Annotated in this window: 109 protein-coding genes, 1 tRNA gene and 5 pseudogenes (1 of these 115 only partly in view); 85 read left to right on the forward strand and 30 right to left on the reverse strand. The window is 71.0% G+C overall.

Features of this window, described 5'->3' with window-relative positions; all coding sequences use genetic code 11:
- The first annotated feature begins 105 nt into the window (after positions 1-105).
- Positions 106-1,113 carry a LacI family DNA-binding transcriptional regulator gene (locus AB0J02_RS09785; protein ID WP_363193072.1) on the forward strand — a complete coding sequence of 336 codons (1,008 nt, stop codon included), beginning with the start codon at positions 106-108 and terminating at the stop codon, positions 1,111-1,113.
- A complete protein-coding gene (locus tag AB0J02_RS09790) occupies positions 1,110-2,441 on the forward strand; it encodes a Gfo/Idh/MocA family oxidoreductase (RefSeq protein ID WP_363193073.1) in 1,332 nt (443 codons plus the stop codon). Before AB0J02_RS09785 ends, AB0J02_RS09790 begins: the two co-directional genes overlap by 4 nt.
- A gap of 67 nt (positions 2,442-2,508) precedes the next feature.
- Here AB0J02_RS09790 and AB0J02_RS09795 read toward each other — a convergent pair whose 3' ends face one another.
- From AB0J02_RS09795 to iolC, 5 genes and pseudogenes are all read right to left on the reverse strand, one after another.
- Positions 2,509-3,921 carry an APC family permease gene (locus AB0J02_RS09795; RefSeq protein ID WP_363193074.1) on the reverse strand — a complete coding sequence of 471 codons (1,413 nt, stop codon included), beginning with the start codon at positions 3,919-3,921 and terminating at the stop codon, positions 2,509-2,511.
- Positions 3,922-4,387: 466 nt separating this feature from the next.
- On the reverse strand, positions 4,388-5,896 hold the full coding sequence (mmsA, locus tag AB0J02_RS09800) for a CoA-acylating methylmalonate-semialdehyde dehydrogenase (RefSeq protein WP_363193075.1): 1,509 nt from the start codon (positions 5,894-5,896) through the stop codon (positions 4,388-4,390).
- Between the two features lie 68 nt (positions 5,897-5,964).
- Positions 5,965-7,869: a 3D-(3,5/4)-trihydroxycyclohexane-1,2-dione acylhydrolase (decyclizing) gene (gene iolD / locus AB0J02_RS09805; RefSeq protein ID WP_363193076.1), complete on the reverse strand. Its 1,905-nt coding sequence runs from the start codon at positions 7,867-7,869 to the stop codon at positions 5,965-5,967.
- A gap of 20 nt (positions 7,870-7,889) precedes the next feature.
- Positions 7,890-8,720 carry a 5-deoxy-glucuronate isomerase gene (iolB, locus tag AB0J02_RS09810; protein ID WP_363193077.1) on the reverse strand — a complete coding sequence of 277 codons (831 nt, stop codon included), beginning with the start codon at positions 8,718-8,720 and terminating at the stop codon, positions 7,890-7,892.
- A gap of 1,385 nt (positions 8,721-10,105) precedes the next feature.
- Positions 10,106-11,065, reverse strand: a pseudogene (gene iolC / locus AB0J02_RS09815) (5-dehydro-2-deoxygluconokinase); the annotation flags it as partial.
- Positions 11,066-11,216: 151 nt separating this feature from the next.
- Between iolC and AB0J02_RS09820 the strand changes: the two are divergent.
- The gene (locus AB0J02_RS09820) at positions 11,217-12,128 is read left to right on the forward strand and encodes a sugar phosphate isomerase/epimerase (protein ID WP_363193078.1); all 912 of its coding nucleotides are present in this window, start codon (positions 11,217-11,219) and stop codon (positions 12,126-12,128) included.
- A 315-nt stretch (positions 12,129-12,443) separates the two neighbouring features.
- Positions 12,444-12,644 carry a MerR family transcriptional regulator gene (locus tag AB0J02_RS09825; RefSeq protein WP_363193079.1) on the forward strand — a complete coding sequence of 67 codons (201 nt, stop codon included), beginning with the start codon at positions 12,444-12,446 and terminating at the stop codon, positions 12,642-12,644.
- An 86-nt stretch (positions 12,645-12,730) separates the two neighbouring features.
- Here the strand turns inward: AB0J02_RS09825 and AB0J02_RS09830 are convergent.
- Both AB0J02_RS09830 and AB0J02_RS09835 read right to left on the reverse strand, forming a co-directional pair.
- Positions 12,731-13,039: pseudogene (locus AB0J02_RS09830) on the reverse strand (alcohol dehydrogenase catalytic domain-containing protein); the annotation flags it as partial.
- Positions 13,040-13,065: 26 nt separating this feature from the next.
- On the reverse strand, positions 13,066-14,280 hold the full coding sequence (locus tag AB0J02_RS09835) for a cation:proton antiporter (protein ID WP_363193080.1): 1,215 nt from the start codon (positions 14,278-14,280) through the stop codon (positions 13,066-13,068).
- A gap of 76 nt (positions 14,281-14,356) precedes the next feature.
- On the opposite strand from AB0J02_RS09835, the gene AB0J02_RS09840 reads away from it, so the two are divergent.
- The 3 genes from AB0J02_RS09840 (at position 14,357) to AB0J02_RS09850 (ending at position 18,122) form a co-directional block, all read left to right on the forward strand.
- Positions 14,357-15,301, forward strand: coding sequence for a PrsW family intramembrane metalloprotease (locus AB0J02_RS09840; protein WP_363193081.1), 945 nt, complete (start codon positions 14,357-14,359; stop codon positions 15,299-15,301).
- A 76-nt stretch (positions 15,302-15,377) separates the two neighbouring features.
- The gene (locus tag AB0J02_RS09845) at positions 15,378-15,722 is read left to right on the forward strand and encodes a heavy-metal-associated domain-containing protein (protein ID WP_363193082.1); all 345 of its coding nucleotides are present in this window, start codon (positions 15,378-15,380) and stop codon (positions 15,720-15,722) included.
- 75 nt (positions 15,723-15,797) lie between these two features.
- On the forward strand, positions 15,798-18,122 hold the full coding sequence (locus AB0J02_RS09850) for a heavy metal translocating P-type ATPase (RefSeq protein ID WP_363193083.1): 2,325 nt from the start codon (positions 15,798-15,800) through the stop codon (positions 18,120-18,122).
- Between the two features lie 437 nt (positions 18,123-18,559).
- Here the strand turns inward: AB0J02_RS09850 and AB0J02_RS09855 are convergent, their stop codons facing one another.
- Both AB0J02_RS09855 and AB0J02_RS09860 read right to left on the reverse strand, forming a co-directional pair.
- Positions 18,560-19,849 (reverse strand): citrate synthase, encoded by a 1,290-nt coding sequence (locus AB0J02_RS09855; RefSeq protein WP_338696674.1) that lies wholly within the window; start codon positions 19,847-19,849, stop codon positions 18,560-18,562.
- Positions 19,850-20,046: 197 nt separating this feature from the next.
- Positions 20,047-22,305, reverse strand: a complete 2,259-nt coding sequence (locus AB0J02_RS09860) for an ATP-dependent RecD-like DNA helicase (protein WP_363193084.1) — start codon at positions 22,303-22,305, stop codon at positions 20,047-20,049.
- 229 nt (positions 22,306-22,534) lie between these two features.
- On the opposite strand from AB0J02_RS09860, the gene AB0J02_RS09865 reads away from it, so the two are divergent.
- Both AB0J02_RS09865 and AB0J02_RS09870 read left to right on the forward strand, forming a co-directional pair.
- Positions 22,535-22,663 (forward strand): hypothetical protein, encoded by a 129-nt coding sequence (locus tag AB0J02_RS09865; protein WP_363193085.1) that lies wholly within the window; start codon positions 22,535-22,537, stop codon positions 22,661-22,663.
- An 89-nt stretch (positions 22,664-22,752) separates the two neighbouring features.
- A complete protein-coding gene (locus AB0J02_RS09870) occupies positions 22,753-22,989 on the forward strand; it encodes a DUF4287 domain-containing protein (RefSeq protein ID WP_363193086.1) in 237 nt (78 codons plus the stop codon).
- A 19-nt stretch (positions 22,990-23,008) separates the two neighbouring features.
- Here the strand turns inward: AB0J02_RS09870 and AB0J02_RS09875 are convergent, their stop codons facing one another.
- Positions 23,009-23,581, reverse strand: a complete 573-nt coding sequence (locus tag AB0J02_RS09875) for a hypothetical protein (protein WP_363193087.1) — start codon at positions 23,579-23,581, stop codon at positions 23,009-23,011.
- 305 nt (positions 23,582-23,886) lie between these two features.
- Here AB0J02_RS09875 and AB0J02_RS09880 point away from each other — a divergent pair, with 305 nt between their 5' ends.
- Genes AB0J02_RS09880 through rbsD form a run of 5 tightly spaced genes read left to right on the forward strand, consistent with a single transcriptional unit; the run spans position 23,887 to position 29,778 of the window.
- Complete coding sequence (locus AB0J02_RS09880) at positions 23,887-24,951, forward strand: LacI family DNA-binding transcriptional regulator (protein WP_363193088.1); 1,065 nt, start codon at positions 23,887-23,889, stop codon at positions 24,949-24,951.
- The gene (locus AB0J02_RS09885; protein ID WP_363193089.1) at positions 24,948-26,486 is read left to right on the forward strand and encodes a sugar ABC transporter ATP-binding protein; all 1,539 of its coding nucleotides are present in this window, start codon (positions 24,948-24,950) and stop codon (positions 26,484-26,486) included. The genes AB0J02_RS09880 and AB0J02_RS09885 overlap by 4 nt, the downstream gene beginning before the upstream one ends.
- A 49-nt stretch (positions 26,487-26,535) precedes the next feature.
- On the forward strand, positions 26,536-28,434 hold the full coding sequence (locus tag AB0J02_RS09890) for a substrate-binding domain-containing protein (protein ID WP_363193424.1): 1,899 nt from the start codon (positions 26,536-26,538) through the stop codon (positions 28,432-28,434).
- 49 nt (positions 28,435-28,483) lie between these two features.
- On the forward strand, positions 28,484-29,392 hold the full coding sequence (locus AB0J02_RS09895; RefSeq protein ID WP_363193090.1) for a ribokinase: 909 nt from the start codon (positions 28,484-28,486) through the stop codon (positions 29,390-29,392).
- Positions 29,389-29,778, forward strand: coding sequence for a D-ribose pyranase (rbsD, locus tag AB0J02_RS09900; RefSeq protein ID WP_363193091.1), 390 nt, complete (start codon positions 29,389-29,391; stop codon positions 29,776-29,778). Before AB0J02_RS09895 ends, rbsD begins: the two co-directional genes overlap by 4 nt.
- Before the next feature lie 175 nt (positions 29,779-29,953).
- On the opposite strand, the gene AB0J02_RS09905 is transcribed toward rbsD, so the two are convergent.
- Genes AB0J02_RS09905 through AB0J02_RS09915 form a run of 3 tightly spaced genes read right to left on the reverse strand, consistent with a single transcriptional unit; the run spans position 29,954 to position 33,095 of the window.
- The gene (locus AB0J02_RS09905) at positions 29,954-30,751 is read right to left on the reverse strand and encodes a sugar phosphate isomerase/epimerase family protein (protein WP_363193425.1); all 798 of its coding nucleotides are present in this window, start codon (positions 30,749-30,751) and stop codon (positions 29,954-29,956) included.
- Positions 30,752-30,783: 32 nt separating this feature from the next.
- Positions 30,784-31,941 (reverse strand): dihydrodipicolinate synthase family protein, encoded by a 1,158-nt coding sequence (locus tag AB0J02_RS09910; protein ID WP_363193092.1) that lies wholly within the window; start codon positions 31,939-31,941, stop codon positions 30,784-30,786.
- Positions 31,938-33,095, reverse strand: coding sequence for a Gfo/Idh/MocA family oxidoreductase (locus AB0J02_RS09915; protein ID WP_363193093.1), 1,158 nt, complete (start codon positions 33,093-33,095; stop codon positions 31,938-31,940). The genes AB0J02_RS09910 and AB0J02_RS09915 overlap by 4 nt, the downstream gene beginning before the upstream one ends.
- A gap of 213 nt (positions 33,096-33,308) precedes the next feature.
- On the opposite strand from AB0J02_RS09915, the gene AB0J02_RS09920 reads away from it, so the two are divergent.
- A complete protein-coding gene (locus AB0J02_RS09920) occupies positions 33,309-34,358 on the forward strand; it encodes a LacI family DNA-binding transcriptional regulator (protein ID WP_363193094.1) in 1,050 nt (349 codons plus the stop codon).
- Complete coding sequence (locus AB0J02_RS09925; protein WP_363193095.1) at positions 34,348-34,710, forward strand: hypothetical protein; 363 nt, start codon at positions 34,348-34,350, stop codon at positions 34,708-34,710. The genes AB0J02_RS09920 and AB0J02_RS09925 overlap by 11 nt, the downstream gene beginning before the upstream one ends.
- A 42-nt stretch (positions 34,711-34,752) precedes the next feature.
- On the opposite strand, the gene AB0J02_RS09930 is transcribed toward AB0J02_RS09925, so the two are convergent.
- Positions 34,753-36,180 (reverse strand): alkaline phosphatase family protein, encoded by a 1,428-nt coding sequence (locus tag AB0J02_RS09930; RefSeq protein WP_363193096.1) that lies wholly within the window; start codon positions 36,178-36,180, stop codon positions 34,753-34,755.
- Between the two features lie 368 nt (positions 36,181-36,548).
- Here AB0J02_RS09930 and AB0J02_RS09935 point away from each other — a divergent pair, with 368 nt between their 5' ends.
- From AB0J02_RS09935 to AB0J02_RS09955, 5 genes and pseudogenes are all read left to right on the forward strand, one after another.
- Positions 36,549-37,493 (forward strand): helix-turn-helix domain-containing GNAT family N-acetyltransferase, encoded by a 945-nt coding sequence (locus AB0J02_RS09935; RefSeq protein WP_363193097.1) that lies wholly within the window; start codon positions 36,549-36,551, stop codon positions 37,491-37,493.
- Positions 37,494-37,522: 29 nt separating this feature from the next.
- A complete protein-coding gene (locus AB0J02_RS09940) occupies positions 37,523-38,323 on the forward strand; it encodes a sugar phosphate isomerase/epimerase family protein (protein ID WP_363193098.1) in 801 nt (266 codons plus the stop codon).
- Positions 38,324-38,633: 310 nt separating this feature from the next.
- Positions 38,634-39,460 (forward strand): annotated as a pseudogene (locus AB0J02_RS09945) (LysR family transcriptional regulator); the annotation flags it as partial.
- Positions 39,461-39,957: 497 nt separating this feature from the next.
- Positions 39,958-41,802: a glycoside hydrolase family 3 protein gene (locus tag AB0J02_RS09950; RefSeq protein WP_363193099.1), complete on the forward strand. Its 1,845-nt coding sequence runs from the start codon at positions 39,958-39,960 to the stop codon at positions 41,800-41,802.
- 126 nt (positions 41,803-41,928) lie between these two features.
- Positions 41,929-42,552, forward strand: a complete 624-nt coding sequence (locus AB0J02_RS09955) for a hypothetical protein (RefSeq protein WP_363193100.1) — start codon at positions 41,929-41,931, stop codon at positions 42,550-42,552.
- Between the two features lie 44 nt (positions 42,553-42,596).
- Here AB0J02_RS09955 and AB0J02_RS09960 read toward each other — a convergent pair whose 3' ends face one another.
- From AB0J02_RS09960 to AB0J02_RS09970, 3 genes are all read right to left on the reverse strand, one after another.
- A complete protein-coding gene (locus AB0J02_RS09960) occupies positions 42,597-44,006 on the reverse strand; it encodes a S28 family serine protease (protein WP_363193101.1) in 1,410 nt (469 codons plus the stop codon).
- 114 nt (positions 44,007-44,120) lie between these two features.
- Positions 44,121-44,489, reverse strand: coding sequence for a hypothetical protein (locus AB0J02_RS09965; protein WP_363193102.1), 369 nt, complete (start codon positions 44,487-44,489; stop codon positions 44,121-44,123).
- 184 nt (positions 44,490-44,673) lie between these two features.
- Positions 44,674-48,393 carry an ABC transporter ATP-binding protein gene (locus AB0J02_RS09970; RefSeq protein ID WP_363193103.1) on the reverse strand — a complete coding sequence of 1,240 codons (3,720 nt, stop codon included), beginning with the start codon at positions 48,391-48,393 and terminating at the stop codon, positions 44,674-44,676.
- Positions 48,394-48,571: 178 nt separating this feature from the next.
- On the opposite strand from AB0J02_RS09970, the gene AB0J02_RS09975 reads away from it, so the two are divergent.
- Together AB0J02_RS09975 and AB0J02_RS09980 are read left to right on the forward strand one after the other, a co-directional pair.
- Positions 48,572-50,776, forward strand: coding sequence for a glycosyltransferase family 39 protein (locus AB0J02_RS09975; RefSeq protein ID WP_363193104.1), 2,205 nt, complete (start codon positions 48,572-48,574; stop codon positions 50,774-50,776).
- A gap of 158 nt (positions 50,777-50,934) precedes the next feature.
- Positions 50,935-51,729, forward strand: coding sequence for an endonuclease (locus AB0J02_RS09980; RefSeq protein WP_363193105.1), 795 nt, complete (start codon positions 50,935-50,937; stop codon positions 51,727-51,729).
- A 4-nt stretch (positions 51,730-51,733) separates the two neighbouring features.
- Here AB0J02_RS09980 and AB0J02_RS09985 read toward each other — a convergent pair whose 3' ends face one another.
- The 3 genes from AB0J02_RS09985 to AB0J02_RS09995 are packed head-to-tail and all read right to left on the reverse strand — an operon-like array spanning position 51,734 to position 55,282.
- Complete coding sequence (locus tag AB0J02_RS09985) at positions 51,734-53,413, reverse strand: thiamine pyrophosphate-binding protein (RefSeq protein ID WP_363193106.1); 1,680 nt, start codon at positions 53,411-53,413, stop codon at positions 51,734-51,736.
- Between the two features lie 21 nt (positions 53,414-53,434).
- Positions 53,435-54,412: an agmatinase gene (gene speB / locus AB0J02_RS09990; RefSeq protein ID WP_363193107.1), complete on the reverse strand. Its 978-nt coding sequence runs from the start codon at positions 54,410-54,412 to the stop codon at positions 53,435-53,437.
- Between the two features lie 45 nt (positions 54,413-54,457).
- The gene (locus AB0J02_RS09995; RefSeq protein ID WP_363193108.1) at positions 54,458-55,282 is read right to left on the reverse strand and encodes a nitrilase-related carbon-nitrogen hydrolase; all 825 of its coding nucleotides are present in this window, start codon (positions 55,280-55,282) and stop codon (positions 54,458-54,460) included.
- Between the two features lie 162 nt (positions 55,283-55,444).
- Here AB0J02_RS09995 and AB0J02_RS10000 point away from each other — a divergent pair, with 162 nt between their 5' ends.
- Positions 55,445-56,932, forward strand: a complete 1,488-nt coding sequence (locus AB0J02_RS10000) for a PucR family transcriptional regulator (RefSeq protein ID WP_363193109.1) — start codon at positions 55,445-55,447, stop codon at positions 56,930-56,932.
- 70 nt (positions 56,933-57,002) lie between these two features.
- The gene (locus AB0J02_RS10005) at positions 57,003-57,806 is read left to right on the forward strand and encodes a phosphatase (RefSeq protein WP_363193110.1); all 804 of its coding nucleotides are present in this window, start codon (positions 57,003-57,005) and stop codon (positions 57,804-57,806) included.
- Positions 57,807-57,989: 183 nt separating this feature from the next.
- On the opposite strand, the gene AB0J02_RS10010 is transcribed toward AB0J02_RS10005, so the two are convergent.
- The 4 genes from AB0J02_RS10010 to AB0J02_RS10025 all read right to left on the reverse strand — a co-directional run bounded on the left by AB0J02_RS10010 (position 57,990) and on the right by AB0J02_RS10025 (position 61,832).
- On the reverse strand, positions 57,990-58,973 hold the full coding sequence (locus AB0J02_RS10010) for a cation diffusion facilitator family transporter (RefSeq protein ID WP_363193111.1): 984 nt from the start codon (positions 58,971-58,973) through the stop codon (positions 57,990-57,992).
- 20 nt (positions 58,974-58,993) lie between these two features.
- Positions 58,994-59,881: an acyl-CoA thioesterase II gene (locus AB0J02_RS10015; RefSeq protein ID WP_363193112.1), complete on the reverse strand. Its 888-nt coding sequence runs from the start codon at positions 59,879-59,881 to the stop codon at positions 58,994-58,996.
- Between the two features lie 70 nt (positions 59,882-59,951).
- Entirely contained in the window at positions 59,952-61,109 is a 1,158-nt protein-coding gene (locus AB0J02_RS10020) for an acyl-CoA dehydrogenase family protein (RefSeq protein WP_363193113.1), read from the reverse strand.
- A gap of 132 nt (positions 61,110-61,241) precedes the next feature.
- Positions 61,242-61,832 (reverse strand): TetR/AcrR family transcriptional regulator, encoded by a 591-nt coding sequence (locus AB0J02_RS10025; protein WP_363193114.1) that lies wholly within the window; start codon positions 61,830-61,832, stop codon positions 61,242-61,244.
- Positions 61,833-61,939: 107 nt separating this feature from the next.
- Between AB0J02_RS10025 and AB0J02_RS10030 the strand changes: the two genes are divergently transcribed.
- The 10 genes from AB0J02_RS10030 to AB0J02_RS10075 all read left to right on the forward strand — a co-directional run bounded on the left by AB0J02_RS10030 (position 61,940) and on the right by AB0J02_RS10075 (position 74,953).
- Positions 61,940-63,562 (forward strand): carboxyl transferase domain-containing protein, encoded by a 1,623-nt coding sequence (locus AB0J02_RS10030; RefSeq protein ID WP_363193115.1) that lies wholly within the window; start codon positions 61,940-61,942, stop codon positions 63,560-63,562.
- A 23-nt stretch (positions 63,563-63,585) separates the two neighbouring features.
- Positions 63,586-65,601: a biotin carboxylase N-terminal domain-containing protein gene (locus tag AB0J02_RS10035; RefSeq protein ID WP_363193116.1), complete on the forward strand. Its 2,016-nt coding sequence runs from the start codon at positions 63,586-63,588 to the stop codon at positions 65,599-65,601.
- The gene (locus tag AB0J02_RS10040) at positions 65,598-66,539 is read left to right on the forward strand and encodes a hydroxymethylglutaryl-CoA lyase (protein WP_363193117.1); all 942 of its coding nucleotides are present in this window, start codon (positions 65,598-65,600) and stop codon (positions 66,537-66,539) included. Before AB0J02_RS10035 ends, AB0J02_RS10040 begins: the two co-directional genes overlap by 4 nt.
- A gap of 7 nt (positions 66,540-66,546) precedes the next feature.
- Positions 66,547-67,701 (forward strand): acyl-CoA dehydrogenase family protein, encoded by a 1,155-nt coding sequence (locus AB0J02_RS10045; RefSeq protein WP_363193118.1) that lies wholly within the window; start codon positions 66,547-66,549, stop codon positions 67,699-67,701.
- A gap of 112 nt (positions 67,702-67,813) precedes the next feature.
- Positions 67,814-68,860, forward strand: coding sequence for an ABC transporter substrate-binding protein (locus AB0J02_RS10050; RefSeq protein ID WP_363193119.1), 1,047 nt, complete (start codon positions 67,814-67,816; stop codon positions 68,858-68,860).
- A 4-nt stretch (positions 68,861-68,864) separates the two neighbouring features.
- Positions 68,865-69,752, forward strand: a complete 888-nt coding sequence (locus AB0J02_RS10055; protein ID WP_363193120.1) for a siderophore-interacting protein — start codon at positions 68,865-68,867, stop codon at positions 69,750-69,752.
- A 156-nt stretch (positions 69,753-69,908) separates the two neighbouring features.
- Entirely contained in the window at positions 69,909-71,375 is a 1,467-nt protein-coding gene (gene desA, locus AB0J02_RS10060) for a lysine decarboxylase DesA (RefSeq protein WP_363193121.1), read from the forward strand.
- Positions 71,359-72,639 (forward strand): SidA/IucD/PvdA family monooxygenase, encoded by a 1,281-nt coding sequence (locus tag AB0J02_RS10065; RefSeq protein WP_363193122.1) that lies wholly within the window; start codon positions 71,359-71,361, stop codon positions 72,637-72,639. Before desA ends, AB0J02_RS10065 begins: the two co-directional genes overlap by 17 nt.
- On the forward strand, positions 72,636-73,178 hold the full coding sequence (locus AB0J02_RS10070) for a GNAT family N-acetyltransferase (RefSeq protein WP_363193123.1): 543 nt from the start codon (positions 72,636-72,638) through the stop codon (positions 73,176-73,178). Before AB0J02_RS10065 ends, AB0J02_RS10070 begins: the two co-directional genes overlap by 4 nt.
- Positions 73,175-74,953, forward strand: a complete 1,779-nt coding sequence (locus AB0J02_RS10075; protein ID WP_363193124.1) for an IucA/IucC family siderophore biosynthesis protein — start codon at positions 73,175-73,177, stop codon at positions 74,951-74,953. The genes AB0J02_RS10070 and AB0J02_RS10075 overlap by 4 nt, the downstream gene beginning before the upstream one ends.
- A 66-nt stretch (positions 74,954-75,019) precedes the next feature.
- Here the strand turns inward: AB0J02_RS10075 and AB0J02_RS10080 are convergent, their stop codons facing one another.
- Positions 75,020-76,600 (reverse strand): beta-N-acetylhexosaminidase, encoded by a 1,581-nt coding sequence (locus AB0J02_RS10080; RefSeq protein ID WP_363193426.1) that lies wholly within the window; start codon positions 76,598-76,600, stop codon positions 75,020-75,022.
- Positions 76,601-76,805: 205 nt separating this feature from the next.
- On the opposite strand from AB0J02_RS10080, the gene AB0J02_RS10085 reads away from it, so the two are divergent.
- Positions 76,806-77,693 (forward strand): DUF4429 domain-containing protein, encoded by an 888-nt coding sequence (locus AB0J02_RS10085; RefSeq protein ID WP_363193125.1) that lies wholly within the window; start codon positions 76,806-76,808, stop codon positions 77,691-77,693.
- Positions 77,694-77,724: 31 nt separating this feature from the next.
- Here the strand turns inward: AB0J02_RS10085 and AB0J02_RS10090 are convergent, their stop codons facing one another.
- The gene (locus tag AB0J02_RS10090; RefSeq protein ID WP_363193126.1) at positions 77,725-79,317 is read right to left on the reverse strand and encodes a metallophosphoesterase family protein; all 1,593 of its coding nucleotides are present in this window, start codon (positions 79,315-79,317) and stop codon (positions 77,725-77,727) included.
- Positions 79,318-79,512: 195 nt separating this feature from the next.
- On the opposite strand from AB0J02_RS10090, the gene AB0J02_RS10095 reads away from it, so the two are divergent.
- Together AB0J02_RS10095 and glmS are read left to right on the forward strand one after the other, a co-directional pair.
- Positions 79,513-79,770, forward strand: coding sequence for a hypothetical protein (locus AB0J02_RS10095; protein ID WP_363193127.1), 258 nt, complete (start codon positions 79,513-79,515; stop codon positions 79,768-79,770).
- A gap of 41 nt (positions 79,771-79,811) precedes the next feature.
- Entirely contained in the window at positions 79,812-81,629 is a 1,818-nt protein-coding gene (gene glmS / locus AB0J02_RS10100; protein ID WP_363193128.1) for a glutamine--fructose-6-phosphate transaminase (isomerizing), read from the forward strand.
- Between the two features lie 292 nt (positions 81,630-81,921).
- On the opposite strand, the gene AB0J02_RS10105 is transcribed toward glmS, so the two are convergent.
- Positions 81,922-82,446 (reverse strand): universal stress protein, encoded by a 525-nt coding sequence (locus AB0J02_RS10105; RefSeq protein ID WP_363193129.1) that lies wholly within the window; start codon positions 82,444-82,446, stop codon positions 81,922-81,924.
- A 492-nt stretch (positions 82,447-82,938) separates the two neighbouring features.
- Between AB0J02_RS10105 and AB0J02_RS10110 the strand changes: the two genes are divergently transcribed.
- The 5 genes and pseudogenes from AB0J02_RS10110 (at position 82,939) to AB0J02_RS10130 (ending at position 87,153) form a co-directional block, all read left to right on the forward strand.
- A complete protein-coding gene (locus AB0J02_RS10110) occupies positions 82,939-83,211 on the forward strand; it encodes a hypothetical protein (protein WP_363193427.1) in 273 nt (90 codons plus the stop codon).
- A 399-nt stretch (positions 83,212-83,610) separates the two neighbouring features.
- A pseudogene (locus AB0J02_RS10115) lies at positions 83,611-84,879 on the forward strand (helix-turn-helix domain-containing protein).
- Positions 84,880-84,954: 75 nt separating this feature from the next.
- Positions 84,955-85,557, forward strand: a complete 603-nt coding sequence (orn, locus tag AB0J02_RS10120) for an oligoribonuclease (protein WP_363193130.1) — start codon at positions 84,955-84,957, stop codon at positions 85,555-85,557.
- A 111-nt stretch (positions 85,558-85,668) separates the two neighbouring features.
- A tRNA-His gene (locus tag AB0J02_RS10125) sits at positions 85,669-85,741 on the forward strand.
- Positions 85,742-85,863: 122 nt separating this feature from the next.
- Entirely contained in the window at positions 85,864-87,153 is a 1,290-nt protein-coding gene (locus AB0J02_RS10130; protein ID WP_363193131.1) for a site-specific integrase, read from the forward strand.
- Here AB0J02_RS10130 and AB0J02_RS10135 read toward each other — a convergent pair whose 3' ends face one another.
- Together AB0J02_RS10135 and AB0J02_RS10140 are read right to left on the reverse strand one after the other, a co-directional pair.
- Positions 87,154-87,681: a hypothetical protein gene (locus AB0J02_RS10135; protein WP_363193132.1), complete on the reverse strand. Its 528-nt coding sequence runs from the start codon at positions 87,679-87,681 to the stop codon at positions 87,154-87,156.
- Positions 87,682-87,857: 176 nt separating this feature from the next.
- A complete protein-coding gene (locus AB0J02_RS10140; protein WP_363193133.1) occupies positions 87,858-88,292 on the reverse strand; it encodes an XRE family transcriptional regulator in 435 nt (144 codons plus the stop codon).
- A 253-nt stretch (positions 88,293-88,545) separates the two neighbouring features.
- On the opposite strand from AB0J02_RS10140, the gene AB0J02_RS10145 reads away from it, so the two are divergent.
- From AB0J02_RS10145 to AB0J02_RS10220, 16 genes are all read left to right on the forward strand, one after another.
- Positions 88,546-88,839, forward strand: coding sequence for a helix-turn-helix domain-containing protein (locus tag AB0J02_RS10145; RefSeq protein WP_363193134.1), 294 nt, complete (start codon positions 88,546-88,548; stop codon positions 88,837-88,839).
- On the forward strand, positions 88,836-89,123 hold the full coding sequence (locus AB0J02_RS10150; RefSeq protein ID WP_363193135.1) for a DNA-binding protein: 288 nt from the start codon (positions 88,836-88,838) through the stop codon (positions 89,121-89,123). The genes AB0J02_RS10145 and AB0J02_RS10150 overlap by 4 nt, the downstream gene beginning before the upstream one ends.
- Before the next feature lie 40 nt (positions 89,124-89,163).
- Entirely contained in the window at positions 89,164-89,616 is a 453-nt protein-coding gene (locus tag AB0J02_RS10155; RefSeq protein ID WP_363193136.1) for a hypothetical protein, read from the forward strand.
- Entirely contained in the window at positions 89,613-89,876 is a 264-nt protein-coding gene (locus tag AB0J02_RS10160) for a hypothetical protein (protein ID WP_363193137.1), read from the forward strand. Before AB0J02_RS10155 ends, AB0J02_RS10160 begins: the two co-directional genes overlap by 4 nt.
- A complete protein-coding gene (locus AB0J02_RS10165) occupies positions 89,867-90,472 on the forward strand; it encodes a hypothetical protein (protein ID WP_363193138.1) in 606 nt (201 codons plus the stop codon). Before AB0J02_RS10160 ends, AB0J02_RS10165 begins: the two co-directional genes overlap by 10 nt.
- Positions 90,469-90,948, forward strand: a complete 480-nt coding sequence (locus AB0J02_RS10170; RefSeq protein ID WP_363193139.1) for a hypothetical protein — start codon at positions 90,469-90,471, stop codon at positions 90,946-90,948. Before AB0J02_RS10165 ends, AB0J02_RS10170 begins: the two co-directional genes overlap by 4 nt.
- Positions 90,945-91,115 carry a hypothetical protein gene (locus tag AB0J02_RS10175; protein WP_363193140.1) on the forward strand — a complete coding sequence of 57 codons (171 nt, stop codon included), beginning with the start codon at positions 90,945-90,947 and terminating at the stop codon, positions 91,113-91,115. The genes AB0J02_RS10170 and AB0J02_RS10175 overlap by 4 nt, the downstream gene beginning before the upstream one ends.
- Positions 91,116-91,343: 228 nt before the next feature.
- Positions 91,344-91,838, forward strand: coding sequence for a hypothetical protein (locus AB0J02_RS10180; RefSeq protein ID WP_363193141.1), 495 nt, complete (start codon positions 91,344-91,346; stop codon positions 91,836-91,838).
- A gap of 88 nt (positions 91,839-91,926) precedes the next feature.
- Positions 91,927-93,522, forward strand: a complete 1,596-nt coding sequence (locus AB0J02_RS10185) for a hypothetical protein (RefSeq protein ID WP_363193142.1) — start codon at positions 91,927-91,929, stop codon at positions 93,520-93,522.
- Positions 93,512-93,829: a hypothetical protein gene (locus AB0J02_RS10190; RefSeq protein ID WP_363193143.1), complete on the forward strand. Its 318-nt coding sequence runs from the start codon at positions 93,512-93,514 to the stop codon at positions 93,827-93,829. Before AB0J02_RS10185 ends, AB0J02_RS10190 begins: the two co-directional genes overlap by 11 nt.
- Positions 93,826-94,017 (forward strand): hypothetical protein, encoded by a 192-nt coding sequence (locus tag AB0J02_RS10195; protein ID WP_363193144.1) that lies wholly within the window; start codon positions 93,826-93,828, stop codon positions 94,015-94,017. The genes AB0J02_RS10190 and AB0J02_RS10195 overlap by 4 nt, the downstream gene beginning before the upstream one ends.
- Positions 94,018-94,028: 11 nt before the next feature.
- A complete protein-coding gene (locus AB0J02_RS10200; RefSeq protein ID WP_363193145.1) occupies positions 94,029-94,559 on the forward strand; it encodes a histone-like nucleoid-structuring protein Lsr2 in 531 nt (176 codons plus the stop codon).
- Positions 94,556-94,729 (forward strand): hypothetical protein, encoded by a 174-nt coding sequence (locus AB0J02_RS10205; protein ID WP_363193146.1) that lies wholly within the window; start codon positions 94,556-94,558, stop codon positions 94,727-94,729. Before AB0J02_RS10200 ends, AB0J02_RS10205 begins: the two co-directional genes overlap by 4 nt.
- Positions 94,726-94,935: a hypothetical protein gene (locus tag AB0J02_RS10210; protein ID WP_363193147.1), complete on the forward strand. Its 210-nt coding sequence runs from the start codon at positions 94,726-94,728 to the stop codon at positions 94,933-94,935. Before AB0J02_RS10205 ends, AB0J02_RS10210 begins: the two co-directional genes overlap by 4 nt.
- On the forward strand, positions 94,932-95,324 hold the full coding sequence (locus AB0J02_RS10215; RefSeq protein WP_363193148.1) for a hypothetical protein: 393 nt from the start codon (positions 94,932-94,934) through the stop codon (positions 95,322-95,324). Before AB0J02_RS10210 ends, AB0J02_RS10215 begins: the two co-directional genes overlap by 4 nt.
- A gap of 18 nt (positions 95,325-95,342) precedes the next feature.
- Positions 95,343-95,984, forward strand: coding sequence for a hypothetical protein (locus AB0J02_RS10220; protein ID WP_363193149.1), 642 nt, complete (start codon positions 95,343-95,345; stop codon positions 95,982-95,984).
- A gap of 71 nt (positions 95,985-96,055) precedes the next feature.
- Here AB0J02_RS10220 and AB0J02_RS10225 read toward each other — a convergent pair whose 3' ends face one another.
- The gene (locus AB0J02_RS10225) at positions 96,056-96,328 is read right to left on the reverse strand and encodes a hypothetical protein (protein ID WP_363193150.1); all 273 of its coding nucleotides are present in this window, start codon (positions 96,326-96,328) and stop codon (positions 96,056-96,058) included.
- A gap of 148 nt (positions 96,329-96,476) precedes the next feature.
- On the opposite strand from AB0J02_RS10225, the gene AB0J02_RS10230 reads away from it, so the two are divergent.
- The 26 genes and pseudogenes from AB0J02_RS10230 to AB0J02_RS10355 all read left to right on the forward strand — a co-directional run.
- On the forward strand, positions 96,477-96,782 hold the full coding sequence (locus tag AB0J02_RS10230; protein ID WP_363193151.1) for a hypothetical protein: 306 nt from the start codon (positions 96,477-96,479) through the stop codon (positions 96,780-96,782).
- On the forward strand, positions 96,782-97,042 hold the full coding sequence (locus AB0J02_RS10235; protein ID WP_363193152.1) for a hypothetical protein: 261 nt from the start codon (positions 96,782-96,784) through the stop codon (positions 97,040-97,042). Before AB0J02_RS10230 ends, AB0J02_RS10235 begins: the two co-directional genes overlap by 1 nt.
- The gene (locus tag AB0J02_RS10240; protein ID WP_363193153.1) at positions 97,039-97,206 is read left to right on the forward strand and encodes a hypothetical protein; all 168 of its coding nucleotides are present in this window, start codon (positions 97,039-97,041) and stop codon (positions 97,204-97,206) included. The genes AB0J02_RS10235 and AB0J02_RS10240 overlap by 4 nt, the downstream gene beginning before the upstream one ends.
- A gap of 188 nt (positions 97,207-97,394) precedes the next feature.
- Positions 97,395-98,051: pseudogene (locus AB0J02_RS10245) on the forward strand (DUF2637 domain-containing protein); the annotation flags it as partial.
- 485 nt (positions 98,052-98,536) lie between these two features.
- Complete coding sequence (locus AB0J02_RS10250; RefSeq protein WP_363193154.1) at positions 98,537-98,977, forward strand: hypothetical protein; 441 nt, start codon at positions 98,537-98,539, stop codon at positions 98,975-98,977.
- Positions 98,978-98,985: 8 nt separating this feature from the next.
- On the forward strand, positions 98,986-99,438 hold the full coding sequence (locus tag AB0J02_RS10255) for a hypothetical protein (RefSeq protein WP_363193155.1): 453 nt from the start codon (positions 98,986-98,988) through the stop codon (positions 99,436-99,438).
- Positions 99,438-100,049, forward strand: a complete 612-nt coding sequence (locus AB0J02_RS10260; protein WP_363193156.1) for a hypothetical protein — start codon at positions 99,438-99,440, stop codon at positions 100,047-100,049. Before AB0J02_RS10255 ends, AB0J02_RS10260 begins: the two co-directional genes overlap by 1 nt.
- Before the next feature lie 413 nt (positions 100,050-100,462).
- Positions 100,463-101,200: a site-specific DNA-methyltransferase gene (locus tag AB0J02_RS10265; protein ID WP_363193157.1), complete on the forward strand. Its 738-nt coding sequence runs from the start codon at positions 100,463-100,465 to the stop codon at positions 101,198-101,200.
- Positions 101,201-101,265: 65 nt separating this feature from the next.
- A complete protein-coding gene (locus AB0J02_RS10270) occupies positions 101,266-101,469 on the forward strand; it encodes a hypothetical protein (protein ID WP_363193158.1) in 204 nt (67 codons plus the stop codon).
- Between the two features lie 275 nt (positions 101,470-101,744).
- Positions 101,745-102,092 (forward strand): hypothetical protein, encoded by a 348-nt coding sequence (locus tag AB0J02_RS10275; protein WP_363193159.1) that lies wholly within the window; start codon positions 101,745-101,747, stop codon positions 102,090-102,092.
- Between the two features lie 15 nt (positions 102,093-102,107).
- The gene (locus tag AB0J02_RS10280) at positions 102,108-102,383 is read left to right on the forward strand and encodes an HNH endonuclease (protein ID WP_363193160.1); all 276 of its coding nucleotides are present in this window, start codon (positions 102,108-102,110) and stop codon (positions 102,381-102,383) included.
- A gap of 76 nt (positions 102,384-102,459) precedes the next feature.
- On the forward strand, positions 102,460-102,897 hold the full coding sequence (locus AB0J02_RS10285; protein ID WP_363193161.1) for a hypothetical protein: 438 nt from the start codon (positions 102,460-102,462) through the stop codon (positions 102,895-102,897).
- 270 nt (positions 102,898-103,167) lie between these two features.
- Entirely contained in the window at positions 103,168-103,428 is a 261-nt protein-coding gene (locus tag AB0J02_RS10290; RefSeq protein ID WP_363193162.1) for a hypothetical protein, read from the forward strand.
- Positions 103,412-104,926 carry a terminase gene (locus AB0J02_RS10295; RefSeq protein WP_363193163.1) on the forward strand — a complete coding sequence of 505 codons (1,515 nt, stop codon included), beginning with the start codon at positions 103,412-103,414 and terminating at the stop codon, positions 104,924-104,926. Before AB0J02_RS10290 ends, AB0J02_RS10295 begins: the two co-directional genes overlap by 17 nt.
- The gene (locus AB0J02_RS10300; RefSeq protein ID WP_363193164.1) at positions 104,920-105,099 is read left to right on the forward strand and encodes a hypothetical protein; all 180 of its coding nucleotides are present in this window, start codon (positions 104,920-104,922) and stop codon (positions 105,097-105,099) included. Before AB0J02_RS10295 ends, AB0J02_RS10300 begins: the two co-directional genes overlap by 7 nt.
- On the forward strand, positions 105,096-106,415 hold the full coding sequence (locus AB0J02_RS10305) for a phage portal protein (RefSeq protein WP_363193165.1): 1,320 nt from the start codon (positions 105,096-105,098) through the stop codon (positions 106,413-106,415). Before AB0J02_RS10300 ends, AB0J02_RS10305 begins: the two co-directional genes overlap by 4 nt.
- Entirely contained in the window at positions 106,390-107,160 is a 771-nt protein-coding gene (locus AB0J02_RS10310; protein ID WP_363193166.1) for an HK97 family phage prohead protease, read from the forward strand. The genes AB0J02_RS10305 and AB0J02_RS10310 overlap by 26 nt, the downstream gene beginning before the upstream one ends.
- Positions 107,161-107,229: 69 nt before the next feature.
- A complete protein-coding gene (locus tag AB0J02_RS10315) occupies positions 107,230-108,468 on the forward strand; it encodes a phage major capsid protein (RefSeq protein ID WP_363193167.1) in 1,239 nt (412 codons plus the stop codon).
- A gap of 61 nt (positions 108,469-108,529) precedes the next feature.
- Positions 108,530-108,991, forward strand: a complete 462-nt coding sequence (locus AB0J02_RS10320) for a hypothetical protein (protein ID WP_363193168.1) — start codon at positions 108,530-108,532, stop codon at positions 108,989-108,991.
- Positions 108,992-108,999: 8 nt separating this feature from the next.
- On the forward strand, positions 109,000-109,551 hold the full coding sequence (locus AB0J02_RS10325) for a head-tail connector protein (protein ID WP_363193169.1): 552 nt from the start codon (positions 109,000-109,002) through the stop codon (positions 109,549-109,551).
- A complete protein-coding gene (locus AB0J02_RS10330; RefSeq protein WP_363193170.1) occupies positions 109,551-110,003 on the forward strand; it encodes a hypothetical protein in 453 nt (150 codons plus the stop codon). Before AB0J02_RS10325 ends, AB0J02_RS10330 begins: the two co-directional genes overlap by 1 nt.
- Positions 110,004-110,016: 13 nt before the next feature.
- Positions 110,017-110,235 carry a hypothetical protein gene (locus tag AB0J02_RS10335; protein ID WP_363193171.1) on the forward strand — a complete coding sequence of 73 codons (219 nt, stop codon included), beginning with the start codon at positions 110,017-110,019 and terminating at the stop codon, positions 110,233-110,235.
- 3 nt (positions 110,236-110,238) lie between these two features.
- A complete protein-coding gene (locus AB0J02_RS10340) occupies positions 110,239-110,724 on the forward strand; it encodes a hypothetical protein (RefSeq protein WP_363193172.1) in 486 nt (161 codons plus the stop codon).
- 1 nt (position 110,725) lies between these two features.
- The gene (locus AB0J02_RS10345; protein WP_363193173.1) at positions 110,726-111,232 is read left to right on the forward strand and encodes a hypothetical protein; all 507 of its coding nucleotides are present in this window, start codon (positions 110,726-110,728) and stop codon (positions 111,230-111,232) included.
- 16 nt (positions 111,233-111,248) lie between these two features.
- Positions 111,249-111,692: a hypothetical protein gene (locus AB0J02_RS10350; RefSeq protein ID WP_363193174.1), complete on the forward strand. Its 444-nt coding sequence runs from the start codon at positions 111,249-111,251 to the stop codon at positions 111,690-111,692.
- A 136-nt stretch (positions 111,693-111,828) separates the two neighbouring features.
- Positions 111,829-112,223: the start of a hypothetical protein gene (locus tag AB0J02_RS10355; RefSeq protein WP_363193175.1), read on the forward strand. 2,428 nt of this gene lie beyond the right edge of the window; 395 of the gene's 2,823 nt are visible here — the first part of the coding sequence; it begins with the start codon at positions 111,829-111,831; its stop codon lies off the right edge, out of view.

Below are 112,223 nucleotides of genomic sequence, written 5' to 3' on the forward strand. Positions count from 1 at the left end.
AAAACAGGCCGTGCCCCCCAGGGGCGCGGGGAACTGCGCGAACGGCCACCGCGGCGCCGTACACGCCGGAGAAACCCCAGGCCACCACGGCGCGAAGGCGACCACGTGACCGGCGGAGCCATCGGCGCCGAGGACGTTGCCGCGCAGGCAGGCGTGTCGCCGGCCACCGTCAGCCGGTGCTTCGCCTCTCCGCACCAGGTGCGTCCGGAGACGAGGACCCGTGTCCTGGCCGTGGCGGAGCGGCTCGGGTACCGGCCCAGCCGGATCGCCCGCTCCCTCGCCCTGGGGCGAACCGGCACCCTCGGGCTGATCGTGCCGGACATCGCCAACCCGTTCTTCGCCGTGATCGCCAAGGCGGTCCAGGCCCGCGCCCGCCGCAAGGACTACGCGGTGTTCCTCGCCGACACCGACGAACACCCGGACGACGAGTACGAGTTGGCGCTCACCCTGGCCCGCCAGGTCGACGGCCTGCTCCTGGTCTCCCCGAGGATGGAAGGCGACCGGCTCGGCGAGATCGTCCGGCAGGTGCCGAGCGTCGCCGTGAACCGGAGCGTGTCCGGGGTCCCGTCCGTCGTCGCCCCCAGCGAGGACGGCCTGCGCCAGGCGGTGGCCCATCTGCACGCGCTCGGCCACCGCCACCTGGCCCTGGTCCTGGGCGCCCGCAACTCCTGGTCGAGCGAGCGGCGCGGCCACGCCGTCCGCGGCGCCGCCGCGCAACTGGGCCTAGAAGTCGATGAGTTCGGGCCGCACGAGCCCAAGTTCCACACCGGGGCCCAGGTCGCCGACCTCGCCCTCGCCGCGGGCGCGACCGCGATCGTCGCGCACAACGACCTGATGGCCCTCGGCATCCTGGCCCGCCTCGCGGAACGCGGCGTACGCGTACCCGACGACGTCAGCGTGGTCGGCGCCGACGACACCCTGCTCGCCACCACGGCCAGTCCCGCCCTCACCTCGGTCCGCATCCCCCTCGACGTGCTCGGCGAACGGGCCGTCGACCTGATGCTGCACCGCCTGGACCACCCCGAAAGCCAACCCCGCGAAACCGTTCTGACCAGCGAGTTGATCGTCCGCCGCTCCACCGGCCCCGCCCCGCGAAAGGAAGCCCGACCATGACCTCGTCCGCCGCCCGGAAACGCGCCGCGATCATCGGCACCGGCCACCGTGCCCAGATGTACACCAAGGCCCTCGGCGCCCGCGCCCACTACGACATCGCCCTCCTCGCGGACCCGAGCGCCAGCCGGGTCGCCCACCACAACCGGCTCCTGACCTCCCTCGGCAAGCCGCGGGCGACCGCGTGCGCCCCCGCCGACTTCGCGCAGGCGCTGCGCCGCCACCGCATCGACGAGGTCGTGGTCACCACCGTCGACGCGACCCACCACACGTACATCAACACCGCCCTGGAGGCGGGCTGCCGCGTCGTCACGGAGAAGCCGCTGACGACGGACGCCGAGAAGTGCCGGTCGATCCTCGACACGGTCGAGCGCACCGGCGGCGAACTCTCCGTCGGCTTCAACTACCGCTACAACCCGGCCCACGAGAAGATCTGGCAGCTGCTCCACGACGGCGCGATCGGCGAGATCCGCTCCGTCCACTTCGAGTGGCTGCTCGACGTGCGGCACGGCGCCGACTACTTCCGCCGCTGGCACCGCGAGAAGCGGCACAGCGGCGGCCTGCTCGTGCACAAGTCGGGCCACCACTTCGACCTCGTCAACTGGTGGCTCGGCGCGGCCCCCGCCCGGGTGCACGCGGAGGGCGGCCTCGTCTTCTACGGCCGCGACAACGGCGAACGCACCGGCCTGCGCCGCGACTACGTCCGCGCCCACGGCTCCCCCGAGTCGGCCGCGGACCCGTACGCGATCCGGCTCGCCGACGACCCGAACCTCACCTCCCTCTACCTCGACGCGGAGGCGGCCGGCGACCCGTACATCCGCGACCGCAACGTCTTCGGCGACGACATCGACATCGAGGACGACCTCGCCCTCCTCGTCCGCTACGACTCCGGCGCGACGATGACGTACCACCTCACGGCGTACTCCCCCTGGGAGGGCTACCGCGTCATGTTCAACGGCACGGCGGGCCGTCTGGAGCTGGAGGTCGAGGAGAACACGTGGCAGCCGCCGCGGGTCGCCTCCGGCGGCGAGGGGGCGCACGGCGGGGTCGTCATGGACCGGCCCGGCCGTACGTCGATTCTGCTGCGGCCCCTGTGGGAGGCGCCGCGCGAGATCTCGTACGAGAGCGCCGCCGGGTCGCATGGCGGGGGTGATCTGCGGATGCTGAAGGAGTTGTTCGGGGCTGTCGGGGACGGGTCCGACGTGGGTGCGGCCCCCGCCGCGGGGAAGGGGGCGACCGCGCGGGACGGCGCCCTTGCGCTGGCCGTTGGGGTCGCGGGTAATCGGTCGTTGGTTTCCGGGCTGCCCGTGGAGACTGCCGGGTTGTGGTGAACGCCCCGGGGCTCCGCCCGGACCCCGCTCCTCGATCGCCGGAGGGGCTCAATGGGAGCGGGCTCGACTACTCCGGCACCGAGATCACCCAGCGGGTCTCCGGGCGCGGGCGCAGGTACAGCGCCCAGTACACCGTCGCCGCCGCCGTGATCCCGCCCGTCCACAGCAGGTACGACACCTCCTGCTGACTGAGCACGTACGCGAGCACCGCGATCAGGAGCACCGGGACCGCGGGCCACAACGGCATGCGCCAGGCGGAACGGTCGCGGTGCGCGCCGCGGCGGGCGAGGAGGGCGGCGACCGCCACGAGGATGTACATGCCGGTGACGGAGACGCCCGTCACGCCGTACAAGGTGTCGAGGTCGACGAAGCAGAGGGCCGCGCCGGGCACACCCACGACCAGCGTGGCGACCCACGGGGAGCCGAGGCGGCCGAGCCGGGACAGGGCGTGGTTGACCGGCGACGGCCACGCCTTGTCGCGGGCCGAGGCGAACAGGACGCGGGAGTTCTGGATGACCATGACGATGCCCGCGTTGATGATCGCGAGGGCGACGCAGAGGGAGACGAACGTGCCGACGGCCGAGTTCGACCACGCCTCGACCATGGAGCCGATGTCGCCCGAGGTGAGGGCCGAGAGGTCCTGGGCGCCCATCGTGATCGCCACGACCGGGACGAGGATGATCACCGTGGAGATGGCGAGCGTGGCGAGGACCGTGCGGGAGACGGACGTACGGGGGTTCTCCAGCTCCTCGGAGAGGTAGACGGCGGTGGAGAAGCCCTGGGTCACGAACAGGGCGATGGCCAGGCCCGAGACGACGAGCATCGCCGTGACCGTGTCCGGGTGGCCTCCCGTGTGGCCGCTGCCGCCCGCCACCTCCATGGAGACCAGCGAGCCCGCGCCGCGCTGCGCGTGCGCGAAGCCGAGGACGGCGACGACCGCCGCCGCGATGACCTCCAGGACCAGGAAGACGCCGGTGATCCACGCGTTGGCGCGCAGGTCGAGCAGCCCGGCGAGGGTCGCGAGCAGCATCACGCCGGCGCCCGCGACCGACGGGTCCAGGTGGACGAGCGGGGCGAGGTAGTCGGCGGTGCCCATCGCGATGACCGGCGGCACGATCACCACGACGAGCAGCGACAGGACGAAGACCAGCCAGCCGGCCAGCCGTCCCGCGAGCGTGGAGACCATGGCGTACTCGCCGCCCGCGCTGGGGATGAGCGTGCCCAGCTCCGAGTAGCAGAACGCCACGCCGATACAGAGCAGCGAGCCGATCGCGATGGTGAGGGCGGTGGCCGTGCCGAGGCTGCCGAACAGGTCGGGCACGACGACGAAGAGCGTGGAGGCGGGCGTCACGCACGAGAGCGTGAGCAGGGTGCCGCCGACGACGCCGATGGAACGCTTGAGCTTCTGGGGCGGTGCCGTGTTCGGCAGGGGCTCCACGGCCGGGGGGACGGCGGCGGTGGGGCGAAGCGTGTCGGTCATGGAGCGGTTCCGATCGACTGTCGACTGGTGCGGCGGTGACTCGGGCGGGAGCGCTATCGCCTCCGATGGGCTGGAGTGTGGGGTGGTACGTCCGCTCCCGGCGCGTCATCGAACCCCGCCGGTAACCGGAACGTCAACGCTCATTTCCCTGCGGATTCCGCACTCGTCGCTCCCGCCAACTGACCGACCTTCCTTAGCTGTTCGCAAAGTTGGCCGAGTTCAAGCCAGTACAAACGAAAGTTGACCTTGCTATCAGAGGCACATCGCTCCTTGTGCCTCCGGCACCCGATTCATCCCCTACGTGCGGGAACCGCAGCCGAGCCCCCGAACTTCGCCGAAATTTGTCCGCAGTCCGGACACCGAGGCGCAGCACAAAAAGGCGTACGGCACACAGTGACGCCGCTGTGTGCCGTACGCCTTTGAGTTTCGGCTCAGTGCTCAGTGTTCAGTGCTCAGTGCTCAGTGCTCAGTGGTTGCGGGGGAAGCCCAGGTCGACGCCGGCCGGGGCGTCGGACGGGTCCGGCCAGCGGGTGGTGACGACCTTGCCGCGGGTGTAGAAGTGCGTGCCGTCGTTGCCGTAGATGTGGTGGTCGCCGAAGAGGCTGTCCTTCCAGCCGCCGAAGGAGTGGTAGCCGACGGGGACCGGGATCGGGACGTTGACGCCGACCATGCCGGCCTCGACCTCCAGCTGGAAGCGGCGGGCCGCGCCGCCGTCCCGGGTGAAGATCGCGGTGCCGTTGCCGAACGGCGAGTTGTTGATGAGGGTCAGGCCCTCCTCGTACGTGTCGACGCGCAGCACGCACAGGACCGGGCCGAAGATCTCGTCCGTGTAGGCCTTGGCGGACGTCGGGACGTTGTCGAGCAGCGAGAGGCCGATCCAGTGGCCGTTCTCGTGGCCCTCGACCGTGTAGCCGGTGCCGTCGAGGACGACGTCGCAGCCCTCGGCCGCCGCGCCCTCGACGTACGACGCCACCTTGTCGCGGTGGACGGCAGTGATGAGCGGGCCCATCTCGGACGTCGGGTCGTTGCCCGGGCCGATCTTGATCTGCTCGGCGCGCTCCTTGATCTTCGCGACGAGTTCGTCACCGACCGAGCCGACGGCGACCACGGCCGAGATGGCCATGCAGCGTTCGCCCGCCGAGCCGTACGCCGCCGAGACCGCCGCGTCGGCGGCCGCGTCCAGGTCGGCGTCGGGCAGCACCAGCATGTGGTTCTTGGCGCCGCCGAGCGCCTGGACGCGCTTGCCGTTGGCCGAGGCCGTGGTGTGGATGTGGCGGGCGATCGGGGTCGAGCCCACGAACGAGACCGCCGCGACGTCCGGGTGCTCCAGGAGCCGGTCCACGGCCACCCTGTCGCCGTGGACGACGTTGAAGACACCGTCGGGCAGCCCCGCCTCGGCGAGCAGCTCCGCGATCTTGATCGACGCCGACGGGTCCTTCTCCGACGGCTTCAGGATGAACGTGTTGCCGCACGCGATGGCGATCGGGAACATCCACATCGGCACCATCGCCGGGAAGTTGAACGGCGTGATGCCCGCGACGACGCCGACCGGCTGACGGATCGACGACACGTCCACGCGGCTCGCGACCTGCGTCGACAGTTCGCCCTTCAGCTGCACGTTGATGCCGCAGGCGAGATCGACGATCTCCAGGCCGCGGGCCACCTCGCCCAGCGCGTCCGAGTGCACCTTGCCGTGCTCCGCGGTGATCAGCTCGGCGATCGCGTCCCGGTTGGCGTCGAGCAGCGCGCGGAACCGGAAGAGGATCTCGGTGCGCTTGGCCAGCGACGACGTGCCCCAGCTCGCGTACGCCTCCTTGGCGGCGGCGACCGCCGCGTCCACCTCCTCGACGCTCGCGAAGTCGACGCGCGTGGTGACGGCGCCGGTCGCCGGGTCGGTCACCGGGCCGTGGTTGCCCGAGACGCCCTCGACGGTCTTGCCGCCGATCCAGTGGTGGACCAACTTCGTGTCAGACATGCGGGCAACTCCTGTTACGTCTGCTTACGTCGACTTACGTCTGCTTGCGTCTGCTGCTTCTGCCGGTTTCAGAGGTGGCGGCGGCGCGTCGTGACGTGCCGGTCGTACTCCTCGCGGGCCTTGACCGCCGACGGCCGGTCCGCCGTCTCGGCCACGGGCACATCCCACCACGCCTGCGCCGGGGGCGGCCCCGACACTGTGTCTGCCGTTTCTGTCTCCACATAGACACATGTGGGACGGGTCGCGGCCCGCGCCACGGCGAGCGCCTCGCGCAGTTCCCTCACCGTCCTCGCACGGTGCACGTCCATGCCGAGGCTGGCCGCGTTCGCCGCGAGATCGACGGGGAGCGGCCGCCCCGTGTACGCCCCCTCGTCGCCCGGGAGGCGGTACTGGGTGGCGAAGCCCTCCGCGCCGACGGACTCGGAGAGCCCCCCGATCGACGCGTAACCGTGGTTCTGCAGGATGACCACCTTGACCGGGATCCCCTCCTGCACGGCCGTCACGAGTTCCGTCGGCATCATCAGATACGTGCCGTCGCCGACCAGCGCCCACACCGGCCGGCCGGGCGCGGCGAGCGCGACGCCGAGCGACGCCGGGATCTCGTAGCCCATGCAGGAGTAGCCGTACTCGACGTGGTACTGGTCGCGCGAACGCGTCCGCCAGAGCTTGTGCAGATCGCCGGGGAGCGAGCCCGCCGCGTTGATGAGGATGTCGTCCCCCGACACCAACTCGTCCAGCGCGCCCAGGACTTGGGCCTGCGTCGGGCGCACCAGGTCGCCGGGGGCCGCGTAACAGGCGTCGACGCGGTACTCCCAGCGCTCCTTGTCCTCGGTGTACTCGGTGACGTACGCCGGCTCCGTCCGGTGCCCGCGCACCGCCTCCGCGAGCGCGGTCAGGCCCTCGCGGGCGTCCGCCACCAGCGGCAGCGCGGCCAGCTTGTGCGCGTCGAACGCGGCGACGTTGAGGTTCAGGAAGCGCACCCCCGGGTGGGCGAAGAGGGTGCCGGACGCCGTCGTGAAATCCGTGTAGCGGGTGCCGACACCGATCACCAGGTCGGCCGTCCTGGCCAGCTCGTTCGCGGTGGCGGTGCCGGTGTGGCCGAGGCCGCCGACATCGGCCGGGTGGTCGTGGCGCAGGGAACCCTTGCCCGCCTGGGTGGACGCCACGGGGATGCGGGTCGCGTCCGCGAAGGCCTTCAGCGCGTCCTCCGCGCCGCTGTGGTGGACGCCGCCGCCCGCGACGATCAGGGGACGTCCGGAGTTCCTCAACGCCGTTGCCGCCAGGGCCAGTTCGGTGGGCTCGGGAGGGGGGCGACGGATCGTCCAGGTGCGCTCGGCGAAGAAGTCCCGCGGCCAGTCGTACGCCTCCGCCTGCACGTCCTGCGGCAGCGCCAGCGTCACCGCCCCCGTGTCCACCGGGTCCGTGAGCACCCGCATCGCCTGCAGCGCGGCGGGGATCAACTGCTCCGGGCGGGTGATCCGGTCGAAGTACTTCGACACCGGCCGCAGACAGTCGTTGACCGACACGTCCCCGGCGTACGGGACCTCCAGCTGCTGCAGCACCGGGTCGGCGGGGCGGGCCGCGAACACGTCGCCGGGGAGCAGCAGCACGGGGATGCGGTTGATCGTGGCGAGGGCCGCGCCCGTCACGAGATTGGTCGCGCCCGGGCCGATCGAGGTCGTGACCGCGTGGGCGGACAGGCGGTCGCTCTGACGCGCGTACCCGACCGCCGCGTGCACCATCGCCTGCTCGTTGCGGCCCTGGTGGAACGGCATCTCCTCGCCGTACTGGACCAGCGCCTGGCCCAGTCCCGCCACATTGCCGTGGCCGAAGATGCCCCAGGTCGCGCCGATGAGGCGGTGGCGGACGCCGTCGCGTTCCGTGTACTGGCCGGCCAGGAAGCGGATCAGGGCCTGTGCTGTGGTGAGCCGGGTCGTCGGTGGTTGTGGGTGTGGTCGCGGTGGCGTGGGCACGGGCGTTGGTCCCTGCGGCGTCATCGGTAGCCCTCCGTCACGTGGTCGGGGTGAAAGCAGATCTTCCACTGCCGCTCCTGGCCCGGGCCCGCCATCACGTTCAGGTAGTACATGGCGTGCCCCGGCTGGGCGATCGACGGGCCGTGCCAGCCGTCCGGGACGAGGACCGCGTCGCCCGTGCGGACCTCCGCGAGGAGGTCGGTGCCGCCGGGGCGGGAGGGGGAGACCCGCTGATATCCGTAGCCGGGGGCGTCCGTGGCGGGGTCGGGCCCGATCTCGAAGTAGTAGATCTCCTCCAGCCGCGTCTCGATGCCCGGGCGGTCCTCGTCGTGCTTGTGCGGAGGGTACGAGGACCAGTTGCCGCCGGGGGTGATCACTTCGACCGCGATGAGCTGATCGCAGTCGAAGGTGTCCGCGGCGGCGAAGTTACGGACCCGGCGGGCGCTGATGCCGCTGCCGCGGGCCTCCACGGGTACCTCCGGCGCGGGGCCGTAGCGGACGGGGAGTCGTCGTCCGCACTTCGCTCCTGCCAGGGCGAAGCGGCCTCCCGCGCCGGAGGCGATCTCTGCGCTCGTGTCGCGCGGGAGGTACGCGAAGTCGCTCGCGCCGGTGAACACGTCCTCCCTGCCCCGCAGTTCGATGGCCCGGCCCTCCGCAGTCACCGCGCAGCCGCCTGCCAGTGGCAGCACGATCCATTCGCTCTCCCCCGTCTCGAACGCGTGCCGTCCGCCAGGGGGGAGTTCGAGGATGCGCAGGGCCGCGCGGGACCAGGTGGGCAGGCCCGTCTCGTCCGGGTCGACGAGCAGGGCGTACGGGCCCTCCTTCGCCGTGCCGTTGGGGAGGTACGTCATCCCTGCGCCTTCCTCCTTGTGTCGCTCGTGTCCGTGGGTGTGCGGGCCTACAGCAGGCCTACGGCCGTGTCGACCGCCTGCGCCACGTCCCCGTCCGGCGGGTACAGCAGTGATCGCCCCACCACCAAGCCCTGCACCGTGGGCAGTTGGAGCGCCCCTCGCCATTTCTCGTACGTGGCGTCCTGGTCGCCGTCCTTGATGTCGCCGCCCAGCAGCACCGCGGGCAGCGTGGACGTCTCCATGACGCGGGCCATCGCGTCGGGGTCGTCCGTGACCGGGAGTTTCAGCCAGGTGTAGGCGGACGTGCCGCCCAGCCCTGACGCGATCGCGATGGACCGGACGACGGCTTCGGAGCTCAAGTCGTTGCGCAGCAGGCCGGATTCGGGGTCGCGGCGGGACAGGAACGGTTCGACGAAGACCGGCAGGCGGTGGGCCGCCATGGCGTCCACGGCGCGGGCCGCCGTCTCCATGGTGCGTACCGAGCCCTCGCCCGGGTCGTCGTAGTCGATCCGCAGCAGCAGCTTGCCCGCGTCGAAGCCCAGGCGGTGTATGTCGCCCGGGGTGTACCCGGTGAAACGGTCGTCGAGCTCGAAGGAGGCGCCCGCGAGGCCGCCGCGGTTCATGGAGCCGATGACGATCTTGCCGTCCAGGGCGCCCAGGAGGAGCAGGTCGTCCAGTACGTCGGCGGAGGCGAGGACCCCGTCCACGCCGGGGCGGGAGAGGGCCAGGCAGAGCCGGGCCAGCAGGTCGGCGCGGTCCGCCATGGCGAAGGGGCGGTCGCCCGCCGCCAGCGCGCCGCGGGCCGGGTGGTCGGCGGCCACGATCATCAGCCGGGCGCCGGGCCCGGGCAGCAACGCCCGCCGCACCCGCCTGGCGGCGGCCTCGGCAACAGCCCCGGGTTGCTCGGCCCGCATCCGCGCCAACGTCCTCGCATCGGGGCCCGGTTGTGCGACGGAGGCGGCTTCGCTGCGGTGTAGGGGGCGCTGCGCCCACGGTTGCGTCGCAGGGGCGGGACCGCGCCCGGCTGCCTCCTCGGCCGGATCAGCACCACCGCCCCCCGACGCCGTAGACACGTCAACCGGCACCGAGTTCCCACGGCGCCCTGCGGAGGCACCCCGAGGCGTCCCCTCCCGTGCGCTTGCGACCGCGGGTGCGTGGGACTTCCCGTCCTGCTGCAGCGCCGTGCGACTGCCGTCTTGAGGAGCCGTCCCCGTTCCGTCCCCCAGTACGTCCGCCCCCGTCTTGGGCAGTCTGCCGCCTGGGGCGGCAGGGTGGGCAAGGCGGCCCCCCAGCGCCGGGGCACCGTCATCGTCGGGGGAGAGGTCCGCGCCGGGTACGCCGGGGGCCGTCGCCGGGGCACCCTCACCGTCGCGGGCGAGATCCGCGCGGACCTCGCCCGCGGTCAGCGCCGCTTCGACCTCCCCCGGTGACGGCATCGCCGAGGAGCACTCGAGCCGCGACGCCACAATCGCCCCGGCCGCGTTCGCGAACCGCATGACCCGGGTCAACTCCCAGCCGGCCAGCAGCCCATGACACAGCGCCCCGCCGAACGCATCGCCCGCCCCGAGCCCGTTGAGCACGTCCACGGGGAGCGGCGGGACCTCGGCGGTCTCTCCCTCGGAGGTCATCGCCAGAACTCCACGCGGGCCCTGTTTGACGATCGCCAGGCGCAGGCCGAAGGAGAGCAACTTGCGTGCGGCGGCGACCGGTTCACGCTCCCCCGTCGCGATCTCGACTTCGTCGACGTTGCCGACGGCCACCGTCGCGTGCCGCAGCGCCTCGACGTAGTAGGGGCGTGCCGACTCGGGGTTCTCCCAGAACATGGGGCGCCAGTCGAGGTCGAAGACGGTGTCGCCGGGCGCCCCCGCCCGGTGCGCGAGCGCGGCCAGCGTGGCCGCCCGGCTGGGCTCGGCGCACAGCCCCGTGCCGGTCATCCAGTAGAGCCGGGCGGAGCGGATCGCGTCGAGGTCGAGTTCACCGGTGGCGATCTCCAGGTCCGGCGCCTTGGGCTGCCGGTAGAAGTACAGGGGGAAGTCGTCCGGCGGGAAGATCTCGCAGAAGGTGACGGGGGTGGGGAGTCCGTCGACCGGTGTCACCCAGCGCCCGTCGACACCGAACCGCCGCAGCTGGGAGTGGAGATAGTCCCCGAACGGGTCACGTCCCGTACGGCTGATCGTGGCCACGCGCAGCCCCAGGCGCGCCGCGGCCACCGCCACGTTCGTCGAGGAACCGCCCAGGAACTTGCCGAAGGCGGACACGTCCGCGAGTTTCCTGCCCGCCTGCAACGGATACAGGTCCACCCCGATCCGGCCCATCGTGATCAGGTCGAACTCATCGCGGGCCATACGGGGTTCCCTTCGACGGCGACGTTCGGCGGGAGGCGGCTGGTGGGCCTGTTGCCAGATCTAGTCCTGTACCCACTCCCCTGTCAACATTTTGTCCTGACATTCGGACCATGCCTTGACACTGTTCTCGGGGGCCCTCAAGGCTGGCCCCATGACGACCCGGACATCACGGTCTGCACGCATCCGCATCGGCTCGGCACCCGACTCCTGGGGCGTCTGGTTCCCCGACGACCCGCTTCAAGTCCCCTGGCGGCGTTTCCTCGACGAGGTCGCCGCATCGGGGTACGAGTGGATCGAGCTGGGCCCGTACGGCTATCTGCCGACCGATCCGCGGGTGCTCGCCGAGGAGACCGGGCGGCGGGGGCTGAAGGTGTCCGCGGGGACCGTGTTCACGGGGCTGCACCACGGGCCGGCCGTCTGGGAGCGCACCTGGGAGCACGTCGCGTCGATCGCCGCGCTGACCCGCGACATGGGCGCCCGTCATCTGGTGGTCATCCCGTCGTTCTGGCGCGACGACAAGACCGGTGAGGTCGTCGAGGGGTCGACGCTCAGTGCCGAGCAGTGGGGGCATCTGGCCGCCGGGACCGAGCGGCTCGCGCGCGAGGTGGGTGAGCGGTACGGGCTGCGGGTCGTCGTCCATCCGCACGCCGACACCCACATCGACACCGAGGAGAACGTCGCCCGCTTCCTCGACGCCACCGACCCGGACCTCGTCTCGCTGTGTCTGGACACCGGGCACTACGCGTACTGCGGCGGCGACAGCGTCAAGCTCATCGAGACGTACGGCGAGCGCGTCGGTTATCTGCATCTCAAGCAGGTGAATCCCGCCGTGCTGGCGGGAGTGCGCGAGCGCGGTACGCCTTTCGGGCCGGCCGTGGCCCAGGGCGTGATGTGTGAACCTCCGCATGGCGTACCGGAGTTGGAGCCCGTGCTGGCCGCCGCGGCGCGGCTCGACGTCGATCTCTTCGCGATCGTCGAGCAGGACATGTACCCGTGCGAACCGGACCGGCCGCTGCCGATCGCCCGCCGTACGCGGGGCTACCTCAGGTCGTGCGGCGTCTGACCCGCCGGCTCCTGTGCCGCGCTTTCCGCCCCGCCTTCCCTGTGGTCGTGTGATCGCCGCCTGTCCGGGTCGCCCGTAGCCTCCTGTCCTTCCGCGCGCCGGTTCATGCGCCGACAACGCGCCACGTTTGCTTCATTCACGTCACAAACGCCCCTGTCTTGTCACACATGTCCGGCATACGCGGGTTCTGCGTCACAGAGGCCCCACAGGCCCTCGCTTCCTCACCGTGCGCATCGTTCTCCGGGCACAGGGTGAGTGATCGCCGACGGCCACCCCCGAGCCGTCGTCGCGACATCCGCCAGGGAGGAGCCACTCATGACCGACCGCAGGCTCTGGTCGTACAAAGAGATCGCCGCGCACATCCGGGTGCAGCCCGACACGGTCCGCTCGTACCGCAAGCACGGCCTCCTGCCGCCCCCCGATCACGTCGAGCGCGGCAAGCCGTACTGGTTCGCCGACACAGTCCGCGCCTGGGTCGCCTCCCGCCCCCGGAACAGGGGTATGACCAGAGATTGACGGGCCGGCCCGTCAGGGGGCGCCCCGCCCCCTGACCAACCCCCGCGCGAACGGCTCGATCACCGTCACACCGGCGCCTCCCCCATGGAGGCCGGCGCCGCGCAGTTGCCGCACGCGTACACGAACGGCACCGTCACCCGGCCCCCGGCCCGCCGGCCGCGCACATCGGCGCCCACTTCCCCGACCACTCCGGCGAGTTCGTGTCCGAGCACGTGCGGCAGCACGATGTCGGGGTCGTGGCCCTGCCACCCGTGCCAGTCGCTGCGGCACAGGCCCGTCGCCTCGACGCGCACGACGACCCCGTGCGGCGCGGCCACCGGGTCCGGCACCTCCGGTACCTCGGCCCGCTCGAACACGACGGCGCGCGTCCGCCCACCCCATTTCCCGTAGACGATCCACGACACCACCGTGAGCCGCCCTGTCACCAGGACTCCGTGCCCTGCCTCGGGCCCCGCGGCAGGGCCGGTCCCCCCGCGCCCGCGCGCAGCTTCAGGCCGATGAGCGGGAACACCAGCACGGACACCATCGCCGCCCCTACGAGCGACGCAGCCGTGTCGGTGGGCAGCACCCCGTCGTCCACGCCGATCGTGGTGATCGCGACGACCAGCGGCAGCGCGGTCGACGCGAAGAGCGTCAGCGCGCGCCGGTCGCGTACGCCCAGGTCGCGCGGTGCGAGCGCGTACACGGGCGCTCCGCGCACCAGCAGGAACAGCGCCAGGAACACCGGGAGCAGCAGCAGCGCCCGGCCGCCGCCGAGCAGCGCCTTCAGGTCGAACTCGATCCCGGTGACCACGAAGAAGATCGGCACCAGGAACCCGAACCCCATCGCCTCCACCTTCGCGACGATCTCGTGCGCACTGTCGGGCGCGGCCCCGTGCAGCACGAGCCGGACGACCATCCCCGCGGCGAACGCGCCGAGCAGTACGTCCACGCCCAGTGCCTGTGACGCGCCCAGCATGAGCGCGAGCAGCAGGACGACGAGCCGCACCGCGAACTGGCCGCTGCTGTGCAGGGTCTTGGCGATGACGCGGGAGAACCACGGCGGGCGCGGCCGCATCGCCCAGAGCACGGCGCCCGCGGTGATCGCCGCGAAGACGCCGAGGAGCGCGGCCGACTCGGCGGGTGAGCGCCCGCTGAGCAGCAGGGCCATGGCGATGATCGGCCCGAACTCCCCCACCGCGCCGATCGCCAGCATCACGGAGCCGAACCGCGAGTGCAGGTCGCCCGCGTCGCGCAGCACCGGGAGGACGGTCCCGAGGGCGGTGCTGGTGAGAGCCGTTCCGATGTAGACGCCTTTCGCGTACGACCATCCGCTGAGCGCGCACGCGAGCGCGAGGCCGACGGCGAGCGAGATCAGCCAGGCCCGGGCGGACCGTTTGAGGGTGTCGCCGCGAATCCTGTCGAACTCGATCTCGTATCCGGCGAGGAAGATCAGCATCGAGAGCCCCAGTTGGGAGAGGACGTCGATGACCTCCCCCTGCCGCGCCCAGCCGAGCACGTCGGGTCCGACGACGATGCCCAGCAGGATCTCGAAGATGACCAGCGGTACCGGCAGCCACCGTCCCGTCCCATAGGCGAGGAGCGGTGCCAGGACCGCGATGGTCATGATCAGAATGAGCGTTCCAGCCTGCGACATAGCGGGTGCTTACCATAAACTTCCGGCAAATCGGCCATGACTCTTGTCTGTTCGAGGGAAGTCGGAGGGAATCGCCGTGACGCACCCCCAGCCCCCCGGGGCACCCCGTGCCCACATCCCCCAGCAGCCCCCGCCGCCGGGACCGCAGATCCGCGCCGGTCTCTGGAAGCGCTGCCTCTGGAGCGGCCTGGCCCTCTGGGTGCTGACGGCGCTGGTCACGTACGCCACGAAGAACACCACCCTGCTCCCCACGCTGATCATGCTCGGCAGCTTCCTCGTGCCGGCGGTCTTCGTCCTCTGGGCGTACGAGCGGCACGGCCGTGGCCTGGGGGTGAACCTGATCCTGGGCTGCTTCCTGGTCGGCGGCGTCCTCGGTGTGCTGGGCGCCTCGGTGATGGAGTACTACCTGCTGCACCCCTCGGTCTGGATGTTCGTCGGCGTCGGCCTGATCGAGGAGGCGGTGAAGCTCCTCGCCCTCATGTACGTACTGCACCGCCATCCCCGCATCCACGGGCTGCGCGCCGGACTGATCCTGGGCGCCACCGTCGGCTTCGGCTTCGCGGCGTTCGAGAGCGCGGGCTACGCGTTCAACGCGGCGGTCACCATGAAGGGCATCGACCTGCGCTCCCTGCTGGAGACGGAGGTGCTGCGCGGTCTGCTCGCCCCGTTCGGCCACGGGCTGTGGACGGCGATCTCCGGCGCGGTGCTCCTCTCCTTCCGCAAGCCGAACGGGCACTACCGCTTCGCGGGGCCGGTGGTCCTCACGTACCTCGGTGTCGCCCTGCTGCACGCCCTGTGGGACTCGATGCACGGCATCGCGATCTGGCTGGTGGCGCGGATGACCGCCACCGGCCTCGACCGGGCGCTGTTCGCGGAGGGGTACATCCCCGAGCCCACCGACTCCCAGAAGCACCTCTTCACGCTCTTCTCCGTCGGCGGCCTGGTTCTGGTGTCGCTGCTCGGACTCGCCTGGGCCCGCTCGCTCGCCCGCCGTGATCCGTCTTGGAAAAATACCCCGTAGGGGTATAGCGTCGGCTGTGTCAGGAGATCCCGGGGGTACCCGGCCCCGCACCCTGCCATCCACCGAGGAGAACGTTATGAGCGCCCAGACCGAGCTCCACCAGATCGGCACCGAGGCCCCCGGATCCCCCGCGGCCGACGCGTCCTCCGGTTCCTGCTGCGGCGGCGCCTGCCACAGCGACGCCGCGGCCGCCGAGACCGCCGAGGATGCAGTCACCGTGGTCTACCAGGTCAAGGGCATGAGCTGCGGCCACTGCGAGGGCGCGGTCACCGCCGAGCTCTCCGAGCTCGACGGCATCTGCTCCATCCAGGCGGACGCCGCCTCGGGACAGGTCACCGTGGTCTCCGCGACCCCGCTCGACGAAGAGGCCGTGCGCGCCGCCGTCGACGAGGCCGGGTACGAGCTCGTCGGCAGGGCCTGAGGCCTCCGAGGCCCGACGGCATCCCGGGCCGGGCCCGCCGCGGCCCGGCCCGGCCGCCGTACCCTCGACACCACCATGACGGACGCACCTCCCACCGACACCGCCCCCGACACCGGCCTCACCATCGACCTCGCCATCGGCGGCATGACCTGCGCCGCCTGCTCCGCCCGCATCGAGAAGAAGCTCAACCGCCTCGAGGGCGTGACCGCGACGGTCAACCTGGCCACGGAGAAGGCGAAGGTCTCCTACGCCGCCGGGCTCGGCCCGGACATCCTGATCGACACGATCACCAAGCTGGGCTACACCGCCGAACCGGTCGTCAAGGCCGAGCCGAGCCCCGTGAAGGGCGTGGGGAACGGCGCGACCGGTCACGACGAGCCGGCAGGCGGCACAGACACCGCCACTGCCACCGCTACGGAGAGCGGCACAGGCACCCCCATCGGCCAGCGCCTGAAGATCTCCGCGCTGCTCACGGCCCCCGTGATCGCGCTGGCCATGATTCCCGCCCTGCAGTTCGACAACTGGCAGTGGCTCTCGCTGACCCTGGCGGCGCCGGTCGTGGTCTGGGGCGGCCTCCCGTTCCACCGCTCCGCGTGGACCAACGTCCGCCACGGCGCCGCCACCATGGACACGCTCGTCTCCCTGGGCACGCTCGCCGCGTTCGGCTGGTCCCTGTGGGCGCTGTTCCTCGGCCACGCCGGGATGCCGGGGATTCGGCACGGGTTCACGTTCGTCACCGAGCGGGCCGACGCCTCCTCCACCATCTACCTGGAAGTGGCCTCGGGCGTCGTCACGTTCATCCTCGTCGGCCGCTACCTGGAAGCCCGCGCCAGACGCAGCGCGGGCGCCGCCCTCAGAGCGCTGCTCGAACTCGGCGCGAAGGACGTCGCCCTGCTGGCCGCCGACGGCACCGAGGTGCGCGTCCCGGCGGACCGGCTGGCTCCGGGCGACCGTTTCGTCGTACGGCCCGGGGAGAAGATCGCCACGGACGGCACGGTCGTCGAGGGCGCGAGCGCCGTCGACGCCTCCGTCCTGACCGGCGAGTCGGTCCCCGTGGACGTGACCGTCGGGGACGCCGTCACCGGCGCGACCGTCAACGCCGGCGGCCGGCTCGTCGTCGAGGCCACGCGGGTCGGCGCCGATACACAACTCGCGCGCATGGCGCGGCTCGTCGAGGACGCCCAGACCGGCAAGGCGCAGGTGCAGCGCCTGGCCGACCGGGTCTCGGCCGTCTTCGTGCCGGTCGTGGTCGCCCTCGCCCTCGGCACGCTGCTCGTGCGCCTCCTCGCCGGCGGCGACCCGACCGCCGCGTTCGGCTCGGCCGTCGCCGTGCTGATCATCGCCTGTCCGTGCGCGCTCGGTCTGGCCACGCCGACCGCGCTCATGGTCGGCACCGGCCGCGGCGCCCAGCTCGGCATCCTCATCAAGGGCCCCGAGGTGCTGGAGGCGACGCGGGCGGTCGACACGATCGTCCTCGACAAGACGGGGACCGTGACGACGGGGCGGATGACCCTGCTCACCGCGCAGCCGGTCGAGGGAATCGACGAGAAGGAGCTGCTGCGCCTGGCCGGCGCCGTGGAGCACGCCTCCGAACACCCGGTGGCCCGTGCCGTCGCGTCGGGCGCCGCCGACCGCGCGGGCGAACTCCCGCCGGTCGAGGCCTTCGAGAGCGTTCCCGGGCTCGGCGTGCGCGGCACCGTGGAGGGCCATGCCGTCCTCGTGGGACGCGAGCGGCTGCTCGTGGACGCCGGGATCGAGCCGCCGCCCGCTGTGACGGCGGCCCGGCAGGCCGCAGAGGCGGAGGGCGGCACGGCCGTCACGGTCGCCTGGGACGGGGTGGCACGCGGAGTCCTGGCCGTCGCCGACACCGTCAAGGAGACCAGCGCCCCGGCCGTCGCCGAGCTGCGCGCGCTCGGGCTCACCCCGATCCTGCTGACCGGTGACAACCGGGCCGCGGCGGCGTCCGTCGCGCGGGCGGTGGGCATCGCCCCCGGCGACGTGATCGCGGAGGTCCTGCCGGCGGAGAAGGTCGACGTGATCCGGCGGCTGCGGGCCGAGGGGCGGGGCGTCGCGATGGTCGGCGACGGGGTCAACGACGCGGCCGCGCTCGCCACCGCCGACCTGGGTCTGGCGATGGGGACCGGCACGGACGCGGCGATCGAGGCGGGCGATCTGACGCTGGTCCGCGGCGACCTGCGGGTCGCGGCGGACGCGATCCGGCTTTCCCGCCGCACCCTCGCCACGATCAAGGGCAACCTCTGCTGGGCCTTCGGTTACAACGTCGCCGCGCTGCCGCTGGCCGCCGCCGGACTGCTGAATCCGATGATCGCGGGGGCCGCGATGGCCTTCTCATCGGTCTTCGTGGTCACAAACAGTCTGCGACTTCGCAGATTCACCTAGCCAGAGCTGGACCTCCACACAATCCACACGGCACAATTGCAGCACTCTCACGCAAGAGATTCACTTCTACATACCGGGCCTCTTGCGTACACACGGGACATAAGCAAGAGACGCAGATCACATCGATGTGAACGTAACCCTTTGCCGGTCCCGTGAGTCTAAGGAGGCGATGCAGAAACGTCTTGGGGGGCGTTTATGCATCGAGCGGGGCCGTCTTGGGGGACGGACCCGACTGCGTTGGCCGGGGCACGTGCACCGGGGAGCTTGAGCGGCCCACCCGTGCGTACGTGTTCCGGCGGCCACCGCGGCCGACGCAGACACAGACGCCCGGCCGGATCCCGTGGGGGGAATCCGCACCGGGAAAAGGAAAGCGCCCCGACTGTCGACCCGTGGGGGGATCGGCAGCGGGGCGCTTTCCGCTACTTACGGCCTGCTGGTCAGCGCTGCTCGACCGGGACGAAGTCCCGCTCGACGACGCCCGTGTAGATCTGGCGCGGGCGGCCGATGCGCGACCCGGGCTCCTTGATCATCTCGTGCCACTGGGCGATCCAGCCCGGGAGACGGCCCAGCGCGAAGAGCACCGTGAACATCTCGGTCGGGAAGCCCATGGCCCGGTAGATCAGACCCGTGTAGAAGTCGACGTTCGGGTAGAGCTTGCGCTCGACGAAGTAGTCGTCGGCCAGCGCGTGCTCCTCCAGCTTCAGCGCGATGTCCAGCAGCTCGTCGCTCTTGCCGAGCGCCGAGAGGACGTCGTGCGCCGCCGCCTTGATGATCTTCGCCCGCGGGTCGAAGTTCTTGTAGACGCGGTGCCCGAAGCCCATGAGCTTCACGCCGTCTTCCTTGTTCTTCACCTTGCGGATGAAGGTGTCGACGTCGCCGCCGGAGGCCTGGATGCCCTCGAGCATCTCCAGGACCGACTGGTTGGCGCCGCCGTGCAGCGGGCCCCACAGCGCGGAGATACCGGCGGAGATCGAGGCGAACATGTTCGCCTGCGAGGAGCCGACCAGACGCACGGTGGACGTCGAACAGTTCTGCTCGTGGTCCGCGTGCAGGATCAGCAGCTTGTCGAGCGCGGAGACGACCGTGGGGTCCAGGTCGTACTCGGCGGCCGGCACGGAGAACGTCATGCGCAGGAAGTTCTCGACGTAGCCGAGATCGTTGCGCGGGTAGACGACCGGGTGGCCGACCGACTTCTTGTACGCGTAGGCCGCGATCGTCGGAAGCTTGGCGAGAAGGCGGATCGTCGAAAGATTCCGCTGCTGCTCGTCGAAGGGGTTGTGGCTGTCCTGGTAGAACGTGGACAGCGCGGAGACGACCGACGACAGCATGGCCATCGGGTGGGCGTCGCGCGGGAACCCGTCGTAGAACCGCTTGACGTCCTCGTGCAGCAGCGTGTGCTGCGTGATGTCGTTCTTGAAAGTGGAGAGCTCGTCGACGGTGGGGAGCTCGCCGTTGATCAGCAGGTACGCCACCTCGGTAAAGGTGGAACGCTCGGCCAGCTGCTCGATCGGGTAACCGCGGTAGCGCAGGATGCCCTGCTCGCCGTCCAGGTAGGTGATCGCGGATTTATAGGCGGCTGTGTTGCCGTATCCGCTGTCGAGGGTCACCAGTCCTGTCTGGGCCCGGAGCTTCCCGATGTCGAAGCCCTTGTCGCCGACGGTGCTGTCGATCACCGGGTAGGTGTATTCGCCATCGCCGTACCGCAGTACTACAGAGTTGTCGCTCACGTCATCCCTCACCGACGTAGTGCCTCTTCTTCGAGGTGCCCTGACTGTCTCTACCATCCCCCACTTGGCCCAGCAGAGTGCACTCGGGGTCGACCATTGGGCCTATTGGCGGCACTGAGTGCCGCCAACCTGCTCATCCTGCCCCCTTCGCCCTGGTTCCGGAAGTGGTGTGTGACCTTCGCGACGAATTTGATCGATCAAAAATTTTGAAGGTTCGCACCGGAAAGACGGAAATCGAGCGCTGTACAGCGTCTGCCCGCCGAAACCGTGCGCACCGCCTGACCTAGAGCCTTCCGTGAACCGACCAGGACCACCAGCCTCTTCGCGCGAGTCACCGCCGTGTAGAGCAGATTCCGCTGGAGCATCATCCAGGCGCCGGTGGTGACCGGGATCACCACGCACGGGTACTCGCTGCCCTGCGAGCGGTGGATGGTGACGGCGTAGGCGTGCGTCAGCTCGTCCAGTTCGTCGAAGTCGTACGGGACTTCCTCGTCCTCGTCGGTCAGTACGGTCAGCTTCTGCTCGTCGGCGTCGAGGGACGTGACGACGCCGACCGTGCCGTTGAAGACGCCGTTGGCGCCCTTCTCGTAGTTGTTCCTGATCTGGGTGACCTTGTCGCCGACGCGGAACACCCGCCCGCCGAACCGCTTCTCGGGCAGCTCGGGACGGCCCGGCGTGATCGCCTGCTGGAGCAGCCCGTTGAGCGTGCCCGCGCCGGCCGGGCCGCGGTGCATCGGGGCGAGCACCTGGACATCGCGGCGCGGGTCGAGGCCGAACCTGGCGGGGATGCGCCGCGCCGCCACGTCGACCGTCAGCCGGCCGGCCTCCTCCGTGTCCTCCTCCACGAAGAGGAAGAAGTCCTTGAGCCCCTGAGTGACGGGCGGGACACCTGAGTTGATCCGGTGGGCGTTCGTCACGACACCGGACTCCTGGGCCTGCCGGAAGATCCGGGTCAGCCGCACGGCGGGAATGGGGCCGCCGTCGGCCAGCATGTCGCGCAGCACCTCCCCCGCGCCGACGCTCGGCAGCTGGTCCACGTCCCCGACGAAGAGCAGGTGGGCACCGGGCGCCACCGCCTTCACCAGCTTGTTGGCGAGGAGCAGGTCGAGCATGGACGCCTCGTCGACCACCACGAGGTCCGCGTCCAGCGGCCGGTCCTTGTCGTACGCGGCGTCGCCCCCGGGCTTCAGCTCCAGGAGCCGGTGGACCGTGGACGCGTCCGCGCCCGTCAGCTCGGCGAGGCGCTTGGCGGCGCGGCCGGTCGGCGCGGCGAGCACCACCTTCGCCTTCTTCGCGCGGGCCAGCTCCACGATCGAGCGGACGGTGAACGACTTGCCGCAGCCCGGCCCGCCGGTGAGCACCGCGACCTTCTGCGTCAGCGCCAGCCGGACGGCCTCCTCCTGCTCGGGCGCCAACTCCGCCCCTGTACGCCCCGCCAGCCAGGCCAGGGCCTTGTCCCAGACCACGTCGCGGAAGGCCGGCATCCGGTCCTGCCCCGTGCGCAACAGTCTCGACAGCTGGGCGGCCAGGGACAGTTCGGCCCGGTGGAAGGGGACGAGGTAGATCGCGGTGACCGGCTCCCCGTGCTCGCCCGGCACCTGCTCCCGTACGACTCCGGGCTCGCCGGAGTCCTCGTCCGGCAGCGCCAGCTCGGCCAGGCACTCGATGACCAGGCCGGTGTCGACCTGGAGCAGCTTCACCGCGTCGGCGATCAGCCGCTCCTCGGGCAGGAAACAGTGCCCCTGATCGGTGGACTGCGAAAGGGCGTACTGCAGACCGGCCTTCACGCGCTCGGGGCTGTCGTGCGGGATGCCGACGGACTGGGCGATGCGGTCGGCGGTGAGGAAACCGATGCCCCACACGTCGGAGGCGAGCCGGTACGGCTGGTTCTTCACGACGCCGATCGAGGCGTCCCCGTACTTCTTGTAGATGCGCACCGCGATGGAGGTGGACACGCCGACGCTCTGCAGGAAGACCATCACCTCCTTGATCGCCTTCTGCTCCTCCCAGGCGTCGGCGATCTTCTTCGTGCGCTTGGGGCCGAGGCCCGGCACCTCGATCAGGCGCTTCGGCTCCAGCTCGATGATGTCGAGGGTGTCCAGGCCGAAGTGCTGGGTGATGCGGTCGGCGAAGACCGGGCCGATGCCCTTGACCAGGCCGGAGCCCAGGTAGCGGCGGATGCCCTGGATCGTGGCGGGCAGCACCGTCGTGTAGTTCTCGACGGTGAACTGCTTGCCGTACTGGGGGTGCGAGCCCCAGCGGCCCTCCATCCTCAGCGACTCCCCGGCCTGCGCGCCGAGCAGGGAGCCGACGACGGTCAGCAGATCGCCGGCGCCTCTGCCGGTGTCCACCCGCGCGACCGTGTACCCGGTCTCCTCGTTGGCGTACGTGATCCGCTCGAGAACCCCCTCGAGTACCGCCGTCGACCGCGCGGCCGCCGCCTGCTCCTTCGCCATGATCCGACGGTATCGGGGAGGTCCGACAATCGGGCACCCGCCAAGGCCTCCAGGGTTTTTGGATGAGCGAGACGAGTGGGGCGGCGGCCGGGTTTCCGGTGGGTGTGCGGCGGCCGCTGCCCGAACTGCTGACCGCCGTGGCGCCGCTGGTGGGTGACCGGCTGGTGGGGTCCGGCTGTACGGGTCCGCCACGACGGGGTCGTTCGAGCCCGGGGTCAGCGACGTCGACGTGCTGACCGGGCCGGACGGTGAACTCGATCTGCACACGGGCGAGTCGGTCGCAGCGGAGGCGCACATCCCGCGAGCCCATCCGGGCTTCCAGGACCGGCTCGACCCGACGTTCGCGCCCGCCGCGTGAGGTGAATCACCGTGCGCCGCCGATGAGTTGCGTCCCCAAGCCATGTCGTACAGGAGACAGCGTCCGCTCCCGGCCGACAGGAATCCGTCATGACCAGCGTCAAAGGGCCCGCCAGTTACTTCCCGTCCATCGAGAAGAAGTACGGGCAACCGGTCTCCCACTGGCAGGGGCTCATCCGCGCATCGCCCCTGACCAAGCACATGGAGCTGGTCGGCTGGCTCAAGGCCGAGCACGGGCTGGGGCACGGGCACGCCAACGCGCTCGTCGCGCACACTCTCGCCGAGTCCGAGTCCGAGTCCGAGTCCGAGTCCGAGTCCAGGAAGTGAGCGGGGGCCGGGCGGGGCCCTACACCCCGCCCATCGGCTCCGGAGCGACCTTGACCGGCGTGCCCCAGACCCGCACCACCTCGTAGTCCGTGAACTCGTGCACCAGCCGGTACGCCATCGCCGCGTCGGGGCGGCGGCGCTGGGCCGCCAGGTAGAGGTCCGCCTCGCGCCGGTCGTGGCGCGGGGTGCCGCACAGCTGCCACACCTGTCCGTTCCACATCTCCGGGATCCAGCGCTGCTGGGGCTGGGGGCGGTCCTCGCGGGTGCCGTAGCGCGACATCACGGGCTGGTCCTCGGCGCGGGGGCGGGCGGGGCCGCCCCCGTACTCCGAGCGGCGCGCCTGCCGGCGGCGCGTCTCGCACAGGAGGCACAGGTCGGGCGCCGACTCGTCGACCGCGCCCTGCGGGTGCTCGGGGCAGCGGGTCGTGGGCGCCGAGCCGGTGACCGTGGTGTCGAGCAGCTCCAGGGCCCTCTTCACGTCGCCGCGCACCTCGTGGAGCTTGGTGTCCGAGGTGTCGCCGGTGAGGGTGTCGCCGTGTTCTCCGAGCAGGCGCAGGGCCCGGCCGAGTGCGGTGAGCTGCGCGTGGTTCACGGTCCTGCTCCGTCCCGGGTCCCGAAGTCCCGTCGTATTCGTGTTCGTGTTCGTCGTGTCGGCGAGTTCGCCGATCGGCGAGTTCGTGTCCGTCGTGTCCTCTGTCGGATTCCCACCATGCCACGCGGCACCGACAGCGCCCCGATCCGCACGCCACCCTGGTCACGATCCGGTCACGACAACCGGAACCCCTCTTGCCATCAGCCCGTGTAATCGATTCCAATCCTCCGTGTAATCGATTCCACGCCCATGTGCGGAGCACCCGCCACACATGAGCCCACGCAGCCACGAGGAGGTGGCCTGTGATGCCGTCGAGCGCGAGCATCAAGGATGTCGCGGCCGCGGCCGGGGTCTCCGTCGCCACGGTCTCCCGCGTCCTGAACAGCCACCCGTCCGTCAGCCCGGACGCGCGGACCCGCGTCATGGCCGCCGTGGACGCGCTCGGCTACCGGCCCAACGCCGTCGCCCGCTCGCTGCGCACCGACCAGACCCGCACCCTCGGCCTGGTCATCAGCGACGTACTGAACCCGTACTTCACCGAGCTGGCCCGCTCGGTCGAGGAAGAGGCCCGCGCGCTCGGCTACAGCGTGATCATCGGCAACGCCGACGAGCGGCCCGACCTCCAGGACCATCACGTACGGACCCTGCTCGACCGGCGGATCGACGGGCTGCTCGTCTCCCCCACCGACGGCGGCTCCCCGCTGATGCTGGACGCGGCCAGGGGCGGCACCCCGATGGTCTTCGTCGACCGGTGGATCCCGGGCGTCGACGTCCCCGTGGTGCGCTCCGACGGGCAGGCCGCCATCCGCGATCTCGTCGCGCATCTGCACCGGCTCGGCCACCGCAGGCTCGCCATCATCGCGGGCCCGGCGGCCACCACGACGGGCAGCGAGCGCGTCGCCGCGTTCCGGAAGGCGCTCGCCTCGTACGCGATCGAGCTGCCGGACGCCTACATCGGGCAGGGCGACTTCCAGGCGGGCAGCGGGCGCCGCGTGACGGACGGGTTCCTGGATCTGCCCGAGCCGCCCGAGGTCGTGTTCGCGGCCGACAACCTGATGGCCCTCGGCGCGCTGGACGCGATCCGCGCGCGCGGGCTGCGCGTCCCGGACGACATCGCGCTCGCCGCGTTCGACGACATCCCCTGGTTCGTGCACACGGATCCGCCGGTCACGGCGATCGCCCAGCCGACGGGAGAGCTGGGGCGGGCCGCCGTGCGCGCCCTGGTGGACCGCATCGAGGGCCGGCCGCCCGCGTCGGTGACGCTCCCCGCCCACCTCGTCGTACGCCACTCGTGCGGCGAGCCGCGTACTTCACCGTCACCTACTCGTACTTCACAACCGCGTACCTCAATGGAGAGGAGCAACCGGTGAGCAACCCGGACGAGTTGCTGCGTATCGAAGGGATACGGAAGACCTTCCCCGGCGTCGTCGCGCTCGACAGCGTCGACTTCGATCTGCGCCGGGGCGAGGTGCACGTCCTGCTCGGTGAGAACGGGGCCGGCAAGAGCACGCTGATCAAGATGCTCTCCGGTGCCTACACGCCCGACGAGGGCCGTGTCACCGTCGGCGGCGAGCAGGTCCGTATCCATGGTGCGCAGGACGCCGAACGGCTCGGGATCGCCACGATCTATCAGGAGTTCAATCTCGTTCCTGATCTGACCGTGGCCGAGAACATCTTCCTGGGGCGCCAGCCGCGCCGCTTCGGTCTCATCGACCGCAAGAAGATGGACGCCGACGCCGCAGCGCTCCTCGCGCGCGTGGGCGTGAATGTCTCGCCACGCGCGCGTGTGCGTGAACTCGGCATCGCCCGGCTGCAGATGGTCGAGATCGCGAAGGCGCTCAGCCTGGACGCCCGCGTGCTGATCATGGACGAGCCGACCGCCGTGCTCACCTCGGAGGAGGTGGAGAAGCTCTTCGCCATCGTGCGCGCGCTGCGCGAGGACGGTGTCGGCATCGTCTTCATCACGCACCACCTGGAGGAGATCGCCGCCCTCGGCGACCGGGTCACCGTCATCCGGGACGGCCGCAGTGTGGGCCAGGTGCCCGCCTCGACCCCAGAGGACGAGCTCGTACGCCTGATGGTGGGGCGGTCGATCGAGCAGCAGTATCCGCGTGAACGGCCCGACACGGGCGCCGCGTTGCTGAAGGTCGAGGGGCTGAGCCGGGACGGCGTCTTCCACGACGTGAGTTTCGAGGTAAGGGCCGGTGAGGTCGTCGGTATCGCCGGGCTCGTCGGCGCCGGGCGCACGGAAGTGGTCCGTGCCGTGTTCGGGGCCGACCCGTACGACGCGGGCAGTGTCGAGGTCGGCGGGGCCCGCCTCCCCCGGCACGACGTGAACGCCGCCATGGCCGCGGGCGTGGGCCTCGTGCCCGAGGACCGCAAGGGCCAGGGCCTCGTGCTCGATCAGTCCGTGGCCGAGAACCTCGGGCTCGTGACCCTGCGGACCGCGACCCGCGGCGGGTTCGTCGACCTCAGGGGGCAGTACGCGGCGGCCGAGCGGATCGCCGGTCAACTCGGCGTGCGGATGGCCGGGCTGGGCCAGCACGTGCGCACCCTGTCCGGCGGCAACCAGCAGAAGGTCGTCATCGGCAAGTGGCTGCTCGCCGACATCAAGGTGCTGATCCTGGATGAGCCGACGCGCGGTATCGACGTCGGCGCGAAGGTCGAGATCTACCAGCTCGTCAACGAGCTGACCGCCGCCGGGCACGCCGTGCTCATGATCTCCAGCGATCTGCCCGAGGTGCTCGGCATGAGCGACCGCGTCCTGGTGATGGCGCAGGGCCGCATCGCCGGTGAACTCGCGGCCGAGGACGCGACCCAGGACTCCGTGATGGCGCTCGCCGTCAGCACCAGCCACACACCCGACACCCTTGAGGAGGGCTCCCGTGACCTCGGCAAACACTGACACGCTCGGCAAGAAGAACGGCAAGAGCGCGACCACGACCGGCGGGAGCCTGCTGCGGCTGCTCCTCGACAACGGCGCGCTGACCGCGCTCGTCGTCCTCGTCATCGCCATGTCGCTGCTGTCCGGTGACTTCCTGACCACCACGAACCTGCTGAACGTCGGCGTGCAGGCGGCCGTGACGGCGATTCTCGCGTTCGGTGTCACCTTCGTCATCGTCTCGGCGGGCATCGACCTGTCGGTCGGCTCGGTCGCGGCCCTGTCGGCGACCGTCCTCGCCTGGGCGGCGACGAGCGAGGGGGTGCCGGTCGTCATAGCCGTCCTCCTCGCCGTCGTCACCGGTGTGGCCTGCGGACTCGTCAACGGCGCCCTCATCTCGTACGGCAAGCTCCCGCCGTTCATCGCGACGCTGGCGATGCTGTCGGTCGGGCGCGGGCTCTCGCTCGTCATCTCGCAGGGCAGCCCGATCCCCTTCCCCGACTCGGTCTCCCACCTCGGTGACACGCTGGGCGGCTGGCTGCCCGTGCCGGTCATCGTGATGGTCGTGGTGGGTCTGGTCACCGCCGTCGTCCTGGGCCGTACGTTCATCGGGCGTTCCATGTACGCGATCGGCGGCAACGAAGAGGCCGCCCGTCTCTCCGGGCTGCGCGTCAAGCGGCAGAAGCTCGTCATCTACGGTCTGTCCGGGCTGTTCGCCGCCGTCGCGGGCATCGTCCTCGCCTCCCGTCTCGCCTCCGCTCAGCCGCAGGCCGCGCAGGGGTACGAGCTGGACGCGATCGCCGCCGTCGTCATCGGCGGGGCCTCGCTGGCCGGTGGTACGGGCAAGGCGTCGGGCACGTTCATCGGCGCGCTGATCCTGGCGGTGCTGCGCAACGGCCTCAACCTCCTCTCCGTGTCCGCGTTCTGGCAGCAGGTCGTCATCGGCGTGGTGATCGCCCTCGCGGTGCTGCTCGACACGGTCCGCAGGAAGGCCGGGGCGACGCCGACCGCGGCGGGTGCCGGTTCGGGCGGGCCCAGGCAGGCGATGCAGTACGTGATCGCGGCCGTGGTCGCCGCGGCGATCGTCGGCGGCCTCGCGCTGTGGAACAACGGCTCGTCGTCGGGCGGCAAGAAGGACCTCAAGCTGGGCATGGCCGTCTCCACGCTCAACAACCCGTTCTTCACCGAGATGCGGGCCGGCGCGCAGGCCGAGGCCAGGAAGCAGGGCGTGAAGCTGACCGTCACCGACGCGCAGAACGACGCCTCGCAGCAGGCCAACCAGCTGCAGAACTTCACCAGCGAGGGCCTCGGCGCCGTCATCGTGAACCCCGTCGACTCCGACGCCGTCGGCCCGTCCGTGCGCAGCGCCAATGACGCGGGCATCCCCGTCGTCGCCGCCGACCGCGGTGTGAACAAGGCGAAGGTGGCGACGCTCGTCGCCTCCGACAACGTCGCGGGCGGCAAGCAGGCCGCGAAGACCCTCGCCGACAAGCTGGGCGGCAAGGGCACCATCGTGATCCTTCAGGGCCAGGCCGGTACGTCCGCCAGCCGTGAGCGCGGCGCGGGCTTCGCCGCGGGCCTCAAGAAGTACCCGGGCATCAAGGTCGCCGCGAAGCAGCCCGCGGACTTCGACCGCACCAAGGGGCTCGACGTCATGACGAACCTGCTCCAGTCGCACCCGGACATCGACGGCGTCTTCGCCGAGAACGACGAGATGGCGCTCGGCGCGGTCAAGGCGCTCGGCTCCAAGGCCGGCAAGTCGGTCTCGGTCGTCGGCTTCGACGGCACGCCGGACGGCTTCAAGGCGGTGCAGGCGGGCACGCTGTACGCCTCCGTCGCCCAGCAGCCGCGCGAGCTCGGAAAGATGGCCGTGCGGAACGCGATCCGGGCGGCGCAGGACAAGAAGATCGACAGCGCGGTGAAGGTGCCGGTCAAGGTCGTGACGGAGAAGAACGTCGCCGACTTCAAGTGACAGTGACGCTCTCGTAGGCTTTGTGCTGACATACGAAGAAAGGCACCGCATGAACACGTACGACCTCCTCGTCGTCGGGTCGGCCAACGCCGACCTGGTGGTGGGCGTCGACCGCCGCCCGGCCGCCGGGGAGACCGTCCTCGGCTCCGACCTGGTCGTCCACCCGGGCGGCAAGGGCGCCAACCAGGCGGTCGCCGCCGCCAAGCTGGGTGCCCGTACGGCGCTGCTCGCGCGGGTCGGCGACGACGGGCACGGGGCGCTGCTGCGGGAGTCGATGGAGTCGGCGGGCGTCGACACGTCCGGCGTCCTCGTCGGCGGGGCGCCGACCGGCGTCGCGCTGATCACCGTCGACCCGTCCGGGGACAACAGCATCGTGGTGTCACCGGGCGCGAACGGGCGGCTCACGCCGGACGACGTACGGGCGGCCGGCGAGCTGTTCGCGAACGCCCGGGTCGTGTCCACGCTCCTGGAGATCCCGCTGGAGACGGTCGCGGAGGTGGCGCGCAGCGTGGGCAGTGCGGGTGAGGGGACACGGCTCGTGCTGAACCCGTCGCCGCCCGCGCCGCTGCCGGACGAGGTCCTCGCGGTGTGCGACCCGCTCATCGTGAACGAGCACGAGGCCCGCGTGGTGCTCGGCGCGGACACCGGGGGCGAGCCCGAGGACTGGGCGCGGGCGCTGCTCGCGCTCGGCCCGCGCTCGGTCGTCATCACGCTCGGTTCGGAGGGCGCGCTCGTCGCGGACGCCTCGGGCTCGTCCCGGGTGGCGTCGGTGAGGGTGAAGGCCGTGGACACGACGGGCGCCGGTGACGCGTTCACCGCGGCGCTCGCCTGGCGCCTCGGCACCGGGGAGTCCCTCGCGGACGCCGCGGCCTACGCGGCCCGGGTCGGCGCGGCCGCCGTCACCAAGGAGGGCGCGCAGGCGTCGTACCCGACCGCGGACGAGGTCGCGGCGCTGTGAAGAAGTCCGGCATCCTCAACCGTCATCTGGCGGGCGCCATAGCCGAGCTGGGGCACGGGGACGGGGTGCTCATATGCGACGCGGGGATGCCGATCCCCGCGGGTCCGCGCGTCGTCGACCTGGCTTTCCGGGCCGGGGTGCCGTCGTTCGCGGAGGTCCTGGACGGGCTGCTGGACGAGCTGGTCATCGAGGCGGGCACGGCGGCGCACGAGGTGCGCACCGCCAACCCGTCGGCGGCCGGGCTGCTCCGGGAGCGGGTGCCGTCCCTCGGCTTCGTCCCGCACGAGGAGCTGAAGGGGCTGTCCGGGAGCGCGCGTCTGATCGTGCGGACCGGGGAGGCCCGGCCGTTCGCGAACGTGCTGCTGCGGTGCGGCGTCTTCTTCTGACCCGGCCGGAACCGACGAGGGGCCCGGTCCGTGGACCGGGCCCCTCGGGCCTACCCCCTCCTGCGCCAGAACTTCCTCGATCCCCCCAGATCCCCCTCCGAAAGTTCCGACGCACGCTAGACCCGCGGAGCCCCGGAAGGGTTGCACGGGGCGGAGCGTTTTCTTTCCGGGATTCTCAGCGGGCGTGCCGTGCGAACCGGTCCGCCGTCTCCGCGAGGACCTCGCGGCCGTCCCGCGCCCACAGCCCGTCGTTGAACAGCTCGACCTCGATGGGCCCGGAGTAGCCCTGCTCCTCCACCAGGCCGCGCCAGTACCGCATGTCGATCGAGCCGTCACCGATCTGGCCGCGTCCGTTGAGGACACCGGCCGGCAGCGGTGTCGTCCAGTCCGCGAGCTGGAACGTCGCGATACGGCCCTGCGCCCCGGCCCGCGCGATCTGCTCGGGCGCCCGGTCGTCCCACCAGATGTGGTACGTGTCCACGCAGACGCCGACCTGGTGCGCCGGGAACCGCTCGGCGATGTCCAGGGCCTGGGTGAGCGTCGAGACGACGCAGCGGTCCGCCGCGTACATCGGGTGCAGCGGCTCGATGGCGAGCCTGACCCCGTTCTCCGCGGCGTACGGGGCGAGTTCGGCGAGCGCGTCGGCGATGCGTTCCCGGGCGCCCGCCAGGTCGTACGAACCGGCCGGGAGCCCGCCGGAGACGAGGACCAGGACGTCCGTGCCGAGGGTGGCGGCCTCGTCGACGGCGCGCTTGTTGTCGTCGATCGCGGCCTTGCGGTCGGCCGGGTCGACGGCGGTGAGGAAGCCGCCGCGGCAGTGCGTGGAGACGGCGAGTCCCGCGTCGTTCAGCAGCTTGGCCGCGGCCTCGACGCCGTACGCCTGGACCGGCTCGCGCCAGGTGCCGACGTACTGGACGCCCAACTCGCGGCAGGCATTGACCAGTTCGGGCAGGGAGAGCTGCTTGACGGTCATCTGGTTGATGGAGAAACGCGGATCGGCGGCGCTCAAGAGGTGACTCCGTACAGGGCGAGCAGGTTCTTCATGCGGGCCTCGGCCAGCTCGGGGTTCGGGAACAGGCCGAGCCCGTCGGCGAGTTCGTAGGCACGCGCGAAGTGCGGCAGGGAGCGGGCGGACTGCAGGCCGCCGACCATCGCGAAGTGGTCCTGGTGTCCGGCGAGCCAGGCCAGGAGGACGACGCCGGTCTTGTAGAAGCGGGTCGGCGTCTGGAAGAGGTGCCGGGACAACTCGACCGTGGGGTCGAGGAGTTCGCGGAAGCCCTTCGCGTCACCGGTGTCGAGGACCCGTACCGCCTGCGCGGCGAGCGGCCCCAGCGGGTCGAAGATGCCGAGCAGCGCGTGGCTGAAGCCGTGGTCGTCGCCCGCGATCAGCTCGGGGTAGTTGAAGTCGTCGCCGGTGTAGCAGCGCACGCCCTTGGGGAGGCGGCGGCGCAGCTCGACCTCGCGGAGGGCGTCGAGCAGCGACACCTTGATGCCGTCGACCTTGTCGGGGTGGGCGGCGATGACCTGGAGGAAGGTCTCCGTGGCGGCGTCCAGGTCGGCGGAGCCCCAGTAGCCCTCCAGGGCCGGGTCGAACATCGGGCCGAGCCAGTGCAGGACGACCGGTTCGGTGGCCTGGCGCAGCAGGTGCCCGTAGATCTCCAGGTAGTCCTCGGGTCCCTTGGCCACGGCGGCCAGTGCGCGGGACGCCATGAGGATCGCCTGCGCGCCCGTCCCCTCCACGAGCGCGAGCTGCTCCTCGTACGCGGCGCGTACGGTCGCCACGTCCGGTGCGGGGGAGGTGAGCTGGTCGGTGCCGACGCCGCATGCGATGCGGCCGCCGACGGCCTTCGCCTCGGCCGCCGACCGCTCGATGAGCTCGGCGGCACCCGCCCAGTCCAGGCCCATGCCGCGCTGCGCGGTGTCCATCGCCTCGGCGACGCCGAGCCCGTGCGACCACAGGTGGCGGCGGAAGGCGAGGGTGGCGTCCCAGTCGACGGCGGCCGGGGAGTCCGGTGTCGTGTCGGCGAACGGGTCGGCGACGACGTGCGCCGCCGAGAAGACGACGCGGGAGGCGAACGGCGCGCCGGTGTCGAGGGCGAGCGGTGTGGCGCGGGGCTCGTAGACCCTCAACGTGCCACCCGTGTCGGGGAGTCGGATGGTCACAGCGAGATCTCCGGCACGTCGATGCGGCGGCCCTCGGCGGACGACTTCAGGCCCAGCTCGGCGAGCTGCACGCCGCGGGCGCCGGCCAGCAGGTCCCACTGGTAGGGCGCGCCGGCGTACACGTGCTTGAGGAAGAGCTCCCACTGCGCCTTGAAGCCGTTGTCGAACTCGGCGTTGTCGGGCACTTCCTGCCACTGGTCGCGGAAGGAGTAGGCGGCCGGGAGGTCCGGGTTCCACACCGGCTTCGGCGTCGAACTGCGGTGCTGCACACGGCAGTTGCGCAGCCCGGCGACGGCCGACCCTTCCGTTCCGTCGACCTGGAACTCGACGAGCTCGTCACGGTTGACGCGGGTGGCCCATGAGGAGTTGATCTGGGCGACGGCGCCGCCGTCCAGCTCGAAGATGCCGTACGCGGAGTCGTCGGCGGTTGCGTCGTAGGGCTTGCCGTTCTCGTCCCAGCGCTGCGGGATGTGCGTGGTGATCAGCGCCTGCACGGAGGCGACCCGGCCGAACAGCTCGTGCAGCACGTACTCCCAGTGCGGGAACATGTCGACGACGATGCCGCCGCCGTCCTCGGAGCGGTAGTTCCAGCTCGGGCGCTGTGCCTCCTGCCAGTCGCCCTCGAACACCCAGTAGCCGAACTCGCCGCGGATGGACAGGATCTTGCCGAAGAAGCCGCCGTCGATCAGCCGCTTCAGCTTGAGCAGGCCCGGCAGGAAGATCTTGTCCTGGACGACGCCGGACTTGATGCCCGCGTCCTTGGCGAGCCGGGCCAGTTCCAGGGCGCCGTCGAGGCCGGTGGCGGTCGGCTTCTCGGTGTAGATGTGCTTGCCCGCGGCGATCGCCTTCTTGATCGCCTCCTCGCGGGCGGAGGTCACCTGCGCGTCGAAGTAGATGTCGATCGAGTCGTCGGCGAGGACGGCGTCGAGATCGGTGGAGATGTTCTCCTCCCCGAGGCCGTGCCGCTCGGCGAGGGCCCGCAGGGCGTGCTCGCGGCGGCCGACGAGGACCGGCTCGGGCCACAGCACCGTGCCGTCGCCGAGGTCGAGTCCGCCCTGGTCGCGCAGGGCGAGGAGGGAACGGACGAGGTGCTGGCGGTAGCCCATGCGCCCCGTCACACCGTTCATGGCGATGCGCACCGTCTTGCGTGTCACGTGAGTCCCTTCGTCCTGCGTCTGCTGTGTGTGCCCGGCCGTACGTTCCCAGGCCGCGGGCGTACGCGAGATCGCACCTGCCGCACCAGGTGTAGCAAGCGCTTTCTATCTGGAAAGAAGCTAGCCTCTGCACAGCCGCTCGGACAAGAGCGGGTACGAGACCGGGGCTCCCCGACTCAGGAGTGGGCCCGGCCGTCGACGGAGGATGACTCGATGACCGTGACCCTGGCGGACGTGGCCGCCCGCGCGCAGGTGTCCCCCGCCACCGTCTCCCGCGTACTGAACGGCAACTATCCGGTCGCCGCCACCACGCGCGAGCGGGTGCTCAAGGCCGTGGACGAACTGGACTACGTGCTCAACGGCCCGGCCAGCGCCCTCGCCGCGGCCACCTCCGATCTGGTCGGGGTCCTGGTCAACGACATCGCCGACCCCTTCTTCGGGATCATGGCGTCCGCGGTGCAGTCGGAGATCGTCGGGCCGGGCGGCCGGGCCGGCGGGGAGCGTCTGGCGGTGGTCTGCAACACCGGCGGCTCCCCGGAGCGGGAGCTGACCTATCTGACCCTGCTGCAACGCCAGCGGGCGGCGGCGGTCGTCCTCACCGGCGGCGCGATCGAGGACGAGGCCCACGTCGCGGCGGTGGCGAACAAATTGCGGCGCCTCTCGGAGGCGGGCACGCGGGTCGTGCTGTGCGGCCGGCCTCCGGTGCCGGAGACGGACGCGGCGGCGCTGACCTTCGACAACCGGGGTGGGGCAAGGGAGTTGACCCAGCACCTGCTCACACTCGGACACCGCCGGATCGGTTACGTGGCGGGCCCCGAGGAACGTACGACGACACGGCACCGCCTGGAGGGCCACCGCGCGGCGCTGGCCGACGCGGGCGTGACGGAGTCGGACGGGCTGGTGGCGCACGGCCCCTACGACCGCGCGGCGGGCCACGCGGCGACGGTCGAACTCCTCAAGCGCGACCCGGAGTTGACGGCCGTGGTCGCCGCCAACGACACGGTGGCGCTCGGCGCGTGCGCCGCGCTGCGGGAGGCGGGCCTGCGCATCCCCGAGGACGTCTCGGTGGCGGGCTTCGACGACCTCCCCTTCAGCGTCGACGCGGTTCCCGCGCTGACGACGGTCCGCCTCCCCCTGGCGGAGGCGGCCGCACGGGCGGGCCGCATCGCGATGGGCCGCGAGCCGGAACCGGACGGCGGCGTCGACGTGGTGCGCGGAGAGCTGATGGTGCGAGGGTCGACGGGAGCGCCGCGTGGAGCGTGAACCCGGCCCCGCCCGCTGGATCACCCCGGTCCTGGTGAACCTGCTGCTCGGGCTGCCCGCGCTGCTGCCACTGGGGTGTGCGTGGTGGCTGCTGAGCGAGTGGCTGCCGATGGACTGCCAGAACATCGAGGAGTCGTACTCCCCCGGTTTCCAGGGGAGTTGCAACTACCACACGCTGGACGAAGGCCCGGTGGTGATGGGCCTCGCCGCGGTGTCCGGCGCGGTGGTCCTGCTCCTGGTCGCCCTCGCGAACAGGGGTCTTTCGCGGAACGCGGCCGTCGGCCGCGCCGTCTGGCTGCGGGCGGCGCCGTTCGTGTTCCTGCCGTTCGCGGTGGTGTGGGTACTGGCCTGAACCCGGCGGCCGGGGCTGCGCGCCGCCGGGTTCGCCCAGTCCTTACACGTGCGGCCGGCGCCCCCGCTCCTGGTGCGGGAAGTGCTGGTCCGCGCCCGGCAGCGTCGGCTTGGGGAGGGTCGCCACCTCGTCCTTGGCCTGTTCCAGCTGCGCGGCCGTGTTGTGCGGCAGGCGCGGCGGCCGGCGCGTGGCGTGGGAGAAGCGGAACGCCGAGGTGAGGTCGCCGAAGGTGTCCCGGCGCCAGTCGGTGATGTTCGGTTCCTCGACGCCCGTGAACCGCTCCAGGAACTGCAGCGCCGAGGTGTGGTCGAAGGACTCGGTGGCCACCCAGCCGCCGACCGTCCACGGCGAGACGATGATCGCCGGGACGCGGAAGCCGCCGCCGATGGGCAGGCCCTTGACGAACTCGCCGGGCGTGCCCGCCGGGGGCGTGGGCGGGGCCACGTGGTCGAACAGGCCGTCGTTCTCGTCGTAGTTGAGGATGAAGGCGGTCTTCGCCCAGACCTTGGGGTTGGAGGCTATCGCCTCGATCTTCTGGGCCACGAAGTCGGCGCCCGCCGCCGGCAGGTAGTCGGGGTGCTCCGACTGGTAGCTCGTCGGCATGATCCAGCTGACGGCCGGCAGGCGGTCGTTGCGGGCGTCGTCCTCGAAGGTGCCCTCGGGCTGCGGGCGCACACCGCGCTCGTAGAGGTCCGAGCCGGGCTGCGCGTTCTTGAACGACGCGAACTGCTCCAGCAGGTTGCAGCCGTAGTCGTCGTCCTGCTGGTAGACCTTCCAGCTGACGCCCGCGGCCTGGAGGCGCTCGGCGTACGTCGTCCAGCGGTACGGGGCGGGCGCCGTGTTGTTGAGGATGGGGCCGCCCTGGGTGCCGCCGGGGTCGATGCTGCCCGTCATCCAGTAGAGGCGGTTGGGCCAGGTCGGGCCGAAGACCGAACAGAAGTAGTTGTCGCAGATGGTGAAGGTCTCGGCCAGCGCGAACTGGAACGGGATGTCCTTGCGGGTGTAATAGCCCATCACGTAGGGGCCGTTGACGCCGTCGGCCTTGCGGTGGGCCGGGAGCCACTGGTCCATCGCACCGTTGTTCCAGGCCTCGTGCTGGACCGCCCAGGCGTGGCTGGTGGAGGGGATGGCCTGGGCGCTGGTGGAGTGCGTGTCCAGGTGGAAGGGGAGGAGGTACCCCTTCGGGTTCTCGGCGTCGGGCTGGTAGAAGACCGAGCGGCCGGTGCTCAGCTTCAGCGCGTCGGGGTCGTTGAAGCCGCGGACGCCCTTGAGCGTGCCGAAGTAGTGGTCGAAGGAGCGGTTCTCCTGCATGAGCATCACGACGTGCTCGATGTCGCGCAGCGAGCCCTTGCGGGGCGGGCCCGCGGCGACGGCCTTCTGCACGCTGGGCGGCAGGAGCGAGAGTGCGGCGGCGCCGCCGACGGCACCTGCCGCGGAACCGAGGAGTCTGCGTCGGGTCAGTTCGGCCATGGAAGCCCCTTGTGAGTGGCGTGGCATGAGTGGCTGGACAGGCGGTTCGGGCATGCGAACGGCCCGCGTGCGACGGGCCGTTGTCCCAGCGTGCGGCTCAGTCGATGTGGGGCGGAGGGTGCGAACGGTGAACTCGCGGCCAACGTGCGGGAAGGGGTTGGCCAACCCATGGGCTGCCCTTGAACCGCTATACCTGCCATAGACACGGACTTGACTTTCGGAGGGCGCGCGCGGTGGAGCCCGGACGGCCGATCCGTGGACGCGGCCACCCGCCGGGCGTACTCTGGCGCCCTCCCCCAGATCTCTGACTGAGTCAACTGTCCGTGTCCGCAAGCGCCGGCCGGTGCGGCCGAGACCAGAGGTGAGCCATGACCGTGCAGGACATCCGGTCCTTCAACCGCTTCTACACGCACGTCGTCGGCGCGCTGGACTACAGCCGCCACCTGTACGCCCCGTACACCCTCACCGAGTCCCGTGTGCTGTACGAGCTGGCCCACCCGGAGCAGGGCCACCGGCTCGACGCGGCCGACCTGCGGACGCGGCTCAATCTGGACGCCGGGTACCTGAGCCGCATCCTCGGCAAGTTCGAGCGGGACGGGCTCGTCGAACGCGGCACGTCCGAGCGGGACTCGCGGCGCCGCAGCATCACCCTCACCGCGCGCGGCCGCGGCACGGCGGAGCTGCTCGACGAGCGCTCCCGGGAAGCGGTCGGCACCCTCCTCGCCACCGTCCCCGAAGCCGAACGCGCCCGCCTGGCGGAGGCGCTGCGCACCGTGCGCTCACTGCTCGGCGACGGCCGGGCCGCGCCGCGCGCCGACGACGTGCTGCTGCGCGATCCGGGCCCCGGCGACCTGGGCTGGATCGTGGCGCGCAACGGCGCGGTGTACGCCGGGGAGTTCGGCTTCAACGCGGAGTACGAGGGACTGGTGGCCCGGATCGTCGCCGACTTCGCGCAGGACCACGACCCGCATCTGGAGCGGGTGTGGATCGCCGAACTGGACGGCCGCCCGGTGGGATGCGTGATGTGCGTACGGGACGAGGCGCCCGGCACGGCACGGCTGCGGCTGCTGCTGGTGGAGCCCGGGGCGCGCGGGCTCGGCGTCGGCGACCGGCTGGTGCGGGCCGTCGTCGACTTCGCGCGGGGCGTCGGCTACCGCGAGCTGGTGCTGTGGACGAACGACATACTGAAGTCGGCCCGCGCCCTCTATCTGCGCCACGGTTTCGTCCTCGTGGGAGAGACACCGCACCGCTCGTTCGGCGCGGACCTGACCGGGCAGGACTGGCGGCTCGCACTGCACCGGGCGCCTGAGTGAGGGACGCGAGCGCGGGTAAGTTCGCCCCCATGAAACTGGCGTTCTCCACTCTCGGTGTCCCCGGCCTCCCGCTGGCCGACGTCCTCCGCCTCGCGACCGCGAACGGCTACCACGGGGTGGAGCTGCGCGCCCACCCCGAGGAGCCGGTCCACCCGGGCCTCGACGACGCCGCCCGGGCGGACGTCGCGGCCGGGTTCAGGGCCGCGGGCGTCGAGATCCTGGGCGTCGCCGGGTACGCGCGCGTGGCGGCGCCCGGCGACGACGACGCCGTGCTCGCCGAGGTCCGCGCCCTGGTGGACCTCGCCCACGATCTGGGCGCTCCGTTCGTCCGGGTCTTCCCGGGAGGCGGGGACGGACAGAGCGCGGAGGAGGCCGACGCCACCGCGGCCCGCAGGCTCGGGGTGGCCGCCGAATACGCGGCCGACCGCGACGTCCGCGTCCTGCTGGAGACCCACGACTCGCACCGCACCGGGGCCGCCGCGTCCCGCGTCGTCGGCCCGGTCGGCCACCGCAACGTAGGCGTGCTGTGGGACATCATGCACACCTGGCTGGGCGGTGAGCAGCCCGCGGTCTCCTACGCGGCGCTCTCCCCCTACCTCGGCTATGTGCAGGTCAAGGACATCGCCGGACCGGACGACAAGACGCCGCTGGCGCTCGGCGCGGGGGCGCTGCCGCTGGCCGAGTGCGTGGAGGTGCTCAGCCGCGAGGGCTGGGACGGCTGGTTGTGCTGGGAGTACGAGGCCCGCTGGTACGAGGCCGCGGCCCCGCTGCCCGCCCTGCTCCACGACGGGCGGGAGCATCTGGCCCGGCTGCTCAACGAGTCGGCGTAGGCGCAATGCCGTTGCCTTAGCCGCGATCTTGGTGCGTGCACCCCCGAGCGCAGGCGCGGCGCGCATCCTGGTGACATTCTCAAGAACCGCAGGAGTCCACCGTGTCACGGCGGTTCATGAGCCCGGGGCGACGAAGGGCAAGATCGCCCGTAACGCAACGGCATTGGGCCTAGGCGGGGAGTTCAGGCGCGTACGGGTACGGGGTCCGGCTCGGGTTCCGGCTTCGGGCCGGATGCGGTACCGCTCCCGCGCACCCCGGCCGCGGACGCCAGCCCCACCCCGCCCACCAGGAGCGCGGCCGCGCACCAGCACCCCCTCCGCCGTCTCGCAGCAGATCGCGAAGCTGGAGCGGGAGACCAGGACCGTACTCCTGGAACGCGAGGGGCGCGGCATCAAGCTCACCGATGAGGCGCGTCAACTCGCCGTAACTGCAAGTGAGTTGATGGCCATCATGGAGCGCGCGGAGACCGGCCTGGAGGAGCGGCGCACAGTGCCCTCCGGGCAGCTGACGATCGCCGCGTTCGCCTCGGCGGCGCGCGGTCTGCTGCCCGCGGCCCTCGCCGACCTCGCCGCCCGGCACCCCGCGCTCGACACCCGCCTCAACGAGGTCGACCCGCACCTGTCGGTCGACCTCGTCGCCAAGGGCGCCGTCGACCTGGCCGTCGCACACGACTGGGACATCGCGCCGCTGCCCGCCCCCGCCGGGGTGGAGCAGGCCGTGCTCGGCGAGGACCTGTGCGATCTGCTCGTGCCGGCCGTGCATCCGCTGGCCGGACGGACGGGGGTGCGGCGGGAGGAGCTCGGCGGGGAGCGGTGGGTGTCGCAGCCGGCGGGGCGGGTGCGCCACGACTGGCTCGTCCGCACGGTGCGCTCCGCCGGGTTCGAGCCGTTCATCGTCCATCAGGCCGACGAGAACCCGACGTTGGTCGCGCTCGTCGCCGCCGGGCTGGGGGTCGCGGTCATTCCGCGGCTCGGCCGGGGGCCTTGCCGGAGGGGGTCGTCGCGGTGGGGCTGGATCCGATGCCGCGGCGGCGGGTCTACGCGTTGTGGCGGGCCGGGGCCGCGCGGCGTCCGGCGATCGCGGAAACGGTCCGTGCGTTGCGCGCCCAGGGGCGCGTCTGCCTGGTTGCGGAGTAGCCCAGGCCGCGGCCCGGTGGGGGCCGGTCGCGCACTTCGTGCGCCTCTCATGGAGCCGCGGCGAGGCCGTGCTCCAGGGGCGCGGGGAACTGCGCGGCCGGCCACGACGAAAGGTGCGCCCGGCCACACCCCACCCGCCACCCCACCCCTTCTCCGCCACCCGCGCACCAACTTCCCGGAACCTCCGGAAAGACGGGAACCCAGGCGCGGGCCCGCCCGTCAAAAGGACACGCTGCCGGTGAGTCTCCGCAGTGCGGTGTCGGCCTCGCTGCTGGCTGCGAACGCTGACCACCCTCTCCGCCGCCTGCGGCCGGCAGCACGCCGTCACCGGCACGCCCCCCTCCAACAGTGCCGGTGACGGCCCCTTGCCATGCCAGCCCCCTTGACTGGCAGAAACTTTCCCGATATCCGTGTCGCGTGGAAGTAATTTTCAGCACCATCCCGCACACCACCTTCCACACGGCTCGTGCCCTCCCCTCCCTCCGGAAGGAGCGCAAGTGCACCACCGCCAGTCCAGCCAGCGCAGCCAGTCCAGCAAGGGTTTCTCCAGACGTACGCTGCTCGCCGCCGCCACGGCCGGCGCCGCCGCGGCGGGCCTGGGCGCCGCACCCGCCCAGGCCGCGGGCCGGCCCCCGTCCGACCAGGCACTGAAGAAGATCATCTCCGGGATGACCCTGGAGGAGAAGGTCGGCCAGCTCTTCGTGATGCGGGTGTACGGCCACTCGGCGACCGACCCGGACCAGACCGACATCGACGCCAACCTCAAGGAGATCGGCGTCCGCACCGCGGCCGAGATGATCTCCAAGTACAAGCTCGGCGGCATCATCTACTTCGCCTGGGCGCACAACGTCCGCGACCCGCACCAGATCGCCGATCTCAGCAACGGCATCCAGGAAGCCGGCCGCCAACAGCCCTCCCGTATCCCCCTGCTGGTCTCGACGGACCAGGAGCACGGGATCGTCACCCGGGTCGGAAAGCCCGCCACTCTGCTCCCCGGCGCGATGGCCCTCGGCGCGGGCGGCTCGCGCTCCGACGCCCGCCGGGCCGGTGCGGTCGCCGGCGCCGAACTCCGCGTGCTCGGCATCAACCAGGACTACGCCCCCGACGCCGACGTGAACATCAACCCGGCCAACCCCGTCATCGGCGTCCGTTCCTTCGGCGCGGACCCGGCGGCGGTGGCCCGGCTCGCCGCCGCGCAGGTCGAGGGGTACCAGTCGGCCGGCATCGCCTCGACGGCCAAGCACTTCCCGGGCCACGGCGACACGGCGACCGACAGCCACACCGGCCTCCCGGTGATCACGCACACCCGCGAGCAGTGGGAGCGGCTCGACGCCCCGTCGTTCAAGGCCGTGATCGCCGCCGGTATCGACTCGATCATGACGGCCCACCTCGTCGTACCGGCCCTGGACCCGGCGGAGGACCCGGCCACCCTCTCGCGCCCGATCCTCACCGGCATCCTGCGCGAGCAGCTCGGTTACGACGGCGTCGTGATCACCGACTCGCTCGGCATGGAGGGCGTCCGCACCAAGTACGGCGACGACCGCGTCCCGGTGCTCGCCCTGAAGGCCGGCGTCGACCAGCTGCTCAACCCGCCGTCCCTGGACATCTCCTGGAACGCGGTCCTCGACGCCGTGCACAGCGGCGAGCTGACCGAGGAGCGGCTGGACGTCTCGATCCTGCGCGTCCTGCGCCTGAAGGCGAAACTGGGGCTGTTCAAGGACGCGTACGTCACTCACCGCGGCGTCGACCGCACGGTGGGGACCCGCGCGCATCTGGCGGCGGCCGACCGGATCGCCGAGCGCACGACGACACTCCTGGTCAACAAGGGCCGGCTGCTGCCGCTGTCCCGGCGCTCCCACAAGAACATCCTCGTGCTCGGCGCGAACCCGGCCTCGCCCTCGCTCAGCGACGGCCCGCCGACCACCGTGCTCGGCGCGGCCCTGACCGAACTCGGCTTCTCCGCAACGGTCCTGGCGACCGGCACCGCCCCGGGCAAGGCGGTCGTCGACCAGGCGGTGGCGGCCGCCCGGGGCAAGGACGCGGTGCTCATCGGCACGTACAACGTCACCGCGGGCAGCGCCCAGCAGGCCCTGGTGAACGCCGTCGCCGCGACGGGCGTCCCGGTCGTCACCCTGTCCCTGCGCAACCCCTACGACGTGGCCCAACTGGGCGCGGCCCAGGCCCACTTGGCCGCGTACTCCTGGATCGACGTCGAACTCCGGGCGGCGGTGCGGGTGCTCGCGGGCCGGGCCGGGCCGCGCGGCAGGCTGCCGGTGCCGGTGCAGAGGGCCGACGACCCGGCCCAGGTCCTCTACCCGATCGGGTACGGCCTGCGGTACTGATCCGGACGTACGGGTGGTACGCCGCAGCACCGGCGTACCACCCCCAACTGACGCAAAGCCCCTTGCCCATCTGGCGTGTGCCCGCATCCCCGGGCCACGCTGGGTGGGGATATCGGGGGGAATGCCATGTTCGCGCGGGCGGTTGGTGTGGTGTGCGCGGCGCCGTTGCTGGCGCTCGCACTGGTCGGTTGTCAGGCGCTGTCCGGGCCGGGGGGCGGACGGTCGGACCCTTCGTCGGCGGACCCGCTGCGCTCACCGTCCGGCTACGGGGCGGTGTTCCTCGCGGTGGGCGAGTGCAGTTCACGGGGGCGTACGTCGTTCAACGAGGTGGCGTGCCGCAGTGAGAGCGCGGTGGCGCGGGTCGTCGCGCGGTACGAGGGCGGGACGGCGCAGGGCCCGGACTGCCCGGCGCGCACCGACTTCGTCCTGCATATGAGCGAGCACCGCCCGGCGTCGGACGAGAACGGTGACGGGCACATCGCCCGCGGCTACGCCTGTATGCGCAACCTGGAGGAGCCGCATCCCGGCGACCCGGGCGGCGGGGGCGGCCCGCGCACGATCGTCGGCGACTGCGTGTACTCGGCGGGCGAGGGCCGGGTCCGGGAGACCGCGTGCGACGGTTCGGGCGAGCGCGTGCCGCAGTACCGCGTGCGCTCCGCGGTGGAGGACCGCTCCGAGTGCCCCTCGGCCACGGACCTGTACGTGTCGCTCGGCGGGGCCGAGCCGGTGGGGTGCGCCGCGCGGGTGTGAAAGAGGGGGCCGCGGGTGCGGCCCCCTCCGTCACGCGTGTGCGGTCACGGGCGGAGCGTGAACTGCCGGACGGCGTCCGGGCGGTCGAGCTTCGCGTCGTGCGGCGCCTTGGCCGTCGTGCCGGACAGGCCGGCCCACGCGAGGATCCGCGACGTGGCGAGGGCGTTGTCGTCGGCGGTGAGGCCCGCGACGTTCGCGCCGTGGTTGGCGTGCGGCGCCGTCAGGACGTAGCTGTCGCGGGCTCCGGAGCCGAGGCGGAAGCGCTCCGCGCCCCACGGGTCGTTGTCGCCGTAGACGTACAGCATCCGCGTCGCGTGGTGGCGTACCCACGTGTCGACGTCCCGCATCACGCCCCGCTGGAACTTCATGGGGATGGAGCTCGGGACGAAGTTGCGCGGCGGCTGGTAGCCGTAGCGGGAGAGCTTGCCGAGCCACGGCTGCTTGATGTCGGGCGAGCCGAGCTGGGTGCCCGCCTGGTAGTAGTACGGCGTGTACTGCTCCAGGCCCTGGTCGGCGTAGGACGACCAGCCGCCCACGGCGTCGACGTAGTCGAAGAGCGCCTGGTCGGTGACGGTCTTGGCGTCCGGCACGTCCGCGCAGGCCGACTCGGGCTGGTACTGCCAGAAGCCCCACACGAGGTCGAGGACGGTCGCCTCGTACGCCTTGTCCAGCGAACCGACCGTGTTCACGGTGTAGTTGTTGGCGGCGAGGTACTCCTTGTACTTCTTCTCCAGCGCGGTGCGGCGCACCAGCGTCTCGCGCTGCACCTTCTGCAGGGCGACGCGGCAGTCCTGCGGGCCGACGTCGGCGAGGAACCTGTCGTACGCGGAGTCCTCGTCGTTCACGACGTCGTTCGGGGCGACGTAGGCGACGACGCCGTCCATGTCGCGCGGGTAGTAGCGCTCGAAGTACGTGGCGGTCATGCCGCCCTTCGAGCCGCCGGTGGTCAGCCAGTTCTGGCCGTAGACCGGCTTGAGGGCCTGGTAGATGCGGTGCTGGTCACTGGCGGCCTGCCAGATGTCGAGCTTCGACCAGTCGGCGGGCTGGGGCCTGGACGGCGTGAAGAAGCGGTACTCCACGGAGACCTGGTTGCCGTCGACGATGCGGGTCGGCTCGCTGCGCGACGGGTTCGTCGAGACGTTGTAGCCGCTGGTGAACATGACCGTCGGGCGGCTGACGTCCTTGTGCAGCACGGTGATGCGCTGCTGGAAGGTGCCCTTGGACGGGTGCCGGTGGTCGACCGGCTGGGTGTAGTTGAGGACGAAGTAGCGGTAGCCAGTGTACGGCTTCTCCTCGATGAGGCTCATGCCGGGTATGGCGAGGAGCCGGTCCTTGATGTCGGCGGTGGCCGCGGCGTCGGCCGGCCGCGCGGCTGCCGCCGTCGATATCCCGGCGGCGCTCACCGTGCCTATGAGCACGACGAGCGACAGCAGCCATCTGAGCGCTTTGCGCATACACCCTCCCCTGGAGTTACACAGTCGCTCCGGAAACTATCGGAGCGACACGCGCACCACCAGGGGTACTTGGTGTCCGCTCAGCACGACATTCGGCACCGCTTCAGTACCGTTTCAGCACAGAATCCATCCCGAAGCGACCGATTTCGACCCGACTCGGCCCTTCACGCGGACGCAGCGGTGGCCGGCGTGCACGGTGACCGGACCCGCGTGGTGGGTGAAGCGGCCGGAGTCGACGACGGCCCGGTTCCCCCGGGCCTGGACGCTGACCGACATGGTCTGGCGGACGCCGGTGCGCTTGGCGAGCGTGACGGCGCAGACGTAGCCACCGCTCTTGTAGACGACGGTCCGGCCCGTGGAGAAGGACAGGGTGCGGACCTTGTGCCCGGCGCAGAGCGCGGCGGCCCGCGCCTCGCCCGTCCCCGGTCCCGCCACCACCAGCAGCGTGGCCGAGACCAGCGCGGTCAGCACGAGCGTGAGCACCCGGCGCGCCCCTCGGACACCATGGGCGCGGCCCTGCCCGACCCGCTCTCCCCCTATATCGCCTTCCTCACCTCTTTGCACCGCAGTCCCTCCCGTCACATCGGCACCAGAGTACTGATGAACGGACGCGACACACGGGCCGCACGGTTGCACGACGACCGGCTCCCTGTACGGATCGTCCGAATCACGGCGCCGTACCGACGGCCTCCCCCACGAAGGCGCTCCACAGCGCGGCGTACTTGCCGCCCCGCCGGACCAGCTCGTCGTGCGTGCCGTCCTCGGCGACCCGGCCGTGGTCCATCACCACGACCCGGTCGGCGCGGGCCGCCGTCGTCAGGCGGTGGGCGACGACCAGCGTCGTGCGCTTGCCGGCGATACGGTCCGTGGCCTGGTTGACCTGGGCCTCCGTGGCGAGGTCGAGGGCGGCCGTGGCCTCGTCGAGCAGCAGGATGTCCGGGTCGACGAGTTCGGCACGGGCGAGCGCGATCAGCTGCCGCTGGCCGGCCGAGAGGTTGCGGCCGCGCTCGGCGACCTCGTGCAGGTACCCGCCCTCCAGCGTGGCGATCATCTCGTGCGCGCCGACCGCCCGCGCCGCCGCCTCGACCTGTGCGTCGCTCGCGTCGGACCGGCCGTAGGCGATGGCGTCACGGATCGTGCCCTGGAAGAGGTAGGCCTCCTGCGGGACGACGCCGAGCCGGTGCCGGTAGCTCGTCAGGTCCAGGTCGCGCAGGTCGGTGCCGTCGACGGTGACCCGGCCGCCGGTCGGGTCGTAGAACCGGGCGACCAGCTTGACCAGCGTCGACTTGCCGGCGCCGGTCTCGCCGACGAACGCGACGGTCTGCCCGGCCGGGATGCGCAGGGCCACGCCGCTCAGCGCCGCCTCCGGCTCGTCGGTGGCGCCGTACGCGAAGTCGACGTCCTCGAAGGCGATCTCGCCGCTCAGGGAGAGCACGTCGAGGGGCTCACGGGCGGACTTCGTCGACGTCGGTTCGCGCAGCAGTTCCTGGATGCGGCCCAGCGAGACGGTGGCCTGCTGGTAGCCGTCGAAGACCTGCGAGAGCTGCTGCACGGGGGCGAAGAACAGGTCGATGTAGAGGAGGTAGGCGACGAGCGCGCCGGTCGTCAGCGTGCCCGCGTCGACCCGGTGCGCGCCCACCATCAGGACGGCCGCGGCCGCCACCGACGACAGGAGCTGCACGAACGGGAAGTAGACCGAGATCAGCCACTGGCCGCGGGTGCGGGCCGACCGGTAGCTGTCGCTGCCTGCCGCGAACCGTGCCGCGCCGTCCCCCTCGCGCCGGAACGCCTGCACGATGCGCAGTCCGGCGACCGACTCCTGCAGATCGGCGTTGACGACGGAGACCCGCTCGCGCGCCAGCTCGTACGCCTTCACGCTGGAGCGGCGGAAGAAGAACGTGCCGACGATCAGCGGCGGCAGCGTCGCGAACACGACGAGCGCGAGCTGTACGTCGATGACGAGCAGGGCGACCATGATGCCGAAGAACGTGACGACGGAGACGAACGCGGTGACGAGCCCCGTCTGCAGGAACGTCGACAGCGCGTCCACGTCCGTCGTCATCCGGGTCATGATCCGCCCGGTCAACTCCCTCTCGTAGTAGTCGAGTCCGAGCCGCTGAAGCTGGGAGAAGATCTTCAGGCGCAGCGAGTAGAGGACCCGCTCGCCGGTGCGTCCCGTCATCCGGGTCTCACCGACCTGCGCGATCCACTGCACGAGCACGGCGGCCAGCGCGAGCGCCGAGGCCGTCCACACGGCGCCGAGCGCGAGCTGCGAGACGCCCTCGTCGATGCCGTGCCGGATCAGGACCGGCAGCAGCAGGCCGACGCCCGCGTCGACGGCGACGAGCGCGAGGCTGACCAGGAGCACCGCCCCGAACCCGCGCAGCAGCCTGCGCAGCCCGTACGACTCCTCGGCGGCGACGGCCCGCCCCTCGTCGATCCGCGGAGTGTCGGTGGCGGGCGGCAACGCGTCGACCTGCGCGAGCAGTTCGGGCGTCGCGGGCATCCCGGACAGCGCGGTGTCCTTGGGCTCGCGGTCGCCCGTCCACAGCCTGGGGGTGACGCCCCGCTCGGCGTCGAACTCGGCGTCCAGCTCGTCCCGGACGGACGTGTCCTCAGGCTGCTCCGCGGCGGGCGCGGCATGTCCGGGTGAGACGCCGCCCAGCTCGTCCGGGTCGGTCAGCAGCCGCCGGTAGAGCGGCGAGTCCGCCTCCAGCTCCTCGTGCGTACCGACGGCGGCGAGACGGCCGCCGTCGAGGACGGCGATGCGGTCCGCGAGGTTCAGGGTGGAGCGGCGGTGGGCGATGAGGAGGGTGGTGCGGCCTGCCATGACGCCGCGCAGTGCCTCGTGGATCTCGTGCTCGACGCGCGCGTCGACGGCGGACGTGGCGTCGTCGAGGACGAGCAGGCGCGGGTCGGTGAGGATGGCGCGGGCAAGGGCGAGGCGCTGCCGCTGCCCGCCGGACAGCGTGAGCCCGTGCTCGCCGACCTTGGTGTCGTACCCGTCGGGCAGCTCGGCGATGAACCGGTCGGCCTGCGCCGCGCGCACGGCGGCCTCGATCTGCTCGTCGGTGGCGTCCGGGGCGCCGTACGCGAGGTTGGCGCGCACGGTGTCGGAGAACAGGAACGAGTCCTCGGGCACGAGCCCGATCGCGGCGCGCAGCGAGTCCAGGGTCAGCTCGCGCACATCGTGGCCGCCGATGAGGACGGCGCCGCGCGAGACGTCGTAGAAGCGGGGCAGCAGCAGCGAGACGGTGGACTTGCCGGAGCCGGAGGAGCCGACGACGGCGAGGGTCTCGCCCGCCCGGATCTCGAAGGAGAGACCGTCGAGGACGGCCCGGTCGGCGCCCGCGTACTCGAAGGCGACGTCGTCGAACTCGACGGTCGCGGGAGCGTCGGCGGGCAGTTCCTTCTTGCCGTCCTCGATGGACGGCTCGGTGTCGATGAGTTCGAGGACGCGCTCGACGCCGGCGCGGGCCTGCTGCCCGACGGTGAGCACCATGGCGAGCATCCGGACCGGCCCGACGAGCTGGGCGAGGTAGGAGGAGAACGCGACGAACGTGCCGAGCGTGATCTGCCCGCGCACGGCCAGCCAGCCGCCGAGGGCGAGCATGGCGACCTGCCCGAGCGCGGGCACGGCCTGCAGCGCGGGCGTGAACTTGGAATTGAGCCGGATGGTCCGCAGGCGTCCGGCGAAGAGGCGCCGCCCGACCTCCCGCAGCTTCCCGGTCTCCTGCTCCTCCTGCCCGAAGCCCTTCACCACGCGGACGCCGCTGACGGCCCCGTCGACGACCCCGGCGACGGCGGCGGCCTGCGCCTGCGCGTACCAGGTGGCCGGGTGCAGCTTGGAGCGGCTGCGCCGGGCGATGAACCAGAGGGCGGGGGCGACGGCGAGCGCGACGAGGGTCAGCGGCAGCGAAAGCCACGCCATGATCACCAGGGAGATGACGAACAGCAGCACGTTCCCGATGGTCATCGGAAGCATGAAGAGCAGGCTCTGGATGAGCTGCAGGTCGCTGGTGGCGCGGCCGACGACCTGCCCGGTGGACAGCTCGTCCTGGCGCCGGCCGTCGAGCCGGGTGATCGTCCCGTACATCTCGGTGCGCAGGTCGTGCTGGACGTCGAGGGCGAGCCGCCCGCCGTAGTAGCGGCGGATGTAGGTGAGCACGTACACGACGACGGCGGCGCCGACGAGGACGCCCGCCCACGTCCCCATGGACCGGGAGTGGTCCCCGATGACGTCGTCGATGATCACCTTGGTGATCAGCGGTACGAGCGCCATGACGGCCATGCCGCCGAGCGAGGCACCCAGCGCGAGCAGGACGTTCTTGGGATGCCGCCAGGCGTATCCCGCGAGCCTCCGCGCCCAGCCCCGTTTCTCCGCCACGCCACTGCCTCTCGCCGCACCACTCGTCCTGACCTGCCGAAGGGCCAACGCGAGGCGATACGGATTTCATCCCACCGCAACAATTCGGGCGCGGCGATCCGGGCGGCCCCGCGGCATCCACAGCTGACACCCAGGCTCGCCACAGCCCGCGCCCACCCGGCCCCGGCAGGGTGCACTGGTGACCTCCGCGACCGAACCGCTCCCCCACGCCCCCGCCCCGCCGCCGCCCGCGGCCGCGCCCACGGCGCACCGCGCGCCACGCTGGTCGCTGCCCGCTCTCCTTGCGATCCTCGTGCTGGCCGGGGTTCTGTACTCCTGGAACCTCTCCTCCTCCAGCCTGAACAGCTTCTACAGCGCGTCCGTGCTCAGCGGCACCGAGAGCTGGAAGGCCTGGTTCTTCGGCTCGCTGGACGCGGGCAACTTCATCACCGTCGACAAGCCGCCCTTCGTCCTGATGGTGATGGGCCTGTCCTGCCGGATCTTCGGCTTCGGCACCTGGCAGATGATGCTGCCGCTGATCGCGGCCGCGCTCGGCACGATCTGGATCCTGCACTCCTCCGTGAAGCGGGTCTGGGGCCACGGCGCGGCGACGGTCGCCGCGCTCGTCCTCGCGCTCACCCCGATCACGGTCGCCATCAACCGCGACAACAACCCGGACAGCCTGCTCGTCCTGCTGATGGTCGGGGGCGCGGCGCTGGCCCTGCGGTCCGTCCACAACGGCAGGCTGCTGCCGCTCGTCGGCTCGGCGGTCCTGTTCGGGCTGGCCTTCAACACCAAGATGCTGCAGGGCTACATCGCGCTGCCCGCCGTCTTCGCCGTGTATCTGTACGCGGCCCGGGGCGGCCTGTGGCAACGGGTGCGCAACCTGCTGATCTCGGCCGTCGCCCTGGCGGTCGCGAGCTTCTGGTGGCCGGTGGCCGTGTCGTTCGTGCCCGCGTCCGAGCGGCCGTACATCGGCGGCTCCACGGACGGCACCGCCTGGGACCTGATCATGGGCTACAACGGTCTCGGCCGGGTCCTCGGCGGCGAGGGCAACGGCGGTGGCGGAGGCGGCGGAGGCGGCGGCTTCTCCGGGACCGCGGGCCTCGGCCGCATGTTCAACGAAACCCTCGGCGGCCAGATCTCCTGGCTGCTGCCCTTCGCGGGCATCGCGCTCGTCGGCGGTCTCGTGCTGCGCGGCCGCGCCCCGCGCACCGACCTGACCCGGGCCGCGCTCATCCTCTGGGGCGGCTGGACAGTCCTGCACTACCTGACGTTCAGCATGGCCGAGGGCACCATGCACCCGTACTACACGACCGCGCTCGCCCCCGGCATCGCGGCGCTGTGCGGTGGCGGCGGCCTGATGCTGCTGCGCGCCTTCCGCGCCGACAAGCGGTGGGCGTGGGTGCTGCCGGTCGCGCTCGGCGTCACCGGGATCTGGGCGGTCGTGCTGCTGCGCCGCGCCTCCGGCTGGAACAGCTGGCTGTGGCCGGTGATCGCCCTCGTCATGGCGCTCGCCATCGCGGGCCTGCTCCTCTTCCGCCACCACTCCGTCGCCGGACGCCGGGCGAAGCTGCTCGCCGCGTCCCTCGCGGCGGCCGTGGTGGCCTCGGTCGCGGGCCCGGCGGCGTACGCCTGGTCGGTACCGGCCGCCTCCGGCGGCGCGGGCGGCATGGGCGGCACGAACCCGACGGCCGGGCCCTCGACGGGCGGCGGCATGGGCGGCCCCGGCGGTGGCGGCGGCGGCCGTGGCGGATTCCCGGGCGGCGGTGAGATGCCGGGCGGCCGACAGCAGGACGGTGGCTCCCAGCAGGGCGGTGAGATGCCGGGCGGGGGCGAGATGCCGGGCGGAGAGTCCGGTGGCTTCCCCGGCGGGGGCGAGATGCCCGGCGGCGGCGACATGGGCACGCCCCCCGGTGGCTCCGGCAGCAGCTCCGGCTCCGAGGGCGGCGGTATGCGCGCCGGCGGCATGGGCGCCATGGGCGGCGGCACCGACAGCGAGCTGACCACATACCTGGAGAAGCATCGCGATGGCGCCAAGTGGCTGGTGGCGGTGTCGAGTTCGCAGACCGCGGCCTCGATGATCGTCGCCACGAAGCAGCCGGTCATCTCCATGTGGGGCTGGTCCGGCACCGACAAGGCGATGACCCTGGCCAAGCTCAAGGAGCTGGTGAAGAAGGGCGAACTGCACTACATCCAGCTCGGCGGCGGCATGGGCGGCGGCATGGGCGGCTCGAACGGTGACAGCGCCAGTTCCGAGGTCACCGCGTGGGTGAAGAAACACGGCACGGCGGTGAAGTCGAGCGAGTACAGCAAGTCGACGTCGTCCGACGACGACAGCGACTCGGCCGACACGAACGACTCCTCGTCGCTGTACCGCCTGGACGCGTCCGACCTGAAGTAGCCGATATCCACCAACACAGCCCCACCGAACGGCCCCTGACACTACGTCAGGGGCCGTTCCGACACACAATCGACTCCTGGCATTCACCCAATCTCTACGTGTCCATGCCACGCTCCGGTCTACCCAGTCAACCCGCGTAGAACGGACGGACACCCCCCATGCCCGGAACGCGCATACGCACCCTCGCCCTCACGGCCGCGGGCCTGCTCGCCGCCGTCACCCTCCCCACGGCCACCGCGAGCCCGGCCTCCGCGACCACCACCGCGTACGACTCCACGTACTACAAGAACGCGATCGGCAAGACCGGCGCGAGCCTCAAGTCCTCGCTGCACACGATCATCAGCAGCCAGACCAAGATCTCGTACTCCGCGGTCTGGAACGCCCTGATGGCCACCGACCAGGACCCGAACAACAGCAACAACGTGATCCTGCTGTACAGCGGTGTCTCCCGAGCCAAGTCCCTCAACGGCGGCGACGTCGGCGACTGGAACCGCGAGCACACCTGGGCCAAGTCCCACGGCGACTTCGGCGAGACGACCGGTCCCGGCACCGACCTGCACCACCTGCGCCCCGCGGACGTCCAGGTCAACAGCATCCGCGGCAACAAGGACTTCGACAACGGCGGCAGCACTGTCGCGAACGGCGGCGGCAGCCTCACCGACTCCGACTCCTTCGAGCCCCGCGACGCGGACAAGGGCGACGTGGCCCGCATGATCCTCTACATGGCCGTGCGCTACGACGGCGGCGACGGCTTCGCCGACCTGGAGCCCAACGAGAAGGTCAACAACGGCAGCGCCGCCTACATCGGCAAGCTCTCCGTCCTCAAGCAGTGGAGCGACGAGGACCCGCCGAGCGCCTTCGAGGAGAAGCGCAACCAGGTCATCTACGACACCTACCAGCACAACCGCAACCCGTTCATCGACCACCCGGAGTGGGTCGAGTCGATCTGGTAGACGCTCAGGCCGTGCGCTGGCTCGGCTTGAACATCCGCAGCAGCGCCGGGAGTACGACCACCCGCGGCCCGGGGGCGGCCAGCGCCGTCGCCAGGTCGTCCCGCAGCGCCTCCGGTGACGTCCGCACCGCGGGCACTCCGAACGACTCGGCGAGGGCCACGAAGTCCGGCCGGGTCAGTTCGGTGCCCTCGGTCTCGCCGAAGGCGTCGGTCATGTACTCGCGCAGGATGCCGTAGCCGCCGTCGTCGACGATCAGCCAGGTCACGTTCAGCGATTCCTGCTTTGCCGTGGCGAGTTCGGCGATCGAGTACAGGGCGCCGCCGTCGCCGGAGACCGCGAGCACGGGGGTCGTCGGGTCCGCCGCGGCGGCGCCGAGCGCGGCCGGATAGGCGTAGCCGAGGCCGCCCGCTCCCTGCGCCGAGTGCAGCGGCCCCGGCCAGGCCGACCAGGCCCAGTAGGCCAGGATCGTCATGTCCCAGAAGGACGGGGACTTGCGGGGCAGCGCGTCGCGGACCGCCGCCAACACCCGCTTTTCCAGGGCGAGTTCCTGGCCGTCGATACGTTGTCGTACGCCGGTCAGGACATCGGCGACACGGCCCGCGGCCTTCTCGTCCGTGCGCTCCTCGACCGTCTCCAGGAGTGCCTGGAGCGCGAGGCGGGCGTCGGCGTGGATGCCGAGGGCGGGGTGGTTGGACTCCAACTTGCCCGCGTCGGCCTCGACTTGGATGACCCGGCCGCGCGGCGCGAACGTGTGGTAGTTCGAGGACATCTCCCCGAGCCCGGAGCCGACCACCAGCAGGACGTCCGCGTCCTCCAGGAACGTGGTCGTGTGCCGGTCCTCCAGCCAGGACTGGAGGGAGAGCGGGTGCTCCCACGGGAATGCGCCCTTGCCGCCGACCGTGCACACCACCGGCGCGTCGATCCGTTCGGCAAGGGCACGCAGCTTCCCGGCCGCGTCGGCGCGTACGACACCGCCGCCCGCGATGATCACCGGGCGTTCGGCCTTCGCGAGCAGGTCGGCGGCGATCGCGGTGAGCTCGGGGAGCGGCGCCAGTTCGTGCGGCATCGCGTCCGCCGCCGTCACCACGGGCAGCCGCGCCGGGGCGAGCAGCACGTCCTGCGGGATCTCCACGTACACCGGGCCGTGCGGCACGCTCAGCGCCGACTCCCAGGCCGCCGCGATCGCCGACGGGATCTGGGACTGGGTGCGGACCGTGTGGACCGACTTGACGACGTCCCTGAACACGGCTTTCTGGTCCGGGAGTTCGTGCAGGTAGCCGCGGCGGCCGCCGCCGAGCCCGGCGACCGGGACCTGGCTGGACACCACGAGCACGGGCGCCGAGGCCGCCGCCGCCTCCTGGAGCGCGGGCAGCGTCATCAGGGCGCCGGGCCCCGTCGAGACGAACAGCGGGGCGACCTCGCCGCTGACCCGCCCGTACGCGTCCGCCGCGAACCCCGCGTTCTGCTCCGTGCGCAGCCCCACGTACCGGAGCAGGTCGCTGCGGCGCAGCGCGTCGAAGAGACCGAGGGCGTGCTGGCCCGGCAGGCCGAAGACGGTGGACGCGCCGAGCCCCGCGAGCGCCTCCACGACGAGGTCGCCGCCCGTGCGCCCCGGCGGCGGGTTGAGCGCCGCCTCGGTCTGGCGGTCCGTGGGGCGCAGGACGAGGTCGTGGTCGTGGGTCATCGGGCGTCTCTCCTCGAAGGTTCAGGAGGCCGTACGGGACTCCGCGATCTGCCGGGACATGATCGTCGTCAGCTCGTACGCGGTGTGCGAGGCGGCGACGGCGGTGATCTCCGCGTGATCGTACGCGGGGGCCACCTCGACCACGTCGGCCGAGACCAGGTTGCAGGAGGCCAGGCCGCGCAGGATCTCCAGGAGCTCCCGGGAGGTCATGCCGCCCGCCTCGGGCGTGCCCGTGCCGGGGGCGTGGGCAGGGTCGAGGCAGTCGATGTCGATGGAGATGTACAGCGGGCGGTCGCCGATGCGCTGGCGCAGCTGGTCGGCGACCTCGTCGGCGCCGCGGCGGTAGATGTCCGCCGAGGTGACGATGCCGAAGCCCATCTTCTCGTCGTCGGTGAGGTCCTGCTTGCCGTAGAGCGGGCCTCGCGTGCCGACGTGGGAGAGGGCGGAGGTGTCGAGGATGCCCTCCTCGACGGCGCGGCGGAACGGGGTGCCGTGCGTGTACTCGGCGCCGAAGTACGTGTCCCAGGTGTCCAGGTGCGCGTCGAAGTGGAGCAGGGCGACCGGGCCGTGCTTCTTTGCGACGGAACGCAGCAGCGGCAGCGCGATGGTGTGGTCGCCGCCGAGCGTCATCATGCGGGCGCCGGAGGAGAGCAGGTCGTCGGCCGCGGCCTCGATGGTCTCGACGGCCTCGTTGATGTTGAACGGGTTCGCCGCGATGTCGCCCGCGTCGGCGACCTGGGCGAGCGCGAAGGGGGACGCGTCCTGCGCCGGGTTGTAGGGGCGCAGCAGGCGGGAGGCCTCGCGGATGGCGTTGCCGCCGAAGCGGGCGCCGGGGCGGTAGGAGACGCCGGTGTCGAAGGGCACGCCGACCACGGCCACGTCCGCGCTGCCGACCTCGTCCAGGCGCGGCAGCCGGGCGAAGGTCGCGGGGCCCGCGTAGCGCGGGACGCGGGAGGAGTCGGTCGGGCCGACCGGGGTGCGCTGCTGCTCGCTGGCCATGGGGTGCCTTTCAGGAACGTACGGGAGAGGGGGGCGCGGCGACCGTCAGTCGCCGTACAGCTCGGGGCGCCGGTCCCCGAAGACGTCGTTGTGGTCGCCGAGCCGCTTGTCGCGGGCGCTCGCGAGGTCGCAGGGGGCGAGCAGCAGGGCCGGGCCCTCGGTCGGGGTGTGCCCGGCGAGAGGGAAGCCGTCCGGGTCGACGATGACCGAGCCGCCGGTCCAGGTGACGCCGCGCTCGTCGCCGGCCCGGTCGCAGGCCGCGATGTACATCCGGTTGACGGCGGCGTCGGCCTGGACGCGGACGACCTCGCCGGGGCGTTCGCCGTCCGGGCGGGGGAAGAGCGGCCAGTTGACGGGGGCGCACAGCAGCTCGGTGCCGGCCAGGGCGGCGAGCCGGACCCATTCGGGGAACTCGGCGTCGTAGCAGACCATGACGCCGATCCGGCCGACGCCCTCGATCTCGACGACGGGCGGCGCAGCGTCGCCGGGTACGAAGAAGTCCTTCTCCGTGCCGAAGAGGTGGACCTTGCGGTAGACGGCGCGGACGGTGCCGGTCGGGTCGATCAGCACCGCCGAGTTCCGCACCCGCCCCTCGTCGTCCAGCTCGGCGAGGCCCGCCACCAGCGTCACGCCGTGCCGACGCGCGGCCGCGGACCAGGCGGTGACGGTCGGCCCGGTCACCGGCTCGGCGAGGGCGCGGGCCTCGGCGGCGTCCGCGAACACGTAGCCGCTGTTGGCGAGCTCGGGCAGCACGACGACGCGCGCCCCGGCGTCCGCGGCGGCGGCGATGGCCTCCTCCGCGGCGGCGAGGTTCTCGGCTACGTCTCCCACCCCGAGGGCGAGCTGCGCACAGGCAACGGTCGTCGTCACGCTTCAGCACCTTCCGGTCCGGCCTCGGACGTCATTTCGTACGTGATCCAGGATGCAGCTGGAACCTAACCGCGGGCGAGCGGACCCTTCGATCGCCCTGAGGGCGAATCCCTCCAGCCACCATGGACATCACGTACACACTCCGTCGGCGACACTGGTCGCATGGCGCTGCTCCTCTCCGACCTGGTCGACCGCCCCGAACTGCATCTCTGCGTCGCCGCGTGCCCCGAGCACCTCGACCGTCCGGTGCTCGCCGCGCACGTCTCGGAGCTGGTGCGCCCCGGCGCCTGGCTGCAGGGCGGCGAGCTCCTCATGACGATCGGGCTGCTGCTGCCGATGGACGTCACCGCCTGTCGCGCCTACGTCGACGACGTCACCGCCGCCGGGGCCCACGCGCTCGCGCTGGGGCTCGGCCACGACCTGCCGCACCAGGAGGCGCCCGGGCCGCTGGTGACGGCGGCGCGGGAGGCGGGCCTGCCGCTGCTGACGGTCGGCGAGGACGTGCCGTTCATCGCGGTGACCAAAGCGGTGTTCGCGGCCCAGGCCGCCGAGCAGCGGGCCGCCGTGGAGCGCGCCTTCGAGACGCAGCGGCGGCTGACGGCCGCGGCCGCGGCGGGCGGCGGCCTGACCCCGACCCTGGACGCGTGGACGTCGGCCACCGGGGTCCGCGCCCAGGTCACCGACCCGCTGGGCCGGACCGTCGCCGCGGGCTCGGAAGGACCGCCCGAACCGGACGCGGCCGGCGCCGAGCTGCTGCGGCGGGTCGCGTCGGGCGGGCTGCGCTCCAGCGCCGTCGCGCCGGGCCTGGAGGTGCAGCCGCTGGGCGCCCGCCGGCTGCGAGGCATGTTGGTCCTCGCGGGCGACCCGGGCCCGGACGCCCGCCTGCTGATCTCGGGACTGGTCTCGCTGCTCTCCCTGGAACTGGAGCGCCGCCACCTCGCCGACGAGCCGGAGCGCCGCCGCAGGGCCGGGCTCCTGGGCCGCCTCCTCGACGCGTCCATCACCGCGGAGCAGGCCGCCGACGTGCTGGCCGGGGCTGGGCTCGCAGCGGACGCGGTGCGCGGCGTCGTGGTGGCGGCGGCGGACGACGAGGCGGCCCGCGAGATCGCCGCGGACCTGGCGCTCGCGGTGCCGGGCGGGCTGACCCGGACCCGCGGCGCGCTCGTCGAGGCGGTGGTCGGCGAGGGCCTCGACCCGGACGCGGTCCTCGCCCACTTCGCCCCCGGCCGTCCGGCGGGCATCGGCTCACCGGTACCGCCCGGCGCGGCCCGCACCTCGCTCAGGGAGGCGGGCGGCCTGCTCGAACTCAGCCGCACCGCCGGCCATCCGGTCCGCGCCCGCCACGACCACTCCAGCGCGCTCCTGCTCGACCTCGGCGACCGCACCGCGCTCACGGGGTACGCGGACGCGCTCCTCGGCTCCCTCGACACGGCGGACCCCACCGGCGCGCTCTCCCTGACCCTGGCCACCTGGCTGGACAGCGGCAGCTCCTGGGACGAGACGGCCCGCCGCCTCGGCCTGCACCGGCACACCGTCCGCAACCGCCTCGACAAGGTCGCCCGGCTCACCGGCCGCCGCCTCGACGACGGCGACGACCGCTTCGACCTGTGGCTCGCGCTCCGGGCCCGGCGGGCGGCACGGCGGGGCTGACCGGTCCACACTTCGGTCCACCTTGCGGAACCGATCAACGCCGCACAGCGGCGCTGGGCACAATGGACCCATGCCGATACCCGGGATCCCCAGCGACAGTCCGACCCGTGCCGCCCTGACCGAGCACCTCGTCCGCACCCGCATCGCGGGCGATGTGGCCACCCCTCGCGAGAACAACCTCTCCCACTACCGCAAGCTCGCGAACGGCGACCGGCACTACTGGCTGGGCCTGGAACTCGGCGACCGCTGGACCGACGAGCAGGACGTGCTCGCCGTGATGGCCGAGCGCTGCGGCGTCGTCGACGACCCGGAGCACCGGTACGGCCAGGACACCATCGACCCGGAGCTGACGGTCGACGCCCTGGAGCGGATGGCGGCCCGGCTGAGCAAGGCGGCCGAGGACCGGCAGCGCGTCCTGATGGCCACCGGTCACCCCGGCGGCCTGCTCGACGTGCACCGCGCGACGGCGACGGCGCTGCGCGCCGCGGGCTGCGAGATCGTGGTGATCCCCGAGGGTCTGGCCACCGAGGAGGGCATGGTCTTCCAGTTCGCCGACGTGGCGATGCTGGAGCGCGGCGCGACGCTGTGGCACACGCACTCCCCCGACCCGATGACGGCGATCCTCGACGGCCTGGAGCGCGCCGGGCGCCCGCTGCCCGACCTGATCGTCGCCGACCACGGGTGGGCGGGCTGCGCGGCCCAGCGCGGCCTCGACTCCGTCGGTTACGCGGACTCCAACGACCCGGCGCTGTTCCTCGGCGAGGCCGAGGGCACGATGCAGGTCACGGTTCCCCTGGACGACCATGTGACGAGCCCGCGGCACTATGACCCGATGACGGCGTATCTGTTGAACGCGGCGGGGTTGCTGGACTAGCTCGCCGATTCGCCGCTGCCCCCATCCTGAGATGGCGCACGAAGTGCGCATCTCGGGGGCGCGGGGAACTGCGCGACCGGCCACGACGGCGCGGCACCCGGGAACGCGTCATCAGGTCCTACGGCACCGAGGCCTCGGGGCTCCGCCCCGGACCCCGCTCCTCAATCGCCGGAGGGGCTTGATTCACCACGGGCTCAACCCCTCCTCGCGGCGCTGGGCGAACCCGGGGGTGGGGTCCAGGTACACCCTGCGCACCGCGGGAAACCGCTCCTGCAACCGCCGCGCCGCGTCCTCACAGGCCCACTCGATCTGCGCGGCGGTGGACGCGTCCCGGAAGTCCACCTTGGCCGCGACGAGCGCCTCGCGGGGCCCCTGTACGAGCGTGGTGAGTTCGAGCACGGCCTCGACGTGCTCACCGGCGAGCAGGATGGCCCGGATCTCCGCCCGGACGGGCTGCGGCAGCGGCCGCCCCACGAGCAGCTGCGCGTTGGAGCGGCCCAGTACCCACGCGACCCAGAGCAGCAGCGCGCCGATGCACAGCGAGGCGATGCCGTCCCACACCCCGGACCCGGTGAGCTGCCCGCCGAGCAGCCCGCCCGCGGCGAGCAGGAGTCCGACGAGCGCGGCGCTGTCCTCCAGGACGACGGCTTTCACGGCGGTGTCGGGCGTGTGCCTGAGGTACGTACGGAAGGGCGCCCGGAACCGGGCGGCCTCGCCCCGCGCCTGCTTGACGGCGGTGCGCAGCGAGAACCCCTCCAGGAGGGCGGCGATCGCGAGGACGATGTACGACACCAGGGGGTTGCCCAGGTCCTCGCCCGCGATCAGCGTGTGGATGCCGTCGTACAGGGAGAAGACGGCGCCGCCGACGAACGTGGCGACGGCGGCGAGCAGCGCCCATACGTAGCGCTCGCCCCCGTAGCCGAGCGGATGCTCCTCGTCGGCGGGCTTCCCGCTGCGCTTCAGGGCGGTGAGGAGCAGCAGTTCGGTGATGGTGTCGGCGAAGGAGTGCGCGGCCTCGGAGAGCATCGCGCTGGAGCCGCTGATGACACCGGCGACCGCTTTGGCGAGCGCGATCCCCAGGTTCGCCACGGCGGCGACGATCACGGTGAAGACGCTCTCCCCGCCCGCCTCTTCCTCTGGACCCGCACCCTCATCCCGTACACCCATGTACGGGACGCTATGTCCGATCAGCGCGGAACGCGAACGACGCCTTCCTGGATGACGGTGATCGCGAGCTGTCCGTCCCGGGTGTAGATGCGGGCCTGGCCGAGCCCGCGGCCGCCGGACGCGGACGGCGACTCCTGGTCGTACAGCAGCCATTCGTCGGCGCGGAACGGCCGGTGGAACCACATGGCGTGGTCGAGCGAGGCACCCACCACGTCGCCGACGGCCCAGCCGCCGCGCCCGTGCGCGAGCAGCACGGAGTCGAGGAGGGTCATGTCGGAGACGTACGTGGCCAGGCAGACGTGCAGGAGGTGCTCAGCGCCGTCGGTGGGGCCGTCGAGCTTGCCGTTCGTGCGGAACCAGACCTGGGAGCGCGGCGGCTGCGGCTCGCCCACGAAGGCGAACGGCGGCGCGTCCACATAGCGCAGGTCGACGGCCTCGCGCGCTTCCAGGAGGCGGTCGACGACACCGGGGTCGACGAACGCGCCGGCGTAACGCGGCAGCATCTCGGCCGCGGTCGGCAGGGTCTCCGGGTCGGGCGCGTCCGGCATCGGGGCCTGGTGGTCGAGCCCGTCCTCGTACGTCTGGAAGGACGCGGAGAGGTGGAAGATCGGCTGCCCGTGCTGGATCGCGACGACGCGGCGCGTGGTGAAGGAGCGGCCGTCGCGGATCCGGTCGACGGTGTAGACGATGGGCGCGCCCGGGTCGCCCGCGACGAGGAAGTACGCGTGCAGGGAGTGGGCGAACCGGTCCGCCGGGACCGTGCGTCCGGCGGCGACGAGGGCCTGTGCGGCCACCTGTCCGCCGAAGACGCGCGGGACCACGGCGGACCGGGACTGGCCACGGAAGACGTCCTGCTCGATCCGCTCCAGGTCGAGCAGATCGAGCAAGGACTCAAGTGCCTGATTCATATCGCCAGTTGTACTTAATGTGCTGGTCGGGCGGGTTACAGGCCCGTGTTCTTCTTACGGGCCCGCGTTCCTACAGGCCCATGTTCTTCGCGATGATCATCTTCATGACCTCGCTGGTGCCGCCGTAGATGCGGTTGACCCGGTTGTCCGCGTAGAGGCGGGCGATCGGGTACTCGTTCATGAAGCCGTAGCCGCCGTGCAGCTGGAGGCAGCGGTCGATGACGCGGTGGGCGACCTCGGTGCAGAACAGCTTCGCGGACGCGGCCTCGGCGGCGGTCAGCTCACCGGCGTCGAGCGCCTCCAGGGCGCGGTCGGCGACGGCCTCGGCCGCGTCCACCTCGGCCTGGCAGGCGGCCAGCTCGAACTTGGTGTTCTGGAAGGACGCGACCGGCTTGCCGAAGACGGTGCGCTCCTGGACGTACTCCTTGGCGAACCGGACGGCGGCCTTGGCCTGCGCGTACGCGCCGTAGGCGATGCCCCAGCGCTCGGAGGCGAGGTTCGTGCCGAGGTAGCCGAAGCCCTTGTTCTCCTCGCCGAGGAGGTCCTCGACGGGCACCTTCACGTCGACGAACGCCAGCTCGGCGGTGTCGGACGTGCGCAGGCCGAGCTTGTCGAGCTTGCGGCCGATGGAGTAGCCCTCGGACTTGGTGTCGACGGCGAAGAGGGAGATGCCGAAGCGGCGGTCCTCGGCGCTCGGCGCGGAGGTGCGGGCGCAGACGATGACGCGGTCGGCGTGGACGCCGCCGGTGATGAACGTCTTGGAGCCGTTGAGCACGTAGTGCGTGCCGTCGTCGGAGAGCTTGGCGGTGGTCTTCATGCCCGCGACGTCGGAGCCGGTGCCCGGCTCGGTCATCGCCAGGGCCCACATCTCCTCGCCGGAGACGAAGTTCGGCAGGTAGCGCTTCTTCTGCTCGTCGGTGGCGAGCATCTTGATGTACGGCAGGGCGAGCAGCACGTGCACGCCGGAGCCGCCGAAGGAGACGCCGGCGCGGGCGGTCTCCTCGTACTGGATGGCCTCGAACTTGTGGGTGTCCAGGCCGGCGCCGTCGTAGTCCTCGGGCACGTTGATGCCGAACAGGCCGAGCTCCGCCATCTTGGCGTACAGCTCGCGCGGCACGATGCCCTGCTGGAACCACTCGTCGTAGTGCGGGACGACCTCGGCCTCGATGAAGGCGCGCAGGGTCTCCCGGAACGCCTCGTGGTCCTCATTGAAAACGGTACGGCGCACGGAGAACTCTCCCTCTACGACGGTCTCTACGGCGGTTGCACTACAGGGCATACACGACTAAGCGCTTGCTCAGAGTCACGTTACCCGTCAGTTACGAGAGCGTCCAGAGATGCACGTCACTCGGGGGAGCGGCTATGCGGCGGCTGCCGCGAACGCCCCGCGCGCCAGCTTGTGCAGCATCCCGGCGGTCGTGGTCCGGCCGGGCAGCGAGCTCGGGCGGCTCAGGTGCGGCGTGGAGTTCAGCAGGCCGAAGACCGCGTGCACGGCCACGCGCGCGTGCGGTTCCGCCAGCTCGGGGTAGACCTTGCGCACGGCCTCCACCCACAGCTCCACGTACTGGCGCTGCAGCTGCCGCACCAGCTTGCGGTCGCTGTCGCGCAGCCGGTCCAGCTCCCGGTCGTGCAGTGTGATCAGGTCGCGGTCGTCGAGCGCGAAGTCGATGTGCCCCTCGATGAGCGAGTCGAGCAGCGCCTCGGGCCCCTGCTGCGCCTCCGCGACCCGCCGCTTCCCGCCGGTCAGCAGCTGCCCGCTGATGCCGACGAGCAGCTCGGCGAGCATCGCGTCCTTGCCCGCGAAATGCCGGTACAGGCCGGGTCCGCTGATGCCGACCGCGGCGCCTATCTCATCCACCCCGACACCGTGGAACCCGCGCTCGGCGAAGAGCCGCGCGGCCTCTCTGAGGATCTGCTCACGGCGGGTGGGGGCGTCGGTTCTGGTGGCCATGGAAGCAATTCTAGACAGGGAGGTTAGCGACCGTTAACCTGACGGCAACAGGTTAACGCTCATTAACGTTTTCGGTTGACGCTCATTGCTGGTGAGGAGAGCGCAGGATGCACGAGGCACCGGAGCTGACGAGCGCGGCGGACCCCGCGTCGGAGGCCTGGCGGGCCAATGAGGCGGCCCACCGCGCGCTCGGGGAGGAGCTGCGCGCGAAGCTCGCGGCGGCCCGTCTCGGCGGCGGCGAGAAGGCCAGGGCGCGGCACACCGCGCGCGGCAAGCTGCTGCCGCGCGACCGCGTGGACACGCTGCTCGACCCGGGCTCCCCCTTCCTGGAGCTGGCGCCGCTGGCGGCGGACGGGATGTACGAGGGGCAGGCGCCGGCGGCGGGGGTGATCGCCGGGATCGGCCGGGTCGCGGGCCACGCGTGCGTGATCGTCGCGAACGACGCGACGGTCAAGGGCGGCACGTACTACCCGATGACGGTGAAGAAGCACCTGCGCGCGCAGGAGGTGGCCCTGGAGAACCGGCTGCCGTGCGTCTACTTGGTGGACTCCGGCGGCGCGTTCCTGCCGATGCAGGACGAGGTGTTCCCGGACCGCGAGCACTTCGGGCGGATCTTCTACAACCAGGCGCGGATGTCGGGCGCGGGCATCCCGCAGATCGCGGCGGTGCTCGGCTCGTGCACCGCGGGCGGCGCGTACGTCCCGGCGATGAGCGACGAGGCCGTCATCGTCCGCAATCAGGGCACGATCTTCCTGGGCGGCCCGCCGTTGGTGAAGGCGGCCACCGGTGAGGTGGTGACGGCCGAGGAGCTGGGCGGCGGCGAGGTGCACTCCCGTGTCTCCGGCGTCACGGACCACCTGGCGGAGGACGACGCGCACGCGCTGCGGATCGTCCGGACCATCGTCTCCACGCTGCCGGAGCGCGGGCCGCTGCCGTGGTCGGTGAAGGCGGCCGTGGAGCCGAAGGTCGACCCGGCGGGTCTGTACGGAGCGGTGCCGGTCGACTCGCGGACTCCTTACGACGTACGGGAAGTGATCGCGCGGGTCGTCGACGGCTCGCAATTCGCCGAGTTCAAGGCCGAGTTCGGTCAGACGCTGGTCACCGGATTCGCGCGGATCCACGGGCACCAGGTCGGCATCGTCGCGAACAACGGCATCCTGTTCGCCGAGTCCGCCCAGAAGGGCGCCCACTTCATCGAGCTGTGCGACCAGCGCGGCATCCCGCTGCTGTTCCTGCAGAACATCTCGGGCTTCATGGTGGGCCGGGACTACGAGGCGGGCGGGATCGCCAAGCACGGCGCCAAGATGGTCACCGCGGTGGCCTGCACGCGCGTGCCGAAGCTGACCGTCGTCATCGGCGGCTCGTACGGCGCGGGCAACTACTCGATGTGCGGCCGCGCCTATTCGCCGCGCTTCCTTTGGATGTGGCCCGGCGCCAAGATCTCCGTGATGGGCGGCGAGCAGGCCGCGTCCGTGCTCGCGACCGTCAAGCGCGACCAGCTGGAGGCGCGCGGCGAGTCCTGGCCCGCGGACGACGAGGAGTCCTTCAAGGCGCCGATCCGCGCCCAGTACGAGTCCCAGGGCAACGCCTACTACGCGACGGCCCGCCTCTGGGACGACGGAGTGATCGACCCGATGGAGACCCGTCAGGTCCTGGGCCTCGCCCTGACCGCCTGTGCCCACGCGCCGCTTCCGGAGAAGTCCGGCGGCTTCGGCGTCTTCCGGATGTGACGGCTATGACCAGGAGAACGACGTTGTTCGAGACGGTACTTGTGGCCAACCGTGGCGAGATCGCCGTCCGCGTCATCCGTACGCTGCGGGAGCTCGGCATCCGCTCGGTGGCCGTGTACAGCGACGCCGACGCGGACGCGCGGCACGTGCGCGAGGCCGACGAGGCGGTGCGCATCGGGCCGCCCCCGGCCGCCGAGAGCTATCTGTCCGCGGAGCGCCTGATCGAGGCGGCGACCAGGACGGGCGCCCAGGCCGTGCACCCGGGGTACGGGTTCCTGGCGGAGAACGCCGGGTTCGCGCGCGCCTGTGAGGAAGCGGGCCTCGTCTTCATCGGCCCGTCCGCCGACGCCATCGCGCTGATGGGCGACAAGATCCGCGCCAAGGAGACGGTGGAGGCGGCCGGTGTGCCGGTCGTGCCGGGCGGCCGCGACCCCGAACTGGCCGACGCGGCAAGGGAACTGGGCGCCCCCGTCCTGCTCAAGCCGTCGGCGGGCGGCGGCGGCAAGGGCATGCGCCTGGTCCGCGACCTGACCACCCTCGATGACGAGATCGCCGCCGCGCGGCGCGAGGCACGCGCCTCCTTCGGTGACGACACGCTCCTGGTAGAGCGGTGGATCGACCGGCCCCGGCACATCGAGATCCAGATCCTGGCGGACGCCCACGGGAACGTGGTGCACCTGGGCGAGCGCGAATGCTCCTTGCAGCGCCGCCACCAGAAGATCGTCGAGGAGGCGCCCAGCGTCCTGCTCGACGAGGCCACGCGCGCGGCGATGGGCGCGGCGGCCGTGGAGGCGGCGCGCAGTTGCGGCTACCGGGGTGCGGGCACGGTGGAGTTCATCGTGCCGGGCGGCGACCCGTCGGCGTACTGCTTCATGGAGATGAACACCCGCCTCCAGGTCGAGCACCCGGTGACCGAGCTGGTCACCGGCCTGGATCTGGTGGAGTGGCAGGTCCGGGTCGCGGCGGGCGAGCCGCTCTCCTTCGCCCAGGACGACATCACGCTCACCGGCCACGCGGTGGAGGCCCGGCTGTGCGCCGAGACCGTGTCCGTCAAGGCGGGCTCGCGCGGCTTCCTCCCCTCCGGCGGCACGGTCCTCGCGCTGAGCGAGCCGAACGGCGACGGTGTGCGCACCGACTCGGGGCTCAGCGAGGGCACCGAGGTCTCCTCCCTCTACGACCCGATGCTGGCGAAGGTCATCGCGTACGGCCCCGACCGGGCCACGGCACTGCGCAGGCTGCGGGCCGCGCTGGCCCGGACGGTGACGCTGGGGGTGCCGACGAACGCCGGGTTCCTGCGCCGTCTGCTGGCCCATCCGGACGTCGTGGCCGGCGAGTTCGACACCGGGCTCGTGGAGCGCGCGATGGACGGCCTGGTCGACTCCGAGGTCCCGGCGCCGGTGTACGCGGCGGCGGGCGCGCTGCGCCAGAAGCGGCTCACGCCGCCCCCGGCGGAGGCCTGGACCGACCCGTTCGCCCGCCCCGACGGCTGGCGGCTCGGCGGCGAACCCGCCTGGACCGTGCACCACGTGCGCGTGCCGGGCCACGACCCGGTCGAGGTGCGGGTGCGCGGCGCCGAGATCCTGGTCGACGGTGTCCCGACCGACCCGGCCCGGCTCACGGCCGTCGCGGGTGACTGGCTGGGCCGCGACGGCGACGCCTGGCACGTACAGGACCACGACCCGGTGGCGGCGAGCCTCACCGGCGCCGCGGCCGGCGGCGCGGGCTCACTGACCGCGCCCATGCCCGGCACGGTGACGGTCGTGAAGGTGGCCGTCGGCGACGAAGTGGCCGCGGGCCAGAGCCTGTTGGTGGTGGAGGCGATGAAGATGGAACACGTCATCGCGGCCCCGCACGCGGGCGTGGTCACGGAACTGGACGTGGCGCCCGGGACGACGGTGGCGATGGACCAGGTGCTGGCGGTGGTGGACCCGCTCGGCACCGAGCAAGAGAGCGCCCCGCCAGGGGCGCGAGCAACCACGACCGCGGATCACGCACAAGCAGACCACAACACCCACGGCGCCGAGGGGGCTGCGCGATGACCTCGTCACTCCCCATGGTGGCCCCAGCCGCAAACCTGCCCGACAAAGTCCGGATCCACGAGGTGGGCCCCCGGGACGGCCTCCAGAACGAGAAATCCACGGTCCCCACGGAGGTGAAGGCGGAGTTCATCCACCGCCTCGCCGGAGCCGGCCTCACCACCATCGAGGCAACGAGCTTCGTCCACCCCAAGTGGGTCCCCCAACTGGCGGACGCGGAGACCCTGTTCCCCGCCCTCCAGGACCTGGGACACGTAAATCTGCCGGTACTGGTGCCGAACGAGCGCGGCCTGCAAAGGGCCCTGGCGCTCGGCGCGAGCCGCCTCGCCGTGTTCGCCAGCGCGACCGAGTCCTTCGCGAAGGCCAATCTGAACCGGACGGTGGCCGAGTCGCTCGCCATGTTCGAGCCGGTCGTGGCCCGCGCCAAGGAGAGCGGGGCGCACGTGCGCGGCTACCTCTCGATGTGCTTCGGCGACCCCTGGGAGGGCGCGGTCCCGGTCCCCCAGGTCGTCTCGGCGGCCAAGTCCCTGAGGGACATGGGCTGCGACGAGCTGAGCCTCGGCGACACGATCGGCGTGGCCACCCCCGGCCACGTAGAGACGCTGCTCGCGGAGCTGAACGGGGCGGGCGTGCCGACGGACGTCGTCGGCGTGCACTTCCACGACACGTACGGACAGGCGCTCGCCAACACCCTGGCGGCGCTGCAGCACGGCGTGACGACGGTGGACGCCTCCGCGGGCGGCCTCGGCGGCTGCCCGTACGCGAAGAGCGCCACCGGCAATCTCGCCACCGAAGACCTCGTCTGGATGCTCGACGGACTCGGCATCGAGACCGGGGTCGACCTCGGCCGTCTCAGCGCCACCAGCGCGTGGATGGCAGACCAGTTGGGCCGACCCAGCCCCTCCCGCACCGTCCGCGCCCTGACCCACCAGGAGCAGTGAGTACACGATGGACCACCGTCTGAGCCCCGAGCTAGAGGAACTGCGCCGCACGGTCGAGGCGTTCGCCCACGACGTCGTCGCCCCGAAGATCGGCGACTTCTACGAGCGCCACGAGTTCCCGTACGAGATCGTCCGCGAGATGGGCCGCATGGGCCTGTTCGGTCTGCCCTTCCCCGAGGAGTACGGCGGGATGGGCGGGGACTACTTCGCGCTCGGCATCGCCCTGGAGGAGCTGGCCCGCGTCGACTCGTCCGTGGCGATCACGCTGGAGGCGGGCGTCTCGCTGGGCGCCATGCCGCTGCACCTGTTCGGTACGGAGGAGCAGAAGCGGCAGTGGCTGCCGAGGCTGTGCTCGGGCGAGGTCCTCGGCGCCTTCGGGCTCACCGAGCCGGACGGCGGCTCGGACGCCGGCGGCACCCGCACGACGGCCGTGCGGGACGGCGACGACTGGGTGATCAACGGCTCCAAGTGCTTCATCACCAACTCGGGTACGGACATCACGGGCCTGGTCACGGTCACCGCCGTCACGGGGCGCAAGCCGGACGGCCGGCCGCTGATCTCCGCGATCATCGTGCCGTCGGGGACGCCGGGCTTCACGGTGGGAGCGCCGTACTCGAAGGTCGGGTGGAACGCCTCGGACACGCGGGAGCTGTCCTTCTCCGACGTCCGCGTCCCGGCGGCGAACCTGCTGGGCGAGGAGGGCCGGGGGTACGCGCAGTTCCTGCGCATCCTCGACGAGGGCCGCGTCGCGATCTCCGCGCTCGCCACCGGGCTGGCCCAGGGCTGTGTGGACGAGTCCCTGAAGTACGCCGGGGAGCGGCACGCCTTCGGCAAGCCGATCGGCGCGAACCAGGCCATCCAGTTCAAGATCGCCGATATGGAGATGAAGGCGCACATGGCCCGCGTCGGCTGGTACGACGCGGCGTCGCGGATGGTCGCCGGGGAGCCGTTCAAGAAGGAGGCGGCGATCGCCAAGCTCTACTCCTCGACGGTGGCCGTGGACAACGCGCGGGAGGCGACGCAGATCCACGGCGGATACGGCTTCATGAACGAGTACCCCGTGGCCCGCATGTGGCGGGACTCCAAGATCCTGGAGATCGGCGAGGGCACGAGTGAGGTTCAGCGGATGCTGATCGCCCGTGAGCTGGGGCTGAAGACCTGAGTCGGGCCTACCGGGGCCCCTGCCCCCTGGACACGCCAGGAACTTAGGTTAACCTTCCCTCAGTTCCAAGAACCAGCCAGCGCCGGTCCGGCACGTCCGAAAGCAGCTCGTCATGCCCATCGCCCAGCTGTCCCGCCCCACCCGCCGCGGCGTTCTCGCCGTCGGCGGCGCCCTCGGCCTCGGTGTCGCGCTCGCCGCGTGCGGCAACGACGACGGTTCCAAAGACAGTGGTTCGGGCTCCACGACGAAGGGCAAGTCCGGCCCCTGGTCGTTCAAGGACGACCGCGGCACCACGGTGAAGCTGGACAAGGTCCCGGCGAGCATCGCCGCCTTCACCGGTGTCGGCGCCGCTCTCTGGGACTACGGCGTCCAGGTCAAGGCGGTCTTCGGCCCGACGACGACCAAGAGCGGCAAGCCGGACGTCCAGGCCGGCGACATGGACGTGTCCAAGGTGACGGTCCTCGGCAACGCCTGGGGCCAGTTCAACATCGAGAAGTACGCGGGCATCGCCCCGGACGTGCTGATCACCACGACGTTCGACGACGCGGGCACCCTGTGGTCCGTCCCCGAGGAGTCCAAGGACAAGATCGCCAAGCTCGCCCCGAGCGTCGCGATCTCCGTCTTCGACCGCCAGCTGACCCAGCCGCTGGAGCGCATGTACGCGCTGGCCGAGTCGCTCGGCGCCGACCTGAAGGCCGACAAGGTCGTCGCGGCGAAGAAGCGCTTCGAGGACGCCGCCGCCCGGCTGCGCAAGGCCGCCAAGGCCCACCCCGACATCAAGGTCCTGGCCGGCAGCGCGAGCCAGGACATCTTCTACGTCTCCGGCACGAACCTCTCCATCGACCTGGAGTACTTCAAGGCGCTCGGCGTGAACTTCGTCGAGCCCACGGAGGCCGCGAAGAAGGCGTCCGGCGGCTGGTTCGAGAACCTGAGCTGGGAGAACGTCGACAAGCACAAGGCCGACATCATCATGATGGACGACCGCAGCCAGACCATTCAGCCGGCCGACATCGACGAGCCGACCTGGAAGCAGCTGCCCGCCGTCAAGGCCGGCCAGGTCATCCCGCGCTCCCCCGAGCCGATCCTGTCCTACGACAAGTGCGCCCCGCTCCTGGAGAACCTGGCCAAGGCCATCGAGACGGCGAAGAAGGTGTCCTGATCCCATGACCGTGACGGCCGAAGCCCCCGCTGTAACCCCTTTCCGATTCTTCGATCTGCGAGTGGTCCGCACCCGGCGGCTCGGCCCGTCGCTGCTCCGGGTCACCTTCACGGGAGACGACCTCGCCGGCTTCAACGGCGGCGGCCGCGACCAGTCCCTCTCCCTCTTCCTGCCGCACCCCGGTCAGGACGCCCCCGTCCTGCCGCCCGCCGAGCCGGGCGACGACGGCCGTGCCTGGCACGCCGCGTACCGGGCGATCCCGGACCACGAGCGCGCGATCATGCGCTCGTACACGCTCAGCGGCCAGCACCGCGGGCCGGCCGGGACCGTCGAAGAGATCGACATCGACTTCGTCCTGCACAACGACGACCCGGCCGCCGCCGGTCCCGCCTGCCGCTGGGCGGAGGCCGCCCGGGCCGGCGACAAGGCCGTCGTGCTCGGCCCGGCGATCGCCGACAACGCCGCCGTGCGCTGTCAGCCGCCGCGCGACTTCGACCACATCCTCATGTGGGGCGACGAGACGGCCCTGCCGGCGGCGCTCGGCGTGCTCGCGTGGCTGCCGGAGTCCGCGTCCGCGCACGTGTGGCTGGAAGTCCCGCACCGGGACGACATCCAGCCCATCGTGACGCTCGCCGATGTCACCGTGACGTGGCTGGTGCGCGACGAGGACGGCCCCTCGGCCCTCGAAGCCCTCAGGGACACCCCGCTGCCCGACGCCGTGCGCCCGTACGCCTGGCTGGCGGGCGAGTGCGGGACCATGAAGGAGCTGCGGCGCCATCTCGTGCGCGAACGCGGCTACGACAAGCGTGCGGTGACGTTCGTCGGGTACTGGCGGCGCGGTATGAGCGAGGACGCGCTGCGGGCGCAGCCGGCACAACCGGCCGCCGCGTAACGCGAATCCAGCCACTTCAGGGCAATCCGGTCACATACGTGGGGCGGGGTCGCGGGCTCAAATTAGGTTAGGCTAACCTAAGAATCGAGTTCGCGACCTCGCCCTTTTTCCTGCCCCGCCCGGGAACACCCTCATCCCCACCCGGAGGAACCGTTCATGCGCTCGCACCTGCTCAATGACACGACCGCGGAGCTGTACCGCAGTTCCGTGACCGAGGGAATCGAGCGGGTGGCGGCCAAACTCGCCACCACCGCACGGCCGTTCACGGGCGTCACCCCGGACGCCCTCTCCCCCACCATCGACGCCGTCGACCTGGACAAGCCCCTCCACGACACCATCGCCGTCCTCGACGAGCTGGAGGACGTCTACCTCCGCGACGCCGTCTACTTCCACCACCCCCGCTACCTGGCACACCTCAACTGCCCGGTCGTCATCCCGGCCGTGCTCGGCGAGGCCATCCTGTCCGCCGTCAACTCCTCCCTCGACACCTGGGACCAGTCCGCGGGCGGCACGCTCATCGAGCGCAAGCTCATCGACTGGACCGCCGCGCGGATCGGCCTCGGGCCCGCCGCCGACGGCGTGTTCACCTCCGGCGGTTCGCAGTCCAACCTCCAGGCGCTGCTCCTCGCCCGCCAGGAGGCCAAGCCGGGGCCGGAAGGCTGGGACGGACCGGCCTCGCTCGCGAAACTGCGTATCTTTGCCTCCGAGGTCAGCCACTTCAGCGTCAAGAAGTCCGCGTCGCTGCTCGGCCTGGGCGAGGAGGCCGTCGTCACCATCCCGGTCGACCGGGAGAAGCGCATGCAGACCGTGGCGCTCGCCGCCGAGCTGGAGCGCTGCCGCCGCGACGGCCTCGTCCCCATGGCCGTCGTCGCCACCAGTGGCACCACCGACTTCGGGTCCATCGACCCGCTGCCGGAGATCGCCGAGCTGTGCGCCCAGTACGACACATGGATGCACGTGGACGCCGCGTACGGCTGCGGGCTGCTCGTGTCGACGAAGAACCGCGACCGGCTCAACGGCATCGAGCGGGCCGACTCCGTCACCGTCGACTACCACAAGTCCTTCTTCCAGCCGGTGAGTTCGAGCGCCGTGCTGGTCCGGGACGGCGCCACGCTCGGCCACGCGACCTACCACGCGGAGTACCTCAACCCGCGCCGCACGATCGCCGAGCGCATCCCCAACCAGGTCGACAAGTCCCTGCAGACCACCCGCCGCTTCGACGCCCTCAAGCTGTGGATGACGCTGCGCGTGATGGGCGCCGACGGCATCGGGAACCTCTTCGACGAGGTCTGCGACCTGGCGCACGAGGGCTGGCGGCTGCTCGCCGCCGACCCGCGCTTCGACGTCGTCGTGGAGCCGAGCCTGTCCACGCTCGTCTACCGCTACATCCCGGCCGCCGTCACCGACCCGGCCGAGATCGACCGCGCCAACCTCTACGCCCGCAAGGCCCTGTTCGCCTCCGGTGACGCCGTCGTCGCGGGCACCAAGGTGGGCGACCGGCAGTACCTGAAGTTCACCCTGCTCAACCCCGAGACGACGCTCGACGACATCCGGGCCGTCCTCGACCTCATCGCCGGCCACGCCGAGCAGTACCTGGGAGACACCCTTGACCGCGCTTCCTGAGTCCCGTGACTCGTACGACTTCATCGGGATCGGGCTCGGCCCGTTCAACCTCGGTCTCGCCTGCCTGACCGAGCCGATAGCCGAGCTGAACGGCATCTTCCTGGAGTCCAAGCCGGACTTCGAGTGGCACTCGGGGATGTTCCTCGAAGGCGCCCACCTGCAGACGCCGTTCATGTCGGACCTGGTGACCCTCGCCGACCCGACCTCCCCGTACTCCTTCCTCAACTACCTCAAAGAGTCGGGGCGGTTGTACTCGTTCTACATCCGCGAGAACTTCTATCCGCTGCGCGTCGAGTACAACGACTACTGCCGCTGGGCCGCCGCGAAGCTCTCCTCGATCCGTTTCGACACGACCGTCACCGAGGTGACGTACGACGAGAGCGACGGCCTCTACACGGCCACCACCGAGGACGGCGCCACCTACCGCGCCCCGCACCTGGTCCTCGGCACCGGCACCCCGCCGAACATCCCCGAGGCCGTGCAGGGGCTCGGCGGCGACTACCTGCACAACTCCCGCTACGTGCAGCACAAGCAGGAGCTCCAGCAGAAGAAGTCGATCACGCTCGTCGGCAGCGGGCAGTCCGCCGCCGAGATCTACTACGACCTGCTCGCCGAGATCGACGTCCACGGCTACCAGCTGAACTGGGTCACGCGCTCGCCGCGCTTCTTCCCGCTGGAGTACACCAAGCTCACGCTTGAGATGACGTCCCCGGACTACATCGACTACTTCCACGCGCTGCCGGAGACCACCCGGTACTCCCTCGAAGAGCGGCAGAAGGGCCTCTTCAAGGGCATCGACGGCGAGCTCGTCAACGCCATCTTCGACCTGCTGTACCAGAAGAGGCTCGGCGGCCCCGTCCCGACGCGCCTGCTCACCAACTCGGCGCTTCGCGGCGCCCGTTACGAGAACGGCACGTACACCCTCGGGCTGCACCAGGAGGAGCAGGACAAGGAGTACGAGCTGAGCACCGAGGGCCTGATCCTGGCCACCGGGTACAAGTACCAGGCGCCCGCGTTCCTGGAGCCGGTCAAGGACCGCATCCGGCTCGACGGCCGGGGCCGCTTCGACGTCGCCCGCAACTACGCGATCGACACGACCGGGCGCGGCATCTTCCTGCAGAACGCGGGCGTGCACACGCACTCGATCACCAGCCCCGACCTGGGCATGGGCGCCTACCGCAACAGCTACATCATCGGCGAGCTGCTCGGCACCGAGTACTACCACGTCGAGAAGACCATCGCCTTCCAGGAGTTCGCCGTATGACCTTCGCAATACGCACCCTCGATCCGCTGAAGGACGCCGAACTCGTCCACGGCTGGGTCACCCACCCCAAGGCCGCGTTCTGGCTCATGGGCGATGCGACGCTCCCGGACGTGGAACGCGAGTACATGTCCATCGCCGCCGCCGAGCACCACGACGCCTTCATCGGCGAGCGGGACGGCGTGCCCGCCTTCCTGATGGAGCGCTACGACCCGCGGTACGTCGAACTCGTCGGCCTGTACGAGCCCGAGCCGGGCGACATCGGCATGCACTTCCTCGTCGCGCCCACCGACACCCCCGAGCACGGCTTCACCCGCGCCGTGATCACCGCCGTGATGGAGCACCTCTTCGCCGACCCCGCGGTCAGCAGGGTCGTCGTCGAGCCCGACGTGAGCAACAAGGCGGTGCACGCGCTCAACGAGGTCGTCGGCTTCGTCCCGGACCGGGAGATCGACAAGCCGGAGAAGAAGGCGCTGCTGAGCTTCTGCACGCGCGCCCAGTTCGAAGCCGCGATCGCGCAGGGCAAGGAGGTCCGGGCATGACCCTCGCCGACACCGTCTCCCACCTCTCCCCCGAGCGCTGGGCCGAGGCGAACCGCCTGCTGGTCCGCAAGGCCCTCGCCGAGTTCAGCCACGAGCGGCTGCTCACCCCCGAGCCCGTCGAGGGTGAGGACGGCCGGTACGTCGTCCGCAGCGACGACGGCTCCACCCGCTACCGGTTCAGCGCCCGCCGACTGCGCCTGGACCACTGGCAGGTGGCCGCCGGCTCGATCACCCGGGAGCGCCACGGCGCCGAACTCCCGCTGGACGCGCTGCAGTTCTTCACCGAACTGAAGGGCGCGCTCGGCCTGACCGACGCGATCCTGCCGGTCTACCTGGAGGAGATCTCCTCCACCCTCTCGGGCACCTGCTTCAAACTGACGAAGCCGGACGTGACCTCCGCCGAGCTCGCCGCGACCGGGTCCTTCCAGGACATCGAGACGGGCATGACCGAGGGCCACCCGTGCTTCGTCGCGAACAACGGCCGGCTCGGCTTCGGCATCCACGAGTACCTCTCGTACGCGCCCGAGACCGCGAGCCCCGTACGGCTGATCTGGCTGGCGGCGACGCGCGAGCGGGCGGCGTTCACGGCGGGCGCCGGCATCGACTACGAGTCGCTGCTGCGGGCCGAGCTGGGCGAGGAGACCCTCGACCGGTTCTCCACGACCCTGCGCGAGAAGGGCCTCGACCCGGCCGACTACCTGCTCATCCCGGTCCACCCGTGGCAGTGGTGGAACAAGCTGTCCGTCACGTTCGCCGCCGAGGTCGCCCAGCAGCGTCTGGTCTGCCTGGGCGAGGGCGACGACGAGTACCTGGCGCAGCAGTCGATCCGTACGTTCTTCAACTCGACGTCCCCGTCGAAGCATTACGTGAAGACGGCGCTGTCGGTCATCAACATGGGCTTCATGCGCGGTCTTTCGGCGGCGTACATGGAGGCGACGCCGGCGATCAACGACTGGCTGGCCGGGCTCATCGAGAACGACGAGGTGCTCAAGGGCACGGGCCTGACGATCATCCGCGAGCGCGCGGCCGTCGGCTACCGGCACCTGGAGTACGAGGCGGCCACCGACCGCTACTCGCCGTACCGCAAGATGCTGGCGGCCCTGTGGCGCGAGTCGCCGGTCCCGTCGCTGGCCGAGGGCGAGCGCCTGGCCACGATGGCGTCGCTGCTGCACGTGGACCGCGCGGGCCGCTCCTTCGCGGGGGCCCTGATCGAGCGTTCGGGGCTGACGCCGCGCGCGTGGCTGAAGCCGTACCTGAAGGCGTACCTGACGCCGCTCCTGCACAGCTTCTACGCCTATGACCTGGTGTTCATGCCGCACGGCGAGAACGTCATCCTGGTCCTGGACGAGCGCGGCGTGGTCCAGCGGGCGATCTACAAGGACATCGCCGAGGAGATCGCGGTGATGGACACGGACGCGGTGCTGCCGCCGAAGGTGGACCGGATCCGGGCGCAGGTCCCCGACGACATGAAGCTCCTGTCGATCTTCACGGACGTCTTCGACTGCTTCTTCCGCTTCCTCGCGGCGAACCTGGTCGAGGACGGCATCCTGGACGAGTCCACGTTCTGGTCGGCGGTGGCCGACTGCGTGCGCGAGTACCAGGAGTCGGTGCCCCACCTGGCCGACAAGTTCGAGCGGTTCGACATGTTCGCCCCGAGCTTCGCGCTGTCCGCGCTCAACCGGCTCCAGTTGCGCAACAACGAGCAGATGGTGGACCTGGCGGACCCGTCGGGCGCGCTGCAGCTGGTCGGCGACCTGGAGAACCCGATCGCCTGAGGGCTTTCACACAGGCCGGAAGGGGCTCGGGAGACGGTCCTCCCGAGCCCCTTTCCTACGTCGGCGTCAGCTGTTCCAGGGCACTTGCGGCGACTTGTAGTAGCCGATGCCCAGCGCGTCCCAGCGGGGCGCCTGCGCGGCGAGCCGCACCTTGTACGTGTCCCAGTCGTGCGTGGCCGCGGGTGACCAGCCGAGCTCGGCGACGCCGGGCAGCCGCGGGAAGGCCATGTAGTCGAGGTGCGCGGACGTCGACAGGGTCTCCGACCACAGCGGCGCCTCGACGCCCTTCACGGCCGAACCGGGGGCTCCCGGAAGGTAGTTGCCCGGGTCCCAGTCGTAGGAGCGCTGTACCTCCACGTAGCCCGCCCAGGACAGGCCGAGGGGCGTGTCCTTGGTGTACTTCATGTCGAGGTACGTCCGGTCGGCGGGCGAGATGATGAGCCCCGTCCCGTTCTTCGCGGCGGCGGCGACCTGTGCCTTCTCCGCGGCGCTGGTCCCTTCCGTGCCCCAGTACTGCGCGAGCGCGCCCTTGGCGGGGGCCGCGCCGGTCAGCTGATGCCAACCGACCACGGTCTTCCCGTACTTGGCGACAATCGGCTGCACTTTGTTCATGAAGGTGACGTAGTCCGCCTGGCTGGTGGAGTGCGCCTCGTCACCGCCGATGTGCAGGTATTCGCCCGGCGTGATGGCGGCCAGTTCGCGCACCACGTCGTCGACGAACTCGTACGTGATGTCCTTGTTGACGCACAGCGAGCTGAAGCCGACCTCGGTGCCGGTGTAGAGCGGCGGCGCGACACCGTCGCAGTTCAGGTCGGCGTAGGAGGCGAGGGCCGCGTTCGTGTGGCTGGGCATGTCGATCTCGGGCACGACCTCCAGGTAGCGCGAGGCCGCGTACCGGACGATGTCCTTGTACTGGGCTTTGGTGTAGTGGCCGCCCGCGCCGCCGCCGACCTGCGTCGAGCCGCCGTACGTGGCGAGGTTCGGCCAGGAGTCGATGGCGATGCGCCACCCCTGGTCGTCGCTCAGGTGCAGATGCAGCTTGTTGATCTTGTAGAGCGCCAACTCGTCGATGTAGCGCTTGACTTGCTCGACCGTGAAGAAGTGCCGCGACACGTCGAGCATGGCGCTGCGGTAGCCGTAGCGCGGGCTGTCCTCGATGGTGCCGCCCGCGACGAGCCACGGTCCGGGCTGCCTGCTGTCCGCCTCCACGGCGGCGGACAGCTGCTGGCGCAGCGTCTGTACGCCGTGGAAGAGCCCGGCGGCCTCGCGCGCGACGATGGTGAGGGACCGGCCGGTGCTCGTCAGCCGGTACCCCTCCGCGCCGAGCCCCTTGTCCTTCCCGCTCAGCCGGAGCCGGATGCCGTCGCCGGAACCGGCACGGTCGCCGGTGACGGGCAGCTTGTAGCCGGTGGAGGGGCGCAGCACGCCGGCGAGGTAGTCGCCGACGCGGCGCGCGTCACGCGAGTCGTCGTCGACCCGGATGCGGGTCTTCTCCGTGATCCGGTACGCGGATCCGCCCGCCGTCGCCTTCGCGGGCGCGGGGACGATCTGCCCGAGCGGGGTGGCGGCGGCCGGTGCGGAGGCCGCCGCGGGGACGGCGCCGAGGGCCCCGGCTCCGGCGGCGACGAGCAGCAGCGCGCCCAGCAGGGCAGTCCCCGACCTGTAGCGCGGCGTGCGATGCGGCCTGTGCTGCGATCTGTTCTGCGTCCTCACGAACGGTCCCTTCGACGGAGGTCGTTGGCGGAGTTCGTTGTGCGGGCTGAGCAACCGATCGGTCACCATGCGTACCGCCCGTCCCTCGACCGGTCAAGGTGTAGACCACTTCCCGGGGGCCGGATGCCAGAATCGTCCCATGGCGGAAATCATCCAGCGCGACGGCATATGGACGTTCGACGGCGAGACGCTGCGGCTGGTGCCGGGGCGCGACAAAGGTGTCGCTCTGCTCCGTAAGACGCTGGGCGAACTGACCGTACCGCTAAGGGCGTTGGCCGGCGTCTCCTTCGAGCAGGGCAAGAAGTCCGGGCGGCTTCGGCTGCGGCTCCGGGACGGCGCGGACCCGCTGCTGCAGGCGACCGGCGGCAAGCTGACGGAGGGCGCCGACCCGTACCAGCTGACGGTCGAGTCGGACCGGTACGGGGTCGCCGAGTACCTCGTGGACGAGGTGCGCAACGCGCTGCTCCTCGAGCAGGTCTCCTCGGCGGCCTGCACGGCGTACGTGCTGCCGGGCCCGCCGGTGCCGCTGTCCGTCTCGGCGGGCGACGGCACGGCGAGCTTCGACGGGGAGCACGTCCGGCTGGAGTGGAACTGGAAGACGGAGGACGCCAAGGCCGCGGCCGGGACGCGGCTGCTCGCCCTCGCCGACATCGTGGCGGTGGAGTGGCAGCCGGCCGTGGGCCTGGAGAACGGCTGCCTCCGCTTCACCGTCCGCTCGTCGCCGACGAAGGCGCCGCCGAAGTACGACCCCAACTCGATCGAGCTGTGGGGCTTCAAGAAGGACCCGCTGATGGCGCTGGTCGCCGCGGCCGTCCAGGCCCGCCTGCCGCACCCCGGCGCGCACGCCGCCCCCAAGGAGCTGACCCCGCGCCCCACGCCGCAGCCCGCGCCCGCCTCCGCCCCCACGGAGGACGGCCACGACGCACTGCTGCGGCGCCTGCGCGAACTGGGCGAGCTGCATCAGGCCGGGGTACTGACGGAAGAGGAGTTCACGGCGGCCAAACAGGCGGTTCTGAAGCGGCTGTAGCCCCTGTCGGAGCCCCGTGCGCCGGGCCCCGTTACCGGCGCACCTTGCGAGCGACCACGAACCGGTCGATCTCCTCGCCCGTCTCCGCGATCCCGCGAACCGTGAGCCTGGCCGTCCGCCCGACCGCCGCCGGTTCCACGTCCACCCGCAGGAACGAGTAGTTGGTGTAGCGCACCCGGGACCAGTCCACGGTCACGGCCTTCTTGCTGCCGTCGGCCTGGGTGACGTACGACTGGAACGGGTCGACGTCCTTCTCGTGGCCCTGGTAGGTGTCGGCCACCGGGAACGCGTACAGGCTCTTTCCGGCCGCGCCCGCCGTCACGTACACGATGCCGTCGGTCTCGGGGTAGGCGGTGCCGCCGATCGGCAGCTCCTTGGTGACCTTCTCGCCCTTGAGCACGTCCGAGCGCTCGTACACGTGGTTGTGCCCGTTGATGACCAGGTCGACGGTGTACTTCTCGAACAGCGGCACCCACTCCTTGCGCACGCCCCCCTCCGAGGCGTGCGCGGTGGCGGTGCAGTACGCGCAGTGGTGGAAGAAGACGACGACGAAGTCGATCCCGGAGCCGTGCGCCCGGAACTTCTTCAGCTGCGCCTCGAACCACTTGGTCTGGGTGCCGCCGGACAGGCCGAGGTTGGCCGGGATCTCCCACGACACGTCGTTCGCGTCGAGCGAGATGATCGCCGTGTTGCCGTGCACGAACGAGTACACGCTCGGCAGGTTCTTCGGGTCGGGGCCGTTGCGCGGCGGCGCGAAGCGGGCCTCCTGGCTGCCGTAGCCGTGCGGCGCGTACCAGGCCTCCATGTCGTGGTTGCCGTAACTGACCATCCACGGCACGGACTTGGCGACGGACTCGGTCTGCGCGAGGAACTGGTCCCAGGTCCGCGCGTCGAACGTGTCCGTGGTCTGGCCCGAGCCGGACGGGTCCGCGTACGCGATGTCACCGGCGTGCAGGTGGAAGGACGGCCCCTGGGCGAGGATCAGGCTGTCGTTGGCGAGGGCGTGGTAGCTGACGCCCTGGTCGCCGAAGGCCGTGAAGGTGAAGGGCTGCGAGCGCGCGGGCGCCGTGGTGAACGTGCCGATCGTGCCGGCGAAGCGCGGCGCCGCCGGGTCGAAGCCCTGGTGCCCGACGCCGTAGTAGTACGTCTTGCCGGGCTTGAGGTGGGTCAGTTCGGCGTGCACGTAGTACTGGGTGTGGTCGGCGCTCGTGCCGACGCCCGCCGGGGTGTACAGCGCGCGGACCTCGGCCGGTATCTTCCGCGACAGGTCACCGGCGTGCGCGCCGATGCGGATGAACGGGTTCTTCACCGCGACCGGCACCTGCCAGGACACGGTCATCTCGGTACGCGGGTCACTGCCGTACGAGAGGTGCCGGCCGAAGGGGGCGACGAGCGCGCCGTCGACGTGCTGGGTGGCCGTCGCGGTGGCGGCGGACGAAGAGGCGGAGGGGGTCGCGGCGTTCGCGGCGCCCGGGACGAAGACGCCGCCGGCGACCGCACCGATGGTGACGGCGCCGCCGCGCATCATGGTGCGGCGGGAGAACTTGCTGCGCAGGTATTCGTGCTGCTCGGCGAGGCTCCGGTCGGCCAGCTCGTCGGGTACGCCCATGCGTGGAATGTCCATGGCTGAAAGTTGCTGGGGGCACCCATCCCGCCCGGATACGCCGGATGAACGGGGCCCGAACAAGCGGCATGGCACGCTTCAAGGCTTGCCCACTTTCCTGCCAAGGATTCCGGACACCACCCGGCCGCGGGGATTCCTGCCCGATATCGGGCAGATTTCTTGCGAAAGCCCCAGCGGTCCCTCAGGATCGACCGGGTGCACGAGGAACTGGTCGATCACCTGACGCGCAGCACGCCCCTGGGCAGGGGCGAGGCACTGCGGGTGATTCAGGACGTGCTCGCCTACTTCGACGAGTCGACGGAGGAGTACGTCCGCCGCCGCCACCGCGAGCTCCAGGGTCAGGGCCTGGTGAACGCGGTGATCTTCGAACAGATCACGACGGAGCTGCGGTACCGGGCGGTGGCGCCGCCCGAGCTGTCGCTCAGACAGCTGCGCCGCATGGTCTACGGCTGACCGGCCGATCCATCCTTACCAAGAGGGGACCCTTCTTACTTATGTGCGGAATTGTCGGTTACATCGGCAAGCGCGACGTCGCGCCGCTCCTCCTCGAGGGGCTGCAGCGCCTGGAGTACCGCGGCTACGACTCCGCGGGCGTGGTGATCACCAGCCCGAAGGCCGGCGGCCTGAAGATGGTCAAGGCCAAGGGCCGGGTGCGCGACCTGGAGGCCAAGGTCCCGGCCCGCTTCAAGGGCACCACCGGCATCGCCCACACCCGCTGGGCCACGCACGGCGCCCCCTCCGACGAGAACGCGCACCCGCACATGTCGGGCGACAACAAGGTCGCCGTCGTCCACAACGGCATCGTGGACAACGCCGCCGAGCTGCGCGCGAAGCTGACCGCCGAGGGCGTGGAGTTCCTCTCCGAGACGGACACCGAGGTCCTCACCCACCTCATCGCCCGCTCCCAGCAGGCGGACCTGGAGGACAAGGTCCGCGAGGCGCTGCGCCTCGTCGAGGGCACGTACGGCATCGCGGTCCTGCACGCCGACTTCCCCGACCGCATCGTGGTGGCCCGCAACGGCTCGCCGGTCGTCCTCGGCATCGGCGACAAGGAGATGTTCGTCGCCTCGGACATCGCCGCGCTCGTCTCCCACACCCGCCAGATCGTCACCCTCGACGACGGCGAGATGGCCACGCTCAAGGCCGACGACTTCCGTACGTACACGACGGAGGGCACGCGCACGACGGCGTCCCCGACCACCGTCGAGTGGGAAGCCGCCTCCTACGACATGGGCGGCCACGACACGTACATGCACAAGGAGATCTTCGAGCAGGCCGACGCCGTGGACCGCGTGCTGCGCGGCCGCATCGACGACCGCTTCTCCACGGTGCACCTGGGCGGCCTGAACCTGGACGCCCGCGAGGCGCGCTCGGTGCGCCGCGTGAAGATCCTCGGCTGCGGCACCTCGTACCACGCGGGCCTGATCGGCGCCCAGATGATCGAGGAGCTGGCCCGCATCCCCGCGGACGCCGAGCCGGCCTCCGAGTTCCGCTACCGCAACCCGGTCGTCGACCCCGACACCCTGTACATCGCGGTGTCGCAGTCCGGCGAGACCTACGACGTCCTCGCGGCGGTCCAGGAACTGAAGCGCAAGGGCGCCCGCGTCTTCGGCGTCGTGAACGTCGTCGGCTCGGCCATCGCCCGTGAGTCGGACGCGGGCGTCTACGTCCACGCGGGCCCCGAGGTCTGCGTCGTCTCGACGAAGTGCTTCACCAACACCACGGTCGCCTTCGCGCTCCTCGCCCTGCACCTCGGCCGCATCCGCGACCTGTCCGTCGCCGACGGCAAGCGCATCATCGAGGGCCTGCGCAAGCTGCCCGCCCAGATCACCGCGATCCTCGACCAGGAGGCGGAGATCAAGAAGGTCGCCGAGGAGTACGCGGACGCCCGCTCGATGATGTTCATCGGGCGCGTCCGGGGCTACCCCGTGGCCCGCGAGGCGTCCCTGAAGCTCAAGGAGGTCTCGTACATCCACGCCGAGGCCTACCCGGCGTCCGAGCTGAAGCACGGCCCCCTCGCCCTGATCGAGCCGGCGCTCCCCACGGTCGCGATCGTCCCCGACGACGACCTGCTGGAGAAGAACCGCGCCGCCCTCGAAGAGATCAAGGCCCGTTCCGGCCGGATCCTGGCGGTCGCCCACCAGGAGCAGGAGAAGGCGGACCGCACGATCGTCGTCCCGAAGAACGAGGACGAGCTTGACCCGATTCTGATGGGTATCCCGCTGCAACTCCTCGCCTATCACACGGCGTTGGCCCTCGGCCGTGACATCGACAAGCCGCGCAACCTGGCGAAGTCCGTGACGGTGGAGTAAGCGCCGGTACGCAAGTGAAAACGAACGGGTCCCTTTGCGCGCCACCAAGCGCAAAGAGACCCGTTCCCGAAGGGCCGGGGTCGCCCATTACCCCGGCCCTGTGTCCGGCGACCGGTATGTACCCTTCACAAGGGCACAAACCACCTCTACGCGCGAGTAGATTCAACTGTTCCGGAAATGCCCGCGGAACGGCCGGCGGACCGGGCAACGGGCCTGCCGCGTACACAAGTTGAAGGACCGGGCCGACGGGCCCGGTTCAGGGAACTGCTCAGGGAACGGCTCGCGGAACGGCTCAGGGAATGACGATGACGGGCCGCTGGGCCCGGCGGGCGAGCCGCCCCGCGACCGAGCCGAAGATCCGCCCGACGAGCCCGTGGGTCGACCCCACGACGATGGCGTCGGCGGAGTACTCGCGCCCGACCTCCTCCAGCTCGTGGCAGATGTCCCCGCCGCGCTCCACGAGGATCCAGGGCACCTCGGACAGGTAATCCGCACAAGCGAGTTCGAGGCCGAGCACCTCGGTGCGGTGGTCCGGTACGTCCACGAAGACAGGGGGCTCACAGCCGGCCCACACCGTGGTCGGCAGCCGGTTGGCGACATGCACGATGATCAGCCCCGAGCCGGAGCGGTGGGCCATGCCGATCGCGTAGGAAAGGGCCCGCTCGCTGGAGGTCGAGCCGTCGAATCCGACGACGACGCCGTGGCGGAACGCGGGATCACATGCGTGACGTGTTTCTTCGGCCGCCTGGGGGGTCGCCGTGGGGTCGGCGACCTGCCGCTTGCGGTCCGCGGGTTCAGGAATCTCGTGACCGGCCATGAGTGTCTCGGCGTGTACCTCGTGGGCCTCTGTATGAGGGGACGATGTATGAGGGGACGACAGCGGATTCGGCGGAGTTGTGTCCGGGAATCATCTTCCCAACCCCATACCCCCAAGGGTACGGCGACACTCCTCCTCTGCCCAGACTCCGGCCTGCGGCCGGGCCTGCTCCCTGCCTGCTGACAGCTCCCGCTCCGCAGCGTTCAGGGGAGCATGCACGAGGCCCCGCCCGTATGGCAATGGTTGCTGCCCCGTACAGGCGGTTTGCACACTCTTGCGGTCCTGTCCGGGGGCGGATCAAGTGACCGGGAGGGCGGCCGCGCGTTGAACTCCCGACCGAGAGAACACAGGGAGCACTCCGTGCCCGGACCGACCAGCGCGCACCACCCGGCCCCCACGCGCCGGAGCGTTCCGGCCCCTGCCCGCACGCCCTCGCCGCACACCCATGCGACCCCTCACGCCGAGGACGCGCCATCCGCGGGGTCGGACGCGGTGAGCGACGTCGTCCGCTGGGCGGCGTTCAGTTGCGTCCTGGTGCCCCTCGTTCTCGTCGGCTACGGCATCTCCGCCGCCGGCGCCGCGGGGGCCGCGATGGGGCTCGCGGCGGTCACCGCGGTCTGCCGCGTACTCCTGCGCCAGTGCGAACGTGGCGCGGAACAGTTGCACAGTGAACAGTGTTGCCGTCATCGTGGCCGTCGTGGTCGAAGCGGCCCGGGAGCGCACCGGGGCGGGCATCGGACGGACCTCGGTACGTCGGCGGAGTGACCCCGATCCGGGTCCTACTCCGTAGATTTTCAGCCAACTTCGCCTTGCGGCTTACCCCTTGTCACCCCCCTCCCCCAACGCCCCTTCCAGCAGGGCTGAAAGGACCGCGGAGGGCCCGTGCGCCCTACGGGGACCGGCCACTGCGTCGAGGCGCACTTCCCAGCAACGCCCGTGAGTGCAACGCTTCGTGATCGACTGCTTCACGCCACGTTGCCATGTCGACAATGTGCCAGGTTCTTAACTGGTCACGACGGCACCACGGAACACAGTAGATTCGATCATGACTGTCTGATCTGAAGGCGGCGGGGGACTTCGTGCAGGACCGAGGGGAAACGTGCAGGAGCGAACAGCCCGTCAAAATATTGAGGGAGCCGCGAGCACCGAGGGGGGCTTAGCAGGATGAGCCACGACTCCACCACTGCGCCGGAGGCGGCGGCTCGCAAGCTGTCGGGGCGCCGCCGACGAGAGATCGTCGCAGTGCTTCTGTTCAGCGGCGGACCCATCTTCGAGAGTTCCATTCCGCTCTCCGTGTTCGGCATCGACCGGCAGGATGCGGGAGTTCCGCGATACCGGTTGCTCGTGTGCGCGGGTGAAGAGGGGCCGCTGCGCACCACCGGGGGACTCGAACTCACCGCGCCACACGGCCTCGAGGCGATCTCGCGGGCAGGCACGGTCGTCGTGCCGGCCTGGCGGTCGATCACCTCGCCGCCGCCGGAGGAGGCGCTGGACGCGATTCGTCGCGCCCATGAGGAGGGGGCGCGCATCGTCGGTCTGTGCACCGGCGCGTTCGTGCTCGCCGCGGCCGGCCTGCTCGACGGCCGGCCGGCCACCACACACTGGATGTACGCACCGACGCTCGCCAAGCGCTATCCGTCGGTCCATGTGGACCCGCGCGAGCTCTTCGTGGACGACGGAGACGTACTGACGAGTGCCGGCACCGCGGCCGGCATCGACCTGTGCCTGCACATAGTGCGCACGGACCACGGCAACGAGGCGGCCGGAGCGCTCGCCCGCCGGCTGGTGGTCCCACCGCGCCGAAGCGGCGGCCAGGAGCGCTATCTCGACAGGTCTTTACCTGAGGAGATCGGCGCGGATCCGCTGGCCGAGGTCGTCGCCTGGGCCCTGGAGCACCTCCACTAGCAGTTCGACGTGGAGACGCTGGCGGCCCGCGCCTACATGAGCCGCCGTACGTTCGACCGGCGTTTCCGTTCGCTGACCGGGAGCGCTCCGCTGCAGTGGCTGATCACCCAGCGGGTGCTGCAGGCGCAGCGGCTCCTGGAGACCTCCGACTACTCGGTCGACGAGGTCGCCGGACGCTGCGGCTTCCGCTCACCGGTGGCGCTGCGCGGGCACTTCCGGCGCCAGCTGGGCTCGTCCCCGGCGGCGTACCGGGCGGCGTACCGCGCGCGCAGGCCGCAGCCGGGTGACTCCGGGGGCGCCGCGAAGGCGGAGAAGCCGGTGGAGATCGTCCCGGTGCAGGGCCCCGAGACTCCGGGCCCCGGGCCGGTGCCCGCCCAGTCCCGGCGGACCGCTGCCGCGAACGCGTTCGGCGCGCCCGCGGCCTCGATGCCGACGGGTCCGACGAACCACGCGGAGGGCCTCAAACCGGTGTCCGACGCGTTCGCGACGGGCCGGGCGAGCGTGCCGGGGCCGCGCACGGCGCCGTAGCACGCCGGTCGACGGATACAGGAGCTGACGCCCGTCGTCTGCCAGCGGGAAGGTCCGACCCGTAGGGTTGGTCGCATGAACGATCGCATGGTGTGGATCGACTGCGAGATGACCGGACTCTCGCTGGCGAACGACGCGCTCATCGAGGTGGCCGCACTGGTCACCGATTCGGAGCTGAACGTACTCGGCGACGGTGTGGACATCGTGATCCGCCCGCCGGACGAGGCCCTGGAGACGATGCCCGAGGTGGTGCGCAACATGCACACCGCCTCGGGTCTCCTCGACGAGCTGGCGGGCGGAACGACGCTCGCGGACGCCGAGGAGCAGGTCCTCTCCTATGTACGTGAGCACGTCAAGGATGCGGGCAAGGCCCCGCTGTGCGGGAACTCGGTCGGTACCGACCGCGGTTTCCTGCTGCGTGACATGCCGACGCTGGAGGAATACCTCCACTACCGGATCGTCGATGTGTCCTCGGTCAAGGAACTGGCCCGGCGCTGGTACCCGAGGGCGTACTTCAACAGTCCGGAGAAGAACGGCAACCACCGGGCACTCGCCGACATCCGCGAGTCCATCGCCGAGCTGCGCTACTACCGTGAGGCGATCTTCGTCCCGCAGCCCGGGCCCGACTCTGACACCGCGAAATCGATCGCGGCGAAGCACGTCCTGCCCACGGAGTAACCCGTCCCACGTCCACCCGTACGGGGTCCGTAAAAGGAGTGCGCGAGCACCCCTTCGGACCCTGTACACTTTTTCTCGGCCGGTCGGAAGAACAACAAAAGACCGGACATGGTGGGTGTAGCTCAGTTGGTAGAGCACCTGGTTGTGGTCCAGGTGGCCGCGGGTTCAAGTCCCGTCACTCACCCTGAATGATCAAGGCCCGACCTGCGAAAGCAGGTCGGGCCTTCGTCGTTTCCAGATCCTTGGGAACAGAACGGGAACAGAACCCCCTCCCATCTGGCCCATCAGCCCCGTATCTTCCCCTCCATGGCGAGCATCGTTCCGCGCCCGAAGCGATCGGGCGAGATCACGTATCAGGTGAAGTGGCGCGAGGCCGGCGACTGGCAGAGCGAGAAGTTCGGCGACGAGCCCAGCGCCGAGCAGTTCCGGCTGCTGGTAGAGGCGCACGGCAACCGGTGGCCGCACGGCTGGACCAGGGGCCTGGGGTTCGTGGAGCCCGAGGAGCACCCCGGCGACCGCGCCCTGGGCGAGTACGCGCACGCGTACGTGGACGGGCTCAACACCGTGGACGCGAGGACTCAGCACGACTACAAGCGGGACGTCGAGAAGCACTTTCTCGGCGTGCCGTACCGCGACGCGGCCGGTCTCGAGCGGCGCCTCGGCGGCCTGGTGCACACCACGGCGGACGGGACCGAGCACCCGCCCACGATGTGCAACATCACGCAGGCCGACGTGAACGAATGGGTGCGCCGGCAGCGGCACGCGGTCACCGACCCAGACGACCCCGAGAAGGTGCTGCGGATCAGGGCCAGCGCCAAGTCGGTGGCCAACCGCCACGGCCTCCTGTACGTGATCTTCCAGTCCGCGGTCGAGGCGGAGCCGCAGCTGCGCGAGTCGAACCCCTGCAAGAAGACGGGCCTCCCGCGCCAGGACGACGGCGTGGATGAGGAGATGGTGTTCCTCGAGCACACCGAGTACGCCCGCATCAGTGCGGAGCTGAGGACCCTCGACCCCAACGCCGCGGACCTTGCTGACTTCCTGGTGGGCACGGGCATGCGGTGGGGTGAGGCGACTTCCCTGCAGGCCCGGGACATCAACTGGACGACGGGCAAGGTCAACGTGCAGCGGGCATGGAAGCGCACCGAGGCGAACACCTTCGAGCTGGGGCCGCCCAAGACCCGGAAGGCGCGGCGCCTGGTGGCGCTGAACGAGGATCAACTCACGATGCTGCGCCGCCACGTGGCCGGCCTCGGGCCCCACGACTTCATCTTCCGGGGCGGGCAGGGCAAGGCGTGGCGGCACTCGAACTTCTACCACCGCAAGTGGGAGCGGGCGCTGGGCGAGGCCATCAAGAAGGGCCTCACGAAGCGCCCGCGGATTCACGACCTGCGGCATACCCACGTGTCGTGGCTGATTGCGCAGAACATCTCACCGGCGGCGATCCAGCGGCGCCTCGGGCATGAGTCGATCACTACGACGATCGACCGGTACGGGCACCTGTTGAGCAACTTGGACGATGAGATCAGTGCCGCGGTCGCGAACGCGATGCGGGCGACTGCGCCGAGCCGGGGGCTGGGGCTGGTGCAGCCTGCGTGATCAGTGCCCGGGGTGAGGCGCGCCGTCGCCGTCCCAGTTCTGGGTCCACTTGCCGCTGCCGACGATGGCGAGCAGATAGGCGCGCAGCTCGTCGAAGCACTGCTGCGTCATCGCGCCGGCGCGGACGAGCCAGACGAACCGGCCCGGGCTCTCCTCGGGCATGATGGCTGCGCCGTCGGGGAGAGTGGGGCGAAACTCCATGTCGAACTCGGCTGCTACGGGCGGGGGTTCGGCATGGGAACGCTCCCACTCAGGATCGGCCGAGACGTCTGTCTCGGCGTCCAGGGAGGGCCACTGCTGTAGCCAGCTGCCGCCGCCGACTATGGCGCGCAGGTGGCAGACCATTTCGTCGAGGCATTGCTGGGTCATCGCGCCGTCGGCTACCGCGAACGCGAACGCGCCCTCGGTCTCGAGTGGTGCGAGGGCTCTGCCGCCGGGGATTTTGGGAACGAACTCCATCGTGAAGTCGGCCTGGGCCGTACCCTCCGTCGCGTCCGCCTGCGGCTGGGCGCCGCTGCCTACTGCCATCGTCTTGCCCCCTTGCATGGCACACCCGCGCATTCACGCATATGTTCGATCGTGCGGGTGCAGTGCTGATCCGACACGCCCCCCAGGCGGATCACTGACGATGCCACATAGATCACACTCGGACCAGAGGGTTCCTACATGTAACTGACGGTAGCAACTATGCCCAAAGGTGCAGCTCACCCCCCGATTTTCCGCCGTCGCATGACGATCTGCGCGAGGCCCTCGTACTCCTCGAGCTCCTCGTCACTCAGCTCGTCGATCTCGGCGATGAACACTCGCGCGCGCTCACCCCGCTCGATCCAGCGCTCGGCGACGTACCCGAGGAACTGGGCGGCCGCGGCCCGCTGCAGGGCGACAGTCGGGTACCTCAGGATGTCGGCCAGGGCGCGCAGCTGCGCCTCCGTCGGCGCCTTCACATGCGGCACCGCGTTCACAAGATTGATGAACGTCGAGCGCTTGTACGTGGCGTCTGGGCCGTACGCGGCCGTGGCATCGGCGACGTCTCGCAAGCTCATCTTGAGTTCCTGCGAACGGTTGCGCAGCAAATCGGACAGATCTGTCCGCCTCTCCGCACCGCCTGGCGTCTCCCCCGCCGTCTCCTCGGGTTCCATTTCCCTCGTCTCCGTGTGGCCCCTGGTGTCCACGTGACTACTACTCCGCGACTGGCATATGCGCTGGTGGGCGCACACCTATAGCCGCCTGCCTGGCCATAGTGTCCAGGGATTTGGGCACGTGGCGCCACCCCACCCGGGGCATTGGCCAGAATCCTCACAGGTTTTCTGACCAAGTTTCTGGACAGACCGTCCAAGGTTCTGTAATGCTTGCGCTGACCAAATTTCTGGCCGATATGACCAAGGGGTAACCGTGGCTTCCGAGCGTCGATATGCGCTGGTCAAGCCGGGAACGATGCGTCTGCTGATGGAGCGCACCGGGGCTGGCTGTGATGTCAGTGTCCGCGAGCTGGCCGAGCTAGTCGGCATTCCACACAGCACTGTCGACGCGCTACTTAACGGCAAGACCGCGTCTCAGCCGATGTCGGTCGCCTTGCGGATCAGCCAGGCCCTCGGAGTTGACGAGCTCTGCCTGTGGTCGCCGTGCGGCCGTGCCGTCCGGGACGACGAGCCGTTCCCGGCTCTGAATGTGCCGGCCTCGGCATGAGGCGCTTCGACTACGCCGAGGCAGCCGCCGAGCTGCGCGTAACGGAGGGCTGGCTGCGTCGGCACATCAAGCAACTCCCGCACACCAAGAAGGGCCGCGTCGTCACGTTCACGGACGCGGACCTCGAGCGCATCGACGCACTGCACCACCACGAACCGACCACCGGCCCGCTGGCCCAGACGCCGCCGGCCGCCGAGGACGCGCACCCGCTGCGGCACCTGCGTCCGCTGCCGGCACGCAACGCGGCCGCGCGATCCCTGTCCGGATCCCGCGGCCGCGGCTGAAAGCCAAACCTCAACACCCGTTTCACGAAGTGAGGTTCATATGGAACAGGCTACCCATTCCACCGACCGCGCCACGCCGCCCGTTGCCCCGGGCGCCAGCACCGAGCGCGAGGCGTACCGCCGCGCGTCGACCGTGATGGACGGCATCGTTGCCAGGTTGCAGACGCTGCCCCGCTCGGCCGCCGTGGTCGGCGAGCTGGTCGGGTTCCGCGTCCGGTTCAACTTCGGCACCAACGACCCCTCTGGGATACGGCAGTTCGTCAAGATCGCCGGTGCTAAGGCGGTCGTCACCCAGGAACAGTCGGGCGCCTGGCTCGAGGCCAAGACTGTCGTCGATGGCGTCGAGGTGTGCGCCGAGGTCCTGCTGTCCGCCGAGGCCGCTGCCGCGTACGAGGCAGCGGTGGCTCCCTCCCGACCGGCCGCCACCGCGCCGCTCGGCAAGAGCGTTCTCGCGCTGGTCCCCGTTCTGTCGCCCGTCGGCGCCCCCGAGTGACAGACGCAGCCGCCCCGGCTGTCATCGGCAGTGCCGCGTGGGGCGCGCTCCTCGCCACCGCCGCCACCGTCGTGCTCCTGGCCGTGCTGATCAAGGGGCTCATCGACGCCGACAGCAAGAGGCGCTCGAGTGCCCCGCGTCCGCCTCCGCCGCCTGCCACCCCGCGCCATGCCCAACCCGCCGCGCCGGACGAGACCGCACCCATTACCACCGTGCAGCCCGCCCGCGCGCGCCACCGCAAGGATCCGCGATGGAACTGATCACCGAGACGTATTTCGGCTGGACCCCGTACCCCCACACCGACACCTGTCCGCACCCCGTCTGGGACGCGGTCGAGGTACGCCACGACGAGGGCGCCCACCCGATCGCCACCGGCGCCGAACCCCACGCCTGCCCGAACGACATGTGCGACCACGGCCCGACGTTTCCGCGGGTGCGGGTGCGGCTGCTGTGCCGGGACTGCAGCACCGTGCACCTGCTCGTTGGCGAGGGACTCACCCAGGCCACCACCACGGTGGCCGCGACCGGCTGGGGCCAGGCGCCCAGCCGCTGGGGCAGCGTCTGGCTGTGGCCGGGCCGTCCCGTCGTGAAGGGAGGCGAGCCCTCGCAGTACCTCGTCACCCGCGAGCCCAACGAGCTCACCACCGCCACGCTGTGCGGAATCATCACCGGATACCGCGACGCCACCGGCGCCCGCCGCTGGATCGCGGGCGTGCAGCCTGACAGTGACGGGGCGCACCAGATCGACACCCTGCGCTGGCGCCACGCCTCGCGCGGCCTGGACTCGCTCGAGGTCGCCGCCGAATGGCTCGCCACCACCGACAAGCACGGTCGACGTCTCGAGGTGGCGGTATGACACCCACCGAGGAAGTCCTGGTCAACAGGGCGCTGCAGAAGGACACCCGCGGCGGCAGCCAGCCGCTGGCGGGCGGGTCCACTGCGCGCGCCGAGATCCTCCAGGTGAATACCGAGACACTGCGCAGCTACCTCCTGAGCGGCGCACGCAGGATGGGTCTGCCGATCACCGCCCAGCACGCCGACCGGCTGGCCCGCCACGTCATCGCCTGCGCCGCCGAGGACGCCGTGATTCTGCACGGGCCCGAGCTGCCCAAGATGCGGGGGCAGGTTCTCGTCGGGCTGGCCCGAGGAGAGTCGGCGGCCGCGACCGCCCGGCGCCTGTTCGTGCACGTCGACACCGTCAAGAAGCACCGCCAACGCCTCTACGAGGCGCTTGATGTGTCGACGGGAACGGCGGCCGTTGCCGCGGCCTACCGCTGCGGTCTGCTCAAGGTTCCTGCCCGCCGGGCCGTGCCCGCCGGGAGGCGCGCATGAGAGTCACGACGGACGCCGAACGCATCTTGGGCCAGATCCAGCGCGGCGAGGTCCGCGCCAACGCGGCGGCCGCGCGTGCCATCGCCGCCCGCCACGAGCGTGCGTACGGCCGCGTCTGGCCCCGCGCTGCAGACGCCCCGGCGGGGGCCGCGGACGCTCCCGAGTGAAGCGGCGGCGCAGGCCTCCCGCCTGCACCTCGCTGACCAGCCCCCACGCCCTGACCTACGCCCGGCTCTACCCCACCGGCTGGTGGTGCGCCCTGCACACGCCAGCCGCTCAGGCAGGCCGGCCCGAATCCCCACCCGGCCCGGGCTGGCCGATCCACCGTCAGCCCCCACCTGGCACCCAACCGGACGCCGCCCCCACCGGCACCACGCACGACAAGGACGACCACCATGACCACACCGGTGACGCGCAGCATGCCGACCCCGGGCGACCTCGCCCGCCGTACGCCCCGCCCCTCCCTCACCCCAGCCCGCGCCCCTCAACCTCGGCCCGCCACGGCGCCTGAGCACACCACCTCGGCCGCCGACCTGGCCGGCCCCGGCCGCCTGCAGTCCGACGAGGTGCTGCGCACCGTTTACCAGCACGGCATCCGCATCAGCGGCACGACCCCGCACACCCGGCTGATCGCGCTCACCCTGCTCGGCAACGCCCACCACCGCAGCGGCCTGGTCAACCGGTTCGTGAACCCCGAGCAACTCGCCGCCGCGACCGGTCTGGACATCGCGCAGGTGCACGTCCAGCTCGAGATCCTCACCCAACGCGGCTGGCTCACCACCCGCGCCCCGCACTCCGGTCCCCGCCAGGGCCAGCAGGTCTATCAGCTGTGCGTTCCGCAGGCCGTGCTGCTGCGGATCCGCCGGGACCGCGCTACCCGCCACAACTGACCCGGGCCGAGCCGGGCGCGGGCTGGCGTCCACGCCCGGCGCCCATCACCCCCGGCCAACCGAAGTCACCAAACCGAATGGAACCCGCATGTCCGCCGCCGCGCTCGCAGCCATTCCGGCTGCACCGCACGCCCAGCCGCAGCCCGCGGCCGCCGGCGTGCACCCGCGCGGCGGCGGTCTGACCGTTCGTGTCCCCTTGCGTCTGGTCATGGGCGCTCAGTACGGCGACGCCGCCCTGAGCGCCTATGTCAAGGTCGCAGCCCTGGCCCTCCGCCCGGAGGGCTGCACAGCACGCGTCGCCACCCTCGCCGCCTACCTCGGCATGTCCAAGAGCGCGGTCGAGCGAGGCCTGCGCGACCTGCGCAACCCCGATGAGGTCGACGGCCTGGTCGAGGTGCCGACCATACGGCGCACCCTGCCCGGCGGCCGCGGCGAATCCGCGCACCGCGTAACCCGCCCGCTCGAGGCAGATGAGTTGTGGGTGCGCATTCCCGTGCGCTCGGCCGAGGCCCTGACGCCGCGACTGCTACGCCTGTACGCGCTGCTCGCCTACGCCACCGCTCGCCGCATCCCCATGACCGTGGCCGAGCTCGGCCAGATGCTGCGCCACCACACCGGACAGCGCGCCGGCGAATGCCTGGGCGAGCGGCAGGCCCGCCGCCTGGTCGACGAGCTCGAGGGCACCGGATGGCTCACCGTGCACCGCCGCCAGGGCGAGCGCGGCCGCCACGCCTACGAGACCCACCGCCACCCACTGCGCGCCGTCGACTCCGCGGCGGGCGCGACAGTCATTCATGACGGATCGGGTGCGGGCGATCAAGACGGATCCCTCGCGTCTAGGGAAGACCACCTGACTGACCGACCCGATGAGACGAACCCTGTGGGGGGTTCCCGCCGTAGGCGAACTACCGGTAGTTCGCCTGTGGAAAACCCGGACCGCCCTGTGCACAACGTGACGGGCACGTTCGGGCCAGGCGCCTCTCGCGCTGCGCGCGGCAACCGCCCCACGCCGACGGCCGCCCCTGCGAACTACAACGGCCCGACCCTGCAGCTATCGCCCAGGGTCTGGCGCGTGCTGGCCCCTGTCCGCCATGAGCTGCCCGGCATCCGCCCGTTCGTGCTGCGGCGCATCGCCCGGACTATCGGCGAGCAGCTGCGCACCTACGCCGACGAGGAGCGCCTGGCCGAGCGAATCCGCCGCCGCTACGCCTCCGTGCTGCGCGCAGACATCCGCGACATGGGCGCCTGGCTGCTCGGCACCGGCATCGTGCACCGCGGCTGCGGAGTGAGCTCCTGCGAGGACTCCACCGTGTGGCCAACCGGCGCCCCCTGCCAGATCTGCGCGCACCAGCGGCAGGTCATCAGCGCTCAGTGGCGCGTGGCCCGCGAGGTCCAGGCGCGCCTGGAGCAGCTGCAGCAGGACCAGCACCAGGACGAGCACACACAGGCTGCGGCGGGGCACGAGCTGCCGCCGCTGCTGGCACCCGAAGAAGCGGCCGCCCTGCCCCGGAAAGCGTCGTACCGCCAGCGCGACCGGGCCAGCGACGCGCAGATCCGGAGGGCGATCGCCGACCACGGCAAGGCCGGCGCCCTACACATCTATGGCCACCTGCGAGTCCTGCCGCTCTTGGCCGACTCGCCCACGCCCGAGACCGGTACCGACCGGAGGACCCATGACCAGTGACCACGACGTCGTGCTGTGCGACGGCTGCCGAACTGCCCGCATCCGCTGGGCCATTACTGCCCGCGGCCGCCGCCAGGCCGTCGACGCCGACCCCAACCCGGCCGGCAACCTCGCCGCCTACCGCGACGGCACCGGCACCCTGCGCGTGCGGGTACTGACCGCCGAGCGGGCCCGCCTCGAGGGCATGGAGTGGCGTGCGATGCCGCACGTCGCGACGTGCAACCGCCCGCGGCCGCGGCCCGCGCCCTCGAGCAGGCCCGGCCGCCGCGCCGCCGTACGGCCCGGTCAGTGGCGGTGGGGGCGGTGACCGCCGCCGAGCTCCTCGACCAGGCGCTGTCCGAGGACGCGCCCACTGGCAAGTTCGGGGGCCCCCTCTCCGAGCTGCTGCCCGTCACCGCCGAGCAGCAGGCGCAGCACCGCGCCGAGGTATGCGAGGCGCTGCGCGGTTGGCGGTGGCGCGACGACACCCGTATTTCCGCCGCCCGCCGGGCGTAGCGGGCCGGCCGATGACGGTGGCCGCGCTGCGCCAGCTCCTGGACCAGATCGACCTCGAGGGCGGGCCCGAGCTCGCCCGCCGCACTCGCCCTCTGTCCACCAACCCAAAGGACCGCACCATGACCGCCGTACCAACCACCGCGTCTGCCCCGGTCTCCCTGCACGAGGCCGCCGAGAAACTGCCCGTTGGCCAGCTCCTCGCCTGGGGCGACAACCACCCCGACACCAACGTCCGGGATGCTGCGACCCGGGCCCGCGCGGCCCTCGTCGGACTGCGCGCCCGCTACGTCACCGACCACGAGCTGGCTGAGCTCGACAGCGAGCAGGCCGCCCTCGAGGAGCGGCTCGCCACGCTCGCCGCCCGCAAGGCCGAGCTCGCCCCGCCCAAGGCCCGCAAGGTGCGCAAGCCGCTGGACTACAACGCGGCCGAGGTGCGGGCGTGGGCCCGCGCCCAGGGCGTGGAGTGCCCGCCGGTCGGGCGCATTCCCAAAGCCGTTGTCGAGCAGTGGCGTGCAGCGCCCACGTTGGAGCAGCAGCCGTGATCATTCTCGATCTCGCCGCGCTCGGCCCCGAGATCATCGGCCGGGCCATCATCACCGTCGCCGGCATCGCCGGCCTCGGCGCGCTGCTTGCCGTCCTCGCCGCTTGGGCGCTCACCTGTGCCTGGCCCATCACCGGTCGGCGCACCCGACAGTGTGGGAGCAGGCCGTGAGGTTCCTCCTCCTCCACACCGAGCCGGTCCAAGAGGTCGCCGCCGAGCCCTCCACGCTCGCCGCGCTCACCAGCGCACTGCGCACCGTGCCCGTCCACGAACCCGGACCCGGTCAACTCGGCGCCCTCGTCGGCATCGGTCTCGTCCCGGATCCGGCCATCCCGCCGGGAACCCTCCACCTCCGGCCCCGAAAGGCCACGCCATGACACCCGCGCTCCGCACCACCGTCGCCCTCACCTTGGCCGCCGTCGCGCTCACCGCCAGCGCCACCTACCTCGCCGCCGCGTTCAGCCCGTGGGCAGCCGTGGCCGGCCTGTACGTGGCCGCGTTCCTCGCCTGGTCCGCCACCCGCCAGTACGCCGCGCACCGCCTGGCCCGCGCCCGCGCCGTACTCGCCGAACGCGCAGCGAGAGGCTTGCCGATCGACCCGCGGGTGTTCGACACGATCCCGTGCTGCCACCTGTCCGGCCGCGCCGCCCGGCAGACACACAGCGCGGACTGCCTGCGCCAGTACGCCACGGCGACCAGGGGCAGCGCCGCGACCGAGCTGAACGCAGCACTCGAGGAGCAGCCCGCCCCGCCGCCGCTGGGCTAAGAGCAAGGACGAACAACGATGAGCCCCACCTGCAGACTGTGCGAGACCAACACGGCGCACCGCTACCTGTGTCCCCGCTGCGCGTACGCCCTGGCCGAGCGCCTCGAGCGGCTCCCCGAGCTGGACAACGAACTGATCCACTGCCTGATACCTCGCCGCTCGGGCTGGGGCGACATCATCGCGACCAGGAGTGCGGCCGGCCCTCAGTCACCACTCGACGAGACCGTGCTGGACGAGCTGAACAGCGGTCAGATGACTGCCGTGGTCCGCTCATGGCGCGTGGACGTACAACGCGTGCGATGGCCGCAGCACGCCGCGCCCCCGCCGGGTGGCCTCGCAGCTGACTGCCGCTGGCTCGTGATGGAAATGGACTGGATCCTCAAGAACTACTCGCCGGCCGGGGACCTGGCCCGCGAGGTGCGCGAACTGGAGGCACATGCCCGCTCGCTCGTCGGTGATCCCGTGCCCCGCCTGCAGCACCTTGGTACCTGCGTGACCGCCCACGCCGACGGCCGGGTGTGTGGGGCCGTCATCAAGAGGCTGCCCGGCGAAACGCGGGTGCGCTGTAGGGAGTGCGGCTACACCTACGCGACCGCCCTGGACTGGATGCGGCTGCAACACTTCCAGCCCGACGAAAGCACCGAGCTCACAGTGCCCTGACGCCCGGTGTGAAGACGCCAGCACGAGGCCCCCGGCCCAGGCCGGGGGCTCGTTCGCGTGCGGGCACCGCCTCAATCGCCCTCGGACGCCGTGCCCTTGAGGTCTGTCCGCTCCCCAGGGCGCAGCTCGCGCCCGCGGTAATAGGTGCGCGCTTCCGCCAAGTCCCAGAAGTCGCGGGTACTGCCCGGCTTGCGCTGCGGTGTGGGGAACTTGGGGTCGTTCAGGCGCAGAGCGTGCAGCCACTGCCTGGTCACGCCCAGCTCAGCGGCAAGCTGCGAGAGATTCACCAGCTTGGCCTCCTCATCGTCGCCCTGCGTATTTCCCGGCTCCTGCGCGTCCGGCATGGCTTCCATCCTGCCCAACCTTGTTGACACTGTAAAGCAGGTTCCCTAGCTTGGAACCTGCACCACTACAAAGCCCCCGGCCCGGCACTGGCATGCCATGTGGGCCGGGGGCGGACCCACCCATCAGCGATCACAGAGGCAGGCCCGCATGGAGCGTACCCAGCCCACCCCCACCGACGTGGCGTTACGGCGGCTGCTCGAGCAGCCCACGTACGCCGCGCAGACCGCGACCGTCACCGCCCGGCTCCTCGAGATGGACCCCGCCGCGGAGCTGACACGCACGGTCCTCGAGCGCGGCATCGACATCGCCGCGGACACGGTCCTCGGCACGTTGCCCGGTGTCGTCAGCCGCGAGAGCCTGGCGGCGCTTTACGCCACGCTGCCGCCCCTGGCGGTCTCGATCACCCGAGGCGAATACGCGATCCGTCTGCGCGCTGCAGCGCGGAGCCTGTAGTGGGCACCCCGCACTACGGCCGCTCATCGTCACAGACACGACAGATCGCCCTGCAGATGCTGGCCGAGGTGGCCGAGCGTCTCGAGGAGCGCCGGCCGAACGAGACTCTGACCCCGGCCGGGCACCTCGCTGTACTGCAGGCGACGTCGATGGATCCGCCCATGCTGCGGGCGCTTCGCGGCCTCGCCCCGCCGGTCGACGGGACAATCACGCGTCGTGCGTACGCAGCTCAGTTACGCGCCGTGGTGGTGCCCGAATGAAGGACGAGCAGACCCAGGCCGAGCGCGTCGCCGCACTCCAGGCGCAGGCCGCCACCGACTACATCAAGGCGCAGGCACGGGCCGCAGAGCAGCAGGGCGCTGCCCGCGATCAGCTCGCCCTGGCCATTGCCCACGGCAACGGCCAGGGCGGCAGCCGCGGATGAACTGCTGCGGCAAGCCCATGACCCAGCAGGGCGACAAGTTCGTCTGCGGCCGATGCGGCGCATGGATCATCCCCGGCGTCGTGGCCGGCGTGTTCGCCGCCGTCTCGATCGCCACCACCTGATCGACCGGGCCCCGCTACATCCCCCGGGCGGGGCCCGGTCTCCATCCCGTGAAGGGACCAACCCTCATGCCGACGCGCGACCGCGTCCAGCTCACCCTCGTGCAGCGCAGGCTTGTCATCACCGTCGCCGCCGGGTCCGCCGTCATCGCCGCGATCGGCTTCATCGGCTCCTACGCAGCCGTGCGCACCCTGGCCGAGGCCAAGCACTTCGGCAACTTCGCCATGATCTTCCCGATCGGGCTTGACGCCGGAATATTCGTGATGCTCGCGCTCGATCTGCTGCTCACCTGGCTCGGCATGTCGCTGCCCCTGCTGCGCCACACGGCATGGCTCCTCACCACCGCAACGATTGCCTTCAACGCGGCCGCCGCCTGGCCCGACCCGGTCGGGACCGCCATGCACGGCGTGATCCCCGTGCTGTTCGTCGTCATCGTCGAGGCCGCCCGGCACGCCATCGGCCAGGCCGCGGACATCGCCACCGGCCGTCACATGGACTCCGTCCGTCTCGCCCGGTGGCTCCTCGACCCGGTCTCCACGTTCCTGCTGTGGCGGCGCATGAAGGTGTGGGAGCTCCGTTCATACGACACGGTGATCGAACTGGAGCAGTCCCGGCTCGTCGAGCGGGCCCGGCTCCGCTCCCGCTACGGCCGCCGCTGGCGCAGCCGGGCACCCGTGGGTGCCGTCATGGCGCTGCGCCTCACCCGCTACGGCCGGCCCCTGGCCCCCGTCGAGGGCGTCCTCAACATCGAACGCGTCCCGGCCGGCGCTCCCGTGCCCGCACTGACGAACACCAACCTGCCCGCGGCGATCGAGTCGAGCACGTTCGCCGCCGCGGCCGAGCAGGCGATCGACGTTGTTCGCGAACCCGAGCACGACGACCGCGAGCATCCGAACGCCGTCGCGAACACCGAACCCGCCGCCCCGAACACCGTCCGCGAACACATCGCGAACAAGGCCGTGACCAGTCCGAACGTCGATCGCGATCAGCCGAGCATGGCCGACGTCGTCCGCGAGCAGATCGCGATCCACCCGAACAACGCGGACGCCGTTCGCCACGTGATCGCGATCATCCCCGACGCGAACAAGGACAGCGTCGGTGCGGCTGTTCGCCGCGAACGCCGGAAGGCCGCGATGGAAGGCGGCTACGGATGATCGCCGCCCTCGCCCCGTCCGGCGCACCCCTCACTCTTTGATCAGGAAGCCACACCATGCCCAAGCACGACCAGGACGACGAGCAGGAACCGGACTGGTTCTCCGTCAGTCCTGACGACGACATCTCCCCGCCCGCTCAGCCGGGCGTACACATCACCGTGACTCCGCCGCCCCCGCCGCCCGCCGACCCGGCCAAGGCCGACCGCCGCGCGCGGATCCGGCGCTGGCTCGCCATGCATGGAGCAGCCGCGGCTGTCGGTTGGTGGACCGGACTCGGCCACGTGGCCAAGCAGTTCATGACGGACGTCGGCGACGGCGCACCCATGGCCGCGCTGGTCATGGCTGGAGTCGCCTGGTGGGGCGCTGAACTGGCCACGGAGTACGTGCGGCTGGTGCCCGCCAAACTGCGCCCCGCCGCCCGCGTCGTCTACCGCATCCCGTTCGCCACCATCCTGCTCGCCCTCGCGCTGAACACCCCGCACTCGATCCTCGGCTAGGAGCCTCGATGTACCTCGCTGCAGACACCAGCGGCGCCGTATTCGGCGTGCTCGGCTCGGGCGGGATCGCCCTCTGCCTCACCGTCCTGTTGATCTTCGGCATCGTGGGCGGACGGCTCACGTTCCGCCAGAACGGCGCCGCTGTGTGCGCGTTCATCGCGGGCACCACGTACGTGTCCGCCGGGAAGATCTGGGCCAACCCCGGCAAGGTCGTCGAGCAAGGGCTGACCGGTCTCGGCGTCGGCGCCGGCAGTGGCCCGTTCGGCGACGTCGGAATCGGCGCCGTCTCTCTGCTCCTGGCCATCATCCTGGTCGCGTGCCCGGCGAAATGGCTACCGCCCGGCCGCGCCGCCATCGTGGCTATGATCGCTGCGTTCGTCTGGCCTGCCGCTGGGGACGGTTCGATCTGGGCCATGCCGGTCCAGTTCGCGGCCGCCGTCCTGATGATGGTCGGTGCCTGATGCGCGTCTGGGTCTCCGTCTGGACAGGGTCGACGATCATCTGCCGGGCCGTCGCCGTGTGGATCGCTGGGGGAGCCGTCGCCCGCCTCCTGGTGCTCGTCCTCGCGGCCGGATTCATCAAGGGCCTGCCGCACTCCTGGGACATGGCCCTCGTACTCGCCTGGGCCTGGCTCGTCACGGCCGTCGTGCTCGGGCTCCGCGAGCCCTGGCCGCCGGCCTCCCCCAAGAGCGAGGAGCCCGCCCCCGCCGAGGGCGAGCCGGAGGCCCCGTCGGTGAGCCGCGATGACCTCGTGATCGCGCTCCACACGGTGGCTGATCCGCACGCCCACACGGCCGTCGTCGCCGCCCACCTGGGCGCCTCCCCCGAGGCCGTACGCGAGGCACTCGCCGCGGCCGACATCCCCACCAAGGCAGTGCGCATGAAGGGGCGCCGTACCTCAACCGGTGTAGACCGGTCCGCTTTCCCGCCCCTTCCCCCATCGGCTGACCGCTCTCTTGAGGATGTTGTTTGTGCAGGTCAGCCCAGCAACAACAACAAACCTGCCTTCGAGACAGTGCCCGACCAGAAGCGCCCGCAGCGCACTCTCGTCCGCTGGCTGAAGGCGAAATAGACCCCGGGACGGCCGACTGCTGCCAGGCGATCCGGCCGCCCCGGTTCCCCATCCCGATCACGAGACAGGAGCATCATCATGCCCGGACTTCCGAAAGACTTCCCGACCCGCGACCCTGCGCGCGTGCCCGACGCGGGCCGTCACGCCACCGATTACCGGCCCTCGCGGGGCGGTTGGGTCAAGGATGTCGACAAGCCGGTTCCTGGTACGCCCAAGCGCGGCCGCTGACACACTGATGGCTGCACGCCGGGTAACGCCCGGCCGCAAGAAGCCCCGCCGCATCCCCCGTTGCGGCGGGGCTTCGCGCATGAATGTTTCAGTATGCATCTATCTGAGCAGAACGATCATGCTGCCAGGCCACCGCTACGACTCGCTCGCGACCAGCGCATGCGACCCAGCGAAAGGCCACCACCATGAGCACCTGGACACTGCACTCTGGCGACGCGCTCACCGTGCTTCCCACGCTGACTGCCCCAGTCGACGCCGTCATCTGCGACCCGCCCTACAACAGCGGCGGCCGCACCATGACCGAACGCACCAGCCGCACCGCCCGCCAGAAATACCTCAGCAATGACGGCCGCAACCACGGGCACGACCTCGGCGACTTCACGGGCGAGAACCGCGACCAACGCTCCTACCTCGCCTGGCTGTCCCTGATCCTCGCCGAATGCCACCGCCTCACCAGACCCGGCGGCGCCGCGCTCGTCTTCACCGACTGGCGCCAGCTCCCCATCACCACCGACGCCCTGCAGGCCGCCGGCTACACCTGGCGCGGCGTCGCCGTGTGGCAGAAGCCGATCGCCCGCCCGCAGCCCGGCCGCCTCCGCCAGGAATGCGAGTTCATCGTCTGGGGCAGCAACGGCCCCGTCTTCACCGGCGACAACCCCGTCTACCTGCCTGGCCACTTCACCGGCAGCCAGCCACGCGGTAACAACCGCCAGCACATCACGCAGAAGCCACTCGACGTCATGCAGCAGCTCGTGCGCATCGTGCCCCCTGGCGGGACCGTACTGGACCCCTTCACCGGCTCAGGCACCACCGGCGCGGCCGCGCTCCTCGAGGGCCGCGCGTTCATCGGTATCGAACAGTCCGAGCAGTACGCCGCCGTGGCGCGTTCCCGGATGGCCGAAGCTGCGGGCCTAGCGACCTGACAAGGAGGCTCGGCCGAGCCCCGCCACCCGCCCCCATCGTGGGGCCCTACCGCATGATGGGAGTCATGGAGTCACAGCTGTTGCGCCCCGGCTTCCTCACCGCTCACCAGACCGCCCAAGCCCTCGGCGTCACCCTCGGCGCAGTCCGCAAGCTCGTACAGCGCGAGGAGATCCGACCCGCTCACGGCAGCAGCGCGAGGCAACGCTGGTTCGCCCTCGCCGACGTGCACGCGTATGAGACACGGCGGGCCGAGCGCGCCGCAGCTTGACGCGCAGGTCAGAGCGGTGTCACGATCTCGGAGAACAACTGTGCCCCGAGACAGGCACCACAGACGCACGACAGAGCCCCCGCTTTCGGTTCCCCCGACGGGGGCTCTGTCGTGCCAGGGGTGGCGCGGAAGAGCCGGTGACAACGGCGGGCGGTGGGAGAGGGCAACCCGCCCGCGCCGCCCCTGCAGTACGTCACAGGAGCGTCACGTAGGCTTCACACTGCACCCACATGTCCCAGATGATGCAGGGTCAACACCGCATCACTGGGGGGACCATGAACGTCCGTACAACCGCAGCCGCGATCGCTCTGCTTGCTGCCGCACTCACTGCCTGTACGAGCAGCGACGGCGACGCCGGGACGTCCAAGCCGTCAGCCGCAGCCACCACCTCGCCGGCCGCAGACCCGGCCCAGGCCCGGCAGGACTGCGTCGATGCCGTGAAGGACGCCATCGACGCCGACCCCAGCAACGACGACCTGGACCCGCCCAAGGAGTGCGCCACGCTCCCCAACAGCGAGTACCTCGACGCGTACATGGACGGCATGGAGGCGCACAACCAAGAGGGCCGCGACTCCCTGCAGGACGCCATCGACGAAGCCTCCAAGGCCGCCGAGGACCAGTGACCGGAGGAGGCGCCCGTGGCCGGCAACCCCCGCAACGGGCGCCCCTACCGCCGCCTCTGTGCCTGGCTCCGAGCCCAGCGCCTGCCCTGCTGGCTGTGCGGCCACAACATCGACTACGCGCTGCACGCCAAGCATCCGCTGTCCTTCACCCTCGACCACGAGCAGCCGCTCACCCGCGGCGGCAACCTGCTCGACCCCGCCAACGCCCGCGCCGCACACCGCCGGTGCAACAGCAGCAGGGGCAACCGCACGGCGGCCCAGCGACCACGGCGAGCGTCACGGAGGTGGTGACCATGCCCGATGACGAACCGCCGGACCGCTGCTGCGGATGCGTGGGCAAGTACTGCTGCACACACGGTGAGGCGCCGTGCTGTACGTCGTGACCGGTCCGCCGACTGCAGGCAAAAGCAGCTGGATCGACGCGCACGCCAAACCGACGGACATCGTCATCGACCTGGACCGCATCACCATCGCGCTCACTGGGCCAGGCGCACCGCACTGGAACCACGGCACAGTGCAGCAGCGCGTCGCACAGCGCGCCCGATACGCCGCCATCGACGAGGCGACCCAGCACCTGGACACGGTCGACGTCTACCTGATCCACACCATGCCCAGCCCCAAGGCCCGAGCCAAGTACCAGCGGCTCGACGCGCGCATCATCGTCGTCGACCCCGGCGAGTCCATCGTCATGGCGCGCATCGAGACCATGCGATCACCAGCCATGCAGAGGGTGGCGGCCCGGTGGTACGGGGCCCGGCGTAGGGGCCGGCAGGCGGGCATGCCCCAGGCCTCGCGGGCATGGTGACCGAGCGCCTGGACCACCGAGCACCGAGCGTCATCGAGCGTTGAACAAAGATCGAAAAGCGAAAACGATCAACGCTCGCGAGTGATCGAGACCGCCGGTCGGGGAGAGTGGGTCCAAAGTTCAGCGATCAGCTGGGCGACCTAAACGCCCTTGTCGCCCGATTGTTTACGCGGGGCCTGTACTCGCTAATCCGGCGAAGCCAGCGCCAGCGATTTAGCGGACCCCCATCACTCTCCGTGACGCAACGCAGTGTGACGGCTGGGGGTGATCATGAGTACCAACGTTGAAGCGACCGCTGCCGAAATAGCGCACCTCCGCGTCGGCGACATCGCTCCTGGCCTGGCACAACTCGCCCTGACTCTGGCGGCGACGATGGATGAGGGGGGCGGGGCGACGGCGAAGGCAAACGCTGGTCGGGAGCTACGCGCCGCACTCGACTCCCTGCGGAAGCTGGCACCCGTTGCCGTCGAGAACGACCGCGTGGACGAGCTCACCAAGCGACGCAGGAGGCGACGTGACCGCACCGCCTGACGTCGTTACTGGCGTCCAGGTGCCCCGCCTGTTCACTGCCCCGGCTACGTTCCTCTCGTCGTCCGGGCAGGAGGCTGTCGAGCTGGCGGCGATGGCCGGGCTCGAGCTGTTCCCGTGGCAGAAGCACGTCCTCGACGTGGGCCTGCGCGAGCGCGCTGACGGGTCGTGGGCTGCGTTCGAGGTCGCGGTGAACCTTCCGCGCCAGAACGGCAAGGGCGGGTTGATCGAAGCCAGGGAATTGGCCGGGCTGTTCCTGCTCGACGAGCAGCTCATCATCCACAGCGCGCACGAGTTCAAGACGTCGAAGGTTGCGTTCCAGCGGATCGAGGCCCTGATCCTCGGATGCCCTGACCTGCGTAAACGTGTGCTGCGGGTGCGGAACAATACGAACGAGACGTCGATCACCCTGGTAACGGGCCAGGTGCTGCAGTTCCTCGCTCGCTCGGGTGGCAGCGGCCGAGGCTTCACCGGTGACTGCAACATCATGGACGAGGCAATGATCCTCGGCGATGACGCAATGGGTGCGCTCATGCCGACCATGTCGGCCGTCGAAAACCCGCAGCTGTACTACCTGGGCAGCGCCGGCATCGGGCCGCAGTCGGTGCAGTTGGGGCGGCTGCGCCGCCGTGCGCTGGCTGCTGTGGAGTCCGGTGTCCCGGACCCGAGCATGGCGTACTTCGAGTGGTCGGTGGACCCGCACGTGGACGAGTGCGGCCCGTCCTGCACGGAGCACGACGACGCCGATGACCTCGCGTCGTGGGCTAAGTCCAACCCTTCGCTGGGCTATCTGATCAGTCCGGAGTTCATCCGTAACGAGCGGGCGTCGCTCGGCAGTAGCGGCATCTTTGAGCGTGAGCGGCTCGGTGTGGGCGCCTACCCGTCGGACACCGCGGACACGTGGCAGGTCCTGGGCGAGGACGTGTGGCGGGCGCTGGCCGCTGCTGAATCGTCGCCGGGCGACCCCGTCGCGTTCGCCGTTGACATGACGCCCGAGCGGTCGCACGTCGCCATCTCTGTGGCGGGGCTGTGGCGCGGCGGGACGCACGTCGAGGTCGTCGACCATCGCCCGGGTACGGGGTGGTTCAAGGATCGGGCACGCGAGCTGACCAAGCGGTGGGGGCCGCGCTGCTGGGTCATCGACTCGGGCGGGCCGGCCGCGGCGCTTATCGGGGATCTGGTCGACGCGCTCAAGGTGGACCCTGAAGACACGTCCGACGAGCCGCAGCTGCTAGCCCCGGTCGTACAGGCCAAGGCCCGCGACGTGGTGGTGGCCACCGGCCAGTTCTACGACGCGGTCACTGAGCAGAACCTGTCGCACCTCGACCAGGCCCCGCTCGCCGCGGCCCTGGCAGGTGCGCAGAAGCGCCCGTTGGGTGATGCGTGGGCGTGGGCGCGACGGATTGTGTCCGTGGACATCAGCCCGCTGGTGGCTGTGACCCTGGCCCGCTGGGGGCTCGGTGCCGAGGTGGAAGAGGAAGGGGCGCCCAACCTGTGGTGAGGACCGTTGTGCTGACCGTGGCAGAGGTCGTATCCCTGCTGTCCATCGTCTACGGAGTCGCGCTCATCTACCTGCCCGCGGCGCTCATCCTGGGCGGCGGCATGGGCGTTGTGGCCGCAGAGCAGAAGCTGACTCGGCCCGAGGCCGCGCACCGTAAGGAGCCGACACCGTGAGCCTCTTCGGTCTGTTCGACCGGCGCTCGTCTCCGGAGAATCCGGCAGTGCCGCTCACCGACGCATCGTTGCTGGGATGGATGGCCGGCCCCCGTGCGGAGGCTGGGGTGCAGGTCTCCGAGCGCACCGCGGTGCACATGCCGGCGGTGTGGCGGTCGGTGGCAGTCATCGCCGGGGTGTCCGCGGCGCTGCCGCTGAACTCCTACAAGGCCGGGACGAAAGACCGCACGGACTCGTCGCTGCTCTCGAGCCCGCACCCCGAGCTGACGCCGCTCGAGCTGTGGCGGCTCGCCTACGTGCACAAGGTGCTGTGGGGCAACGCGTATCTGCAGAAGCTGCGAGCCCCGTCCGGACAGATCAAGGAACTGTGGCCGGTGACGCCAGACCGGGTGACGGTCGACCGGGAACGGCCGAGCGAGGCGAACCCGTCCGGGAAGTTCTTCTACATCACCGACGACTGGGGCGTGCTGTTCCGGCTCACGCCGCGCGAACTGCTGCACATGCCGGGGATCGGCTACGACGGCCTGCAAGGGCTGTCACCCATCGCTGCTGCGCGGCAGGGCATCGGGCTCGCCCAGGCCGCCGAGCTCGGCGCGGCCAAACTGTTCGGCCGCGGCAACATGGTGTCCGGCGTGCTGCAGACCGAGCAGCGGCTGAACGCCGAGCAGGCGCAGGCCCTCAAGTCCCGGTGGCAGGCCAAGGTCGGCGGCATCGAGAACGCACACGAGGTGGCCGTGCTGGACGCGGGCGCCACGTTCAAGCCGGTGACAATGCCGCTGCGTGACGCACAGTTCCTGGAGTCGCGCGAGTTCCAGATCAGCGAGATCAGCCGCATGTTCGGCGTGCCGCTGTTCCTGCTGTCCGAGACGGCGAAGTCCACCTCGTGGGGCACGGGCCTCGAGCAGCAGGCGCAGGGCTGGGTGACGTTCGACCTTGGCCCGACGTGGCTGTCACCGACGGAGCAGCGCATTTCCAAGGAGCTGCTGCCGCCCGGCGAGTACGCGCACTACCGGCTGCAGGGGCTGCTCCGCGGCGACTCGTCGTCGCGGGCAACGTTCTACCGGGCGATGCGTGACACGGGCGTCATGTCCGCCAACGACATCAGGGCCCTCGAGGAACTGCCCCCGATCCCGGGCCCGGAGGGCGACACGTACCTGCAGCCCACGTACATGGCGCCGCTCGGCTCCAACCCGCTGGCGCCGGACGAGGCGCCGGCGCCGGTGCGCGCTGCCGCACTGATGGCCGAGGCTCGCCGCCTGCTGGCCGAACATGCCGACAAGGAGGCGGACGATGCCGACGACGACAACGAGCGCTGAACGGCGCCACCTGGCCATCGGCGAGGCGGGCGTGCAGATCCGCGCGGACGACCAGGGCGGGCAGCGGTTCGCCGGGTACGCCTCGGTGTTCAACAGCCGGACCGCCATCGGGAACCCGCTGCGCTGGGGGTTCTACGAGGAGATCGCTGCGGGTGCGTTCACCAAGACACTCGGCGAGGCCGACGCCCGCATGCTCATCGACCACGACTCGTACTACGTCGTGTCGCGCATGTCAGCCGGCACCCTCGCGCTGGCCGAGGACGAACGCGGCCTGGCCGTCGACTCTGCCCTGGACGGCGAGCTCTCGTACGTCCGGGACCTGCAGGCGAACCTACGCAACGGCAACATCACCGGGATGTCGTTCGGGTTCTACGTCATCAAGGACGAGTGGAGTACCGAGTCCCTCGAGGTCGAGGGCGCTGACCCCGTCGATGTCGAGGTCCGCGTGATCCGTGAGGTACGCCTGGTCGAGGTCAGTGCCGTCACGTTTCCTGCCTACCCCGAGACCGAGGCCGAGCTGAAGGCCGTGGCCCGGGCGCTGGACCGGCGCGGCGACTACGCCGCCGTCGAGGCCGCCGCCCGGCACCGGCCCGAGCTGCTCGACCTGGTGCACATCGAACGCGAGCCGGGCGAGTCCACTCGCGAACAGAGCCCCGTTGAGCCGGCGGTGTCCACTCAACCCGCGGTCCTGCCTCTCTCGATGCGCATGAACGCGCTGGCCGCCCGCTACGGGCTGCCTCGCTGACCAACAATCCAATCCTTCAGCCCCGCCACTGGTGGGGCTGTTCGGCGTGCCGTGAAAGGACACAACGCCATGAGTGCACTGCTCACCCGGGCCCTGGAGAAGCGGGCCAACCTCTGGTCGCAGATGCAGGGAATCCAGTCCCGTGCCGAGACCGAGAACCGAGACGCTCTGACGGCCGAGGAGCGAGAGACCTGGGACCGCATGGAGGCCGACCTGACGGCCACCTCGCAGGACATCGAGCGCATGGAGCGCTCCGCCCGCATGGACACGGTGCAGCGGGACCAGGCCATCGTCACCGGCGGTGGCGCTCCCGAGGACCGCGAGGCCGACCAGGATGCGGCCTACCGCGACGCGTTCGGCCGCTTCGTCCGTCGGGGCATGAGCGCCCTGTCCAACGACCAGCGCGAACTGATGCTGGCCAACCACTCGGAGATCCGGGCACAGGCCACCTCGCCGGGCAACGCGGGCGGGTACTTCATCCCGACCGACACCCTGAACAAGATCACCGAAACGCTGAAGGTGTACGGCGGCCTGCTGTCCGAGGTCAACGTCATCACGACCGCATCCGGCAACACGCTGAACTGGCCGACCAACGACGACACGGCGAACGTCGGTGTGATCCTCACCGAGAACGCTCAGGTCACGGACACAGACCTCACCCTGGGGCAGAAGGATCTCGGGGCGTACACGTACAGCTCCAAGATGATCCGCGCCTCGCTGGCGCTGCTGCAGGACTCGGTTTTCGACACCGAAGGATTTATCGCCCGCAAGCTTGGCGAGCGGATCGGCCGCGCTATCGCGGCGCACCTGGCCACGGGCACCGGCTCGTCGCAGCCCGAGGGCCTGTTCACCAACGCCACAGCGGGAAAGACCGGCGCGACCGGTCAGACCACCTCGGTCATCTATGACGACCTGATCGACCTGCAGCACTCCATCGACCCCGCCTACCGGGGCACCGCGAAGTGGGCCACCTCGGACTCCGGTCTGAAGGTCGTCCGCAAGCTGAAGGACGAGCAGGGCCGACCGCTGTGGGAGCCCTCCGTTCAGGCCGGCGTCCCGTCCACCCTGCTGGGGTCCGCGGTCGTCATCGACAACGGCATTGCCGCCCCGGCGGCCAGCGCCGCATCGATCGGGTTCGGGGACCTGCGTGCCGCCTACGTCGCCCGGCAGGTCGCAGGCGGCCAGATGATGCGCCTGGAGGAGCGGTACGCCGACTACCTGCAGGTCGGGTTCCTGGGGTTCCTGCGCTTCGACGGGACGCCCGACGACGGCGCTGCGTTCCGCACGTACAAGCACCCGGCCACCTGAGCGCACCCGATCCTCGGCCCCCGGCAATCGTCGGGGGCCGCCTCTGTGGAAGGAGCAGCGGATGCCCAGCATCCGAGTACTGCAGTCCGTCGGTGGTCTGGAATTCTCGTGGCGTCCGGGGCAGGTCGTCGAGGTCGACGACGCCACGGCCGCGGCGTGGGCCGACGGAGTGCGCGCCGAGCTGGTCGGCGCCGGCAAGGCGGGCACGGGCGCAGCCCCCGCGTCCAGGCCGCAGGGCGCCGACGAGGGCGCCCCGTTCGATCCGACGGCCGCCAAGGTCGACGAGGTGCTGGCATACCTCGCCACCGCCGACGAGGCCGAGGCGCTGCGCGTGCTGGACGCCGAGTCCGCGGCGAAGAAGCCGCGCGCCTCGATCGTCAAGGAGCGGGACGCCATCCTCGCCGCGGCCCGCGAGCGCGACGGCCAGGAGGCGGCCGCCCTCGAGGAGCAGGCGCCGGAGCTGGCGGCCGATTCCTCGCGCGGCGGTGGCCGCGCCGAGTCTCCCGAGACCCGCAGCGAGTAGAGGCGGGCATGGGCATCATCACGTTGGCCGAGGCCAAGGCTCAGCTCAACCTCGTTGGCGACGGCGACGACGAGGAGCTGCAGGCGTACATCGACGGCATTACCGCCCCCATCGAGAATCTGGTGGGCGTCGTCGAGCAACGCGAGTTCACCGAAACGGTCAACGGCACGGGCAGGACCCTGTGCCTGTTGAAGCTGCCCGCAATCGCGCTCGTGGCCGTGACGCCGCAGCTGACCGGTGGCGCGGCGCTCGACGTCGGGCAGCTGCACCTCGACGGCGCCACCGGCATCGTGCAGCGCCTGTCGGGCGCCCGATTCCACGGAGGGCCCTGGACGTTCACGTACACCGCAGGGCGGGCCGAGGAGCTGCCCACCATCAAGCTCGCCGCACGGATGCTCATTCAGCACCTGTGGCGGACCCAGACCGCGAGCCGCGGCCCGGTGCTCGCGGGCGGCGATGACTTTTCCGTGACCGAGCAGGTCCCCGGCTTCGGCTACGCGGTGCCCAACAGAGTGCTGCAGCTGCTCGAGCCGTACAAACTCCCCCCGGCGGTGGCGTAGTGGCATCCAGACTTCCCGAGCTCATCGACGCCGTGACCGTACGCGCCGCGGCCGCGCCCGCGCTCGAGGGCGTAGTAGTCGCGGACGGCCCGCAGGTCACCAACAGCAGCGCCCGTGAGTGGCTGGTGGTCGGGTTCGACGGCGACCCTGACGGCAGCTTTGAGGCCGGGCAGACGGCCGGCGGGTGGGCGACGCTCGGCACGGACCGCGAGGAGCAACTGCAGCTGACCGTCGCGGTCATCGTCATGCGCGGAGACACCGACGTGCGGGCCGCCCGGGCGCGCGCGTACGAGATTGCCGCGCCCCTCGAGCAGCTGCTCGCCGCCGATCCGTCACTCGGCATGCGCTCGGCCGAGGTCGCCATCGCGGCGTCCGCGCTCGTGCAGGAGCAGACCACGAACGGCGTGCAGGTGCGGCTGCTGCTGCAGCTGGCTGGACGCGCCTTCACGTAAGGGAGACCCCGCTATGACGCGAATGCGGCACAAGACGCTGCCGGACCAGGACATCGAGGTGCAGCAGATACAGGTCAAGGCGTACGAGCGAAGCGGCTGGGAGGCCGTCCACGACGACGGCACTCCCGTCGAGGAACCGGCGGCCGCAGCGGAGGTCGTCGAGGACGACGCCGCGCCGGTCGAGAAAACAGCGGCCGCGGCAAAGGGCCGCCGCCCCAAGACGGAGGACTGAGCTATGGCGACCCCGATTCAGGCATCGACTCGCTACTACCGGCGTGGCGTCACGCGCGTGCTGTGGGTGCCGACGATCGCGAACAAGAATGCGCCGACGCGGGCCGAGCTCGACGCGGGCACGGCGCTCGAGGCGGAGACCGGCGCGATGGACGGCTGGCAGACCACCTCGGAGACCGTGGCCACCCCGGCGCTCGGCAGCCGGTTCACGCCGGTGGTCGGCGGCGAGATCACCGCGTCCGACAGTTCGTTGACGTTCTGGGCGTCCAAGGACGGCGACGACGTGCGCACGCTGCTGGTGCGCGAGGCCTCTGGGTTCGTCGTGTGGATGGACGAGGGCGACGTGCCCACCCAGCCGATGGACGTCTACCCGGCCACGGTCACCTCGCAGGCCAAGGTCCGCGAGCTCGACAACGCGGCACAGATCATGTGCCAGTTCGCCATCACCTCGGAGCCCGCCGAGAACGTCGACATTCCCACCGCAGCCTGACGTGGCTGGCTCGGTACGGATCCTCGGCACCAGGCAGCTGATCACCCTCGCCCACCGGCTGCGCGCGGCCGGCGGGCCGAGGCTTCAGCGCAACATGTCGCGCCGGATCCGCCGGGCCGCTGAGCCCCTGCAGAAATATCTGCAGCAGGCAATCCGCACGGTGCAGCTGCCCGGCTCCGGGCGCACCGTACGGGGCGGTCCGACGGCCAACACGCGGCCGCTGCGCGCCACGCTGGCGGGCGGAATCAGGATCAGCGTGCGGCAGACTGGCAACCCAGGCGCGCGCGTGTGGATGGACAAGGGCCGGCTGCCTCGCGACCTGCGGAACATGCCGTGGGTCATCGATGAGGGCCGGGTGCGGCATCCGGTGTTCGGCAACCGGCGGCACTGGACGACGCAGTGGGCCCGCCCCACCGGCTGGTGGTCGCGCACCGTGCAGTCCGGGCTGCCACGGATGAACCAAGAGATCGAGCGGATCACGGACGACGTGCGCCGCGACCTGGAGTAGAGGGGGACCACCCGCAATGATCGTTTCGTACCGTCACGAGGACGGCACCACCGAGGAGCTGTCCACCGATGACCTGTCGGCCATCGAGGCGGCCGCCGTCGAAGAGGCCCTCGGTGAGACGCCGTGGCGGCACATCGAGGACCAGCTGCGCGGCCAGGATCCGACCGCGATGCGCGCCGTGCTGTGGGCGTTTCGCCGCCGTGAGGACCCGGCCCTCAAGTTCGCCGAGTTCGACGTGCCGAACTGGCGGCGCCGCCTCAAGGTGCGCCTCGAGCGGGCCGAGATCGACGACGTCCTGGAGACCCTCATCAGCGAGGCGCTCGCCAAGAACGAGGACAGCGCGATCGACGCGATGCTGCCGCACCTGCGCAAGCTCGCCGCGGACCAGGGCGACGTGACCGCCGCTCTCGACGCGCTGGGAAAAGGCCACTTGGCCAGCGCCCGGGTCTCCGAGGACTGATCGACGAGTACCGGTGGCTGCTCGCGCACTACCTGCACATTCGCCCGTGGGAGATCGACCGGCTGTCCGCCGCTGATCTCGAGTCCGCCGTCAGCTGGATCAACCGGCACATCTCTGCCAGATAAGGGGGTGCCGGGTGGCCGAGCGCCTCACGTTCACGCTGACCGGCCGTGACGAGCTTTCCCGAGTCCTCAACGGCACCGGTGACTCATCTGACCGGCTGCGTCTGCGACTGGCCAGGCTGACCACAGATGCCGACGGCAATCTGCGCGACCTGCAGGGCAACCTCGTCTCGACCGCTGATGCGCACCGGCGCCTGGACCGCACGGTGTCCAACAGCCGCAACTCGTTCACCTCGGTGTCCGATGCGGCGAGCAAGCTCGGCGAGACCCTCAAGGAGAGCCTGATCTCGCTGGCCCCGGCGGCTGTCCCTGCAGCCTCAGCGCTGGCTGGCGCCACGGCGCAGCTGGCCGGGCAGTTCGGGGCGGTCGCTGTGTCGGCGGCCGCCTACGGTCTCGCGCTGAAACCGCA

Source organism: Streptomyces sp. NPDC050264, assembly GCF_040655895.1.
In the GTDB taxonomy this organism is placed as follows: domain Bacteria; phylum Actinomycetota; class Actinomycetes; order Streptomycetales; family Streptomycetaceae; genus Streptomyces.

What these genes read in the sequence shown, in the direction of transcription:
- AB0J02_RS09790 (WP_363193073.1), top strand. Translation starts at nt 1,110, where the DNA reads ATGACCTCGTCCGCCGCCCGGAAACGCGCCGCGATCATCGGCACCGGC.
- AB0J02_RS09795 (WP_363193074.1), bottom strand. Translation starts at nt 3,921, where the DNA reads ATGACCGACACGCTTCGCCCCACCGCCGCCGTCCCCCCGGCCGTGGAG.
- mmsA (WP_363193075.1), bottom strand. Translation starts at nt 5,896, where the DNA reads ATGTCTGACACGAAGTTGGTCCACCACTGGATCGGCGGCAAGACCGTC.
- iolB (WP_363193077.1), bottom strand. Translation starts at nt 8,720, where the DNA reads ATGACGTACCTCCCCAACGGCACGGCGAAGGAGGGCCCGTACGCCCTG.
- AB0J02_RS09820 (WP_363193078.1), top strand. Translation starts at nt 11,217, where the DNA reads ATGACGACCCGGACATCACGGTCTGCACGCATCCGCATCGGCTCGGCA.
- AB0J02_RS09825 (WP_363193079.1), top strand. Translation starts at nt 12,444, where the DNA reads ATGACCGACCGCAGGCTCTGGTCGTACAAAGAGATCGCCGCGCACATC.
- AB0J02_RS09835 (WP_363193080.1), bottom strand. Translation starts at nt 14,280, where the DNA reads ATGTCGCAGGCTGGAACGCTCATTCTGATCATGACCATCGCGGTCCTG.
- AB0J02_RS09845 (WP_363193082.1), top strand. Translation starts at nt 15,378, where the DNA reads ATGAGCGCCCAGACCGAGCTCCACCAGATCGGCACCGAGGCCCCCGGA.
- AB0J02_RS09850 (WP_363193083.1), top strand. Translation starts at nt 15,798, where the DNA reads ATGACGGACGCACCTCCCACCGACACCGCCCCCGACACCGGCCTCACC.
- AB0J02_RS09860 (WP_363193084.1), bottom strand. Translation starts at nt 22,305, where the DNA reads ATGGCGAAGGAGCAGGCGGCGGCCGCGCGGTCGACGGCGGTACTCGAG.
- AB0J02_RS09870 (WP_363193086.1), top strand. Translation starts at nt 22,753, where the DNA reads ATGACCAGCGTCAAAGGGCCCGCCAGTTACTTCCCGTCCATCGAGAAG.
- AB0J02_RS09880 (WP_363193088.1), top strand. Translation starts at nt 23,887, where the DNA reads ATGCCGTCGAGCGCGAGCATCAAGGATGTCGCGGCCGCGGCCGGGGTC.
- AB0J02_RS09895 (WP_363193090.1), top strand. Translation starts at nt 28,484, where the DNA reads ATGAACACGTACGACCTCCTCGTCGTCGGGTCGGCCAACGCCGACCTG.
- AB0J02_RS09905 (WP_363193425.1), bottom strand. Translation starts at nt 30,751, where the DNA reads ATGACCGTCAAGCAGCTCTCCCTGCCCGAACTGGTCAATGCCTGCCGC.
- AB0J02_RS09920 (WP_363193094.1), top strand. Translation starts at nt 33,309, where the DNA reads ATGACCGTGACCCTGGCGGACGTGGCCGCCCGCGCGCAGGTGTCCCCC.
- AB0J02_RS09930 (WP_363193096.1), bottom strand. Translation starts at nt 36,180, where the DNA reads ATGGCCGAACTGACCCGACGCAGACTCCTCGGTTCCGCGGCAGGTGCC.
- AB0J02_RS09935 (WP_363193097.1), top strand. Translation starts at nt 36,549, where the DNA reads ATGACCGTGCAGGACATCCGGTCCTTCAACCGCTTCTACACGCACGTC.
- AB0J02_RS09940 (WP_363193098.1), top strand. Translation starts at nt 37,523, where the DNA reads ATGAAACTGGCGTTCTCCACTCTCGGTGTCCCCGGCCTCCCGCTGGCC.
- AB0J02_RS09955 (WP_363193100.1), top strand. Translation starts at nt 41,929, where the DNA reads ATGTTCGCGCGGGCGGTTGGTGTGGTGTGCGCGGCGCCGTTGCTGGCG.
- AB0J02_RS09960 (WP_363193101.1), bottom strand. Translation starts at nt 44,006, where the DNA reads ATGCGCAAAGCGCTCAGATGGCTGCTGTCGCTCGTCGTGCTCATAGGC.
- AB0J02_RS09980 (WP_363193105.1), top strand. Translation starts at nt 50,935, where the DNA reads ATGCCCGGAACGCGCATACGCACCCTCGCCCTCACGGCCGCGGGCCTG.
- AB0J02_RS09985 (WP_363193106.1), bottom strand. Translation starts at nt 53,413, where the DNA reads ATGACCCACGACCACGACCTCGTCCTGCGCCCCACGGACCGCCAGACC.
- speB (WP_363193107.1), bottom strand. Translation starts at nt 54,412, where the DNA reads ATGGCCAGCGAGCAGCAGCGCACCCCGGTCGGCCCGACCGACTCCTCC.
- AB0J02_RS10000 (WP_363193109.1), top strand. Translation starts at nt 55,445, where the DNA reads ATGGCGCTGCTCCTCTCCGACCTGGTCGACCGCCCCGAACTGCATCTC.
- AB0J02_RS10005 (WP_363193110.1), top strand. Translation starts at nt 57,003, where the DNA reads ATGCCGATACCCGGGATCCCCAGCGACAGTCCGACCCGTGCCGCCCTG.
- AB0J02_RS10010 (WP_363193111.1), bottom strand. Translation starts at nt 58,973, where the DNA reads ATGGGTGTACGGGATGAGGGTGCGGGTCCAGAGGAAGAGGCGGGCGGG.
- AB0J02_RS10015 (WP_363193112.1), bottom strand. Translation starts at nt 59,881, where the DNA reads ATGAATCAGGCACTTGAGTCCTTGCTCGATCTGCTCGACCTGGAGCGG.
- AB0J02_RS10025 (WP_363193114.1), bottom strand. Translation starts at nt 61,832, where the DNA reads ATGGCCACCAGAACCGACGCCCCCACCCGCCGTGAGCAGATCCTCAGA.
- AB0J02_RS10030 (WP_363193115.1), top strand. Translation starts at nt 61,940, where the DNA reads ATGCACGAGGCACCGGAGCTGACGAGCGCGGCGGACCCCGCGTCGGAG.
- AB0J02_RS10040 (WP_363193117.1), top strand. Translation starts at nt 65,598, where the DNA reads ATGACCTCGTCACTCCCCATGGTGGCCCCAGCCGCAAACCTGCCCGAC.
- AB0J02_RS10045 (WP_363193118.1), top strand. Translation starts at nt 66,547, where the DNA reads ATGGACCACCGTCTGAGCCCCGAGCTAGAGGAACTGCGCCGCACGGTC.
- AB0J02_RS10050 (WP_363193119.1), top strand. Translation starts at nt 67,814, where the DNA reads ATGCCCATCGCCCAGCTGTCCCGCCCCACCCGCCGCGGCGTTCTCGCC.
- AB0J02_RS10055 (WP_363193120.1), top strand. Translation starts at nt 68,865, where the DNA reads ATGACCGTGACGGCCGAAGCCCCCGCTGTAACCCCTTTCCGATTCTTC.
- desA (WP_363193121.1), top strand. Translation starts at nt 69,909, where the DNA reads ATGCGCTCGCACCTGCTCAATGACACGACCGCGGAGCTGTACCGCAGT.
- AB0J02_RS10070 (WP_363193123.1), top strand. Translation starts at nt 72,636, where the DNA reads ATGACCTTCGCAATACGCACCCTCGATCCGCTGAAGGACGCCGAACTC.
- AB0J02_RS10075 (WP_363193124.1), top strand. Translation starts at nt 73,175, where the DNA reads ATGACCCTCGCCGACACCGTCTCCCACCTCTCCCCCGAGCGCTGGGCC.
- AB0J02_RS10085 (WP_363193125.1), top strand. Translation starts at nt 76,806, where the DNA reads ATGGCGGAAATCATCCAGCGCGACGGCATATGGACGTTCGACGGCGAG.
- AB0J02_RS10090 (WP_363193126.1), bottom strand. Translation starts at nt 79,317, where the DNA reads ATGGACATTCCACGCATGGGCGTACCCGACGAGCTGGCCGACCGGAGC.
- glmS (WP_363193128.1), top strand. Translation starts at nt 79,812, where the DNA reads ATGTGCGGAATTGTCGGTTACATCGGCAAGCGCGACGTCGCGCCGCTC.
- AB0J02_RS10105 (WP_363193129.1), bottom strand. Translation starts at nt 82,446, where the DNA reads ATGGCCGGTCACGAGATTCCTGAACCCGCGGACCGCAAGCGGCAGGTC.
- orn (WP_363193130.1), top strand. Translation starts at nt 84,955, where the DNA reads ATGAACGATCGCATGGTGTGGATCGACTGCGAGATGACCGGACTCTCG.
- AB0J02_RS10130 (WP_363193131.1), top strand. Translation starts at nt 85,864, where the DNA reads ATGGCGAGCATCGTTCCGCGCCCGAAGCGATCGGGCGAGATCACGTAT.
- AB0J02_RS10135 (WP_363193132.1), bottom strand. Translation starts at nt 87,681, where the DNA reads ATGGCAGTAGGCAGCGGCGCCCAGCCGCAGGCGGACGCGACGGAGGGT.
- AB0J02_RS10140 (WP_363193133.1), bottom strand. Translation starts at nt 88,292, where the DNA reads ATGGAACCCGAGGAGACGGCGGGGGAGACGCCAGGCGGTGCGGAGAGG.
- AB0J02_RS10150 (WP_363193135.1), top strand. Translation starts at nt 88,836, where the DNA reads ATGAGGCGCTTCGACTACGCCGAGGCAGCCGCCGAGCTGCGCGTAACG.
- AB0J02_RS10155 (WP_363193136.1), top strand. Translation starts at nt 89,164, where the DNA reads ATGGAACAGGCTACCCATTCCACCGACCGCGCCACGCCGCCCGTTGCC.
- AB0J02_RS10165 (WP_363193138.1), top strand. Translation starts at nt 89,867, where the DNA reads ATGGAACTGATCACCGAGACGTATTTCGGCTGGACCCCGTACCCCCAC.
- AB0J02_RS10170 (WP_363193139.1), top strand. Translation starts at nt 90,469, where the DNA reads ATGACACCCACCGAGGAAGTCCTGGTCAACAGGGCGCTGCAGAAGGAC.
- AB0J02_RS10175 (WP_363193140.1), top strand. Translation starts at nt 90,945, where the DNA reads ATGAGAGTCACGACGGACGCCGAACGCATCTTGGGCCAGATCCAGCGC.
- AB0J02_RS10180 (WP_363193141.1), top strand. Translation starts at nt 91,344, where the DNA reads ATGACCACACCGGTGACGCGCAGCATGCCGACCCCGGGCGACCTCGCC.
- AB0J02_RS10185 (WP_363193142.1), top strand. Translation starts at nt 91,927, where the DNA reads ATGTCCGCCGCCGCGCTCGCAGCCATTCCGGCTGCACCGCACGCCCAG.
- AB0J02_RS10190 (WP_363193143.1), top strand. Translation starts at nt 93,512, where the DNA reads ATGACCAGTGACCACGACGTCGTGCTGTGCGACGGCTGCCGAACTGCC.
- AB0J02_RS10200 (WP_363193145.1), top strand. Translation starts at nt 94,029, where the DNA reads ATGACGGTGGCCGCGCTGCGCCAGCTCCTGGACCAGATCGACCTCGAG.
- AB0J02_RS10215 (WP_363193148.1), top strand. Translation starts at nt 94,932, where the DNA reads ATGACACCCGCGCTCCGCACCACCGTCGCCCTCACCTTGGCCGCCGTC.
- AB0J02_RS10220 (WP_363193149.1), top strand. Translation starts at nt 95,343, where the DNA reads ATGAGCCCCACCTGCAGACTGTGCGAGACCAACACGGCGCACCGCTAC.
- AB0J02_RS10225 (WP_363193150.1), bottom strand. Translation starts at nt 96,328, where the DNA reads ATGCCGGACGCGCAGGAGCCGGGAAATACGCAGGGCGACGATGAGGAG.
- AB0J02_RS10230 (WP_363193151.1), top strand. Translation starts at nt 96,477, where the DNA reads ATGGAGCGTACCCAGCCCACCCCCACCGACGTGGCGTTACGGCGGCTG.
- AB0J02_RS10240 (WP_363193153.1), top strand. Translation starts at nt 97,039, where the DNA reads ATGAAGGACGAGCAGACCCAGGCCGAGCGCGTCGCCGCACTCCAGGCG.
- AB0J02_RS10250 (WP_363193154.1), top strand. Translation starts at nt 98,537, where the DNA reads ATGCCCAAGCACGACCAGGACGACGAGCAGGAACCGGACTGGTTCTCC.
- AB0J02_RS10255 (WP_363193155.1), top strand. Translation starts at nt 98,986, where the DNA reads ATGTACCTCGCTGCAGACACCAGCGGCGCCGTATTCGGCGTGCTCGGC.
- AB0J02_RS10260 (WP_363193156.1), top strand. Translation starts at nt 99,438, where the DNA reads ATGCGCGTCTGGGTCTCCGTCTGGACAGGGTCGACGATCATCTGCCGG.
- AB0J02_RS10265 (WP_363193157.1), top strand. Translation starts at nt 100,463, where the DNA reads ATGAGCACCTGGACACTGCACTCTGGCGACGCGCTCACCGTGCTTCCC.
- AB0J02_RS10270 (WP_363193158.1), top strand. Translation starts at nt 101,266, where the DNA reads ATGGAGTCACAGCTGTTGCGCCCCGGCTTCCTCACCGCTCACCAGACC.
- AB0J02_RS10275 (WP_363193159.1), top strand. Translation starts at nt 101,745, where the DNA reads ATGAACGTCCGTACAACCGCAGCCGCGATCGCTCTGCTTGCTGCCGCA.
- AB0J02_RS10290 (WP_363193162.1), top strand. Translation starts at nt 103,168, where the DNA reads ATGAGTACCAACGTTGAAGCGACCGCTGCCGAAATAGCGCACCTCCGC.
- AB0J02_RS10310 (WP_363193166.1), top strand. Translation starts at nt 106,390, where the DNA reads ATGCCGACGACGACAACGAGCGCTGAACGGCGCCACCTGGCCATCGGC.
- AB0J02_RS10315 (WP_363193167.1), top strand. Translation starts at nt 107,230, where the DNA reads ATGAGTGCACTGCTCACCCGGGCCCTGGAGAAGCGGGCCAACCTCTGG.
- AB0J02_RS10320 (WP_363193168.1), top strand. Translation starts at nt 108,530, where the DNA reads ATGCCCAGCATCCGAGTACTGCAGTCCGTCGGTGGTCTGGAATTCTCG.
- AB0J02_RS10325 (WP_363193169.1), top strand. Translation starts at nt 109,000, where the DNA reads ATGGGCATCATCACGTTGGCCGAGGCCAAGGCTCAGCTCAACCTCGTT.
- AB0J02_RS10335 (WP_363193171.1), top strand. Translation starts at nt 110,017, where the DNA reads ATGACGCGAATGCGGCACAAGACGCTGCCGGACCAGGACATCGAGGTG.
- AB0J02_RS10340 (WP_363193172.1), top strand. Translation starts at nt 110,239, where the DNA reads ATGGCGACCCCGATTCAGGCATCGACTCGCTACTACCGGCGTGGCGTC.
- AB0J02_RS10350 (WP_363193174.1), top strand. Translation starts at nt 111,249, where the DNA reads ATGATCGTTTCGTACCGTCACGAGGACGGCACCACCGAGGAGCTGTCC.